General features: G+C 40.1%; 111 protein-coding genes, 1 tRNA gene and 8 pseudogenes (1 of these 120 running past the window's edge). 79 read left to right on the plus strand and 41 right to left on the minus strand.

Going from position 1 to position 115343, the window contains the following annotated elements; translation table 11 throughout:
• Positions 1 to 619: 619 nt before the first annotated feature.
• On the plus strand, positions 620 to 2833 hold the full coding sequence (locus BLV99_RS09470) for an Ig-like domain-containing protein (RefSeq protein WP_092690001.1): 2214 nt from the start codon (positions 620 to 622) through the stop codon (positions 2831 to 2833).
• Between the two features lie 192 nt (positions 2834 to 3025).
• Here BLV99_RS09470 and BLV99_RS09475 read toward each other — a convergent pair whose 3' ends face one another.
• A complete protein-coding gene (locus BLV99_RS09475; protein WP_092690005.1) occupies positions 3026 to 3451 on the minus strand; it encodes a protein tyrosine phosphatase family protein in 426 nt (141 codons plus the stop codon).
• Positions 3444 to 3779 (minus strand): protein tyrosine phosphatase family protein, encoded by a 336-nt coding sequence (locus tag BLV99_RS09480; protein WP_092690007.1) that lies wholly within the window; start codon positions 3777 to 3779, stop codon positions 3444 to 3446. The genes BLV99_RS09475 and BLV99_RS09480 overlap by 8 nt, the downstream gene beginning before the upstream one ends.
• Positions 3780 to 3904: 125 nt before the next feature.
• Between BLV99_RS09480 and BLV99_RS09485 the strand changes: the two genes are divergently transcribed.
• From BLV99_RS09485 to BLV99_RS09495, 3 genes are read left to right on the plus strand one after another with little or no spacing between them, the layout of a single operon-like run.
• Positions 3905 to 4801 carry an alpha/beta hydrolase gene (locus BLV99_RS09485; RefSeq protein ID WP_086166226.1) on the plus strand — a complete coding sequence of 299 codons (897 nt, stop codon included), beginning with the start codon at positions 3905 to 3907 and terminating at the stop codon, positions 4799 to 4801.
• Positions 4802 to 5239, plus strand: a complete 438-nt coding sequence (trxC, locus tag BLV99_RS09490) for a thioredoxin TrxC (RefSeq protein WP_092690010.1) — start codon at positions 4802 to 4804, stop codon at positions 5237 to 5239. It abuts the gene before it with no gap.
• 55 nt (positions 5240 to 5294) lie between these two features.
• Positions 5295 to 5666, plus strand: a complete 372-nt coding sequence (locus BLV99_RS09495) for an acyl-CoA thioesterase (protein WP_425283549.1) — start codon at positions 5295 to 5297, stop codon at positions 5664 to 5666.
• Between the two features lie 95 nt (positions 5667 to 5761).
• On the opposite strand, the gene BLV99_RS09500 is transcribed toward BLV99_RS09495, so the two are convergent.
• Positions 5762 to 6262: a DUF4442 domain-containing protein gene (locus tag BLV99_RS09500; protein ID WP_092690013.1), complete on the minus strand. Its 501-nt coding sequence runs from the start codon at positions 6260 to 6262 to the stop codon at positions 5762 to 5764.
• Positions 6263 to 6294: 32 nt separating this feature from the next.
• Positions 6295 to 6783, minus strand: coding sequence for a YajQ family cyclic di-GMP-binding protein (locus tag BLV99_RS09505; RefSeq protein ID WP_004650293.1), 489 nt, complete (start codon positions 6781 to 6783; stop codon positions 6295 to 6297).
• A 91-nt stretch (positions 6784 to 6874) separates the two neighbouring features.
• Between BLV99_RS09505 and BLV99_RS09510 the strand changes: the two genes are divergently transcribed.
• Positions 6875 to 7189: a rhodanese-like domain-containing protein gene (locus BLV99_RS09510; RefSeq protein WP_074947394.1), complete on the plus strand. Its 315-nt coding sequence runs from the start codon at positions 6875 to 6877 to the stop codon at positions 7187 to 7189.
• Between the two features lie 91 nt (positions 7190 to 7280).
• Here the strand turns inward: BLV99_RS09510 and mnmC1 are convergent, their stop codons facing one another.
• Genes mnmC1 through BLV99_RS09530 form a run of 4 tightly spaced genes read right to left on the minus strand, consistent with a single transcriptional unit; the run spans position 7281 to position 10699 of the window.
• Positions 7281 to 9200, minus strand: a complete 1920-nt coding sequence (gene mnmC1, locus BLV99_RS09515) for an FAD-dependent 5-carboxymethylaminomethyl-2-thiouridine(34) oxidoreductase MnmC1 (protein ID WP_092690016.1) — start codon at positions 9198 to 9200, stop codon at positions 7281 to 7283.
• A gap of 40 nt (positions 9201 to 9240) precedes the next feature.
• Entirely contained in the window at positions 9241 to 9750 is a 510-nt protein-coding gene (locus BLV99_RS09520; protein ID WP_092690019.1) for an SH3 domain-containing protein, read from the minus strand.
• 4 nt (positions 9751 to 9754) lie between these two features.
• Positions 9755 to 10057 carry a YciI family protein gene (locus BLV99_RS09525; protein ID WP_074947397.1) on the minus strand — a complete coding sequence of 101 codons (303 nt, stop codon included), beginning with the start codon at positions 10055 to 10057 and terminating at the stop codon, positions 9755 to 9757.
• A gap of 27 nt (positions 10058 to 10084) precedes the next feature.
• Entirely contained in the window at positions 10085 to 10699 is a 615-nt protein-coding gene (locus tag BLV99_RS09530) for an inner membrane-spanning protein YciB (RefSeq protein WP_004650287.1), read from the minus strand.
• A gap of 45 nt (positions 10700 to 10744) precedes the next feature.
• Between BLV99_RS09530 and BLV99_RS09535 the strand changes: the two genes are divergently transcribed.
• On the plus strand, positions 10745 to 11596 hold the full coding sequence (locus tag BLV99_RS09535; RefSeq protein WP_092690022.1) for a PHP domain-containing protein: 852 nt from the start codon (positions 10745 to 10747) through the stop codon (positions 11594 to 11596).
• 109 nt (positions 11597 to 11705) lie between these two features.
• Here the strand turns inward: BLV99_RS09535 and BLV99_RS09540 are convergent, their stop codons facing one another.
• Positions 11706 to 12560: a bestrophin family protein gene (locus BLV99_RS09540; RefSeq protein WP_244516301.1), complete on the minus strand. Its 855-nt coding sequence runs from the start codon at positions 12558 to 12560 to the stop codon at positions 11706 to 11708.
• 128 nt (positions 12561 to 12688) lie between these two features.
• Positions 12689 to 13384, minus strand: coding sequence for a RadC family protein (radC, locus tag BLV99_RS09545; RefSeq protein ID WP_086185827.1), 696 nt, complete (start codon positions 13382 to 13384; stop codon positions 12689 to 12691).
• A gap of 113 nt (positions 13385 to 13497) precedes the next feature.
• Here radC and coaBC point away from each other — a divergent pair, with 113 nt between their 5' ends.
• A complete protein-coding gene (gene coaBC, locus BLV99_RS09550; protein WP_092690239.1) occupies positions 13498 to 14763 on the plus strand; it encodes a bifunctional phosphopantothenoylcysteine decarboxylase/phosphopantothenate--cysteine ligase CoaBC in 1266 nt (421 codons plus the stop codon).
• Between the two features lie 154 nt (positions 14764 to 14917).
• Positions 14918 to 15295 carry a cytochrome b562 gene (locus BLV99_RS09555; protein WP_086185828.1) on the plus strand — a complete coding sequence of 126 codons (378 nt, stop codon included), beginning with the start codon at positions 14918 to 14920 and terminating at the stop codon, positions 15293 to 15295.
• Between the two features lie 123 nt (positions 15296 to 15418).
• Here BLV99_RS09555 and dusA read toward each other — a convergent pair whose 3' ends face one another.
• Positions 15419 to 16450 carry a tRNA dihydrouridine(20/20a) synthase DusA gene (gene dusA, locus BLV99_RS09560; protein ID WP_092690028.1) on the minus strand — a complete coding sequence of 344 codons (1032 nt, stop codon included), beginning with the start codon at positions 16448 to 16450 and terminating at the stop codon, positions 15419 to 15421.
• A 133-nt stretch (positions 16451 to 16583) separates the two neighbouring features.
• On the opposite strand from dusA, the gene BLV99_RS09565 reads away from it, so the two are divergent.
• The gene (locus BLV99_RS09565) at positions 16584 to 17732 is read left to right on the plus strand and encodes a site-specific integrase (protein WP_092690031.1); all 1149 of its coding nucleotides are present in this window, start codon (positions 16584 to 16586) and stop codon (positions 17730 to 17732) included.
• On the opposite strand, the gene BLV99_RS09570 is transcribed toward BLV99_RS09565, so the two are convergent.
• On the minus strand, positions 17716 to 17991 hold the full coding sequence (locus BLV99_RS09570; protein ID WP_092690034.1) for a pyocin activator PrtN family protein: 276 nt from the start codon (positions 17989 to 17991) through the stop codon (positions 17716 to 17718). The two genes, BLV99_RS09565 and BLV99_RS09570, sit on opposite strands and share 17 nt — an antisense overlap.
• Positions 17992 to 18118: 127 nt before the next feature.
• On the opposite strand from BLV99_RS09570, the gene BLV99_RS09575 reads away from it, so the two are divergent.
• The 3 genes from BLV99_RS09575 (at position 18119) to BLV99_RS09585 (ending at position 21789) form a co-directional block, all read left to right on the plus strand.
• Positions 18119 to 19000, plus strand: a complete 882-nt coding sequence (locus tag BLV99_RS09575) for a hypothetical protein (RefSeq protein WP_092690037.1) — start codon at positions 18119 to 18121, stop codon at positions 18998 to 19000.
• 218 nt (positions 19001 to 19218) lie between these two features.
• Positions 19219 to 20445 carry a hypothetical protein gene (locus BLV99_RS09580; RefSeq protein ID WP_092690039.1) on the plus strand — a complete coding sequence of 409 codons (1227 nt, stop codon included), beginning with the start codon at positions 19219 to 19221 and terminating at the stop codon, positions 20443 to 20445.
• 396 nt (positions 20446 to 20841) lie between these two features.
• Positions 20842 to 21789 carry a YagK/YfjJ domain-containing protein gene (locus tag BLV99_RS09585; RefSeq protein WP_092690042.1) on the plus strand — a complete coding sequence of 316 codons (948 nt, stop codon included), beginning with the start codon at positions 20842 to 20844 and terminating at the stop codon, positions 21787 to 21789.
• Between the two features lie 61 nt (positions 21790 to 21850).
• Here the strand turns inward: BLV99_RS09585 and BLV99_RS09590 are convergent, their stop codons facing one another.
• Together BLV99_RS09590 and BLV99_RS18215 are read right to left on the minus strand one after the other, a co-directional pair.
• Positions 21851 to 24055 carry an ankyrin repeat domain-containing protein gene (locus BLV99_RS09590; protein WP_092690045.1) on the minus strand — a complete coding sequence of 735 codons (2205 nt, stop codon included), beginning with the start codon at positions 24053 to 24055 and terminating at the stop codon, positions 21851 to 21853.
• 203 nt (positions 24056 to 24258) lie between these two features.
• Positions 24259 to 24411: a hypothetical protein gene (locus BLV99_RS18215; RefSeq protein ID WP_167356320.1), complete on the minus strand. Its 153-nt coding sequence runs from the start codon at positions 24409 to 24411 to the stop codon at positions 24259 to 24261.
• 243 nt (positions 24412 to 24654) lie between these two features.
• Here BLV99_RS18215 and BLV99_RS09600 point away from each other — a divergent pair, with 243 nt between their 5' ends.
• From BLV99_RS09600 to BLV99_RS09650, 11 genes and pseudogenes are all read left to right on the plus strand, one after another.
• Positions 24655 to 24942 (plus strand): hypothetical protein, encoded by a 288-nt coding sequence (locus BLV99_RS09600; RefSeq protein ID WP_092690050.1) that lies wholly within the window; start codon positions 24655 to 24657, stop codon positions 24940 to 24942.
• 44 nt (positions 24943 to 24986) lie between these two features.
• Positions 24987 to 26030 (plus strand): DUF932 domain-containing protein, encoded by a 1044-nt coding sequence (locus BLV99_RS09605; protein ID WP_092690052.1) that lies wholly within the window; start codon positions 24987 to 24989, stop codon positions 26028 to 26030.
• A 154-nt stretch (positions 26031 to 26184) separates the two neighbouring features.
• On the plus strand, positions 26185 to 27225 hold the full coding sequence (locus tag BLV99_RS09610; protein WP_092690055.1) for a YqaJ viral recombinase family nuclease: 1041 nt from the start codon (positions 26185 to 26187) through the stop codon (positions 27223 to 27225).
• A gap of 184 nt (positions 27226 to 27409) precedes the next feature.
• Positions 27410 to 28309 (plus strand): recombination directionality factor, encoded by a 900-nt coding sequence (locus BLV99_RS09615; RefSeq protein WP_092690058.1) that lies wholly within the window; start codon positions 27410 to 27412, stop codon positions 28307 to 28309.
• Between the two features lie 186 nt (positions 28310 to 28495).
• Positions 28496 to 30049, plus strand: coding sequence for a type I restriction-modification system subunit M (locus BLV99_RS09620; RefSeq protein WP_092690061.1), 1554 nt, complete (start codon positions 28496 to 28498; stop codon positions 30047 to 30049).
• The gene (locus tag BLV99_RS09625) at positions 30046 to 30774 is read left to right on the plus strand and encodes a restriction endonuclease subunit S (protein ID WP_092690063.1); all 729 of its coding nucleotides are present in this window, start codon (positions 30046 to 30048) and stop codon (positions 30772 to 30774) included. The genes BLV99_RS09620 and BLV99_RS09625 overlap by 4 nt, the downstream gene beginning before the upstream one ends.
• A gap of 11 nt (positions 30775 to 30785) precedes the next feature.
• Positions 30786 to 31391 carry a restriction endonuclease subunit S gene (locus BLV99_RS09630; protein WP_092690066.1) on the plus strand — a complete coding sequence of 202 codons (606 nt, stop codon included), beginning with the start codon at positions 30786 to 30788 and terminating at the stop codon, positions 31389 to 31391.
• A gap of 18 nt (positions 31392 to 31409) precedes the next feature.
• A complete protein-coding gene (locus BLV99_RS09635) occupies positions 31410 to 31970 on the plus strand; it encodes a nucleotidyltransferase family protein (protein WP_092690068.1) in 561 nt (186 codons plus the stop codon).
• Positions 31971 to 32030: 60 nt separating this feature from the next.
• A complete protein-coding gene (locus BLV99_RS09640; protein WP_092690070.1) occupies positions 32031 to 35129 on the plus strand; it encodes an HsdR family type I site-specific deoxyribonuclease in 3099 nt (1032 codons plus the stop codon).
• Between the two features lies 1 nt (position 35130).
• Positions 35131 to 36147, plus strand: coding sequence for a Fic family protein (locus BLV99_RS09645; protein WP_092690073.1), 1017 nt, complete (start codon positions 35131 to 35133; stop codon positions 36145 to 36147).
• A gap of 45 nt (positions 36148 to 36192) precedes the next feature.
• Positions 36193 to 36449: pseudogene (locus BLV99_RS09650) on the plus strand (recombination directionality factor); the annotation flags it as partial.
• Here BLV99_RS09650 and BLV99_RS09655 read toward each other — a convergent pair.
• The 3 genes from BLV99_RS09655 to BLV99_RS09665 all read right to left on the minus strand — a co-directional run bounded on the left by BLV99_RS09655 (position 36439) and on the right by BLV99_RS09665 (position 38556).
• Positions 36439 to 36723 carry a putative quinol monooxygenase gene (locus BLV99_RS09655; protein WP_002050931.1) on the minus strand — a complete coding sequence of 95 codons (285 nt, stop codon included), beginning with the start codon at positions 36721 to 36723 and terminating at the stop codon, positions 36439 to 36441. The pseudogene BLV99_RS09650 and the gene BLV99_RS09655 overlap by 11 nt on opposite strands.
• A gap of 20 nt (positions 36724 to 36743) precedes the next feature.
• Positions 36744 to 37742 carry a zinc-binding alcohol dehydrogenase family protein gene (locus BLV99_RS09660; RefSeq protein ID WP_092690075.1) on the minus strand — a complete coding sequence of 333 codons (999 nt, stop codon included), beginning with the start codon at positions 37740 to 37742 and terminating at the stop codon, positions 36744 to 36746.
• A gap of 73 nt (positions 37743 to 37815) precedes the next feature.
• Entirely contained in the window at positions 37816 to 38556 is a 741-nt protein-coding gene (locus BLV99_RS09665) for an SDR family oxidoreductase (protein WP_092690078.1), read from the minus strand.
• A 135-nt stretch (positions 38557 to 38691) separates the two neighbouring features.
• On the opposite strand from BLV99_RS09665, the gene BLV99_RS09670 reads away from it, so the two are divergent.
• The gene (locus BLV99_RS09670; RefSeq protein WP_092690080.1) at positions 38692 to 39591 is read left to right on the plus strand and encodes a LysR family transcriptional regulator; all 900 of its coding nucleotides are present in this window, start codon (positions 38692 to 38694) and stop codon (positions 39589 to 39591) included.
• Between the two features lie 49 nt (positions 39592 to 39640).
• On the opposite strand, the gene BLV99_RS09675 is transcribed toward BLV99_RS09670, so the two are convergent.
• The 3 genes from BLV99_RS09675 to BLV99_RS09685 form a co-directional block, all read right to left on the minus strand.
• The gene (locus BLV99_RS09675) at positions 39641 to 40657 is read right to left on the minus strand and encodes a zinc-dependent alcohol dehydrogenase family protein (protein ID WP_092690083.1); all 1017 of its coding nucleotides are present in this window, start codon (positions 40655 to 40657) and stop codon (positions 39641 to 39643) included.
• A complete protein-coding gene (locus tag BLV99_RS09680) occupies positions 40647 to 41642 on the minus strand; it encodes a zinc-dependent alcohol dehydrogenase family protein (protein WP_092690085.1) in 996 nt (331 codons plus the stop codon). The genes BLV99_RS09675 and BLV99_RS09680 overlap by 11 nt, the downstream gene beginning before the upstream one ends.
• Before the next feature lie 278 nt (positions 41643 to 41920).
• On the minus strand, positions 41921 to 43732 hold the full coding sequence (locus BLV99_RS09685) for a monovalent cation:proton antiporter-2 (CPA2) family protein (RefSeq protein ID WP_092690087.1): 1812 nt from the start codon (positions 43730 to 43732) through the stop codon (positions 41921 to 41923).
• 228 nt (positions 43733 to 43960) lie between these two features.
• On the opposite strand from BLV99_RS09685, the pseudogene BLV99_RS09690 reads away from it, so the two are divergent.
• The 6 genes and pseudogenes from BLV99_RS09690 to BLV99_RS09715 all read left to right on the plus strand — a co-directional run.
• A pseudogene (locus BLV99_RS09690) lies at positions 43961 to 44182 on the plus strand (IS1 family transposase); the annotation flags it as partial.
• A gap of 14 nt (positions 44183 to 44196) precedes the next feature.
• Positions 44197 to 44347, plus strand: a pseudogene (locus BLV99_RS18710) (RNA-guided endonuclease InsQ/TnpB family protein); the annotation flags it as partial.
• 266 nt (positions 44348 to 44613) lie between these two features.
• The gene (locus BLV99_RS09700; protein ID WP_001133624.1) at positions 44614 to 44889 is read left to right on the plus strand and encodes a metal/formaldehyde-sensitive transcriptional repressor; all 276 of its coding nucleotides are present in this window, start codon (positions 44614 to 44616) and stop codon (positions 44887 to 44889) included.
• A 21-nt stretch (positions 44890 to 44910) separates the two neighbouring features.
• Positions 44911 to 46023: an S-(hydroxymethyl)glutathione dehydrogenase/class III alcohol dehydrogenase gene (locus BLV99_RS09705; RefSeq protein WP_000842149.1), complete on the plus strand. Its 1113-nt coding sequence runs from the start codon at positions 44911 to 44913 to the stop codon at positions 46021 to 46023.
• A 228-nt stretch (positions 46024 to 46251) separates the two neighbouring features.
• Positions 46252 to 47082: an S-formylglutathione hydrolase gene (gene fghA / locus BLV99_RS09710; protein WP_092690090.1), complete on the plus strand. Its 831-nt coding sequence runs from the start codon at positions 46252 to 46254 to the stop codon at positions 47080 to 47082.
• A 336-nt stretch (positions 47083 to 47418) separates the two neighbouring features.
• Complete coding sequence (locus tag BLV99_RS09715) at positions 47419 to 47733, plus strand: putative quinol monooxygenase (RefSeq protein WP_004812141.1); 315 nt, start codon at positions 47419 to 47421, stop codon at positions 47731 to 47733.
• Between the two features lie 267 nt (positions 47734 to 48000).
• Here the strand turns inward: BLV99_RS09715 and BLV99_RS09720 are convergent.
• Positions 48001 to 48285 (minus strand): annotated as a pseudogene (locus BLV99_RS09720) (IS3 family transposase); the annotation flags it as partial.
• A gap of 183 nt (positions 48286 to 48468) precedes the next feature.
• On the opposite strand from BLV99_RS09720, the gene BLV99_RS09725 reads away from it, so the two are divergent.
• The 3 genes from BLV99_RS09725 (at position 48469) to BLV99_RS09735 (ending at position 51725) form a co-directional block, all read left to right on the plus strand.
• Positions 48469 to 49626, plus strand: a complete 1158-nt coding sequence (locus BLV99_RS09725) for an iron-containing alcohol dehydrogenase (protein WP_092690092.1) — start codon at positions 48469 to 48471, stop codon at positions 49624 to 49626.
• A 90-nt stretch (positions 49627 to 49716) separates the two neighbouring features.
• Entirely contained in the window at positions 49717 to 50394 is a 678-nt protein-coding gene (locus BLV99_RS09730; RefSeq protein ID WP_092690095.1) for a type 1 glutamine amidotransferase domain-containing protein, read from the plus strand.
• Positions 50395 to 50597: 203 nt separating this feature from the next.
• On the plus strand, positions 50598 to 51725 hold the full coding sequence (locus BLV99_RS09735) for an alkene reductase (protein ID WP_092690097.1): 1128 nt from the start codon (positions 50598 to 50600) through the stop codon (positions 51723 to 51725).
• A gap of 83 nt (positions 51726 to 51808) precedes the next feature.
• Here BLV99_RS09735 and BLV99_RS09740 read toward each other — a convergent pair whose 3' ends face one another.
• The gene (locus tag BLV99_RS09740; protein ID WP_092690100.1) at positions 51809 to 52039 is read right to left on the minus strand and encodes a hypothetical protein; all 231 of its coding nucleotides are present in this window, start codon (positions 52037 to 52039) and stop codon (positions 51809 to 51811) included.
• Positions 52040 to 52146: 107 nt separating this feature from the next.
• Entirely contained in the window at positions 52147 to 52752 is a 606-nt protein-coding gene (locus BLV99_RS09745) for a TetR/AcrR family transcriptional regulator (protein WP_092690102.1), read from the minus strand.
• 144 nt (positions 52753 to 52896) lie between these two features.
• Between BLV99_RS09745 and BLV99_RS09750 the strand changes: the two genes are divergently transcribed.
• Together BLV99_RS09750 and BLV99_RS09755 are read left to right on the plus strand one after the other, a co-directional pair.
• The gene (locus BLV99_RS09750) at positions 52897 to 53916 is read left to right on the plus strand and encodes an NADP-dependent oxidoreductase (protein ID WP_092690104.1); all 1020 of its coding nucleotides are present in this window, start codon (positions 52897 to 52899) and stop codon (positions 53914 to 53916) included.
• 16 nt (positions 53917 to 53932) lie between these two features.
• Positions 53933 to 54571 carry a glutathione S-transferase family protein gene (locus BLV99_RS09755; protein WP_005206931.1) on the plus strand — a complete coding sequence of 213 codons (639 nt, stop codon included), beginning with the start codon at positions 53933 to 53935 and terminating at the stop codon, positions 54569 to 54571.
• 406 nt (positions 54572 to 54977) lie between these two features.
• Here BLV99_RS09755 and BLV99_RS18480 read toward each other — a convergent pair.
• Both BLV99_RS18480 and BLV99_RS18045 read right to left on the minus strand, forming a co-directional pair.
• Positions 54978 to 55451 (minus strand): annotated as a pseudogene (locus BLV99_RS18480) (PPC domain-containing protein).
• Between the two features lie 56 nt (positions 55452 to 55507).
• Positions 55508 to 55739 (minus strand): annotated as a pseudogene (locus BLV99_RS18045) (IS3 family transposase); the annotation flags it as partial.
• 15 nt (positions 55740 to 55754) lie between these two features.
• On the opposite strand from BLV99_RS18045, the pseudogene BLV99_RS18665 reads away from it, so the two are divergent.
• From BLV99_RS18665 to BLV99_RS09775, 3 genes and pseudogenes are all read left to right on the plus strand, one after another.
• Positions 55755 to 55964, plus strand: a pseudogene (locus BLV99_RS18665) (GIY-YIG nuclease family protein); the annotation flags it as partial.
• Positions 55953 to 56851: pseudogene (locus BLV99_RS18325) on the plus strand (IS3 family transposase); the annotation flags it as partial. The pseudogenes BLV99_RS18665 and BLV99_RS18325, both read left to right, overlap by 12 nt.
• Before the next feature lie 876 nt (positions 56852 to 57727).
• Entirely contained in the window at positions 57728 to 57967 is a 240-nt protein-coding gene (locus tag BLV99_RS09775) for a hypothetical protein (protein WP_092690110.1), read from the plus strand.
• A gap of 4 nt (positions 57968 to 57971) precedes the next feature.
• On the opposite strand, the gene BLV99_RS09780 is transcribed toward BLV99_RS09775, so the two are convergent.
• Positions 57972 to 58568, minus strand: a complete 597-nt coding sequence (locus BLV99_RS09780; RefSeq protein WP_086185164.1) for an HvfX family Cu-binding RiPP maturation protein — start codon at positions 58566 to 58568, stop codon at positions 57972 to 57974.
• Between the two features lie 162 nt (positions 58569 to 58730).
• On the opposite strand from BLV99_RS09780, the gene BLV99_RS09785 reads away from it, so the two are divergent.
• The 6 genes from BLV99_RS09785 (at position 58731) to BLV99_RS09810 (ending at position 62739) form a co-directional block, all read left to right on the plus strand.
• Complete coding sequence (locus tag BLV99_RS09785) at positions 58731 to 59039, plus strand: HvfA family oxazolone/thioamide-modified RiPP metallophore (RefSeq protein ID WP_092690112.1); 309 nt, start codon at positions 58731 to 58733, stop codon at positions 59037 to 59039.
• A 68-nt stretch (positions 59040 to 59107) separates the two neighbouring features.
• The gene (locus BLV99_RS09790; RefSeq protein ID WP_092690115.1) at positions 59108 to 59950 is read left to right on the plus strand and encodes an HvfB family MNIO-type RiPP peptide maturase; all 843 of its coding nucleotides are present in this window, start codon (positions 59108 to 59110) and stop codon (positions 59948 to 59950) included.
• A 21-nt stretch (positions 59951 to 59971) separates the two neighbouring features.
• The gene (locus tag BLV99_RS09795) at positions 59972 to 60709 is read left to right on the plus strand and encodes an HvfC family RiPP maturation protein (RefSeq protein ID WP_086185166.1); all 738 of its coding nucleotides are present in this window, start codon (positions 59972 to 59974) and stop codon (positions 60707 to 60709) included.
• A 19-nt stretch (positions 60710 to 60728) separates the two neighbouring features.
• Complete coding sequence (locus BLV99_RS09800; RefSeq protein ID WP_092690118.1) at positions 60729 to 61346, plus strand: RNA polymerase factor sigma-70; 618 nt, start codon at positions 60729 to 60731, stop codon at positions 61344 to 61346.
• Positions 61340 to 61519, plus strand: coding sequence for a zf-HC2 domain-containing protein (locus BLV99_RS09805; protein ID WP_086166211.1), 180 nt, complete (start codon positions 61340 to 61342; stop codon positions 61517 to 61519). The genes BLV99_RS09800 and BLV99_RS09805 overlap by 7 nt, the downstream gene beginning before the upstream one ends.
• Positions 61520 to 62094: 575 nt before the next feature.
• Positions 62095 to 62739: a hypothetical protein gene (locus BLV99_RS09810; RefSeq protein WP_092690122.1), complete on the plus strand. Its 645-nt coding sequence runs from the start codon at positions 62095 to 62097 to the stop codon at positions 62737 to 62739.
• Positions 62740 to 62798: 59 nt separating this feature from the next.
• Here BLV99_RS09810 and BLV99_RS09815 read toward each other — a convergent pair whose 3' ends face one another.
• Both BLV99_RS09815 and BLV99_RS09820 read right to left on the minus strand, forming a co-directional pair.
• Positions 62799 to 63989, minus strand: a complete 1191-nt coding sequence (locus BLV99_RS09815; protein WP_092690124.1) for an MFS transporter — start codon at positions 63987 to 63989, stop codon at positions 62799 to 62801.
• Positions 63990 to 64009: 20 nt separating this feature from the next.
• Entirely contained in the window at positions 64010 to 64438 is a 429-nt protein-coding gene (locus tag BLV99_RS09820) for a RidA family protein (protein WP_092690128.1), read from the minus strand.
• A gap of 71 nt (positions 64439 to 64509) precedes the next feature.
• On the opposite strand from BLV99_RS09820, the gene soxR reads away from it, so the two are divergent.
• A complete protein-coding gene (gene soxR / locus BLV99_RS09825; protein WP_092690131.1) occupies positions 64510 to 65022 on the plus strand; it encodes a redox-sensitive transcriptional activator SoxR in 513 nt (170 codons plus the stop codon).
• Here soxR and BLV99_RS09830 read toward each other — a convergent pair.
• Positions 65019 to 65945, minus strand: coding sequence for a DMT family transporter (locus BLV99_RS09830; protein ID WP_086185172.1), 927 nt, complete (start codon positions 65943 to 65945; stop codon positions 65019 to 65021). The genes soxR and BLV99_RS09830 overlap by 4 nt on opposite strands.
• 974 nt (positions 65946 to 66919) lie before the next feature.
• Between BLV99_RS09830 and BLV99_RS09840 the strand changes: the two genes are divergently transcribed.
• From BLV99_RS09840 to BLV99_RS09860, 5 genes are all read left to right on the plus strand, one after another.
• On the plus strand, positions 66920 to 68047 hold the full coding sequence (locus BLV99_RS09840) for a Re/Si-specific NAD(P)(+) transhydrogenase subunit alpha (RefSeq protein ID WP_092690134.1): 1128 nt from the start codon (positions 66920 to 66922) through the stop codon (positions 68045 to 68047).
• 11 nt (positions 68048 to 68058) lie between these two features.
• Positions 68059 to 68385, plus strand: a complete 327-nt coding sequence (locus tag BLV99_RS09845; protein ID WP_004650250.1) for a proton-translocating transhydrogenase family protein — start codon at positions 68059 to 68061, stop codon at positions 68383 to 68385.
• The gene (locus BLV99_RS09850; protein WP_092690138.1) at positions 68386 to 69840 is read left to right on the plus strand and encodes an NAD(P)(+) transhydrogenase (Re/Si-specific) subunit beta; all 1455 of its coding nucleotides are present in this window, start codon (positions 68386 to 68388) and stop codon (positions 69838 to 69840) included.
• 453 nt (positions 69841 to 70293) lie between these two features.
• Positions 70294 to 71631 carry an ammonium transporter gene (locus BLV99_RS09855; protein ID WP_092690141.1) on the plus strand — a complete coding sequence of 446 codons (1338 nt, stop codon included), beginning with the start codon at positions 70294 to 70296 and terminating at the stop codon, positions 71629 to 71631.
• Between the two features lie 11 nt (positions 71632 to 71642).
• Positions 71643 to 72251, plus strand: a complete 609-nt coding sequence (locus BLV99_RS09860; RefSeq protein ID WP_086185175.1) for a hypothetical protein — start codon at positions 71643 to 71645, stop codon at positions 72249 to 72251.
• A gap of 106 nt (positions 72252 to 72357) precedes the next feature.
• Here BLV99_RS09860 and rsfS read toward each other — a convergent pair whose 3' ends face one another.
• The 5 genes from rsfS to BLV99_RS09885 all read right to left on the minus strand — a co-directional run bounded on the left by rsfS (position 72358) and on the right by BLV99_RS09885 (position 78282).
• Positions 72358 to 72759 (minus strand): ribosome silencing factor, encoded by a 402-nt coding sequence (gene rsfS / locus BLV99_RS09865; protein WP_074947409.1) that lies wholly within the window; start codon positions 72757 to 72759, stop codon positions 72358 to 72360.
• A 77-nt stretch (positions 72760 to 72836) separates the two neighbouring features.
• Positions 72837 to 73631, minus strand: coding sequence for a hydroxypyruvate isomerase family protein (locus BLV99_RS09870; RefSeq protein WP_092690144.1), 795 nt, complete (start codon positions 73629 to 73631; stop codon positions 72837 to 72839).
• 33 nt (positions 73632 to 73664) lie between these two features.
• Positions 73665 to 74531, minus strand: coding sequence for an NAD(P)-dependent oxidoreductase (locus tag BLV99_RS09875; protein WP_092690149.1), 867 nt, complete (start codon positions 74529 to 74531; stop codon positions 73665 to 73667).
• A gap of 36 nt (positions 74532 to 74567) precedes the next feature.
• Positions 74568 to 75356 carry a crotonase/enoyl-CoA hydratase family protein gene (locus BLV99_RS09880; RefSeq protein ID WP_074947412.1) on the minus strand — a complete coding sequence of 263 codons (789 nt, stop codon included), beginning with the start codon at positions 75354 to 75356 and terminating at the stop codon, positions 74568 to 74570.
• Positions 75357 to 75471: 115 nt separating this feature from the next.
• On the minus strand, positions 75472 to 78282 hold the full coding sequence (locus BLV99_RS09885) for a GacS-like sensor histidine kinase (RefSeq protein WP_086185178.1): 2811 nt from the start codon (positions 78280 to 78282) through the stop codon (positions 75472 to 75474).
• A 153-nt stretch (positions 78283 to 78435) separates the two neighbouring features.
• Here BLV99_RS09885 and cysM point away from each other — a divergent pair, with 153 nt between their 5' ends.
• The 23 genes from cysM to BLV99_RS10000 all read left to right on the plus strand — a co-directional run bounded on the left by cysM (position 78436) and on the right by BLV99_RS10000 (position 100876).
• Complete coding sequence (cysM, locus tag BLV99_RS09890) at positions 78436 to 79365, plus strand: cysteine synthase CysM (protein ID WP_092690151.1); 930 nt, start codon at positions 78436 to 78438, stop codon at positions 79363 to 79365.
• A gap of 23 nt (positions 79366 to 79388) precedes the next feature.
• Positions 79389 to 80210 carry a 3'-5' exonuclease gene (locus BLV99_RS09895; protein ID WP_086166197.1) on the plus strand — a complete coding sequence of 274 codons (822 nt, stop codon included), beginning with the start codon at positions 79389 to 79391 and terminating at the stop codon, positions 80208 to 80210.
• A gap of 6 nt (positions 80211 to 80216) precedes the next feature.
• Positions 80217 to 81620 carry a 23S rRNA (uracil(1939)-C(5))-methyltransferase RlmD gene (gene rlmD / locus BLV99_RS09900; protein ID WP_092690154.1) on the plus strand — a complete coding sequence of 468 codons (1404 nt, stop codon included), beginning with the start codon at positions 80217 to 80219 and terminating at the stop codon, positions 81618 to 81620.
• 17 nt (positions 81621 to 81637) lie between these two features.
• A complete protein-coding gene (locus BLV99_RS09905; protein ID WP_092690157.1) occupies positions 81638 to 83944 on the plus strand; it encodes a RelA/SpoT family protein in 2307 nt (768 codons plus the stop codon).
• A 239-nt stretch (positions 83945 to 84183) separates the two neighbouring features.
• A complete protein-coding gene (locus BLV99_RS09910) occupies positions 84184 to 84822 on the plus strand; it encodes a beta-ketoacyl synthase chain length factor (RefSeq protein ID WP_092690160.1) in 639 nt (212 codons plus the stop codon).
• On the plus strand, positions 84816 to 85628 hold the full coding sequence (locus BLV99_RS09915; protein ID WP_092690162.1) for a lysophospholipid acyltransferase family protein: 813 nt from the start codon (positions 84816 to 84818) through the stop codon (positions 85626 to 85628). The genes BLV99_RS09910 and BLV99_RS09915 overlap by 7 nt, the downstream gene beginning before the upstream one ends.
• Positions 85612 to 85872: a phosphopantetheine-binding protein gene (locus BLV99_RS09920; RefSeq protein ID WP_092690164.1), complete on the plus strand. Its 261-nt coding sequence runs from the start codon at positions 85612 to 85614 to the stop codon at positions 85870 to 85872. Before BLV99_RS09915 ends, BLV99_RS09920 begins: the two co-directional genes overlap by 17 nt.
• Before the next feature lie 9 nt (positions 85873 to 85881).
• Complete coding sequence (locus tag BLV99_RS09925) at positions 85882 to 86130, plus strand: acyl carrier protein (RefSeq protein ID WP_086185186.1); 249 nt, start codon at positions 85882 to 85884, stop codon at positions 86128 to 86130.
• Positions 86127 to 86681: a COG4648 family protein gene (locus BLV99_RS09930; protein WP_092690168.1), complete on the plus strand. Its 555-nt coding sequence runs from the start codon at positions 86127 to 86129 to the stop codon at positions 86679 to 86681. The genes BLV99_RS09925 and BLV99_RS09930 overlap by 4 nt, the downstream gene beginning before the upstream one ends.
• Positions 86682 to 86692: 11 nt before the next feature.
• Positions 86693 to 88363, plus strand: a complete 1671-nt coding sequence (locus BLV99_RS09935; RefSeq protein ID WP_092690171.1) for an ApeI family dehydratase — start codon at positions 86693 to 86695, stop codon at positions 88361 to 88363.
• A gap of 12 nt (positions 88364 to 88375) precedes the next feature.
• Positions 88376 to 89110, plus strand: a complete 735-nt coding sequence (locus BLV99_RS09940; protein ID WP_092690174.1) for a glycosyltransferase family 2 protein — start codon at positions 88376 to 88378, stop codon at positions 89108 to 89110.
• Positions 89111 to 89168: 58 nt separating this feature from the next.
• Positions 89169 to 90047 carry an LpxL/LpxP family acyltransferase gene (locus BLV99_RS09945; protein ID WP_092690241.1) on the plus strand — a complete coding sequence of 293 codons (879 nt, stop codon included), beginning with the start codon at positions 89169 to 89171 and terminating at the stop codon, positions 90045 to 90047.
• Positions 90047 to 91588 carry an HAL/PAL/TAL family ammonia-lyase gene (locus BLV99_RS09950; protein WP_092690177.1) on the plus strand — a complete coding sequence of 514 codons (1542 nt, stop codon included), beginning with the start codon at positions 90047 to 90049 and terminating at the stop codon, positions 91586 to 91588. Before BLV99_RS09945 ends, BLV99_RS09950 begins: the two co-directional genes overlap by 1 nt.
• Positions 91589 to 91597: 9 nt before the next feature.
• A complete protein-coding gene (locus BLV99_RS09955; RefSeq protein ID WP_086185191.1) occupies positions 91598 to 92017 on the plus strand; it encodes an acyl-CoA thioesterase in 420 nt (139 codons plus the stop codon).
• A gap of 65 nt (positions 92018 to 92082) precedes the next feature.
• On the plus strand, positions 92083 to 92670 hold the full coding sequence (locus tag BLV99_RS09960) for an outer membrane lipoprotein carrier protein LolA (RefSeq protein ID WP_425283550.1): 588 nt from the start codon (positions 92083 to 92085) through the stop codon (positions 92668 to 92670).
• The gene (locus tag BLV99_RS09965) at positions 92645 to 94978 is read left to right on the plus strand and encodes an MMPL family transporter (RefSeq protein ID WP_092690183.1); all 2334 of its coding nucleotides are present in this window, start codon (positions 92645 to 92647) and stop codon (positions 94976 to 94978) included. The genes BLV99_RS09960 and BLV99_RS09965 overlap by 26 nt, the downstream gene beginning before the upstream one ends.
• 11 nt (positions 94979 to 94989) lie before the next feature.
• Positions 94990 to 96288 (plus strand): NAD(P)/FAD-dependent oxidoreductase, encoded by a 1299-nt coding sequence (locus tag BLV99_RS09970; protein ID WP_092690186.1) that lies wholly within the window; start codon positions 94990 to 94992, stop codon positions 96286 to 96288.
• 1 nt (position 96289) lies between these two features.
• On the plus strand, positions 96290 to 96832 hold the full coding sequence (locus BLV99_RS09975; RefSeq protein ID WP_167356321.1) for a DUF3261 domain-containing protein: 543 nt from the start codon (positions 96290 to 96292) through the stop codon (positions 96830 to 96832).
• Between the two features lie 12 nt (positions 96833 to 96844).
• Entirely contained in the window at positions 96845 to 98044 is a 1200-nt protein-coding gene (locus tag BLV99_RS09980; protein WP_092690190.1) for a beta-ketoacyl-[acyl-carrier-protein] synthase family protein, read from the plus strand.
• A complete protein-coding gene (locus tag BLV99_RS09985) occupies positions 98041 to 98478 on the plus strand; it encodes a hotdog family protein (protein WP_086185197.1) in 438 nt (145 codons plus the stop codon). The genes BLV99_RS09980 and BLV99_RS09985 overlap by 4 nt, the downstream gene beginning before the upstream one ends.
• On the plus strand, positions 98475 to 99200 hold the full coding sequence (locus BLV99_RS09990) for a 3-ketoacyl-ACP reductase FabG2 (RefSeq protein WP_086185198.1): 726 nt from the start codon (positions 98475 to 98477) through the stop codon (positions 99198 to 99200). The genes BLV99_RS09985 and BLV99_RS09990 overlap by 4 nt, the downstream gene beginning before the upstream one ends.
• Complete coding sequence (locus BLV99_RS09995; RefSeq protein WP_092690193.1) at positions 99200 to 100420, plus strand: beta-ketoacyl-ACP synthase; 1221 nt, start codon at positions 99200 to 99202, stop codon at positions 100418 to 100420. The genes BLV99_RS09990 and BLV99_RS09995 overlap by 1 nt, the downstream gene beginning before the upstream one ends.
• A 21-nt stretch (positions 100421 to 100441) precedes the next feature.
• Entirely contained in the window at positions 100442 to 100876 is a 435-nt protein-coding gene (locus BLV99_RS10000) for an excinuclease (protein ID WP_092690197.1), read from the plus strand.
• Between the two features lie 102 nt (positions 100877 to 100978).
• Here the strand turns inward: BLV99_RS10000 and secF are convergent, their stop codons facing one another.
• The 7 genes from secF to queA all read right to left on the minus strand — a co-directional run bounded on the left by secF (position 100979) and on the right by queA (position 108506).
• Positions 100979 to 101950, minus strand: coding sequence for a protein translocase subunit SecF (secF, locus tag BLV99_RS10005; RefSeq protein WP_086185201.1), 972 nt, complete (start codon positions 101948 to 101950; stop codon positions 100979 to 100981).
• Positions 101951 to 101958: 8 nt separating this feature from the next.
• On the minus strand, positions 101959 to 103860 hold the full coding sequence (secD, locus tag BLV99_RS10010; RefSeq protein WP_092690200.1) for a protein translocase subunit SecD: 1902 nt from the start codon (positions 103858 to 103860) through the stop codon (positions 101959 to 101961).
• Between the two features lie 51 nt (positions 103861 to 103911).
• Positions 103912 to 104241 carry a preprotein translocase subunit YajC gene (gene yajC, locus BLV99_RS10015; protein WP_004650211.1) on the minus strand — a complete coding sequence of 110 codons (330 nt, stop codon included), beginning with the start codon at positions 104239 to 104241 and terminating at the stop codon, positions 103912 to 103914.
• A gap of 102 nt (positions 104242 to 104343) precedes the next feature.
• On the minus strand, positions 104344 to 105474 hold the full coding sequence (tgt, locus tag BLV99_RS10020; protein ID WP_086185203.1) for a tRNA guanosine(34) transglycosylase Tgt: 1131 nt from the start codon (positions 105472 to 105474) through the stop codon (positions 104344 to 104346).
• Between the two features lie 345 nt (positions 105475 to 105819).
• Positions 105820 to 106386: a LemA family protein gene (locus BLV99_RS10025; RefSeq protein WP_092690204.1), complete on the minus strand. Its 567-nt coding sequence runs from the start codon at positions 106384 to 106386 to the stop codon at positions 105820 to 105822.
• A gap of 28 nt (positions 106387 to 106414) precedes the next feature.
• On the minus strand, positions 106415 to 107443 hold the full coding sequence (locus tag BLV99_RS10030) for a hypothetical protein (protein WP_092690206.1): 1029 nt from the start codon (positions 107441 to 107443) through the stop codon (positions 106415 to 106417).
• 25 nt (positions 107444 to 107468) lie between these two features.
• The gene (gene queA / locus BLV99_RS10035) at positions 107469 to 108506 is read right to left on the minus strand and encodes a tRNA preQ1(34) S-adenosylmethionine ribosyltransferase-isomerase QueA (RefSeq protein WP_092690209.1); all 1038 of its coding nucleotides are present in this window, start codon (positions 108504 to 108506) and stop codon (positions 107469 to 107471) included.
• Between the two features lie 195 nt (positions 108507 to 108701).
• On the opposite strand from queA, the gene BLV99_RS10040 reads away from it, so the two are divergent.
• The 6 genes from BLV99_RS10040 to BLV99_RS10065 all read left to right on the plus strand — a co-directional run.
• Positions 108702 to 108788: transfer RNA gene (locus tag BLV99_RS10040), tRNA-Leu, on the plus strand.
• 241 nt (positions 108789 to 109029) lie between these two features.
• Entirely contained in the window at positions 109030 to 110301 is a 1272-nt protein-coding gene (locus tag BLV99_RS10045) for a sensor histidine kinase (protein WP_092690211.1), read from the plus strand.
• 83 nt (positions 110302 to 110384) lie between these two features.
• Positions 110385 to 113135, plus strand: a complete 2751-nt coding sequence (glnE, locus tag BLV99_RS10050) for a bifunctional [glutamate--ammonia ligase]-adenylyl-L-tyrosine phosphorylase/[glutamate--ammonia-ligase] adenylyltransferase (protein WP_086185208.1) — start codon at positions 110385 to 110387, stop codon at positions 113133 to 113135.
• Between the two features lie 25 nt (positions 113136 to 113160).
• Positions 113161 to 114087, plus strand: coding sequence for a branched-chain amino acid transaminase (locus BLV99_RS10055; RefSeq protein WP_086185209.1), 927 nt, complete (start codon positions 113161 to 113163; stop codon positions 114085 to 114087).
• A gap of 101 nt (positions 114088 to 114188) precedes the next feature.
• On the plus strand, positions 114189 to 115079 hold the full coding sequence (locus BLV99_RS10060) for an ELM1/GtrOC1 family putative glycosyltransferase (protein ID WP_092690214.1): 891 nt from the start codon (positions 114189 to 114191) through the stop codon (positions 115077 to 115079).
• A 13-nt stretch (positions 115080 to 115092) separates the two neighbouring features.
• Positions 115093 to 115343 carry the beginning of a polysaccharide deacetylase family protein gene (locus tag BLV99_RS10065; RefSeq protein ID WP_092690216.1) on the plus strand. 559 nt of this gene lie beyond the right edge of the window, so only the first 251 of its 810 coding nucleotides appear in the window; the start codon lies at positions 115093 to 115095; its stop codon lies beyond the right edge, outside the window.

Here is a 115343-nt window from a genome sequence, read left to right on the forward strand (position 1 = left end):
TGGTAGTGTGGGGTTACCCATGTGAGAGTAAGTCATCGCCAGCTCATTATTCCTAAAAACACCCCAACCTAAACGTTGGGGTGTTTTTTTATGTGGGGAATAAAAGAAATAAAAGTTAAATATTAGGGGGAAGTAAATTTTTACCTTGATAGTATTAATGATTACTTGAACTATTTTTGCATTAATAAAATGAACTTTTTCAGAAACTTTATGTGTTTTATTTCAATTCTCTAGGTCTTTTAATGTTGCCGTGTAAAGTGGTTGTGTAATCCACCTACTTGTTCTTATCGCACTGATAATAATATCGTACATATTTATTCTTCCTAATTTTTAATTAACCCGAATCCTACTTGGGGATGATTTTTTATTTTTCTTAAGAATAAGAACTGTTTTTTAGAGTCCAAAAAGTTTCTGATTTGGTGAGAATAGTCAGAAAGTTAATGATATTTGATTTCATTATTTTAAAGGAGATTCCTTATCTGTGATTTGGGTTAATTAAGCTAACATTATTAAACATTTTTCATGCTTTTATTTACATAAAGCAGCAACTATGTTTACATATCTCCCAATAAATATTTATAACGCACTCGAATAGTTAATGAGGATTTTGGGGATTTCCATGGACAAAAAACAATTAGGTTTAAAATTATCAGCAGTTTCTTTAGCTGTTTTGTTGGCAAGCTGTGGCGGTGGTGGTAGTGAAGGTTATTATAATCAAGGTTCTAGTTCTGGCAATTCTTCTTCTACAAATCCTAGCACTGGCGAAGAAGTAAAGTCTGTTAATATTAGTACTATTCAATTAAATGATTTAAATGGAAATGTTACTCAAATAATTACATCGGAAGGTGTAACAGCAAAAGTAAAAGTTACTGATCAATCTGGTCATGGTATCAGTGGTGCATTAGTGACTTTTACCGCTACAGGTGGTGTTATTTTTGGCAGTTCTAATGGCGCTGTTTTAACCAATGCTGATGGTGAAGCTAGTATTTCTGTTACCCCAGAAAATAATAATACAAACGGTGCTTATAAAATTTCAGCTAATGCAGATTATGATGGTAAGACTGTCACGGCAAAAGAAGCACCATTTTCATTGCAATCACTTAATATTACATTAGCAAATTTAAGTGTTGCGAATACAGCGCTTGAATCTGGTGGTTCTACTAATATTACGTTAAAAACAAAGAACCAGAGTGGAGCTAATCAAAATAATGTTACTGTAAATTTCTCTGCCAGTTGCGGTACATTTGAACCAGCTACTGTTGTATCGTCTAATCAAGGTGATGTCATTACTTCTTATAAAGCAATAGCAGCAAATGGTGAGCTTTGTGAGGGGCAAGTTGTAATTACTGCGGCCACTAATGGTGCATCAACTGTGCCTGTGATTGTAAATATTGCAGCTATTAAGGCAGATTCTTTAGTATATACAACAACCTCAGCTATTGATTTGGGAATTAAAAGTAGTGGATCCGCTGCTTCAGGACAAATTGAATTTACGCTTTATGCGAATGGTACGCCTGCAAAGGATAAAGAAGTTCGTATAGAGTTGACTGATGCTCCACCAGATTTAAACTTTATTTCTTTAGGTAACCGTGATCCAAGAATCGTAAAAAGTGATTCTAATGGTAAAGTTGTTGTTAATCTATATCCTGGCAGTTTACCAGGGCCTGTAGAGATTAAAGCAACGCTTGTCTCAGCTCCGAATGTATCTGCGTTATCTAAGAATGTGAAAATTTCGACCGGTCGTGTAACTCAAAACGGTGTGAGTCTATCTGTATCTAAGCAATCATTAAGAACAGACATTGATGGTGATACCGCAGTTATCACAGCACGTTTGCGTGATCGTGTTGGGAACGCTGTGCCCACAGGTACTGTAATTAGTTTTGTATCTGAAGGTGGTAAGGTTGATCCAAATTGTGCAACAAATGTGCAGGGTATTTGTACAGTTACTTTAACGACTCAAAGTCCTCGACCATTGGATAATCGCGTAACGGTCTTAGCTTTTGTAGAGGGGGATAAGGACTATACCGATAATGATGGGAATAACTCATATTCGGCTACCGATACATTGCTCGATAATATAGGTAATTTCTTCCGTGATGATAATGAAGATAATCTGCATAATACCGGTGAGTTTATTTATCAAAAAGCATTAGGTGCATTGCAATGTGCAATTTCTAGCTTTGCACAGCCAAATATACCAGACACTTGTGATAGTGGACTAAGTACTGTTCTACGCCAACAATTGGTATTCTCATTTGCACATGATACTCCAACATTTGTTTGGAATAGCGGTTTTGAGGGGAATGGTAAAATTTCAAATGGTAATGGTAATTTTAGTTTCCAAGTCTTTGGAAATAATCAAAAAACCGTACCAATGCCTTCAGGTACGACTATTTCTGTAGCAGTAAAAGATAACACTGATTTTCAGCCAAAAGCTAAGCTTGAAGTTGACACCACGGATTCAACTAAAAAAATCTTGAAAGTTTCTGGAGCAGAACCAAATACTAGCTTAATCGTAACGATTAATAGTATTGATTATGTGGTAGCAATCGGTTCAAATGGTACGGGCAGTAGAGGTAATATTGCATCGACTGTTACGGGCACTCCTGAAGTGGAGTATAAAAACTTATCTTGTGAAGCCGAGATTCGAAGCGGGAATATAACTGTTCCGAATACAATGCCTTTATTTACTCCAGCATCATTCCAAAATGTTGAAAATGGGGTGGTTGATTATACAGTTAGACTTAAAGGATGTACTCAAGGGGATGATGTTAAAATTATTTCGAATGTACCTGCCGGTAAGACTGTTACATCATGGCTTGATATCAAATAAGATTTCTAGAAAATCCATATGATTTTTCAAACTTAGCAGAAAATTATGTCATAAAAAACAGCGCCTTGGCGCTGTTTTTTATGACATTCAATGCCTTAAATTGAAGTCCCGACACTTACGCCAACTGTAGGTCTAACATTCATAGAACTACAGCCGCTGATTGTGAACAGACATAAGAAGACAATTAAAATTTTATTCATTGAGCAAGCCTTGAGATTTAGCCTGATTAAATAATATGCTCGAGCGAGAGCCACTGCGGCAGACCATCAGGATTGGTTTGGGTAGCTCATTATAATATTTTGCAAATTCAATCACGTCTGTTTGAGAAATTTTACCGCTTAGTATAGGTTGGTAAATTACACTGACTTGTGACTGTTCTGCAATTTGGCGCAATTGAGCCACTGAAACAGTATTGCCTTGTTCCTGATCAGGACGGTTGACAATCACCGATTTAAAACCATCTTTAATCAGTTGTTGGAATTTATCTGTTGTCATTTGACCCGCAACACTGACTTGTGCATTTAAAGTTTTACTTAAAATATCATTTTGAGCAAATAAATCAGCTGAGTAGGTCAAACACAAGCAATATAAAAGCGTTGATAAAACGCGTTTAGTCATCTAATAAATCCATTTGTTTGGCAAGCTGGTATAAATTATTTGAACGGTTGCCTGTACGGCAGAACATCAAGATAGGTTTAGGAAGTTCATTAAAATGATTCGCAAATGTACGTACATCAACTTCAGTAATTTGACCAGCAACAACAGGTTGATAGACATAATCTAAACCAGCATTGCGTGCAGACTCTTCAATTTGAGCACTGGTCGGTTGTTCTGGGCCACCTTCCATATCTGGACGATTGTTAATAATCGATTTAAAACCTTTCTCAACAACTTGTGCTACGTGTTCTGGGCTAATTTGACCTGCAAAGCCGACATTTTCACTCATTTTATCACTCCATAATTCGCTAAATAGATTTATGCTTTATGATAGCATTAAGCTTAAACTCGAGTTTAAGCTGTTAAAATTTTTTATAAACGATTACAACCATAAAATAAAGCAATGGAGCGCGTATGCATTCCTATACAGTTGAACCGCTGTATGTAAAAAGTGGGCAAGAAGTGATTGCTGCAGATTTTTACCGTCCAAAAACTGAAAATAAGCCCGCTGTCATTATTATGGCACATGGTTTAGCTGCTTTACGCCAGTTTAAATTGGTTCAATATGCCAAGCGTTTTGCTCAAGCAGGTTATGCCGTGGTGCTGTTTGATTATCGTTATTGGGGGGGGAGTACAGGTCGTCCACGAGAATTGGTATCGCTGACGTCGCAATTAGAAGATTGGCGAACCATGATTGCGCATATATTAGAGCGAAAATCGATTGATACCCGACGTATCGTACTTTGGGGAACCTCGTTAAGTGGGGGCTATGCTTTGAATTTGGCTGCGGAATTGAAAAATGTTCAAGCGATCATGGTTCAAGTGCCTTTTGTTGATGGAACCGAAAGTGCCAAGCTTTATTCTTTACAGCAATTACCGAAAGCATTAAAAATATCCAGTCAGGATTATATGGGGGCGAAAGTCGGTATGTCGCCTAAAACCTTAGCTGTGGTGGATAAAACTGGCTTATGTTTTATGCCGACAGCAGACAGTTATGATGGATATTTATCGATTGTAAATCCAGATTATTTTTGGAGTGGTGAGATTCCAGCACGGGTCTTTTTCAATTTAATTCGCTATCGTCCAATTCAGGATGCTCGTAATATTAGTGTTCCTGTACTCTTTATTGCTTCGAAACAAGATAGTTTGATTCCAATTGAATCCAGTCGTGAGACGGCAACCAATATTGCACCTTTTGTGCAATATCATGAGTGGGATATGCAACATTTTGATATTTATCATGGTCAATGGTTTGAAAAAGCGATATCAACCCAATTAGAATTTTTACATCAACATATTGGAGTGAATTAAATGATTATTGTCTGTCCTTCGTGTAGTGCAAAAAACCGAGTGCCTGAAGATAAGCTAGAAGTAAATCCAAGCTGTGGTCAATGTCATCAAGCCCTTATTCCATTGGCACCGATTGAGTTAAATGAGCAAAATTTTAGTCATTTCATCGCCAATAGCGATTTGCCTGTTTTTATTGATTTATGGGCAGAATGGTGTGGCCCTTGTAAGATGATGGCACCGTATTTTGCACAAGTTGCTGCACAAAATCCGAAAGTGATCTTTGCGAAAATTAACACTGAAGAATCACCTCGACTCAGTAGTGCGTTTAATGTGCGTAGTATTCCCACCTTAGTTTTAATGAATAAAACCAGTGAAATTGCTAGAATAAGTGGTGCGTTACGATCTACAGAGCTACAACAGTGGCTAGATCAACACTTAAATGCCAAAACAGGAAGCTAATGTGTCAGATACTCATGTAAAACCAGAGGGAACGCTTTCCCTGCAAACCATTGCGATGCCAGCCGATACCAACTGGAGTGGCGATGTCTTTGGTGGGTGGATTGTTTCACAAATGGATTTGGCCGGTGCAATTCATGCAGAGCGTTTTAGTAAAGGACGTTGCGCTACGATTTCGATTAATCAAATGACTTTTTTGGTTCCTGTCAAAGTCGGCGATGTGATCAGTTGCTACACCAAAATTTTAAAAGTGGGTAATACCTCCATTCAAATGCAAATTGAAGTGTGGGATAGCCATGACAGCTCACGTGAGCCGATTCGTGTGACGGAAGGGGTATTTACTTTTGTTGCTGTTGATGTAAAAGGTGGTAAGCGTCAAATTCCAGAGGATGTAAAACAAAAATATTTAGCATCACAGTTAGCGAAGTAACTTGGCCAAATTAATTAATCCATAAAAAACCCCAATCATGATTGGGGTTTTTTATGGATTAATTTTGAGCATCACCTAACATGATTTTGAAGCCATCATTTTTTTAACTGTGATTTAGCCACCCAAGCCCAAAGCATTTCACATTGAATCGGTTCTTGATTGGTTTCATCTGTGACGACCACAGAAACGAGGGTTTCACCTTTTTCAGATGTCTGCATTAACTTCTGCTGCTCATCTGTTAATGTGGCGACTGCGGTCATTGCGCCTTTAGATGGGCGTTTAAAATCGACCTTTAAACTTTTAATTAACACAATACAAGAGTCAGGAACATTCATTCCAGTCACAAAGCCTGTTGCTGTTTCCGCAAGCAGTGCCATCGCACAAGCATGAACTTGTCCAATATGGTTTTGCATGGCACGATGGTTTTCGATTTTCACCACCACTTTTGCATGGCTCACTTCGAGGTAGCGAATATTTGCGCTCCCCACCATCGGTACAATACGACCAAACGCTTTGCTCCACAGCGTACTGCGGATTCCTTTGGGTAATTTAGCGGTTGCTTTTACCAGTTTTGATAAACGATTGGTCGCTGTCATGAAGTTCCTCGAATTTTTATTGCATCAATGCATTAATCTTTGAAATTATTAAATTGTAAAGGTACACCAAATTGCTGTTCTTTTAAGAACGCCATGGTTTGTTGCAAAGTATCGCGCTTTTTATCTGTCACACGAATTTTGTCACCTTGAATAGATGATTGCACTTTCACACCACTTTCTTTAATGGCTTTATTAATTTTTTTTGCAGTATCTGAGTCAAGGCCATCTTTAAGTTTAATCACTTGAATGACGTTTTTACCTGAAGCGGTCATTTTTTGCGGATCAAGAGCTTGAATATCAACTTTACGTTTAAAGAAGTGATTTTCCAGCATGCTATACACTTGCTCACATTGGAAATCACTTTCAGCGCTGATTTTGATTTCTTTATTTTTTTCACTTAATTCAATAGAAACATCTTGACCGCGGAAGTCAAAACGGGTCGCAATTTCTTTTTGCGTGTTTTGAACGGCATGATTTACTTCAAAAATTTCTAATTCAGAGACAATATCGAAAGAAGGCATGGTTTAGACCTTTACAAAGGGAAAGAATATCTGAGATGCTAGGGATGTTTTCTTCATTTGCCAAGTGTTGTTTACATCAAAGGAGTGCACAATGATCCGTAAACAAGAAATTACAACATTTGAGTTCCCAGAGAATGCCATTATCTGGGATGTTCGTGATACAAAAGCTTTCGCTGAAGGTCATGTTAAAGGTGCTGTAAATCAGCCCATTGATGACTTGGGTGCAGTGAGCTTAACTCAAGTGGAGTCGGATCAGCCCATTTACATTTTATGTGGTGGTGGTAGTAAAGCACCACGTGCTGCTGAAAAGTTAGAAAGCTTCGATAGCTCACGTGAGTATGTTGTATTGATGGGTGGCACTCGTGCTGCACGTGATGCAGGTTTCCCTTTAGAACAGGGCGCTTAAGAAAAAGCGCCGTAAGGCGCTTTTTTAATGGTTAAAAATTAATTCCCCGTTTTTGAAAGCGGGATTTTTTTTGCTTCTGGCAAAAAGGTGGTTAACTTGGTTTCTGATAATAGGGTTTTTTCGGTTTCACTTTTTTAATGAAGCGCTGTGGATTGAGTTTGTTAACCCAATATGAGCTTAGCGGGCAAGCTTCCGCTAAAACTTGGGCGACCAATACTTCGCTACACAGTGGTGCAAATAAGAAACCTTTAGAGCCTAAAGCGGTAAAAGTATAAATTTCAGCATCGGGCTGAATTTTCCCAAGCAGTGGAAAATAATCAGGACTTTGCGTGCGTACTGATGCACGACCTTGCCACGTTTCGATTGGGGCTAAGGATTGTGCATAATCTGGAAATACACTGTGTATAAGTGCATAGTTATGCAGATGGTCTTCGGCTAAGGCTTCTTCATCTTCTCGATCTGGATAAAAAGAAGCTCCTAAAATTAGATGTTGTTCGTCTAATTGCATGCAATAGCCACCGTAACTATAGGCCTGATCAGGTTTTAACGGATAGTTGGCATTATTCAGCCAACTGACTTGCCCACGATTGGGTTTAAGCTGCGGCAGTTGCTGCGAAAATTTTTGACTATTCATTGCCGCGCAAACCATCACATGATCAAATTCCCCCAAACATTGTTGCTTGATGTCGATGACTTGAATTTTTGATTTTTGATTTGAATCTGATAGTTTTCTTAATTCGCTGACTTCTGCATGCTGAAATTGAATTAAAGCATGTTCTAAAATTTGATCACGTAAGAGCTGTGGTGAAATTGTTCCTGCACGTAACAGTTTGAGGCTGGGATATGCTGTTTCAAGATCGCTAATATTTTCTTTTTTCGTGGCAAAGATGCCTTGTGGATATTGTGTCGCGAGCTCAAGTAAATCATCGTCAGCTTTGAGTGCCAGTTGACTGACGTGAATGGGGCGAAAAGCTTTAAATTTTTGATAATGTGGCATGGCATATTGCCATGCCAAAGTGACTAAATGCTGCGCACTGTGCTCAATTCGTCCGAGTCGGGGATTGAGCAATGCCAGCGGATTACCCGATGCGCCAGCCAGTGGCGCTGATTGATCGTAAATCGTCACTTGATGACCACGACTAGCAAAGGCATAGGCACAGCTTAAACCGGCTATTCCCGCGCCAATGATCGCAATTTCACGTTGTTGAAATGAATCTGCTGCATTGAATTGGCGTTGTGGTTGAGTTGTTGTCGTGATCAGGTCGTGATTTTCCGATTTTGCACGATTCCAAATTGCTTTAAGCATTGGATATTGATTGTTAAAAGCAGATGGGCAAGAAACCGAAATGTCATGCTCACGAAGACCTTCGATTAAACTGTCTGTAACACTGCAAGAGGCAAAGGTTGTTCCATTATTAGACAGTCTGACGATTTGACTTAAAACATTTTTTTTCCAGATATCAGGATACTGTGAAGATAAAAAACTGTTGAGAAACCATGCATCGACGGCTTTGGTTTTGACGATGACAGGTAAAACCTCATTAACATCGCCAAGCCATAAATCAATTGAAAAGCGTTCTGCTGGGAAATCAAGTCTATGACAGCCGGCGATGGGCAAAGGATATTGTTGAATCAGTTGTTGCGCTAAAGGTTGCAGCTCTGGCCAGACATTTGCAGCACGAATAAAATCAGCTTTGGTCAGTGGGTGTTTTTCTACACTGATCAAGTGCAGATGGCTGTGATTATTTGGGCGTAATTGCTGCCACATTTGCCATAAAGTTAAAGCATTTAGCCCTGTACCAAAAGCCGTTTCACCGACACAGAAATATTCAAAATCAGCTAATTTTGTTAAACGTGTGGTGAGGTCATTGCCATTGAGGAAGACATGTTGTGCTTCGAGCAAGGCATGAGCGCTAGAAAAATATGCCTGCCCAAACTGTTTGGAAACGGGCATATCAATGCCATCAACGCATTGCCAATCTAGATCAGCGGTTTGAATTGCACTCGACAAGACCTAAGCAACCTTTAAAACAAAAATAGAAAGTGATGACTTACCACTGCCGACGACGTTTGGTATACACATAGCTTGCAACCAAGAAACCCAATAGCACACCTACTGCAATGGTTGCAGCACCGTATAAAAACATTTGTGCGCTACGTTCACTTTGTAAAACTTGGACTTGTACAGCCAAGCTATCATTTTTCAGTTGTAGCTCTTGGTTTTGCGACAAGGCATCTAAATTGGCTTTTTCCAATTGTTGCAAACGTGTTGCTTGATCTTTAATTAAAGCCTTCACATTAGCATCCTGCAATGCTTTATTTTTTGCAAGTTGTTCTGCCGTTAAAGGCTTTGCTTCTTGCGGTAGACCATTGGGATTCATTGTGGCAACCGCAGGCATAATACCGGGTTTATTGGCAGGCAAAGTCTGTGATGATGGTGTTGCAGTCGTTGCTTGAACAGCAGGAGTAACAACAGGTGTCGGAGCAGGAGCGGGTTCAATTGCCCATGCCGTAGAACAAATTAAAGCTAAACCCAATAAACTTGGGACAACAACACGCATGATTTTATCCTTGAGGGAAAGCTTTATTAAAAGGTTTCACATCAATATGACTGTATACGCCTTCTTTTAAGAAAGGCTCTTCTTGCAACCATGTATCCAGTGCTTCACGCGTTTCAAAGTCAACAATAATGGTACTGCCATAAAATCCAGCTTGTGGATTGCTTGGGTCTTTTGGCATGGCACCCGCCACAATTAAACGACCTTCGTCATTTAATTTTTGTAGACGTGCAATATGTTGTGGGCGTGTAGCAAGGCGTTTTTCAACTGTACCTTCATGATCAGTACAGCTTACGACGAATAAAGGCATATTCTTTTCTCGATCAGTTGACCTAAATTATTCTTCAGGCGACTTAAAATGTTTACGCAAGACAATAAACTGAATAATGATAAAGGAAAACATCACAATCATGTCACCAAATGCGGTGAATTCACCCCAATATTTTCCACCTGCAAATAAAAAAGCGAAGAAAATATGTAAGCAAGACATCAATGCGAACATGGCTGCCCAAGCAAAGTTTAAATTTTTCCAGCCTTTTTCGGTTAAATTGAAAATGGGACCAAATAAGCGTTGAATCAGCGGTTTCTTATCTTTCATAAAATAAGGTGAAAGTAAAAATGCCGCTGCGAAGACAATATTTAATAGCGCGGCTTTCAAACGAATATAAAAATCATCGCTGAGTATTAAGGTAATACCACCAAAAACCACGGTCATAAACAACACAATCCATTGTTGTTTATCTAGACGGAATTTTTGTATCACAAAGAGGGCGCCATATACCACAAGCATAGAAATAATGAGGCCAGAGGTTGCAACCAAAATATTATTATTATCTATACCGCCTGCGGAACCAATCAATTGTAGCAGGGGATGCTCAGTATCTTTGGGATCAACGGTTTTATATAAATAAAAGAAAATAATGAGTGGCACAAAGTCTAAAAGTGCTTTCATGTTAGAGTATCTAAATCTGATCAAATAAATGACATAGTATAAGTGATGCAAGGCGTAGATTTACATACACACAGTAATATTTCTGATGGAACTTTGTCTCCAGAACAACTTGTGCATGCAGCCATTGAAAAAGGTATTCATACCCTTGCGCTGACTGACCACGACACCATGGACGGCTTAAAACAGGCTGAAGCAATCGCACAAGATTTACCCTTGCGGATCATTTCTGGTGTAGAGATTTCCAGTCAATGGTCACGTCCAGCAACGCAAAAAAGTTACGGTGTGCATATTGTTGCCTTAAATATGCAGCATCCAGAACCTTTGCTGCTTTTACTGGAACAACAAAAACAAATTCGATCCATTCGTGCCAAACAAATTTGTGACCTACTTACTCCGCTGATTGGTCAGGACATTTATGCCGATGTGATTGCCAAAGTGGATGGGATTGCAGACCGCATTACCCGAACGCATATTGCTAAAACCTTAGTGGAAAAAGGCATTGTCAGCCGCCCTCAACAGGCTTTTGATAAATATATTAAGGAAGGCAAAAAAGCCTATGTGAAATTTGATGGTTTAGGTTTAGCGGAAACTATTCAGGTCATTCATGCCAGTGCAGGATATGCTGTATTGGCACATCCCACGAAATATGACCTATCGGCCACTAATATTCGCTATTTGATTGAAATTTTTGCCCAATTTGGTGGCGATGCCGTTGAGTTGCCACCTGCAATTGAGCCTGCTTCGACCCGTCAAATGGTGGATCGAATGGTTGCTGAGCATGGCTTAAAAGTTTCTGTGGGTAGTGATTTTCATGGCGATCATATGCCGTGGATTCGCTTGGGAAATATTCCACGGCTTAAAGAAGGGCAAGTGGGAATTTGGGAGAGTTTTGTTTAGTTATTCCCTCATCCCAACCTTCTCCCTGAGCCAGATATGGCGCAAGAGAAGGAGTTTCCTCTCCTTATAGGAGATGAGAAGCACAGCTTCGCAAGGGAGAGGGAATAAATTAAAGCAAATTATGATCTTGTGCCTGAATCGGTGGCGGTGTTGGTTTGCCTAAAGTCCCGAGTAATTCAATTTCAATGGTTCGTACCATTGCATCTAAAGGTAGGTCATTACTTTGCGTACCAAAAGGCTCTTCAATTTCTGAACTTAAAGCATCTAAACCTAAAAAGGTATAAGCCAAAATACCGACCAGTAAAGGAGTGGCTAAACCCAGCGTCGAGCCTAAACTAAAGGGCAGCATAAAACAGAAAAAATAGACGGTACGATTGAGTAACACCGAATAAGCAAAGGGCAATGGGGTGGTTGCAATACGGTCACAGCCCGTTTGTACCAGACTCAGTTCAGCCACATGTTGGTTCATTTGGGTATAAATAATATCGGAAATTTCACCCTCTTTCAGCGCCTGCATTAATTCCCAGTGAATCAAACTCAAGGTGTACTGTGGGGCATTGGCTTGTTGATAAAGCTGAGTTAATGCTTGCTGACTCATACCACTGGTTTCAACCAATGCCAGTGGATTTGCGGTTTGATGTCGCAAGCGATCACGTAATACGTTTGCAAAGACAATCACATGTTGAACGATACGTTCACGCCGTCCTTGAGTCAGTATACGGCAGTCACGGTCAAAATGCCGTGCAGTGGCGATTAGCATGCCCCAAAGTTTACGTGCTTCCCACCAGCGGTCATAACAAGCGGTATTTTTAAAGCCCAGAAAAATAGATAAAACCACACCAATTAAGGTGAAGCCAACCAAGGGGAATTCTGGAAAATGAAAATAACCAATATAGGATAATCCACCAATCACAGCGGAAATGAGCATGACTACACCTAAAGGTGGTAAAACCTTGGGAAGAATCGTTCCACGCCAAGAAAATAACAGCCTAAATATACTCGGTTGGTCACGCACAATCATGTTATGAGGATCATCAAAATTTTTACTGATCTTCAATGTTACTCAGCTTTTTGTCAATATTGGTTACAATCTTATTCAGGCTGATGCAGTAGTTTATGTTCGGCAAATGAGAAAGTCCCTTCAGCTGAAATAATACAATGATCCATTAAATGGATCTCTAATAAATGACTGGCATGAATAATGCGTTGGGTTAATGCAATATCGGCATTTGAGGGTTGCGCCAGACCAAAGGGATGATTATGTGCAATGACGATGCTACTGGCATGCTGGTTGATGGCATAGCGGAATAGTTGATTAATCGAAATTTCACAGGAATTCACTGAACCATAGAACATTTTTTTAAAGCTTATTTTTCTTAAATGTGCATCTAAGCACAGTACTGCAAATACCTCTTGGCTTTCACCGAGCAATTCAAATTTCAAAAAATCCAATAACGTTTTCGAATTACTCAATTCAATTTTTTCTTGTTTTAAATGCTGTGCGATATAACGTCGTCCCAGTTCTTTGACTGCCATCAGCTGTGCATATTTAGTGGCACCAATACCGTGGAACTGGCTTAAATCCTCAAGCGTAGCATCAAAAATAGGATTTAATCCGCCATAATGTTGCAACATGATGCGTGCAAGTTGCACTGCTGAATGTTGCTTGGAACCCGAGCGTAAAAAGATGGCAAGCAATTCTGCATCAGATAGGCTGCTGGCCCCTTGTTGAATGAGACGTTCACGTGGACGTTCTTGTTCAGGCCAATGTTTAATCGATAAATTCATTGTTTTTAGACTTTTTTATTCTTAGTAAGGGTGATTAAGCCCAGTCGGTGACTTGGGTATGCCTTTATTTAATGATATTGTGAGCGCCACTGCAACAGGAAGGTAGCTTGTTTGTGAGCTTCGATTTGAGTGTAATTCCAAATAAAAATATTGTATTGGCTGTAACGGGTGGTATCGCGGCATATAAAAGTGCCATTTTAGTCCGTCGCTTAAAAGATGCAGGTTTCAATGTCCGCGTAGTGATGACACAGGGTGCACAAGCTTTTATTACACCCTTAACTTTCCAAGCCTTATCGGGAAATCCAGTGCACACTGAATTACTCAATCCCGAAGCCGAAGCGGGCATGGGGCATATTGAGCTGGCGCGTTGGGCAGATTTATTATTGGTTGCCCCTGCAAGTTGTGACACCTTGGCCAAATTTGCCACAGGTTTAGCAGATGACTTATTAAGCACACTATATCTTGCAACCAAGTCACCAGTTTGGGTCGCACCCGCCATGAATCAACAAATGTGGGCCGCTAAAGCAACACAGCGTAATTTAAATACGTTGGTTGAAGATGGTGTGCATGTGATTATGCCCGATGCAGGTTCACAAGCTTGCGGTGATGTGGGTTTAGGGCGTATGCCTGAGCCTGAAGATTTAGCTTATCAGGTCACACAGTATTTCCACCGAGCGCAGCGCGCGATTGCGGAAAAATTTGGTCTGCTGGCCGGCAAGCATGTGGTGATTACTGCGGGGCCAACGCGTGAAGCAATTGACCCCGTGCGTTATATTTCAAATCATAGTACGGGGAAAATGGGCTTTGCCTTGGCAGCTGCTTGTTATGCTGCGGGTGCGAAAGTCACACTTATTGCAGGCCCTGTCAGCTTAGATACCCCGAATGGTGTGCGCCGTCTTAATGTTTCATCTGCGGTACAAATGCTAGATTTGAGTATGCAGATGCTTGATGAAGGTTGCGATATTTTTATTGCAACAGCCGCTGTGGCAGATTATCGCGTGGCAGAAGTTGCTGAACATAAAATTAAAAAAGCAGGTGATGAACTGAATGTTTCACTCATCAAAAATCCAGATATTGTTGCAACTATTGCTGGGCAACAAAAACGTCCATTTATGGTGGGTTTTGCTGCTGAAACACGCAATGTCGAAGAATATGCCGCAGGTAAATTGGTGGCAAAGAAACTTGATATGATTGCCTGCAATGACGTATCTCGTGCTGATATTGGTTTTGCTTCTGATGAAAATGCCATGACGGTATTTTTTGCAGATGAATATCAGTTAGAAAAACGTGATTTAGAGAAAGCCTCAAAACAAGAAATTGCGCAGCAGCTGGTGGAAGCGATTCATGATGCATTGTGGCATGAAATAGAGCCCGTTTAAAAAAGTTGAGTTCATTGATTAAAATGCAACGAATTCGTTGCATTTTTTAAGTTACTTACACTATGTTTAATGCTTAAAATACAAATTTTTAGCATCATTCAACAGCCACAATAATAGCCACAGTTTTTAAATGGATCTTTACAAGGACATGATCATGATCAAAAAAACATTAGCCACCGTTGTCGTTTCTATTGCTTTGTCATTTAGTAGCTTGAGTTTTGCCGGCAAGCTTGGACAGAATATGGATACTTTAGCAAAAAACTTTCAAGTGTTTAACAAGACAGATAATCAGAACGATGCGCTGAAAGCACTGGATAATATGAAAGTGGCTGCTTTAGATGCAAAAAAAATCAAATTAAAAACCAGTGATGCAAAAGCACCAACGTCAGATGTTTTATATGATCAATTGGTGCTAGAAATTGATAAAACCAGAATGTTGGTTCAAGCAGGTAAATTAGATCAAGCCAAAGTGCAAGGCAAAAAAATTGCTGCGGTTAAGGCACAAGGACATGCGATTTATAACCAGCAATGATTTTATGCACATTCATTGTGCCGAGAATGTATGTTAAAAATCGGGCTTAAGCATCAAAATTCAAAAAAATGCCAGTCTATTCAGCAATAGACTGGCATTGCTTATGGTGAGAGTTTTGTGTCATTAATTTGCAGCTAGATCATCCTGCTTTTCTTTTAAATAGTCTTCAGTACGTTGCATGGCTTCTTGAATATTAATTAACGCGGTTTCTACATCTTTTAAGCTTTTGGCATTACCACCACTTAAAGCCTGACGCCATTTACGCGCACCAGGCAAGTTTTGGAACAAACCTAAAATATGACGGGTGATAATTGAAAGCGGTGCACCTTGTTCCATACGTTTGGCAATATACGGCATCATTTGCGCCATAATATCAAAACGATTTGGTGCATCTAAGTTCCATAGTTGGCCAATTTCTGCCAATAGATAGGGGTTGTGATAGGCTTCGCGACCAATCATCACGCCATCGACATGTTGTAAATGTTGCTGAGTTTCGGCAAAAGTTTTGACTCCACCGTTAATTTCAATGATTAAATTTGGACGATCCTGCTTTAATCGATAGACATCTTCATAACGTAAAGGGGGAACATCGCGGTTTTCTTTTGGCGATAAACCTTGTAGTAATGCAATACGCGCATGCACGATAAAATTATCACACCCTGTTTTGGCTACAGTGTCGACAAAATGCAGCATCTCTTCATAAGATTGTAGGTCATCAATACCAATACGATGTTTTACTGTGACAGGGATATCGACTGCATTGCGCATTTCGGCAATACACTCGGCAACCAAATCAGGTTCAGCCATTAAACAGGCACCAATTTTATTGTTTTGTACGCGGTCACTTGGGCAGCCCACATTGAGGTTGATTTCATCATAGCCCCAATCTTGCGCCATTTTGCTACAAGTGGCTAAGTCTTTGGGATTTGAACCGCCCAATTGCAGCACAATAGGATGTTCTTCATGGTTGTAGTCTAAATGACGTTCTGCACCGCCAAATAAAATGGCACCCGTAGTCACCATTTCGGTATACATCATAATATTTGGATTAAACAAACGGGCAAAAAAGCGATAGTCACGCGTGGTCCAATCCATCATCGGGGCTACACTGATTCGTGGAGATTGAGTGTTTTCAATGTTTTCATTAATAGTCATTAAAAATCATACCTTTAATCTTTATTTCGCAACCTGCGCGAATCTGTGTGAACCTATGTTTAGGTGGGTTAATCTGTTTGCATTTACACCCAATTTTACACCATAATCAAAAAAATAGGTTGTGGTGTAAATTATGGGGTCAATTACAGCAAGAAAAGGCGCAGATGGTAAGGTTAACTATCGTGCTGCGATTCGAATCAATCGAAAGGGCTTTCCTATTTTTTCTGACAGTAAAACTTTTCTTTCAAAAAAGATGGCTGAAAACTGGATTAAGAAACGAGAAGTCGAAATTCAAGAGAATCCTGATATTTTACTTGGCAAAGAGCAACTCATTGATCTGACTTTATCAGATGCCATAGATAAATATTTGGATGAGGTCGGGAGCGAGTATGGAAGGACGAAACGCTATTCTCTGCTCCTAATCAAGAAGCTGCCAATCGCGCGCAATATTATCACAAAAATAAAATCAGTACATTTGGCTGAGCATGTTGCTTTGAGAAAGGGAGGAGTTCCTCATCTCAAACTGGAACCTATCGCGACTAGTACGCAACAACATGAACTATTACATATCCGTGGTGTACTTTCTCATGCTGCTGTTATGTGGGAAATGGATATTGATTTAAATGGCTTTGACAAGGCTACTGCTCAGTTGAGAAAAACACGTCAAATATCATCTAGTCAAAAGAGAGATCGACTTCCTTCAAAAGATGAGTTGATTGCATTGACGAAGTATTTTACGGAACGATGGACGCTAAACCGTTATGGCTCTAAGTACCCAATGCATTTGATTATGTGGTTTGCTATTTTTTCTTGTAGGCGAGAGGCTGAGTTAACACGTTTATTTCTTCGAGACTATGATTCACATCACTCAACATGGAAAGTGCATGATCTAAAAAATCCAAATGGCTCTAAAGGTAATCATAAAATATTTGAAGTTTTAGAGCCTTGTAAAGCATTAATTGAGCGTTTAATGATTCATGAGGTACGTAGCCGCATGCTCAAGCTTGGGCATGATAGTGAATTGTTATTGCCTTTAAATCCTAAGAGTATAGGTAAAGAGTTTAGAGAGGCTTGTAAAATATTGGGTATTGATGATTTACGCTTTCATGACTTGAGGCACGATGGTTGTACTCGACTAGCAGAACAGAGCTTTACCATCCCAGAAATTCAGAAAGTAAGTCTGCATGATTCTTGGAGCAGTTTGCAGCGCTATGTGTCAGTTAAAGCGAGAAGGAATATTATACAGTTAGAAGAGGTACTAAGCCTCATCGATGAAACGTAGCAAAATCCTTAGATGCTTTTGAGTATTCAGTATCCAAAACATCAGCTAAGTCTTGAACGTGTACTAGAAATGGTGCACGTTTACTTTTATCTATTTTAAATATAGAGAATGGGAATTCTTGATTGTTTGCTTTTCTTAAAGCTTCGGCTTTGCTCAGATGAGGATAATAGTCGGAAACTATAGTCATCAGTTCTACGGTCATAGAGCGATATTTCATAAATAAGTACTCGGATGTAGAAATTTTAAAAGCAATATTCATGATTAGAATCTAACAACTATCTTGATAGATTCAGTTTAGGTCCAGGATAATAATAAAAATAGGGTAATACTTCTGTTAAAAAATATAATAGTATTATGCTATCTAAATATTTGTATTTTAATAGTTTATGAATGTAAAAAAAATATCAGATTTAGAGCTGCTTGAGCAAGATATATGGCTTAATTTTTGTTATTACTATCACTGTAATGTACTAACTAAACTTGAAAATTCACTATATACAGATCATTTTGAAAAAATCATAAAACGAATGCAGCAGAATGATTTTCCAGTTAGTGAGCAGTTAACTTCCCTTATGGAAATGATGGGAGATACTTTTCTCATACCTTTTAAGCCATGTCAGATTGCTCAGCTTTTAATGCAAATTAATATGCTAAGGCTCGAGGCGAACCGCTTATCTCCCCGGATTTTTCAAAGACAATATTCAGATATTTTAATTGCTTACGTACAGGTATTAGGTGGGTTGGAATTTATTCAAAATAATAAACTTGCCCGAAGTGCAAAGGCAATCCTTGCTGTTAAAGCTCGTTATGCAAAACATTTATATCCAAGGAGGGAAATTCTATATCGCATCTTAAGGGAGCAAGTAGCAAAGCGTGGTAAATGGGATAATTTGAATCAGGCAGTTCATTTTATTCTTAAAGATTTAGTCAAAGCCTTTGAGATTTACGATGTTCAATGGCTTAAGTCTGAACTGGTCCTTAAGCAAGAAAAGCTCAGGACGTTGGAGCAAGGGAAGAAGTTAGAGAAGGTAGCCAATATTGAGTTGGAAGATATACGAAGAATAGCAGCAACAGCTTCAAGAGCTAAAAAAATAGAAAAATTGCAGTTGGAACTTAAGAATCTGAATCAGATACTCAAGGCTAAAGACCTGTCTGAGAAGATGGAGAAATTCGGTTATAAAATGCCTTACAGTGGTGGATACATTGCTGAGACTATTATACATGAGTTGAGAAATCAGCCTGAGCTATTACAGGAAATTCTATTCTGAAAAATTATTTAATATTGCATTTATAGAAAACACATTTTGAATAAAATCATTATCCATTCAACACAGGATGTATCTAATATTTTGATACAGTACTAACCAGAAAATGAATTACAATATATTGATTAATAAACTTATAGTTATTGGTATTAAAGCCTATAATTTAGCTAAATTAGTCTACAAATTTAGTCTTTTAAAATAGTTAAAATCTAGGTATTTCAATGTCTTTAGTTTATTTCAGTGATAAGATAATAAAAAATATTTTTATAAATCTCGAGATTGACCTGGATCGGATCGGTTTTCTGAAACGAAGAGACAAGCTGGATCTGAGAATTTTACTGGAATTAATTCTGTTTATCAGATCCCTGGATAAAATCAGAGGGAAATATTTTTTAGTGACTTGGAATAAATTTTATTTTCCTGTTTATGCATATAAATTTTACCCCTTTGAATTTTTTACTTATGATTTTGGTCTGAAAGATACGCACGAAGTGATCATTTACGGTGTGAATCGTAAGGTAAATTGCTTTGAGTCGACACCTAGAGTTGAGCTGTATTACGATGTACTAGATCTACATATAAAAAATGAAAAATTAGTGAGTTTACGCGAACAATTGCGCCCCACCTTGAATGAAAAAAATAAACCCGTTGAATTTAATGTATTAGATGCAAACTTTTTCCCGTCAAAATTCAGCGAAATGTCAGTTGAAAATATTGCATATCTAAATGAGTTTTTAGAAAAGTTTAGAGGACATGAAGAATTTACAAAGAGAAAAAATGATGAAAATAAGGCAATCAAAAAATTTCATGAATATTGTGAGTATTTTAATGATGTAACGAGCGTGAGTGCTAAAAGCTTTATTTTTGTCATTGAGTTTCTTATCCATGGTCAGCAGAAATTAATTGATGATACTTTCATCAATCTAAAAAAAGACTTCATGAATTCGATAAGGGGATACAGACAGCTCGCTCAGATTTCAGGATATATGGGTTTTTGGAATTTAGCAGAGAATAATAATTTGTGCTTCAGAATTATGTTTATTGTTCCTGATATTGGCATTGAAGTAGACGAATGGATTGAGGATATCAGTTATTATTGGGAAAATATTTATTTTAATAAAATCAGAGAGAAAGTTGCTTATCAATTTACAGGAACAGATGCGATAAGATTTGAAGCAGTTCAGCTGTCAGTTGCACGGTCACATAAAAAATTGAATCCCCTATTTTTAGGGGTCGGAAAAAATAATCAAAGTATGAAAAAACTCATTTGTGAGCATGCTATTTCTTATATTGTACTGTCTGAATTTTATTACTGTCCGTTTGAGCTTCAGCTTTACCTTAAATTTATAGCGATTATTTCTGAGGAACAATCTGAGGTGGGGTCTGAGTTACGAGTTGGGGGGAAACGTATGTTCAGAGTGTTTAGAGGAAGTCAGTCTAAAAAATAGACATTGGCGTAAGTTTAGCTTCTGCAACATTCCCATATTTTGGTCGTTCTTGCTGTATGGGGCTACGGTGCAATGGATAGATCAGAATGACTTGCTTAACAGGTAAATTATATTATTAATCTTAAGCAATATATTAATAATATAAACAATATCTTATCTAGTTGAGTGAGTACAATAAGTTACTTAGTTCAATAGCCCATACTCTGTAATGGGCTATAGACAACGTATAACTTACAATGAGTTAAAAACAATCTGAATTAACCCTATAGTATGTTCCAAAGTCTATGAGCATATTCAGCTGAGCAGGATGACCCCAACATCCTGATTAGAATAAAGATCAGTAAAAAAAAATATTCCTCACTTAGATATGAACCTTATGCTTCAGTGAGAACCTAAATGTACCAAAATATTCCATTAACCAATGAATCCTTCATTCTTATTTCAATCGAAGATTTTTTAATTAGTATCACTCATGAGCAATTTATTGATGATCATGATGAGTTCAAACGAGAATTATTAGAAGCAGTAGTATTGTTTAAGCAGATTTATAGATTTGATCTTAGCTACTCTAGAATTATCAATGTTTTCAAACGAGTGATGATCCTTGTGGATTACATTATGGAAAAACTAGATTTTCATATTTATGAAGATATTCTACGGTTTGAAGTCAACCATATCTTTCATATTCAAGGCATGATTCAATATGAAATGAAAAGTGCTGTTCAAGATATTCATCAATTTAGATATCAGGAACGAAAAAATCAAATTGAATTAGAACGCTATTTGAACAAAATGCTCAAGCATTATTCAAGGCTGCTTTTTGTACGAGTAGATGTGGGAATAAATCAAGAGTATCAAGTGAATTGGGATGTTGAAGACTTTCATAGGGCTTTGGAAATACTACGGAATAGAATGTCGAACAAAGATACCTACTTTCGTCATTTACAAGGGTGTGTTTGGGCATTCGAGCAAGGAGCAAAGAAGGGCTACCACTGCCATTTATTGCTTATTTATGATGGCAATATGCGTGACGGCGATGAATGGTTAGGAGAGGAAGTAGGGAAGTACTGGCAACAATGCATTACCAATAACCACGGGAGCTATTACAACTGTAACCGAAAAGAGAATAAAGAAAAGTTTGAGGTCAATGGTTTACTTGGTATAGGAATGATTCATAGAAATCAACCAAAACAAGTGGCGAATGCTATTCGAGCAGGTATGTATTTGGTGAATCCTAACAAAGTAGATCAACGTTTACGTGCCAAAACATCTCCTAAGATGAAGACATTTGGGATTAGTCAGTATGAAGTGTGCTGGCGTAGAGGTTTGGACTATTGCTTCTAGTTTATAAAACTAGGGTTAGATATTTATGATATCTAACCCTAGGCGGTGCGGTAGATTTATATTAATTAATCAGTTGCTTACACTGTATTGATTTAAAGTGATTCATAATGTCAGAAGGAAATACCAATTCACCATTACGTGGATCTACATAGGAACTTTCCATGTTAGCTTTACAATAGTCGATCATATATTTCGCAATTTCATATTCATCATTTTCTAAAGCCAGCATAAACGGAGTGTAGCCGGAAAGAGGTAGCCTTGTTGGCTGATTAACATCTGCGCCAGCATTAAGTAGGATAAATATGATTTCTTTAAGCTGTTCTGCTGATACCTTCGGTTTCATCACTTCAAATACTTTTTCCCCAATTTGCCTACCCATAGTTGTGTTTAGGTTTTTCAAAACATCGCTTAAATTTAGTTTCCCTGCTGAATGTTGATATAGGCTGTACTGGCTTTGTTCTGGATGTAGTAAGGTTCGTTGGATCATGTCTTCAAAACTAAATGATTTTTGTATGCGATGAAGAAGTTTTAATGCGAGGTGTAATGGACTATGGTGATCAATATCTGCAAGTAGATTGACATTAGTCCCCATAGCAATAAGTTTCTTTACTAAATCAGGATCACCAAGTAGAACTGCTATATGGAGAGCACTTAAATATTTTTTAGTGGTTACTGTGTTTAATGTTTCAGGTGAAAATGCATACTCTAGTAATAGATCTAATATCTGTTTTTGCTCATCAGATAATTCAAGGATATGATCATTCAAACAAATTGTCAGAGCAGAGTCATTGCTACTACTTAATTTGTTTACATCTGCGCCAGCATCAAGTAATGCTTTAGCTGTATTTACATCTCTTAATTGAATAGCATGTAACAGTTGAGGCATTTTCACTGTTTTTTGATCATCAATTTTGATGACTTTATTTGGCTGGCTAAGATCAATTCTTATCTTGTTTTTCAAAGTTAGAAATTTATGATTTGGAAGATCATTTAAAAAAGTAAATGCTTCAGTGATGAATAAATCTTTATTAAAAATATCATATACTTGTGTTCTAAAAGTCTTCAGTTCCCAAGTCTCGAATACATTTTCTAATTTAAACTTCTGTGGTAGATTGTCAAAACTTAAATCAATTTTAGAAAATTTTAATTCATAGCGAATTGCAATATTGGCAAACTTTCTAAGCATGTTACTGTCAGGCGAGTTTTGCAAGGAACAAGCCGTCAAAGCATCGGTCAAAATCTGTTCAAGGTTACGTCCATCATAGTGAATGCAATATTCCACACAATTAATGTAGGTTTGAATTGCCTTATCCAGTTCTCCAGTGAATAAGTAATAACGTGCCATGGCCCAATAACCGCTAAATCGAAGACTTTCAAACTCTGAATATTGATCAATGATATCTATAAATAAATTGATGTTTGTTAAGCTGAACTCAAGTTGGTCAGATGGAGCTTGAATACGCTTATGTAATCGGGATAAGGTGCCTTCTGCATTGTCTTTATATTCATCTAGAATGATATTTTCTTTCGGGAGCTGTAATAAAGATGAGAAAATGAACTCATTCAATGATAAATGCATATACGCAGATTCATTTTCTGGATTCAGAGGTTGTTGAATAAACGGAGCAAATTCTTGATCTGAAATTTCCTTCTCCATCACATCACTTTTATAACAACTATCTAGAGCTCGAGCGATTAATAATATTGATAGTACATCCGCTTGTTTAGTGAAATGTACATGATTTCTAGTAATGAGGTCTAAACTTTGAGGATCAGGTAACTCCTCTAAATTTCCCCAAACTCGGAATCGGTCTTGTAGTTCTTTATTAAGTTTTTTTGAGTCAAAACTTTGTTTTAGTAATTCACGCAAGAAATGAGATTTTTGCTTTTTAGGTATTAGACCAAGTGAAACTAAATGCTGTTTTAGAATCGGAATGAATTTTACTGAGAGCATAAGATTCAAAAAGTCATTTGTAGTCTTCTGATGAAAGTCACCATTCAAGCTAAAAAATAATTGAAAATTGTAAAATTCTCGCATTGTATTTTTGAATGCATGGATCATTTTACTTTGAGTTTTTGATGAAAAATATTTTGTATCAAAAAGGGCTTTGATAAAAGATTCTTCAAAATAATGTGGATAATGAATATTATCAATATATTCATCTATTTGCTTTGCAAGGCCAGTGTGATTCTTTAAGCCAAAATGATTTGCTATTTCTCTGAGTAGAACAGCACCTGTAGGGAAGTGTAAAATTGTAGTTTGCATGTTAGATTCTTTTTAAATAACGATTTACGTCATGTTTGAATTGCTGAAAACTTCTAAAATCACTTGGAGTAGATGGAATGGCTAACTTTCTATTGTTGATCATTAAAAAGTTATGCTTTTTCCCTTTAGACAAGTAAACAGATTTTTGTTTTAGAAGTCTGGTAATAAATTGATGAATGTCTTTGTTGTTGGAAAACTTCATTTCAATCATCATCGTCATATAAATCATTATCTTGATCAGCTTGGCATGATGCACATAGGTCACCATTAACGATATAATTATAACGCTCACCCTCAGGTAGTGCGTCCCCATAAAGTGTTGTATAACATTCTGCACATTGGTATAAATTAGCCATGATTATCTCCTTTACAGCATAGGGGTAATATGGACTTTGTTAAGTAAAATAGCAGCAAAGCTATTGGCGGGAAAATTTTGAAAAAATGCAAATAGCTAAGTAGGCTGAATAGCATTCTAAATTATTTCAAGTACATAACATCCTAATGAGAATCATGAAGCTCTTTTGAGTACACATGAAAATATGAAATTAAAGCCTGCCATCGTGCAGGCTTTTTTATGCCTTGAATTTAGGAGTCGAGTCATGAGCTTGAATTGTCCCTTTTGTCATTCAACTGACATCATGATTGTTGAAGCAAACATACAACAAGCAAATTCAACATTATCAAATCTTGCATCACCCACAGCATTAGGTGCCTTAGGCACAACTGTTGCGAAGTCTTTGAACTTGCCTCCCATCGTTGGAGGAATTGCAGGAGCTGTACTCGGTGGTTTGTTTAATTCATTTACAGAGCAAAGCACACCTTCGCAGAAAAGTTTGTGCTTCTGTCATAACTGCTACCAAAAGTTCCCCATCCAATATCTGAATTAAGAACAGATCCCATTTTGAACATTATTTAAAAAAGGAATAAAACGATGACACATCAACTTGAACAAATGGCTTATGTCGGTGAAACCCCTTGGCATGGACTAGGGAATCAACTCAGTCAAAATCAACCAATTGAAATCTGGGCACAACAGGCAGGTATGGACTGGCGTATCGAGTCATCCAATGTCAGTTATATGGCACAGAATGAACGTGGGCAAAGCATCATCATGCCGTATGAAGAACAGCGTGTACTTTACCGTTCTGATACCCATGCGCCCTTGTCAGTAGTCAGTCAACGCTTTCAGGAAGTCCAACCTCGTGAGATCTTAGAATTCTATCGTGATCTGACTGAACAATCAGGCTTTGAGCTGGAAACCGCAGGTGTGCTTAAAGGCGGCAAGAAATTTTGGGCATTGGCACGTACTGGACAAAGTGCAGCACTTAAGGGAAAGGATGTCAGTAATGGCTATATTCTTCTTGCAACTGCATGTGATGGTACGCTTGCGACAACAGCACAATTTACTTCTATCCGTGTCGTCTGCAACAACACCTTGGCGATTGCTTTACGTGGTCAGAACAGTAGTGCAGGTGTAGTGAAAGTTCCGCATAGCACCAAGTTTGATGCAGATAAGGTCAAACAGCAATTGGGTATTTCAGTTCGTGCATGGGATGAACACATGTATGAGATGAAACAACTGACACAGCGTAAAGTTACCCAAAGTGAAGCCGCTGCTTTCTTCGATGCAGTGTTCAATAATAGCAGCATGAGTGTGGCAGATCAGGAGGACAATATTATTCAGTTCTATCGTGATGTCGCTATTCAGGCAGCACAGTCAAATGCGAAGGAAAAAGCTGAGCCAAATGCCAAGGCGATGACTAAAGCAATGGACATGTTTAATGGTCAGGGACGGGGTGCAACACTGTCATCGTCTAAGGACACGGCTTACGGATTACTCTGTTCGATTACGGAATTTATTGACCACGAGCGTCGTGCCATGAGTACAGATCATCGACTCGATTCAGCTTGGTTTGGTGCCGGAGCAGCGATCAAGCAACGTGGACTAGAACAGGCTTTACGCATGGTGTCATAGCGTAGAAGGTTAAGTTTTTTCAATGGAAAGTTAGACCTATCCTTTAGATTATAAAGACAAATTTATATTTTAAAAATAATTAAACCACATCTTCGGGTGTGGTTTTTTATGCCCTTTATTTGCCACCACCCATATAAAAATGAGGAAGTAAGATATGAATACAGCAATATTAAACCCATCCATTCAACAAGCGAGTAAACCCTTTATTGCCCCAAAATTGTTTACAGCAAAACGCTTGGTCAATACCAAAAATATGACTCAATCTGACTGGCTTGAAGTCAGACGACAAGGCATTGGCAGTAGTGATTGTGCAGCAGCCTGTGGATTGAATCCCTATATGTCGATGCTCGAACTTTGGATGATCAAGACAGGGCGAGTCAAACAATCGATTGAAGATGAAAGTTCAGGTGTAGCTCCTCTATATTGGGGTAAGCAGCTAGAGCCATTGGTAGCTGAGTACTACAGCATGCATACCAATAACAAGGTACGCAGAATCAATGCGGTGCTTCAACATCCAGATCCTGATAAGCATTTTATGCTTGCCAATCTGGACTACTCCATTGTTGGTAGCAATGAAGTCCAAATTCTGGAATGCAAAACAGCAGGTGAGTACGGCGCAAAACTTTGGCGAGATGGCGTGCCTTTATATGTCTTGTGTCAGGTACAACATCAATTGGCAGTGACAGGCAAACAAGCAGCACATGTTTGTGTGCTGATCTGTGGACATGAAACCAAAATCTTCAAAGTGACGCGCTCCGAATCTGTTATCCAGCATATCATCAATGCAGAACGTTACTTCTGGGAGTGTGTAGAAAAAGACACACCACCTGATGTGGATGCCAGTGAATCGGCAGCCAAAGCCATACAGCAGCTCTATCCACAACATATTCCGTTGACTGTTGAAGACTTGAGTCATAACGAACAAGCCAATCAATTGTTTGCTCAACTGATTCAAGAAAAGCATCACATTGAACAGCATCAAAACAACTTTGATGAAACTAAGCATCAAATCCAGATGTTGATGAGGGATGCTGAACGAGCAACCTTTGCCAATGGTTCGGTGACGTGGAAGAAATCCAAAGATTCAATCAGCTTAGACAGTAAAGCCTTACTCAAACTTCATCCTGAAATGCTTGAGCAGTTTCCACAAAGTAAAGCAGGGACGCGACGTTTTCAGATCTATACCGATGACTGAATCCATCACGTCGATATTTCCAATCTTCCAAAAAGCGCAAAAAACCACCCCCGACCTACCGACTCTCGAAGGAGCGGTAGGCCAACAATGGCGGTCTTTGCATTTCATCTGATCTTTAAACGGTTTTGTATTTGCTTACATAACAAAGGGTCAACAGTAAAATTTTATTTAGAGGAAAATTATCATGATTAAAGGCTTAGCAATTACACCACCGATCCTGGGACGTATCAGTATCGGTAAAGTTGTTGAAAAGAACGGTAAACGTCTACCTGAAAAAGATGATCAGTTCACCATTACTTCCCAGATTCAAAGCAAGGAGGGGTGGATCAAACATCCACTCGATGAGCAATTACGCAGTAAAGCACCGAATCAAAAACTCCGTACCATTCCAGTACGGATGATCTTCAATGATCCTGAGCTAAATCTAAGGGCGGAGTACAGCTTATTTGATCGACAAACAGGACGCCCTGTCTGTGTAGGCAATGGTGAAACCTGTCAGCGACTCACCAATCAAGGCGTTGAGCAGCATCCCTGTCCCTCACCTGATTTATGTCCAATGGCACAAGGAGGGAATTGCAAGCCTTATGGTCGATTGCATGTGAATTTAGATGGGTCGGATGAACTGGGAACATTTATTTTTAGAACCACTGGCTTTAACAGTATTCGGACTTTAGCATCACGGTTGAGTTACTACAGTGCAGCTTCAGGAGGCTTACTGTCGTGCCTACCATTGCAACTCACTTTAAGAGGGAAAAGTACCACGCAAAGCTATCGTCAACCTGTGTACTACGTGGATCTTACTTTACGGGAGGGTATTAGCCTGAATGATGCCATTACTCAAGCCAAGCAAATTGATGAACAGAGCAAGCAGGCAGGGTTTTATCAGGAGGCACTGGATCATATCGCCAGACGAGGTTTTGCGAATGCACGGTTTGAGACGGATATAGAGGAAGGTTTAGAGGTGCTGGAGGAATACTATCCGGAACAAGAACAGAACCGGGCAGTGGAGCAACAAGCTTCGCCTGAAGGGTTTGTGCAGGATATTCAGCAGGGGTTGCAGCAGAGTGTGAGGGTGGTGAATTAAGATGGTTGAATTACAGAATTGATAAACTTGGGAGCTTCGGCTCCCTTTATTTTTTATATCTGCCTGATGCTAAATGAATGAGTGGGTAATCAGGTCTAATTGTTGATTTATCTTGTATTTGAATATTAACTTATAGGTTAATATTCGTTTTAACTTAGATTCTTATTTTTTTTACAGGATTTGTAAATGACCAGTACCCAACAACGCGCAGCACTGCAACGCCAAATCTGGCAGATAGCCAACGATGTCCGTGGCGCAGTTGATGGCTGGGACTTCAAGCAATATGTTTTAGGTACGCTATTTTATCGTTTTATTAGTGAAAATTTTGCCAGTTATATCGAAGGCGGTGACGACAGCATTAAATATGCTGAACTTTCTGACCAAGTTATTACTACAGATATCAAAGACGATGCGATTAAAACCAAGGGTTACTTCATCTACCCAAGTCAATTGTTCGGCAATATTGCTAAAAATGCGAATAATAACGAGAGTTTGAATACTGACTTAGCTGCTATCTTTGCTGCTATAGAAAGTTCTGCCAATGGCTACCCGTCGGAGCAGGACATTAAAGGCCTATTTGCTGACTTTGACACAACCAGTAACCGTTTGGGTAATACTGTCAAAGATAAAAATATCCGCTTGGCTGCTGTACTCAAGGGCGTAGCAGGGTTAGATTTTGGGGATTTTCAAGGCAGTCATATCGACCTGTTTGGTGATGCTTACGAGTTTCTGATTTCTAACTATGCAGCCAATGCAGGAAAATCAGGAGGAGAATTTTTTACTCCGCAGCATGTGTCAAAGTTGATTGCCCAGCTTGCCATGCACAAACAAACCAGCGTCAATAAAATTTATGATCCTGCTTGTGGTTCGGGTTCTTTACTTTTACAAGCCAAAAAACATTTTGATGCTCACATTATAGAAGACGGTTTTTTTGGACAAGAGCTCAATCATACGACCTACAACCTTGCGCGTATGAATATGTTCTTGCACAACATTAACTACGACAAGTTTAATATCCAGTTAGGCGATACGTTAAGAGAACCTTACTTTGGCGATGACAAACCTTTTGATGCGATTGTGTCTAACCCACCGTATTCGGTGAAATGGATTGGTTCGGATGACCCCACTTTAATCAATGATGAACGCTTTGCCCCAGCAGGCGTACTTGCTCCCAAATCTAAAGCCGATTTTGCCTTTGTGCTTCATACCTTAAGTTATTTATCTGCTAAGGGTCGAGCGGCCATTGTGTGCTTCCCTGGTATTTTTTACCGAGGTGGTGCTGAGCAGAAAATTCGCCAATATTTGGTAGATAATAACTATGTAGAAACGGTCATTTCGCTTGCATCGAACTTGTTTTATGGCACCACCATTGCTGTCACCATTCTGGTTCTATCCAAACATAAAACACACACTACAACCCAGTTTATAGATGCTGGTGGGTTATTCAAAAAAGAAACCAATACCAATACTCTGACAAATGAACACATTGAACAGATCATGGAGGTGTTTGACAGCAAGGCCAATTTAGACCATTTTGCCCAGTCTGTACCTCTAGAGTCGATTCAATCCAACGATTATAATCTGTCCGTGAGTAGTTATGTTGAAGCCAAAGACACGCGTGAAAAGGTGGATATTTTTCAGCTTAATGCCGAGTTAAAAACCACTGTGACTAAAATTGATCAACTTCGTAAAGAGATTGATGCGATAGTGGCAGAGATTGAAGGGGAAGACGTGGTATGAGTAATACAGATTTTATGCAAAAGCTACTTGATGGCGCACAGGTTGAATGGAAAGCAGTTTCAGAAATATTTCATTTGAAAAATGGCTATACACCATCGACATCAAAAAAAGAATTTTGGGAAAATGGTTCTGTTCCGTGGTTTAGGATGGATGACATCCGCGAGAATGGTCAAATCCTTGGAGACTCATTACAAAAAATCTCGGAAAGTGCTGTAAAAGGGGGGAAATTATTTCCTGCCAATTCCATCATAATTTCAACATCGGCCACGATTGGTGAACATGCATTAATTACTGTTCCATATTTGGCAAATCAAAGGTTTACCAATTTAAGTTTGAAAGATAGCTATGTAAAAGTTTTTGATATGAAGTTTATTTTTTATTATTGTTTTTTATTGGCAGATTGGTGTAAAAAAAATACAACGATGTCAAGTTTTGCCTCTGTAGATATGGATGGTTTTAGAAAATTTCAAATCCCCATTCCAAGCCCAGAGAATCCTAAAAAATCCCTTGAAATTCAAGCCGAAATTGTACGAATTTTGGATGCATTTACTGCTATGACTGCGGAGCTGACTGCGGAGCTGACTGCGGAGCTGACTGCGGAGCTTAAACTGAGAAATCAACAATATCAATATTTTAGAGATAAATTATTGACATTTGATATGAGCGAAGCACAATCGCCTTCGGACGAGAGCGGACGAGAGCGGACGAGAGCGGACGGCGGATAGAGGCTAAATGGATGACGTTGAGAGATGTTGGTACTTGGTACGGTGGGGGAACTCCATCTAAAAGCCATAGTGATTATTGGGAAAATGGAACTATCCCATGGGTTTCGCCTAAAGATATGGGGCGACCAATTGTTGATTCAGCTCAGGACTATATTACCGAAGATGCGATTGAAAACTCTTCGACAAAGTTAGTACCAGCAAACTCAATTGCAATAGTTGTTCGCTCAAGTATTTTAGATAAATTACTGCCAAGTGCACTAATTCCTGTACCTGTTGCACTTAATCAAGACATGAAAGCTGTAATACCACACAACCATATTATGCCTAGTTACCTTGCACATATGATTAGATCAAGAGGGGAGGATATTTTGCGGGCAGCTAGGAAAACAGGCGGATCTGTAGCATCTATTGAAAGTAGTAAACTCTTTTCTTTTTATGTTCCAATTCCTCACCTTGATGAGCAAAAGCGAATTGTCACTATTTTAGATAAATTCGATACTTTTACCAGTTCAATTACTGAAGGTTTACCACGTGAAATTGAGCTACGCCAAAAACAGTATGAGTATTACCGTGATTTGCTATTAAGTTTTCCTCAGTCATCTATCCCATCACATTGATATTTGTGGAGCACCAACATGGAAAAAATTGGTCAAGTCAAACAACTCATTCGCGAAGTTAACCGTTTGCACCGTGATTTTTCCAAGGATTATTTTGAATATGGCAAAATTGAGAAAATTAACCTCTCTAAAACCATTCGGCACGTGCCTGCTGCACATATTTATAAATACCGTTTAACCTTACACGAAAGCATTAATGACTACTTGATGACCGCAGATATAGACATCAAATATTTTTACCGAGTAAAAACCCGTGAAAGTATTGATGACAAAATACAGCGCTATTCTGCTCGTGAAGACCAATATCCTGTAAACAATTGGCTTAATGATATTTTTGGTGCACGTATTATTTTAACGACTGAAGAAATTGAGAGCGTGATGGATTTGCTGGATGACTGGCAAGATGAACTAAACCTTAAAAACTGGTATTTGCGGGATAAAGAAGGCTATCGTGGTTTGCATATCTACTTTAAAAACAGAAGTAATTTTTATTTCCCTTGGGAATTGCAAATTTGGAATCATGAAGATATTCAAAGCAATATTGAAAATCACGAAAAATTTAAACGCAATTTTATCTAAAAAATTTTAAAAATCACTTTGGACCTATCTTCTCGGTCAAAAATCAATGGAATCAAAACCATGACTAATTATAAGCCTATTGCCGAAACTAACAATTTTATTGTCTTAGATAAATATTGCAAAGAATGGCAAGCGGTTGACAGCTACCAAAGTGAAGGGGATTTAGAGCGCGAATTCATTCAGGACTTGGTCAATCAAGGCTATGAATATTTGCCCATTTTAAACAATGCTAAAGCTTTGTTGGCAAATGTACGTGAGCAACTTCAAGCATTGAATAACGTACAGTTTTCTGATGGCGAATGGTTACGCTTTGTTGAAATCTATTTGGATAGACCGAGTGACAGTATTGTTGATAAAACCCGCAAGATTCATGACGACTATATTCATGATTTTGTCTTTGATGATGGGCATATTCAAAACATCTACCTTTTAGATAAGAAGAACGTTGCTCGTAATAAAGTGCAGGTGATTAAGCAGTTTGAGCAAAAAGGCAGCCATGCAAACCGTTACGATGTCACCATTTTAGTAAATGGCTTGCCTTTGGTGCAGGTCGAACTAAAAAAACGTGGCATCGCTATCCGTGAAGCTTTTAATCAGGTACACCGTTACAGCAAAGAAAGTTTTAATAGCGAAAACTCGCTTTATAAATATTTACAGCTGTTTGTGATTTCTAATGGGACTGATAGCCGTTATTTTGCCAATACGACGACACGTAATAAAAATAGTTTCGACTTCACTATGAACTGGGCCAAGGCCGATAATAGCCTAATCAAAGATCTGAAAGACTTCACGGCTACTTTTTTCCAAAAAAATACTTTGCTGAATGTGCTGCTGCATTACTCTGTTTTTGATATCAGCGATACCTTGTTGGTGATGCGTCCTTATCAGATTGCGGCTACCGAGCGTATTTTGTGGAAAGTCCAAAGTTCGTATCAAGCTAAAAATTGGAACAATACCGAAAGTGGTGGTTTTATTTGGCACACCACAGGTTCTGGTAAGACCTTGACCAGTTTTAAAGCAGCACGTTTAGCAACTGAGCTGGATTTTATTGAGAAGGTTTTTTTTGTGGTAGACCGCAAAGACCTTGACTACCAGACCATGAAAGAATACCAACGCTTTTCGCCCGATAGTGTCAATGGTTCAGATAGCACCGCAGGTTTAAAACGCAACTTGGATAAAGATGATAATAAAATCATTGTCACCACCATCCAAAAACTCAATAACCTAATGAAAAGTGAAGGTGACTTACCCATTTATAACAAGCAAGTAGTATTTATTTTTGATGAATGTCATCGCAGCCAGTTTGGTGAAGCACAGAAAAATCTGAAGAAGAAGTTTAAAAAGTACTATCAGTTTGGCTTTACGGGTACGCCTATTTTTCCACAAAACGCCCTTAGTGCTGAAACTACAGCCAGCGTATTTGGCCGTGAGTTGCATTCTTATGTCATCACCGATGCGATTCGTGATGAGAAAGTGCTGAAATTTAAAGTGGACTACAATGATGTACGTCCACAGTTTAAAATCATCGAATCCGAACAGGATGAGAAAAAACTCAGTGCAGCGGAAAACAAACAAGCCTTATTGCATCCCGACCGCATCCGTGAAATTAGCCATTACATCCTGAATAATTTCCGCCAGAAAACTCACCGCTTGCAAGCGAGTAGTAAGGGCTTTAATGCCATGTTTGCCGTCAGTAGTGTAGAAGCTGCTAAGCTGTATTATGAGTCACTCAACAACCTGCAAAAAAACAGTGACAAGCCTTTAAAGATTGCCACTATTTTTTCCTTTGCAGCCAATGAGGAGCAAGATGCTGTAGGCGACATCCAGGATGAAAGTTTTGATATCTCAGCCATGAACAGCAGTGCAAAAGAGTTTTTAAATGCGGCAATTGCTGACTACAACACATTGTTTAAAACCAATTTTAGTGTTGATAGTAAGGGTTTTCAAAATTATTACCGTGATCTTGCCAAGCAAGTCAAAGCCAAAGAAATTGATTTGCTGATCGTGGTAGGGATGTTCCTGACCGGATTTGATGCCCCTACGCTGAACACCTTGTTTGTAGATAAAAATTTGCGCTATCACGGTTTAATGCAGGCCTATTCGCGTACCAATCGTATTTATGATGCCACCAAAACATTCGGCAATATTGTTACTTTCCGTGATTTAGAGCAAGCGACCGTCGATGCGATTACTTTATTTGGTGATAAAAACACTAAGAATGTGGTGCTAGAAAAAAGTTATAAGGAATACATGGAAGGCTTTACCGATGTGGTGACTGGTGATGCACGGCGCGGTTTTGTGGACATTGTGAAAGAATTAGAACAACGCTTTCCTAACCCCGATGAAATTTTTAAAGAATCAGATAAAAAAGCCTTTACTAAATTATTTGGCGAATACTTGCGTGTAGAAAATGTGTTGCAAAACTACGATGAATACGCCAGCCTAAAGGCTTTGCAGAATGTTGATACGAATGACCTTGTGGCAGTTGAAGTATTCAAGACCCAACATTACTTAAGCGATGAGGATCTGTCAGCCTTGCAAACCATTCAGATGCCAGCTGAACGAAAAATCCAAGATTATCGTTCCACCTATAATGATATTCGTGATTGGTTACGTCGGGAAAAATCGGCTGAACAAAAAGAAAAATCGACCATTGATTGGGATGATGTAGCCTTTGAAGTGGACTTGCTGAAATCACAAGAAATCAATCTGGATTACATTCTAGAGCTGATTTTTGAGAACAATAAAAAGGTGAAAGATAAGGCAACGTTAGTTGAGGATGTGCGTCGAGTGATCCGTGCTAACCTAGGCAACCGTGCCAAAGAAAGCCTACTGGTCGATTTTATTAATCAAACAGACCTAGATCAGATTGGTGATAAGGCTAGCGTGATTGATACCTTCTTCACCTTTGCTCAAGCAGAACAACAGCGTGAAGTACAAGAATTGATAGGTGCCGAGAACCTGAATGAGGATGCGGCGAGACGCTATATTGCGACTTCGCTGAAGCGGGAATTTGCCAGTGATAATGGCACTGAGCTCAATGCTATTCTGCCTAAAATGAGCCCATTAAATCCACAATACCTAACTAAAAAGCAGAGCATTTTTCAAAAAATTGCAGCGTTCGTTGAAAAGTTTAAAGGGGTAGGGGGTAAAATTTAGTATGAAATACCAACCGCCTTATACCATCACCTCAAAAATCATTCATCTGATTGCTCAGATCAGTGAGAATATAGGGCGTTTGACTGTTTTAGAGGAAATTCAGGACAGCTTAAAACTCAGAAAAGCCAATCGTATCCGTACTATTCAAGGTTCACTTGCGATAGAAGGGAATACGTTAAGTACAGAACAAATCACGGCGATTCTAAATGGTAAGACTGTGATTGCACCTCCGAAAGAAGTTCAGGAAGTGCGCAATGCCATTAAAGCCTATGAAGCATTTCAACAATGGCAGCCAAGCCAAGAAGTAGACTTATTACAAGCACACCAAATTTTAATGACAGGCTTGATTGATGAAATCGGTCAATATCGTCATGGTGGTGTGGGCGTAATGTTAGGTGATCGAGTGGTGCATATGGTTCCACCTGCCAATCAAGTTCCACGTTTAATGGCTGATTTACTAGAATGGTTAAATGATAGAGAAATACATCCACTAATCCAAAGTTCAGTATTTCATTATGAGTTTGAGTTTATCCATCCGTTTGCAGATGGTAATGGCCGAATGGGAAGGCTATGGCAAACATTGATTTTAAGTCGATGGAATTCAATCTTTGCCAATATCCCTGTTGAGAGTTTGATTTATCAAAATCAAAAAGCCTATTATGAGGCATTAAAAGCAAGTACAGATCATACTGATTCAGCCCCGTTTATAGAATTCATCTTACAGATGATTTTAGATGCCACTCTTAGTTCAACTGATACCGCTCAAGGTGGCGATCATGTTATCGCTCAAGCTGACGTACATGCTCATCACGAAATGAGCGACCAAGTTCAGCGTTTAATTTTAGTAATGAAGCAAGAAGACTACACTTTGGCTGAGTTGATGCAATTGGTTGGATTAACGCATCGAGCAACGTTCCAAAAGAATTACTTGAATCCAGCAATAGAAGCAAATTTGATTGAACGTACCATTCCTGATAAACCGAAAAGTCCGAAGCAAAAATATAGATTAAAAAGATAACAATACTTTCAATTGTGGATAAATCCCCTATGGGTGCTTACATATGAATTTGGGACCTTCATCTTTAGAGCCCCTGGCTTTAATAGTATTCGAACCTTGGCTACACGATTGAGTTACTACAGTGCAGCTTCATGAGGCTTACTGTCGTGCCTACCATTGCAACTCACTTTAAGAGACAAAAGCACCACACAAAGCTATCGCCAACCTACGTGGATCTAACTTTACGGGAGGGTATTGGCCTGAATGATACCATTACTCAGGCCAAGCAAATTGATGAAAAGAGCAAGAAGGCTATATTTTTTTGATTTCTATAATATCACTTGATTCAATTAGCGATTGGATATTACCAAATAAACTTTGAATATAATCAGAGGCTATATGGATATCTAAATCCTCCCTGCTACGCCATTCTTCTAAGAAGAAATATCTACTCGAGTCATTTTCGCTAATATAAAGCTCATATTTCAAGCATCCTTCTTCTTGAAGCGTAGGCTCTATTACACTTTTTAAAAGCGCTTCTAACTTCTCTTTTTGATCTGATTTTGCCTTAAAGTTCGCAATTACTGAAATAGTCATTATTTCACCTTGAATTTGTTTTAGAAGTTTTCTAGTACAATTTTGCCTTTTGATTTACCTGATTCAAGCAACTTATGCGCCTTCTCCAAGTTTGAAGCGTTAATTTTGCCTAGATTTTGGTTGAGGGTACTTCTAATTTTTTGCTGGTCAACTAATTGGGCAACCTGTTGCAACAGATTACCTTGCTTTTCAATATCATCGGTTTCATACATTGAACGAGTGAACATCAACTCCCAATGGATAGAAATAGATTTAGTCTTAAACGGCATAATATCAAATGTTTGTGGATCATCGATCAATCCAAGCTTGCCTTGTGGTGCAATCAGAGAAACTATTTGCTTGATATAGGTGTCTGTATGATTTGTAGAGAATACGTATTTTGGTTTTGCAATGCCTAGTGTCTCGATTTGTGCATTTAAATCTTTGCTATGATCAATGACATGGTCGGCACCCAATGATTTTACCCAAGATTTCGTTTCTTCACGTGAAGCTGTTGCTATAACGGTCAGATTTGTTTTTGCTTTTAGGAGTTGAATAGCGATTGATCCTACACCACCTGCACCACCAATAATTAAAATACTGCCAACTTCTGTTTCTGAAATTTGAAACCGATCAAACAGCATTTCCCATGCCGTTATTGCAGTTAATGGCAATGCTGCTGCTTCTGCATTAGATACTGTAATTGGTTTAAGACTGATAATTCGTTCATCGACTGCTTGAAACTCAGCATTACTACCATCTCGGGTTAAATCGCCAGCATACCAAACAGAATCTCCTACTTTAAACGAGGTAACTTTTGAGCCAACTTCGATAATTTCCCCAACGGCATCCCAACCTAAAATACGATTATTTGCTTCAGACGAATTTTTTCTCACTTTAGTATCAACTGGATTCACAGAGATTGCCTGAACTTTTACCAGTACATCACGTTCCTTAAGCGTAGGCTTCGCTTTTTCAATATCTACCAATGAATTTTTAAAATCATCATGGTTATTTATAACATACGATACGGCTTTCATAGATTTGTCCTCAACTTTAAAAAAATATAGTAAAAATGGGAGCGAAGTGCTCCCATTTTATGTTATTCAATAATTAAAACTCTTGGCTCGTTGGGCGCAAAACAATTTCATTAATATCTACATCCGCAGGCTGTTCAATTGCATAAGCAATTGCTCGAGCGACTGAGTCAGCTGGTATGGCTTGTTTGTAGAAATCAGTAACAAACTCTGAACTTTCTTTATGAGAAGAACCAAATTTTAGTTCTGACTCAATTGCACCAGGCTCAATAGTAGTCGTTCTAATTGTTCCCCCAACTTCATGACGAAGGCCTTCAGAGATGGCTCTTACAGCAAACTTAGTACCGCTATAAACAGTACCTCCTGGACTAAATACTTTTAACCCTGCAACAGATGCGAGATTAATAAAGTGTCCAAAGTTTTGTTTTTGGAAAACAGGCAGTGTAGCTGCTATACCATAAAGAACACCTTTAATATTAATGTCGATCATACGATCCCATTCATCAACTTTTAGCTCACTTAATGGTGCAATAGACATTAATCCAGCATTGTTTACCAATACATCGATTTGATCAAATGTGCTTAATGCCTTTTCAATAAGTGCTTGTACTTCATGTGGTTTGGTTATATCCATACCAATAAATTCAGCTTGACCACCTTCAGCACGAATGTCGTGAACAATAGCCTCTAATTTTTCAGTACGTCTAGCACCAAGTACAACCTTTGCACCTTTTTTAGCAAGTAAGCGAGCAGTAGCTTCACCTAAACCACTACTTGCACCTGTGATAACAATAACTTTATTTTCTATATTATTCATACAAGTAACCTTCAACCTATCTGTCAATCATATTTGATGGATTAAGTATTACAGCCTTGTTAGGTATAATAAATGAATAATATTATCTTTCAGAATTCCTATTTACGGAATAATTACCATAACACAGGATTGGATATGCAGAACAAATTGGAAATGATACGTATCTTTTGTGTCGCAGCAGAGTCTCGAAATTTTAAAGAGGCAGCAACTCAGCTGGGTATTTCCCCACAGGTAGTGACACGGGCAATAAAAGAGCTAGAAGAGCAGCGCGGAGAGATTCTGTTCTATAGGAGTACTCGACAAATTAAAATTACCGCTGATGGTGAGCGTCTGGCAAAGCAAGCACGTTTTGCGGTGGGATCGATTGATGCTCTGCTTGTAAAAGACACCAAGGAAAAACGAGATGAAATGCGTGGGACCGTCCGTCTTACTGTGTCGTCTGTGTTAGGGCGTAAATTGGTAGTACCTGCACTAGCAGAATTTGCCACACGTTATCCAGATATTGTCGTGGATTGTGTGCTAACAGATTCACACTCGGATGTGATCGATGAGCGAATAGATATCGGGATCAGATTTGGATTTTTGCCGGACAATCGATATGTGGCAAGGGAATTGGCTAAAGTGAACTTTTATTCTGTGGGTACGCCAGAGTTAATTGATAAGGTTGGAATGCCCAAAAAAATTATTGACCTTGATAAATACCCTCTAACAGCACTATTCGATCATAAAACAGGGCGTTACTGGCCATGGACATTCACCGAAAGTCGAAGCTTTACGCCATCAAAGCCCCATTTTATTACAGATGATCTAGAAGCTGAATTTCAAGCTATTCTCGCTGGAGTTGGATTCGGACACATGCCTGGATTTCTAGTTTTGCCATGGCTTAGGAGTGGTAAGCTCATTCAGATACTTCATGAGGAAACCTCTCCCGTTTGGCGCCTGTATTTATATCGTCCACAGCGGGGCCCGACACCTTTGCGAATCCGAGCATTGTTTGATTACTTAGCGGAAGTGCTGGGCCATATAGAAACCTGAATCAGATGGAACTAACTTTTTTCTAGAAAGTAGAAATCAGATAAGACCATCATGTATTTAGAGTAACTACAATTTTTCCTATTTGCTGATTTGATTCAAGATAGCGCTGAGCGTCATGCATGTCCTCAAAGTTAAAGCAACAGTCGATCACTGGACGAAGATATCCTGCACCTATACTGCTAAGAATAAATCGTCTGGCTTGCTCCCTTAGAACAGGGTCATGGAGAACCTCAAGGAACAAAAAACCTCGCATGGTTAAGCTCTTGCGTAATGCAACTTTAAGGGGAAATGGTGTGATCTCAGGGCTAAGTGCACCATGCATAACCATAGTTCCTCCCACAGACATCACTTTTGCAATCTGTTCAATATGTGGCCCTCCTACAGCATCGAAGGCGACATCAAGATGTTCTCCACCTAAACGTAAAACAAGCGCCTCATACAAATCTGGTTCATCTTCACTGGCTATAACATTTTTAACACCGAGATCCAGTAAACGTTGCTTTTTCTCTATCGTCTGTGTACTTGCAATGACCTTAGCACCCGTTGCTTCAGCTATCTGTATCGCAGCTAGTCCTACGCTACTTGAAGCTGCTGTGATCAAGATCGTTTTTCCTTTCGAAACTCCACCAGCATGGATTACACCACCCCAAGCCGTTAAATACTGCATCCAGATTGAAGAAGCTTCTTCCCAGCTTAAACTATCGGGTTTGTGAACTAAAAAAGTTTCTGGAATCAGAAGCTTGTCCGCATATGTCCCATATTTGGCTAGATTGTCAGTCGGAAGAATCGATACTGCATCTCCTGGAGAAAATTGGCGTACACCTTCACCTATCGCAAGAACTATGCCTGCTCCCTCATATCCCAGACGAGAAGGGAATACTGCCTTTTGAATATAAGTACCACGCCGAAACATTACATCAGCCCGGTTGAGTCCGATCGTTTTCATCTGTATTAGAACTTCTCCTGCGGCTGGTAAAGCAACAGGAAGTGTTTCTAATGTCAGAACATCTGTATCTCCAATACAATTGAAGCGCCAAGTCTTGGCCTGAAGTGCGTTAAATGACATCGATAACTACCTTAATATTGGCAGAGCGATCTTGAACAGCATCATGAGCCTCAATCGCTTGGTCTAGAGTAAAATGACGAGGATCAACAATAGCACGCAGTTTACCTTCCTCAACGAGACGAGTCGCGGTCTTAAGGACATCACCATGATGAGAACGGCGATTGCCTGTTAACGTCGGCATTAGGACGAATACGCCAGACAGTGTGGCACACCGTAGAGATGAATTCGCTAAATTATGATTGCCAAATGCAGCACAGCTGGTGATGTGGCCATAGTGAGTCGTCATGGAAAGTGAAGCTTCGAGTACTGGACCACCCACAGTGTCGTAAACAATGTTAAAACCTTGACCCTCAGGGCTTGCAGCAATAATGTCATCGGAAGATGCTGTTGTGTAATCGAGAGGTGTTGCACCGAGTTCTGAAATCAGTGATTGATCAGCTGTACGACCAGTCGCCCAAACATTTGCATCAAGTGCTTTTGCAAGCTGAACCACCATATAACCAACGCCACCAGCACCACCTTGAACCAGTACAGTTTGCCCTGGTTGGACCTTCGCATTATCCACTAAACCTTCCCAAGCGGTGAGGAACGTCAATGGTAGTACTGCTGCCTCGCGCATAGAGATATTCCGTGGCTTTAATGCGATCAGATCAGCATCTGCTACAACATATTCTGCTAAAGATCCTTGAAGACCACGAACGCCACCTATCAGACCGTAAACTTCATCTCCGACGTTGAAGTGGGTGACACCTTCACCAACAGCAGTTACAACCCCAGCCATATCCGTTCCCAACACGGCAGGAAGTTCTGGCATAGCATATGGTGCTTCACCAAGACGAATTTTATAATCAATAGGGTTTACACCACTGGCATGAATACGTACTAGAACTTGCCCAGCCTCTGGTTGAGGTATAGGGAGTTCTACACGTTTAAATTCATGATCACCAAAATTTTCTAGGATAAGCGCATTCATCATCTTATTCATAGTTGTTCCTTATTCTTAACTGGGGGATGATATGCACAGTACCAAAATAAATTAATCCAATAAATGATATTTATAGGATTTAATAATTCCTAAATAATGAATAATAAATATCATCCGCTCACTAAAGATAGGCTTTGTTGCACAAAACTATTTCTAAGGCTTATTCCACAATATAATTTTCAAATGAATCATCCTGCACCTAAAATTTATCGTACAACCAATTGGTCTTTATATAACCGAGCTTTCATTAATCGGGGGGAATATTGCCGGTGGAGTAGTCAAGGTTGAGTGTCATCTTCATTCAGAATTTGTCCTGTGTGCTTTGGTGTAATTAAAGGTGCAGTCGGACGCGGTCCTGTGTATTGCAAGCCGATACCCGCATAGACATCATCTGCTGCAACTTCGGTTTCAAAACGTTCTTTGTCTCGTTCTCGGATTTCTTGGCTAATTTCTTCAACATCACTCTGGTCAACACCCAATTCTTCTAAAATCGCACCGCCAAATAGCATTGCCGACTCGAAGGTTTCTCGAATCATATAATCCACATTTTGTTTTGCTAAATGCAGCGCATGCTCACGGTCATAAGAGCGAACCAGTAACTTGGTTAAAGGAAATTCATGTTGCACCAACTCTACAATCTTATTCGTCGTTTCTTTGTGGTCTACGCAAACAACAATTGCTTCAGCCGTATCTGCTCCCGAGGCATGTAAAATATCTAAACGAGAACCATCGCCATAGTAAATTTTAAATCCAAATCTTTCAGCGTTTTGAATCATGTCGATATCATTATCAATGATGGTCACATCAATGCCTCGAGCAAGCAGTAATTGACTGGAGACTTGTCCAAAACGACCGAAACCAATCATCAATACTTTTCCAGAAAGTCCTTCGGCAATACGGATATTTTCTAAAGAAGTTTGTTCTGTAGTTTGGGTAAAACGTTTAAATAGAATGCCTATAATCGGGGTCAAAATCATCGACAAAACTACAATCGCAGTCAGGTTTGAGCTTTCAACAGCACTAATGATTTGAGCACTCATGGCGGCAGCAAAGAGTACAAAAGCAAACTCCCCCCCTTGAGCCATTAGTAATGCGCGATCGAGAGCTTCAGAGTGTGAACTTTTGGTCATGCGTGCAGTCAGATAAATTATGGATGCTTTGACAAACATCAGCAGAAGTACAGCACTTAAGATTAACACCCAGTTATTTTTTACGACGTTAAGGTCTAGTGACATGCCTACACCTAGAAAAAATAATCCGAGCAATATGCCACGAAACGGTTCAATATCTGCTTCAATCTGATGGCGAAAAGTGGATTCGGAGAGTAATACCCCTGCAAGGAATGCCCCCATTGCCATCGATAAGCCACTGACTTGCATCAGTAATGCTGCGCCGAGTACCACTAAGAGTGCTGCTGCAGTCATGACTTCACGGGCTTTGGCTACGGCTAATAAGCGAAATAAAGGATTAAGCAACCAATAGCCTGCAGCGATTAAACCTGCAATTGAAATTAAACCAATTCCGATGCTCTGCAAACGCGTAGAAGTACTTTCAACAACATGATTCGGTGCGATAAAAGCGACAATTGCCAATAAAGGGACAATCAATAAATCTTCAAACAGCAGGATCGAGATAATTTTTTGTCCTCGTGGTTGAGCAATGTCTCCACGATCTCCCAAAAGTTGCATAACAATTGCAGTCGAGGTGAGTACAAAGCCTGCAGCACATACAAAACTCACTTGCCAAGAATAGCCATAGACCAAGCCTACCGCCGTTAACCCCAATGAACAGGCACTAATCTGTAATGCGCCTAATCCAAAAATTTCTTTTCTTAAACTCCATAAATACGATGGACGCATTTCTAGTCCAATCACAAACAGATACATCACAATACCAAGCTCAGCAATATGCAGAATAGACGCAGAATCGTAGAAAAACGCTAGTCCAAATGGACCAATAATTAATCCTGCAATTAAATATCCCAATACCGAGCTTAATCCTAGGCGCTTGATTAAGGGGACTGAAATCACTGCCGCTGTGAGCAGTATGACAGGGGATAGAAGGCTGATAGATGTGGCTTCTGCACTCATATATTTCTCAGATTTTGTATGGGGTCTGTTGACATTTCAAGTATAGAAAATAGATTCAAAACACAAGTGCAACACGTTTGTAGTTAGTTGAAAAAGTTAGGTGTATTTGTAGAATCATTAGACTTTTCAACGCTCAATTGGAAAGCACACAATCAAGAAATGCCCCCCAACTTTATCAAGATGAAAGATACGAAATTTATGCTACTTTGAAAAGTGATGTGTGCTGAAAAAACAGGAGAAATTGTTACTTATGTTTGTGGTAAAAGAGATATAACTATAGTCCAACGACTGAAGGAAAAGTTGAAACAATTAAGTATTCACTATACCCGAATTTCAAGTAATCAATGGGATAGTTTTATCACTGCATTTAAAGACTGTCAGCAAAGTATTGGTAAGTTTTTCACTATAGGTATTGAGGGAAATAATTGCAAAATAAGGCATCGGATTAGATGTGTTAGTTCAGTATTGAGTGTGGCTTTAGTAAGAATACGGATATTAATGCTTCTCGCAATATTCTAGCGGTAGGACATACCACTTTGTCTGTGGAGGAAAGATGCGGTAAAGGTCGCTCTGTGAAGCAGAAAGCATGCCTAAATCCGTGAGGAAGTCGCCTAAGAGCTTTTGCTTTTAAAATCCCTGAGAAACATGTTTCGTAAAGAGTTAGTCGAAAGTGGGGGGGTATGTTAGAAATTTAATTTTATAAGTTGTTGTAAAGATTCGGAAAGTTAATTATAGCATCCAGTTGCAGAGCTAATAGTGACTTCATTTAATCTCAGCATACTTTTTGAAACACTACCTAAATTTTTAAGGTTTATAAAAAATATTGCTTTTTTTATACTATGGGGTACTATAGTATAAATACTGGCAAATAAGGAGGTCTGATGCCTAATCAGGTTGAAGACAAAAAAAAGATTCTTCTACGCGTCAGAAAGATCAAAGGTCAGACGCAAGCGATTGAAAAAGCGTTAGAAGACAATGTGGAATGTGGTGCAATTCTGCAACAAATATGCTCTGTGCGTGGTGCTATTAATGGTTTAATGAATGAAATGTTGGAGGTTCATTTAAAGGACACTTTAGTATCAGGTGAAACCACAGAACAACAACGAAAAGAAGAATTGGCTGAAATCGCCAAGATTCTAAAATCATATTTAAAATAGATCTGTATAAGGAATTATTCCATGAAGTCACGTGCTGCTGTTGCGTTTGGTCCTGGTCAACCTCTTCAAATTGTTGAAGTTGATGTTGCACCACCGAAGAAAGGTGAAGTATTAATTAAGATCTCCCATACCGGTGTGTGTCATACAGACGCATTTACTTTATCTGGCGATGATCCTGAAGGTGTTTTTCCCGCTATTCTCGGGCATGAAGGTGCTGGTGTTGTAGTTGAGGTTGGTGAAGGCGTGACTAGCGTCAAACCAGGTGATCATGTTATTCCACTTTACACTGCTGAATGTGGCGAGTGCGTATTCTGTAAATCTGGAAAATCGAACTTGTGTATTTCCGTTCGCGAAACTCAAGGTAGAGGCGTAATGCCAGATGGTACCACTCGTTTTTCCTACAATGGTCAACCGATTTACCACTATATGGGCTGCTCAACGTTCAGTGAATACACTGTAGTGGCAGAAGTATCATTGGCTAAAATCAATCCTGAAGCCAATCACGAACATGTCTGCTTACTGGGTTGTGGGGTAACAACGGGTATCGGTGCAGTACACAACACGGCTAAAGTACAAGAAGGTGATAGTGTTGCGGTCTTTGGTTTAGGTGGTATTGGTTTGGCAGTCGTACAAGCCGCACGTCAAGCTAAAGCAGGGCGTATTATTGTGGTTGACATGAATCCAGATAAATTTGCGCTGGCAAAAGAGTTTGGTGCAACGGACTTCTTGAACCCTAAAGATTACGATAAACCAATCCAGCAAGTCATTGTCGAAATGACTGGCTGGGGTGTAGATCATTCATTTGAGTGTATTGGTAACGTGAATGTGATGCGTGCAGCCCTTGAAAGTGCACACCGTGGCTGGGGACAATCCGTAATTATTGGTGTAGCTGGCGCAGGTCAGGAAATCTCTACCCGTCCATTCCAACTGGTTACTGGTCGTAAATGGCTAGGTTCTGCCTTTGGTGGCGTAAAAGGTCGTACGCAACTTCCAGGAATGGTTGAAGATGCCATGAAAGGTAAAATTCAATTAGAACCATTTGTGACACATACGATGGGCTTGGATCAGATCAATGAAGCCTTTGATCTAATGCATGAAGGTAAGTCAATTCGTACTGTAATTCATTACGAATAATTGCGTCAGACCTTATACTTTTCCATGCATGTGAATCATGATTGACATGCATGGAATCCTCTAAAAAGGTACATCATCTGTAAAACAGATCTATCTGTGTAGGCATCGTGTATAGGTTCAATAAACCTGCCTACATTTTAAATCTTTATCACTATTCTCTGTGGAGAATGTAAGACTCTTTGTTTACTTGATTTCTCATGAAGTCTTGCTCAACATAGGTAATTGATTATGGAAATAATTGAGAAACATGCTTCTTTTGGTGGATCGCAAGAAGTGTATCGCCATCAGTCAACAGCATTAAACTGTTCAATGAAATTCTCAATATATCTGCCACCTCATGACAAAGATGAGCGGTTGCCAGTTTTATATTGGTTATCAGGACTGACTTGCAACGAACAGAACTTTATTACTAAAGCCGGAGCACAAAAGTATGCGGCTGAACATAAAGTCATTATTGTTGCACCAGATACCAGCCCACGTGGAGAGGATGTACCAGATCATGCAGATTATGATTTAGGCCAAGGCGCAGGATTCTATGTGAATGCAACACAAGCACCCTGGTCACAGCATTTCAAAATGTATGATTATATTGTGGAAGAGCTCAGAAATCTGATTGACCTGAATTTTCCGACCAATCAAGTCCAAAGTATTATGGGGCATAGCATGGGTGGTCATGGTGCATTAGTCATTGGTTTAAAAAACCCTGAGCTGTATAAAAGTATTTCTGCTTTTGCACCAATTGTTGCGCCTAGCCAAGTACCTTGGGGGAAAAAGGCTTTTACACACTACCTAGGTGAAACCGAAACTTTATGGAAAAGCTATGATGCGATTGAATTAATCAAAAACGCTGAAGTTCATTTACCTATTTTAGTCGATCAGGGAACAGCTGATGATTTTCTTGAAGAACAGTTAAGGCCAAAGCTTCTTAGTAATATTTGTTTGGAACAAGAATATCCTCTTACACTTAACCTAAGAGAAGGGTATGACCATAGCTATTACTTCATTGCGAGCTTTATAGAGAAACATATAGAGTTTCACAGCAAATTCCTAGCTAAATAACTTTCATAGATATGAGGATGTACAAAGTTGTTCTTGAATGCTTCTTGAGCAATATAATTTCCAGATGAAGAGGTCAGCTTATAAATCTAAGGTAGAGTCAATTGATCCTTATATAACTAAGATTGAATTTAATCATCTCATATTTTAATTTTTTGATTCAAATGTTAATGATATTAACTTGAATAAATTCATAGCATTATGTCGAAATAAAAACCCAGATTTTGGCTCAGCTATGGGAATTTTTTTTTTAACTTTTATACAACAAAACTTTCTGACATGCATACATTAGCAATGTCAGAATCAGTTTTAATTCTAATCAATTGTGGAGTTTTAGTCATGCTTAAAACAGCTTTATATGTCCGTCTTGAAGCTAAACCGGGTAAAGAAGACGAAGTGGAAGCTTTCCTTAAAGCCGGTTTACCTATTGTAATGGAAGAACCTGCGACAGTTGCGTGGTTTGGCCTACGTCTTGGACCTACAACATTTGGTATTTTTGATGCATTTCCTGATGAGGCGGGTCGCCAAGCACATTTATCTGGCAAGGTTGCAGCTGCGTTGATGGCTCAGGCCGATGAGCTATTTTCAGAGCCACCATCTATTGAAAAAGTAGATGTTTTGGCTAGTAAACTACCAGCCCATACCGACGCTTAAATGTATGAGGGTGCTGCCTGAAATTTTGAATGAAAGGCAGCACTTCAACCCTGTGAGGTTGGTCAGAGGCTTTTTATTCAAGTTGGGCTACTTTAGTTAATGGCTTAATCTCATCATTTACATGGGTCAATATTTAAAACAGGGTAAATAAACGAATGAACCTATGTACATGCTTTATATTGAACCAATCTATGAACCATACCGGGTTTGTCGGAGACTTTTTTATTTAAGTTAGACTACCTGACCTAACGGGTTAATCTTATCATATTACATTGCTTCAAACTCGAAAGGCGATACATATCCCAGTGCACTGTGTACACGCTTTTTGTTGAACCAATATATCTAATTTAGTGTTGCATTTGTACATCTGCTAAACCGTGCCAATCTGCTTTTAAAAAATTTAATCATTGCTATTTTGCATGAGCCATTCACTGTTTTAGCTAATGCGTTCACGACCATGTCAGTAGTCATACGTGTTGATACCCCCCATCCAACAATCGCTCGTGAAAATACATCAATAATAAAAGCGGTATAGAACAAGCCTGAATTTGTTTAACCATCACTAAAGTCTCCAAGCTGAGATAATTTTTATAAAAATAGACGACTGGTCTATTTTTGTGTATAGTCACCACATGGTGTAGGCAAAAGCCGCAGTGTTGTCCAATTCTTTAAAGTTTATTTGATGAATAACGGTGGTTTTTCAAATCAATTAACTGATCATCCTAGGATAAAAATATGCTGAATTTTAACTTTTATAATCCGACCCGTATTATTTTTGGTGTCGATACAATAGCTAAAATCAATGACTATGTGCCTACAGAAGCAAAAGTATTAATGTTGTTTGGTGGTGAAAGTGCACGTAAGAATTGTACTTTAGCTGAGGTGCGTGAAGCATTAGGTGCAAGAGAAATTCATGAATTTGGCGGAATTGAGCCGAATCCGAGTTATGAAACCCTCATGAAAGCTGTAGAGCTGATTCGTGAACAAAAGATTGATTTCTTGATGGCTGTCGGTGGTGGATCGGTAATTGATGGTACTAAATTTATTGCAGCAGCAGTCAATTATACAGGGGATACATGGGAGATTTTAGAAACCCATGGTACTAAAATTACTCAAGCTTTGCCTTTTGCGAGTGTACTCACCCTTCCGGCAACTGGTTCAGAAATGAATAGCGGTGGGGTAGTCACCAGAAAATCGACCCAAGCCAAATTGTCATTTAGCAGCCCCTATGTTTTTCCGCAATTTTCCGTACTGGATCCGAATAAAACTTTTAGCTTGCCGACGCGCCAGTTAGCAAATGGCGTGGTCGATGCATTTATTCATGTCATGGAACAGTACTTAACTTACCCTGTCAATGCACAAGTACAAGATCGTTTTGCCGAAGGTCTATTGCAAACTCTGATTGAGATTGGACCGAAAATCATGGAAGATTCAGCAGATTATGACACGCGTGCGAATTTGATGTGGGCTGCTAGCATGGCACTGAATGGGCTAATTGGAGCTGGTGTACCACAAGATTGGTCAACCCATTTGATTGGACATGAGCTCACGGCTTTATATGGTATTGATCATGCTCGTACCTTGGCCATTGTGTTGCCCGCCAATCTACAAGTGCGTCGTCAAGAGAAACGAGAAAAATTACTACAGTATGCAGCTCGAGTCTGGCAGATTGTCGAAGGTGATGAAGAACAACGTATTGATACTGCTATTGCTCGTACTCGAGCCTTCTTTGAGCAACTTGGATTGCCGACTCGTCTTAGCGATTATGGACTGGGGGAGACAGATATTGAGATCATCATTACGCAACTTAAATCACACAATCTGACACAGCTAGGCGAACATAAAACTGTTTCATTAGAGATCAGTCGCCAAATTCTCGCGACGAGCATCTAAGCTAAATGCGCGTATCTGACATGCTCACACCACACGGCAAGTGATCATGCAACAATGCTCCTCAATCCTGAAAATTATCGGAGAAATAACATGAAAATTTTAATCGTTTTAACCTCACATGATCAACTTGGCAATACTGGTAAGAAAACAGGTTTCTGGCTAGAAGAACTTGCTGCACCGTATTACACCTTTATTGATTCTGGTGCTGAAGTTACGCTGGCGTCACCTCAAGGTGGGCAGCCACCACTAGATCCGAAAAGTAATTTAGCCGATGCGCAAACTGAAACCACTCATCGTTTTGAAGCAGATCCAACTGCAATGCAAGCATTGGCACAGACGCATAAACTTAGCGAAATTTCTGTAGCTGATTATGATGCAGTGTTTTATCCAGGCGGGCATGGCCCATTGTGGGATTTAGCAGAAGATCCGATTTCAATTTCTCTGATTGAACAGGCGATTCAGTCTGGCAAACCTGTTGCAGCAGTGTGTCATGCTCCGGGTGTTCTTCGTCATGTGAAAGCGAGTAATGGAGCGCCTTTAGTTAGCGGTAAATTAGTGACTGGTTTCACCAATACTGAGGAGGCCGCTGTAGGTTTGACTGAAATTGTACCATTTTTAGTCGAAGACATACTTAAAGAAAACGGTGGTCATTATTCTAAAGTGGACGATTGGCAAGTATATGTTCAAGTAGATGGCTTGCTGGTTACTGGACAAAATCCAGCCTCTTCTGCTGCAACCGCTACAGCATTACTTCAATTGTTGAAATAAAGAGTAGCTAGTGTCTGTTGTGGTGCTTAGCAGTGAATAACTTTTGACTCTGAGCAACGGGCGCAATAAGCAAAATAACCCTCACTTAATGGTGGAGGGTCTGAGTTAATAGCTTTCCTTCCTTTATTTTTCTATATACAGGAAGGAAGGGTATTTTTTTTTAATTTAGATCAATTAAGTCATGATGACTTGGATTCAATGAAATGAAAGACAGCAAACTTTTTCAAAACTTAAGCTTAGGCCCTTATGTTTTGCAAAACCGTATTGTATTGCCACCATTAACGCGGTCGCGTAGTACTCAGCCAGGGAATATTCCAAATGAACTGATGGCAACCTATTATCAACAGCGTGCCGGGGCAGGATTTATGGTCACCGAAGGTACGCAAATCGAGCCACGTGGTCAAGGCTATGCTTGGACTCCCGGTATTTACAGCCCTGAACAGATTGCTGGATGGCGTAAAGTGACGGAAGCAGTGCATGCTAAAGGAGGCATTATTTTTGCACAACTTTGGCATGTTGGGCGTGTTTCACATACATCTTTGCAACCCGATCATGCATCACCGGTCGCGCCCTCGGCTATTAGGGCTGATAGTAATGTTAAAGTCTTTATTGAAACCGGGCCCAATGCAGGGGCCTTGGCTGATCCTTCAATGCCACGTGCTTTAAGCAATGCAGAAGTTAAAGAATTAGTGCAACTCTATGCTCAAGCAGCGCGTAATGCCTTGGCTGCTGGTTTTGATGGGGTTGAAATTCATTGTGCAAATGGTTATTTGGTAAATCAATTTATCTCTGCACATAGTAACCATCGTGAAGATGAATATGGTGGATCACTAAACAATCGTTTGCGTTTTTTACGTGAAGTAGTACAGGCAGTTGCTGCGGTGGTTGGTGCAGATCGTTTAGGAGTGCGTTTTGCCCCGCTATTTGAAAGTACAGAGGAAGATCGTGTTTACATGGGGTTGGTTGAAGATGATCCACATGTGACTTATATTGAAGCCATAAAAATACTTGAAGAAGTTGGGATTGCCTATTTATCTATTGCAGAAGCTGATTGGGACAATGCACCAGAACTTCCTCATGATTTTCGTAGAGATGTCAGAGACACTTTCAGTGGTCGGATTATATATGCAGGTCGATATACGGCAGAAAGAGGGACTCGAATTTTAGAGGCAGGGCTGGCCGATTTAATTGCATTTGGACGCCCATTTATTGCGAATCCAGATTTACCCGATCGCATCGCCAATGGCTGGCCATTGAATGCAGTAGATGCAAGCACTATGTATGGTGGGACGGAAAAAGGCTATATTGATTATCCAGCTTACGCAGATTAATATTGACTAAGTGAGTTATTTTGCCAACCTTTGTGGTTGGCAAAATAAGGACTTAGGATTGCTGTTGCCAGCATAAATTCTTATTAAAACAAATTCTTAAAATTTTTTAGCTGTGTAATGAGCCAACCTGCCAGTGGGAAAGAAATCAGTTGCGTTACTGGCACTAATACTATGACTTCAATCAACACCATCATCGGGAAACTTTGATGCTGAGTAATTGGCTTTAATAAAGTGAGTACCAGTAATAGTGTGGGATATAAGCCTAAATATCCGACTAAAATACGAGTCATGAGGGCTTTAGGAGAAGAATTCATTGTGCGCTATACTCATGGATTGTAAATTAATCTAATAGCAACACATTAATAACTAATCATTGGGCTGCTGTCATTAATTATGTAATTGATATTTAATCTAAATTTTATCAATCTTCACTTTTTAATAGAAATTTAGTTGCTCTCAGAGCTTGATGTAATGGTGTTTTATCTTTTTGCAACTTACTCAGTAATGCTGCACCTAACCACATTTGGTAAAGTACTTGTGCCAACGTCGAGGCCTCAGTATTTGCTTGAATAGACTGATCCTGTTTTCCCAAATCGATTAAACCAGCAATACGTTGGATTACATCATCCACGCCAGCGGACATAATGGAGCGCATATCTTCAGATAGATCGGCAACTTCTGCGGCAAGTTTCACAATTAAACAGCTATCCGCCCAACCACACTGTGTTTCAGGATCTTCTATCCATAAATTAAAATACTCAATCAGCTTTTGATAAGGGGATTTATCGCTACGCCATACATCATTTAAACGGACTTGGTAATTATCCACATAATGCTGTACCAATTCACAGCCGAAAGCTTCCTTGGATTGGAAATAATGATAAAACGAGCCTTTGGGGATCTCACAGCTCTGTAAAATTTCCTGTAATCCTACGCCAGTAAAACCTTTATGCAAAATCAGGTCTGAACTGGTGTTAAGAATGTGTAAGCGCTTCGCTTCAGACTTTTTAATAGGAGTAGGCTTCATATTAATTATTTACTCTATTGTAAAAAAATAGACCAGTCGTATTGTTTTTTATTATAACTCATCTACAATGGATGTAAAGAAATTTTAATCATAATTTTTGATTGTGAAGAGAAATACTTCTAAATAAAACATGGAGTTATATGTGTGAAAACAGTTATTAATCAACGCATCGTTTTAGCTAAACGGCCAGTGGGTGAGCCAAAACACAGCGATTTTCGTATTGAACAAGTTGAGCTCAATGAACTTAAACAAGGCGAGATATTGTTAAAAACCATTTACTTGTCACTCGATCCTTATATGCGTGGTCGCATGAGTGATGCTCCTTCATATGCAGCACCGGTTGAAATTGGCGAAGTGATGGTCGGTGGAACAGTCAGTCAAGTAGTGGCCTCTAAAAACCCAAAATTCAAAGAAGGCGAGTGGGTTCTTTCCGGAAATGGCTGGCAGGGCTACGCAATTTCTAATGGGTCTGCCTGTCAAAGCTTAGGTATGCAACCTGAACATCCATCTTGGGCATTGGGTATTTTGGGAATGCCAGGATTTACTGCTTATATGGGGTTGTTGGACATTGGTCAGCCTAAAGCCGGTGAAACTTTAGTCGTTGCAGCTGCAGCGGGACCTGTTGGTGCTACGGTTGGACAGATTGGCAAACTTAAAGGTTGTCGCGTGGTTGGCGTCGCAGGTGGGGCTGAAAAATGTCGTTATGCAGTAGAAGAGCTCGGCTTCGATGCTTGTATCAATCATCATGATGAAAATTTTGCAGAACAATTACAACAAGCAGCTCCCAACGGTATTGATATTTATTATGAGAATGTGGGGGGTAAAGTGTTTGATGCTGTATGGCCATTGCTTAACTCTGCGGCACGTGTACCGGTGTGTGGTGTGGTTTCCCATTATAACGCTACCGAGCAAGCACAAGGGCCAGACCGTTTACCGGGCTTTATTTCCACCCTTTTAAAAAAGCGTATTCGCATGCAAGGCTTTATTATTTTTGATGATTATGGCAGTCAGTATCCGGAATTCTATCAGCAAATGTCTGAATGGTTGAAAGACGGAAAAATCAAATATAAAGAGCATATGGTGCAAGGTTTAGATAACACGATCAATGCTTTCAATGGTATGTTGAAAGGCGAAAACTTTGGCAAAGTCGTTGTAAAAATTTAAAAAAATAGGAATTATCATGATTACACTACATCATTTAGATCAATCACGTTCTTTTCGCATTTTGTGGTTACTTGAAGAAATCAAGCAGCCTTATGAGCTGAAACGCTATTATCGTGACTCAAACACGCATTTGGCCCCTGACTCTTTAAAAACCATCCATCCTTTAGGGAAATCTCCAGTATTGGAATGGGATGGTAAAGTTATTGCAGAGTCAGGCGCAATCGTTGAGTTATTAATTCAGAAACTTGCGCCGCATTTAGGACCAGATATGGATGAACCTACCTATGTCGATTATCTACAGTGGATTCATTTCTCAGAAAGCTCTGCCATGCTGCCATTTTTATTAAAAACGTTTAATGCGATTGAAACCAAGCAGGGTACGAAGTTGGTATTTCTAGAAAATTATACCCAAGTTGAGTTCGATAAAGTATTTAGCTATTTAAATGAATATTTAAAAGATAAAGAGTTTCTAGTGGCAGACCGTTTAACCGGTGCTGACTTTATGATGGGCTTTGGACTACATGCTTTAGTTTATCATATGGGACAAGGTGAAAATTATCCGCATATCCAACGTTATGTAGCAGGTTTAAGCCAACTACCTAGCTGGCAAGCCGCAGTACAAATTGAACAAAATGGTGTGAAAAGTCAAAAATAGCAAGATTGTTTTTTAAGGCAATTGAGAAAAAGAATCTTGATTGTCAAGTACAGCTAGTTATAAAATAAGCTGACACATATTTAAGTAAACGCCTAATGAATTTCATCGGGCGTTCTCTATTTTAAAGATAAGGAATTACCATTATTTAAGACAAGTTGCGCCTGTTCTTCCACTGTAAATTCCTATCAAAAGAGCTTGAATATCACGACGGTTACGTTGAAAGATATAATCAACTTTTGAAAGAAACGTGACTAACGCACAGCAAGATTAAATTATTCCTCGGGGTATTAAACAAGTAAACTACATCATTTTACTAACATAAACACATATACGTAAAAATCACGCCCCAGTTTAACTGGCAATAGTTGAACCCTTGTATAAAAGTTTAAACGAATCTAGCAAGTCTTTATTTAATGTTAATACTCATCCAGTATTGAGGTTTTTTATCTTTTCTTGCCTGTGATCTAGGTTGAAATACTCTAATTTCATACTCACCTGAAGCAGGTAAAATATAAATACCATTATCATCAAGCTCTGGAGAATATTCTCCAAGATTGATGGAGTCTTTTAATTGATTACCCCATAAGTAAGTTTCAACATTTCCTCCAGTCAACTTAACTTTTAACTTTTAACTTTTAACTTTTAACTTTTAACTTTTAACTTTTAACTTTTGCCCTTTTTTAGCATAAAATTTGTAGGAATCATACTTGTATCCATCTAGCCTTCCGTAATAATTTGCAGAGTCAGCTTTTTTAGCAAACTTAACTACAACAGTCTTTCGTATATCATTGTTATCATTTGCAAGTACGGCAGGGCTAAGCATAGTTAAAGTTAGGGCCATAAAAGCACCAACTAGTAATTTCGTATTCGCTATTTTCATAAGGTTACCTTAATAATTGTATACCTCACTATATAATAACATATGAACCGTTGATCCTAGACAGTATCGTGGACAACTGATACCTCTAAATTTTTGAAATATTTCTATTCAAAGGCTTCTCTTCTGGGCTTAACCAGCCGTTTGCAGAATGTCTTCTGACCCGATTATAATAAATCGAAATATAGTCAAACAGACAGCATTCACTTCTTTTCGAGTCGAAAAAACGCTCCCATGTACCACGTGACCTTTTAACGTATGAAAGAAGCTTTCAGTCACTGCATTATGATAAAACTTGGGTTATAACTAGTTGAAAGTAATTACTATATTTTAAACGGCTTATTAGTTTATCTAGCAGATATTAATTTGACTTCTGAAGCTAAAACAGTTGATGGTAAACGTTTCCGTAAAGATGGCCGTACACGTACTATCTTTGAAAATTGTACTGAATCAACCATGCTGTACCGTTCATTAGCTAAAGCATTTTATAAAGATGTACCCATTGTTTCAGAAACAGCAAGACTACTTGGAATTTCATCTAGACTCTTTCCAATTGACACAATAAATCCAAAGCAGGGACATTAGCGGGTACACAACAATATTTACCCTATCTCGTTGCGCTGCTTGAAGAGAATAAAAAGCTAAAACAACAACTCAAAACTGCTGAAATGGAAAGAGAATCCCTAAAAAAAGCAGTAGCGTACTTTGCCAGGGAAAATTAGTGAGGTAAGCTTATATGAAAGAGCATAAAAAATAGATATCCAACGACGATGATGGCTAGACTACTAAAATTTTCAATATCAAGGTTTTATGATTGGCTTAAACAAGGTTTAAGCCAACGAAAGATTCAAACATATCAGCAGACTATCTTGGTCAAAATCGCCCATCAAGAAACTAAAGAAAGTTATGGCCATATTCGCTTAACGAGATACTTACAATCACAAGGCATTCAAATTAGCGCGTATGCAGTCCGTTGTATCAAAAGGTTAAATCAATTGTATTGTAAGCGCCATAAGCGTTTTAAATGAACAAGGAATAGTGACCACAAGCGTTCTGTCTACGATAATTTGCTAGACCAACAATTTTCAATGGAAACCCCGAATCAAGCATAGGTAAGTGACATAACGTACATTTGGACAGCCGAAGGACAGTTATATCGAGCAGCTTTAAAAGACCTTTGTACTAAACAGGTAGTTGCTTATAACTTAAGTGAACGGATGACAGCCCAACTTGTTTGCAATGCTCTCAGCATGGCTGTTGGCAATCATAAACCATCTCGAAAATTAATCGTTCACTGGGACAGAGGAAGCCAATATTGTAGCCATGAATATCGCAATATGATTGAAAAATATGGATTTCAGGCTTCGATGAGTATAAAAGGCGATTGCTACAATAATGCACCAAATCAAATGGCAGAGGACTTTTACAAGTTGCCTGCTTAGAATCTCCTAAGTAAGAGTGTCCTGTTAATCCAGCAAACATCAATTCCCGATAAGCCGAAAAGTCCGAAGCAAAGAGATAAATTGAGTTTATAAAACTAGGTGTTTCCCCCCCCCAAAAAAAAAGCCACTGGATTTCCACCTATGCCTATACAACTCTAAATCTGCTACAATTACGCCAATTTTGAATTCCCACTTTTTCAGTTTTAGTACATATTTAGAAATGTGTACATAACTGTGTACATATTGTAGATTTTTCTTATGTTTAAAGATGAATTAGCTAGAGAAGTAAAGGCTCGTAGAACCTTTGCTATCATTTCCCACCCAAATTTTCTTTATTAAGCACTGTACCAACTTTTTTGTAATAAACAGTTTTTACACCATTTTTACACCTTGATATTTTAATTTTTAATTAAGCTATTGTTATTTAATTACTATTTTTTTAAATATGTCCAATCCATCATCGGTGCAACACTGATTCGTGGTTCTTTCATGTTTTCAACGGGGTTGTTAATATTCATATTAAAAATCATACCTTTACAGTGTTACATATTTTGACTGATTTCGATTTTTTACGCTTCATTTCGCACCATAGTCTTTAAAATTTACACTATTATCGATTCTGATAAAGAATAAGGCCTAAATTATGGGGCAACTTCACAATGCAAATTAGCAGATGGAACAATACGTTTTTAAGCCGAAATTAGAATAAATCGGAACGGGGTTATCAACGTCAAAGAAAGTAAAATGTTGAGTTCAATGTGACATGTTAAAAAACGGCTTACAAATCATGAGGATGAAATCGAAGAAAATTCAGATATTCTATTAGGCAGCGCAGATGTGATCAATATCACTTTAGCAAAGGCCATTGATGAATATATCGATGCATTGGGCGATCATTTTGGATATAGCAAAATAAGCTGGCTTTGCTTAATTCAAGAATTTTCAATAGCGCAAGATTTTATCACAAAAAACACATCAGCAGATATGACCCAACACGCCCAGTTGAGTAACCAGAAAGATAAAGAACGAGTTGGATTTCCTTTAAAGGGTTACTCATTGGAGTTAGGGCATCTTTAGCATTTCATTTTCGAGTGAACCAGTAATCTAGGCTTACATAGCGTCCGCCACCTAATACAATGAGTGCCAACAGCATCACGGAATAAGTCACGGCAAATTCGACGCCATTATTTAAAATGACCAATGAGCCGCTCGATGTAAGCCAATCATAATTTCCATATGTTTCTAAAATTTCACGTGCTTTTTCTAATTTTTCAGCAGAAGCCAGTACTTGTGCATTTGCAAATGGGGCATTAGGATCGGCAATGGCTTGCCAGCCATGAGGCAAATGAACGGTAAAAATGGCAACGAACATGGTGATAATCAGTGGAATACTGATTAAGCGAGTGAATAAACCCAATGCTAATAAAACTGCGCCACTCAGCTCTGCCGATGTTGCCAATGCAGCCATTATGCTTGGAAAAGGTAATCCTAAGCCCCAGTCGCTGTTTCCAAACCAGTCAATCGTGTCTTGAAAATGCATCAACTTATTTGTTCCCGCCATCCAAAAAACAGGCACCAAATAAAGCCTTAAACCGAGTGCTGCAAGTCCATCAAAGTGTTTTAAGATAATGCCTAAATTTTTATAACGTTGTAACAAAGTAGCAATGAAGTTCTTCATGATAATTTCACACCGAATAGTATTTAATAGGTATTAGTCGAATGAAAATTTTATTTATTACAAGAAAAAAAATTTTATTTAACTGTAATAAATTGAATGGTTGTTCGTCTAATAATACGTACCCAAGTACAAATCTAAAAATTGATCAAAAGGAAATGAAAAATGAATAAGTTAAACTCAATGACATCTATAGCAGCATTATTGGCACTTTCAGTTGTTGGCGTCACAACACATGTTTCGGCAGCAGTTACAACGACTGAAACACATGCCAGTAAAGCGGCTGATGGTAAATGTGGTGAAGCTAAATGTGGTGCTAACAAGAAAGCGGCTGATGCCAAAAAAGCAGCCGACGCTAAATGCGGAGCAAACAAGAAAGCGGCTGATGCTAAATGCGGCGCAAGCAAGAAAGCGGCTGATGCTAAATGTGGCGCAAGCAAAAATGCAGCAGAGGGTAAATCTGCTACTCATTAAACCATTGAAATATAGATGATGTCGGTTTTTTAAAAATCCGACATCATTTTTTGAGTAAGGAAAACAGCATGGTTTCTTTTTCTGGCGTTGGTTTAGGCTTAAGGCGTGATTTTATTGACACGTTTTTAAATGCTGAAACACATCCTGATTTTATCGAAGTTGCCCCTGAAAACTGGATGAACTTGGGGGGGAGACATGCAAAGTTGTTGGCGCAGTGTGTAGAGAAATCACCTTTGCTTTGTCATGGGCTTTCTCTATCTATTGGGGGGCCTCATCCGCTTAATATTGAATTTGTACAGCAAATTAAAGACTTCCTCAGTAAATATCAGGTTTTGACCTATTCAGAACACTTAAGTTATACCCATGATGGGGGTTACTTATACGATTTATTGCCCATTCCAATGACCGAGGCAGCAGTGAAATATGTGGCTGAACGTATTTTACGGGTGCAAGATATTCTTGGGCAGCGCTTAGTCATTGAGAATGTTTCCACCTATCTTATGCCTCATGCGGAAATGAGCGAAGCCGATTTTATGTGTGCCGTGATTGCACAGGCAGATTGTGAACTGTTATTAGATGTAAATAATGTCTATGTGAATAGTATGAATCATGGCAGTAACGGCTATGCTTTTATTGATGCAATGCCGAAAGAACGGATTCGTTATTTACATATTGCAGGACATGAACAATTGAGTGAAGACTTATTGATTGATACCCATGGTGCTGCTGTTGGTGATTCAGTTTGGAAATTATTGCACTACACCTATCAAGTTTGTGGGGTAAAACCCACTTTATTAGAACGCGATTTTAATATTCCGACATGGTCAGAATTACAAGATGAACTTGGCACCATTAAGCACTTACAAAAACAACATTTTGATGAAAAAGTAACACAGCCTATTTTTACTTGAGTAGGTAAATAAGGATTGAATATGAATACAGACAGGATATCTTTCCAGCAGGCTCAACAACAATTTTGCACTTGGATTCGTGAGCCACACAGTAAAGTGCCACAAACACTTTCACTTGAGCGTATGCAGGTGTATCGAGATTTGTTATTGAATAATGTTTGTTCTTTTATTGATTTGGTTTATCCCGTTGCTCGCTCAATGTTGCCCGAACAGCAATGGCAAACATTGTTAGAAGAATTTTTTCAAAAATCCAAGTGTCAGTCACCATTTTATAATGATATTTCACTGCAATTTAGGGAATATTTAACGGATCATCAGCATCCAATTTTGCATCAATATCCTTGGTTGGCAGAGTTATTACAGTTTGAATGGCTGGAATTGTATTTAGATACTTTAGAGATTGAAGATAAAATCTATACGCAAACCGATTTTTGGCAATTGCGAACTCAAGTATGGGTATTGGTCTATCAATATCCAGTTTATCATTGGACAATCAATACGACACTTGCTCAAGTTGAACACGTTCCAAGTGCGATCATGGTTTGGCGAAATGAAGATGATCAGGTTTGTGTTGAACAGCTATCGCCTTTATTGGCACTGTTAATTGAACAACTGAATCAAAAAGCAATGCTTGAGTTAGAGCTGAGTAATTTGATCCAGTCAGCTGTAGCTAATTTATCAGCAGCAGAAATTCAAACACAAATAAAAAACTTATCTAAATTTCTAATAAAATTACAGTTATTATATATTTCAAAATAAAAAAACCTAAGGAAACGGGATGGCTCAAGCTTCAGTCGATCATGATGCCGTGTTAGGGCAGCTACAAAATCCAGCATTTTTAACGGATTTAAGACAACAAATGTTGAAATTTGCGATCTTACAGCTTTCTTCATTTCAACAAGCTGAAGATGTCGTACAAGAAGCATTAGTCAGTGCTTTGCAGCATACCGATTCCTTTTCTGGTCGTTCTGCTTTTAAAACATGGGTCTTTGCGATTTTAAAAAATAAAATAGTTGATTTGATTAGAAAAAAGTCTCGCATGGTGAGCATGAGCGAATTGTTTCATGATGACGAAAGTGAATTAAGCATAGACGCATTATTTGACTCTTCAGGACATTGGCATAAATATGAAGCACCACAAGCATGGCAAAATCCTGAAGACATGATGGAGCAGCAAGATTTCTGGATTATTTTTGATGCTTGTTTAAATCATTTACCCGCCAAATATGCACAGGTTTTTATGTTACGAGAAATGATTGAATTAAGTTCAGATGAAATTTGTCAAAAACTAGAACTCAGTGTTTCTCATTTAAATGTGCTGATGTATCGCAGTCGGGTAAAGCTCAGAGAATGTTTGGAAAATAAATGGTTACTTAAGGAGGATTGCTCATGTTGACCTGTCGACAAGCAACGCAATTACTTTCTGAGAAACAAGATCGGCAACTGGTCTTGAAAGAGCAGAGTAGCTTACAACTGCATATCTTGATTTGTCGTCCATGTCGTCGTTTTGGGCAGCAAATGAAAACTTTGAGTCAGCTTTCGAAGGGTTTTAGGAAGTATGATAATTAAGCTGAGTAACGATTTGATTTAATCACGTCCTCTTATTTGAACTAAAAAGGGGCGATAAAATCGGTGGCTATTGAGTAAATACATATAAACTTTACAAATCGCGGCTAAGAAACCGATTAAATTAAAGGATGGATCTTGGTTATGAGCAGAGGAGTCGACTATTTTCAGTAATACCATCCAACCTTAGAGTGATATGCACGTTTAAAAATATAAATAAACTAGAGGGTTGTGCTTAATATTGCATATATTCTGGACGTTATGCGTGTCTCTTTTAGGTCTAGTTTTTTAAATTGCATAAAATATTCCAATAAAAAAGCGACTGGTCTTATCCAGCATAGCGCGACAGAAATGTGAGGCTATCAGGAGCGGACATAAGTAGAAACCTAAAACAATGAAAAACTGAAGCGCGACTTATTACATGCTGTATTTAAAAACAATAACATCGGACTAAAAAACAGCAAGTTTGAAGAATAAGATGAGATAATAAATTATACCCATAATTTATTTATGGGTATTTGTCAAATCATCAGACATTCAGTGTGGTAATAAGCAATAAAAAAGTAGGAGGAAGCAAAATGATGCTTTTGGAAGAGATTTTTAAAAGTAAAAAAGCAGAACATTCAGATGCATTTAATTTAAGAATTCATCGTGGCTTAAGTTGGTTAAAAAAATCAGCCGAATTGGATCAGGATCTTGATCTTAAATTTATCAGCCTTTGGGTGTCTTTTAATGCACTGTATGCACAAGATGTCGCAATCATGCAGGATAAACAATCCTTAAGACAGTTTTTATCTTTAATCTGCCAAAAGGATCAGGAGCAGAAAGTTTATAAAATTCTTTGGCAAAAATGTAATCATCTAATTGTTTTATTATTAGAAAATCCATATGTCTACCAAGGGTTTTGGGACTATCAAAATCAAAAAATAAGTCAAATTTCTTGGAAAGCAAGTTTTGATCAGGAAAAAAAACAGGCCCATCGTGCTTTACAGGCGAAAGACTCAGCTCATATTTTGTGGATGGTTTTTAATCGACTTTATACCTTGCATAATCAAATGATTCTGGGGGGAACAACATACAATAGCGCTGTCAATCGTAAACAACTGCAAGATGCCTGTACTATTTTGGCTGCATTGTTGCCGATTTTTATCTATGTATTTTTGGAAAATCCACAGAGTCTTGATTTGGTGCAACCTTTTTATCCGATGGTACAAGTCTCATAACGAAAACTAAAATCATAACTAAAATTAAAAAAAAGCCTCTAAAAAGAGGCTTCATATGCTTAAATTAGGCGTGCTTTATTATGATAAAGCTGATCAAGTAAAGCAAATAGCGCTGAACAAGTCACCAAACACAGTCCTGCAAGACAAGTCATGCTCCATCCACCATGATGCCATGAATAAACGCCAAGTGCAGAGCCGCAAGCTCCGCCAATAAAGTAGGCGGTCATATAAATAGAATTAATTCGTGATTTTGCGTCTGGACGTAAACGAAAAATAATATTTTGATTACTGGTGTGCACAATGGTTAAGCCTAAGCTAATCACCCCATAGCCAATGATATAGCTGAATAAATATTGCCCACCCCAGTAGAAAAATAACCAACTGATCGCCAGAACCAAAAGACCAATCCACGTTAGTGATTGGGTATGACCTTGATCGGCAATTTTGCCAATTTTCGCTGTGGCCAATGCACCAAACACACCAATCAGTGTCACAACACCGACCAAGACATCCGATAGGTTAAAGGGGGAGGAGGTGAGTAAAACTGCGATGGTTGAAAATAGAATACTCATTGCTGCAAAAGCAAAACCACCGACTAAAGCACGCAAGCCTAAACGTGGCTCTTCTTTTAAAAGCAGCGCCATTGATCTAAAAATGTTGGCATAACTCATTTTGAATACTGCAATATGCGGAAGTTTGGCTTTGAGTAAAAAAGCCAAAATCAGCATCAATACTGCGCTGACCACATAAATGAGTTTCCAGTTGAACAGATTGGACAGTAAACCTGCAAGACTGGTGGACAGCAGTAAGCCGACTAAAAGTCCACTCATTAAGAAGCCCAGTACTTCCCCTGTTTTTTCGGGTTTTACCGCCATGGCTGCTAAAGGAATCAAAACCTGTGCTGCGACTGAAAATAATCCTACAATCACTGTTCCTAGCCAAAGCATGGGTAAGTTGACAGCAAAAGCACACAAAAATAGTCCAATTGCAGCAAAAAACATTAACAGAGGAATAAATTTGGTTTTATTGACAATGTCACCGACAGGCACAATAAAGAGCAGACCTAAGGCATAAGACACTTGTGCAAAGGTGACGGTTAACGCCACTTGAGATTCAGGGACATTAAAATATTGTTGTATCGAATGGATTAAAGGCTGGCAATAATAATTCGCCCCTGCACATAAACCGCAGGCAACAGCCATCAACCATAGCAAAGATTTATCTTGGCTGATGTCGAGAGAGGTGTTCATAAAAGTCCCTTGCTTTTGTATTACTGACAATAAGCGGTTGCTTCAATTTCAATGAGCATACCGGCTAGTGCAAGACACGGGACAGGAATTAGCGTACACGCAGGGAAAGGCTGATCTTTCCAAAGTTTTTGCATTTCCTGAATTAAAAACTGATGTTTCTGGGGATTGTGATCAACCACTAAAATTCTTAAAACAGCAGTATCTTGCAGTGTTGCTTGTACATGGGTCAAAGCCAGTTCAATATTTTGAAAGGCTTGTCTGACTTGTACAGCAAAATCTGTAGATAAAAGTCCTCGTTGGTTTTCACCACCTTGTCCTGAAATGTGAAGGACACGTTGAAACTGTGTCACTTCGGTAATGTGACTATACGCAAAAGGTTGCGGGTTATAAAGTGTCTTTGGGTTAAGGAGTCTAAAAGCTTTGGATGATTGTTCAATACTTGAATTCATGCACGATTGTCCAGAAATGAGCGGTCAATTTTGCTAGTATCAAAGCTGAAGTTAACTTGAGGTCAAGCCTTATGACTGAAAAAGATGCACATCAGTGGATGACAATAGGTGCGTTGGCCCAGCGCAGTGGTGTAAGTGTCCCCACGATTCGTTTTTATGAAGAAAAAGAATTGCTTTGGAGCATTCGTACCGATGGTAAGCAACGTCGTTATCAACGGGCTATGCTGCGCCGTGTAGCCATTATTAAAGTTGCACAGCAAGTCGGTATGAGCTTGCAGCAAGTTAAAGAGGCCTTTTCGGTATTGCCAAAAAATAAGGTGGCCAGCAAGGCGGATTGGCAAAAAATGTCGCAAAAATGGCAAGCCAGTTTGGATGGGCAAATTGTCAGTTTGTTGCAGCTAAGGCAACAACTCGATTGGTGTATAGGCTGCGGCTGTTTGTCTTTACAACAATGTCCATTGCGTAATCCAAACGATCAAATGGCAGATCAATCTGCGGGTGCTCATTTTCAGCAGATATTATTGCAACTAGAAGAAAAGCCACAGCATTTCACCATTCAGCAGCAGTGCGTAGAAGATGATTAATGTGCCAGTTTCTTTTTCGATAGGGTAATCATCATGACCCCAACAATATTGAGCAAGCAACCAAACCATTGTATGGCATTCATGTGTTCACCTAACAAAGCCACTGCCAGAATAATGGTTAACACGGGGCCAATTGAACCAATCATTGCCGATTGCGCTGCGCCTAAGCGTGAAATACTTTGGGCAATCAAAATGGTGGGAAGTACCGTGACCAGTAAACCTAATGCAATGCCATAACCAATCACACCGATGGGTAATTGCGTGAGTAATGCTATTGGATTGGGAATGGCAATAAAGTAATGGGTGAGTGTGCCGAAACAAGCGATGCTTAAGGCTAAGCCGGTGTAATTCCATGAGCCAAATTTATGAATTAGACGCGGGGTTAATAATAAATAGCTTGCAAAGCTGATGGCACTGGCAAAGACTAAACTGACACCCAACCAAAAATTGCCTTCATGCGCTACGCTACTTTGTTCCTGCAACATCACAATAACCGTACCACCATAACTCAGTGCAATCGCAATCGCGCTTTTTAGGCTGAGTTTCTGTTTATAAATGACGCTAGAGACAAGTACGGTAAGTGTTGGATATAAAAATAGAATAATACGCTCTAGTGATGCGCTAATATACATTAAGCCCGCAAAGTCTAACCAGCTAGACAAGTAATAACCAATTAATCCTGCAAAAATCAGTAGCATCCAGTCTTTAGGCGCGATATTTTTGTTGTGCTGCCGATTGAACCAACAGAGCAGTAAAAAAAAGGGCAGTGCACTAAGCATTCTGAGTGCCATAAGGACTGTGCCATCGACCAGTGGCGATAGTGCATAGGCCTGTTTAATAATAATGGCCTTGGTACTAAATAAAAAAGCGGCACCAATCGCGCATAAAGACCCTAATTGTGTAGCTGTCAAAAAACGGTTCATTTTACCTACTTGGCGAAGTGTGACTGCGCTCTGTAATGCAGTGTAGAAATGTGAATGATAAAGTTTTTCCCCGTAGAGTTGAAATGCAAAAAGATGATAACTGCGATTCCAGTTTGGAATGAATCCTCGAAATTTTGGATTTTATTTTAATTCAGTCGTGATAAAGCTTAGTTGAAATGAGTTGAGTCACGATTTTATTTAAAATATTAAAAAAATTTAGACCATAACAACGGGGAAAATCCCTAAAAATGACGATTTTGCTTAGGCGTAATCAGAATATTGATGAAAATAGTTAAAATTTGCTCTAAAGTGGTGCGAAAAATACTCAAATAGATAAAATAAGGGTTAAATCATCACCTGCCGAAATGGCAATCAAAAAAAATGTAATTATTTTTTGACCCAATTAGACTTATGGTGAATAGATGCTGTTATTAAAAATAACCATAGAAATGGGGAAAAATAACAAGAGCTGAATACTTACTGGGTCGCCCATTTTTTTAAATGAACTGGAAAAAAACAGTTGGATTTCTAGCAAGAGAATTTTCTTTATTGTGTCACTTTAGTCAATCTCATGAAAAGTGGAAGCTAAATGTGCCATTTTAGTGCTCAACAAGAACATCTTTAACTAAGAACTTGCTTGGTAATAAAAGTGCTGATTGTCAGAATGATCAATGTTTATTTTTAAATCAATCTAAAAAAATAATGACCAGTGTTTAAATATAAAAATTGAGAAAGTACCGCAATGGCAATTAAGCTAATAAAAGTAATTTTAATGAAAGCGAAAAAAATAAATGCGCTATCGCATGATAATTTTTGTGAATCACCAGTTCAATATATGGGTATTTATTAAATAAATATTGGGTGGTAATTTAAAACAGTTCAATTAGAATCCAAAAATTCAACAAAAATGCATCTAGGGGGAAACATTGCGAATAGCGATGTTTACTTAAGAAAAACTAGCTTGAGGAAGGCTCATGCAGATCGGAATCCCAACCGAAACTGTTCTCGGTGAAAATCGTGTGGCAGCAACGCCAGAAACAGTAAAGAAGTTGATCAGTGCTGGTCATACAGTCGTCATTGAACGTAGAGCAGGCGTGAAAGCCGCTTATATTGACAGTGCATATGAACAGGTCGGTGCTAAAATTACAGATGATGCCTATACCGGCAGCCAAATTGTTTTGAAAGTTCGTGCCCCTAAAGGCGATGAAATTCAAAAGCTTGCAGCGAATACTGCTGTAATCGCAATGTTTGATCCGTATCGTAATACTGAACTTGACCAATTTGCATCTGCACAGGTGTCTGCATTTGCTTTAGAGCTTTTACCCCGTACGCTTTCTCGCGCACAAAACATGGATGTCCTGTCTTCTCAAGCCAACTTAGCCGGTTATAAATCTGTGCTTTTGGCTGCGGCAGAATATCAACGTATGTTCCCAATGCTCATGACCGCTGCTGGAACGGTAAAGCCAGCTCGTGTGGTGATTATGGGTGTGGGTGTTGCAGGCTTGCAAGCCATTGCAACGGCAAAGCGTTTAGGTGCAGTGGTTGAAGCAACGGATTTACGTCCAACAGCTCGCGATCAAGTGGAATCTTTAGGCGGCAAGTGGTTAGACGTACCGATGTCTGACGATGAAAAGCAAAAAGCTGCCGATGCTGCAAAAAATGGTTATGGCTGGATGCCCGGTGAGCAATACATCAAAGACCAAGCCGCAATTGTCGACAAAGCTGTTTCCAATGCAGATATCGTGATTACCACGGCACTTTTGCCAGGCCGTGATGCACCCCGTTTAATTCGTGCTGAAACGGTTGCCAAAATGAAACCGGGTTCAATCATCCTAGATATGGCGGTTGAATCAGGCGGTAACGTTGAAGGTTCAAAATGCGGTGAAAATGTGGTGACCGATAATGGCGTGACTATTTTAGGTATTCCAAATATTCCAGCAACTGTGGCTACAGAAGCTTCGGCACTGTATGCACGTAATGTCTTTAATTTCTTAGAAACACTTTTTGATGCTGATAAGAACTTTGTTTTAAATCAGGAAGAAGAAATTCAGAAAGCCCTACTCGTCACTCATGGCGGCCAAGTGCTGTTAAAGCGTGGTTAAGGAGATAGATCATGGTTGAAACGATTACAATTTTCGTCCTTGCCATCTTCGTAGGTTACTACGTGGTTTGGGGGGTAACGCCTGCTTTACATACACCATTAATGGCTGTAACCAATGCCTTGTCTTCAATTATTGTCGTTGGTGCAATGATTCAGACTGTGGGTATGCCAAGTATTGGGCTTGATGCAAACGTGGCTTTCCAAAGCATTAACGTGGTGAGCATCTTGGGTGCGGTTGCTGTGTTCTTGGCAAGTATCAATATTTTCGGTGGCTTCGCAGTAACTGCACGTATGCTGGAAATGTTTAAGCCTAAGCAAAAGAAAAAAGAGGGTTCGTAAATGGAATTTATTCGAGACTATGCGGATTGGTTCTACTTAGTAGGCGCCGTTCTTTTTATCTTAACGCTACGTGGTTTGTCAGGTCCTAAAACCGCAATTGCAGGTAACCGTTACGGTATGATCGCGATGGCGATTGCTGTAATCACCACGTTCTTTGTGGCGAATCATCCTGTCGTTTGGATGATTGTCGGTACAATGGTCTTAGGTGGTATCGTTGGTATTGCACGTGCGCGTACAGTTCCAATGACACAAATGCCTGAAACAGTAGCATTAATGCACTCATTGGTGGGTTTGGCTGCGGTATTGATTGCGATTGCTGCAATTTTACATAACAACCAACTCACAGCATTGTTTGTGGAAAACGAAGCCGCTTTAACAGCAGCAGGCGTTGAACATGTACACATGAGTAAAGTTCATTTATTTGAATTGTTTGTGGGTTGTTTTGTCGGTGCGATTACCTTTACAGCCTCTGTATTTGCTTATGGTAAATTGGCGGCAAAAAAATGGGCGAAAACCATTTCAGGGGCATGGGTTAAACCTCTACAAGCCAGCATTTTCCTTGCAATGCTCGTCTGTGGTTTCATCTTTTTCTCAACAGGTAATATGCAAGCGTTTTGGGCAATGACTGCTCTGGCATTGGCATTGGGTTGGGTTTGGATTGCACCCGTTGGTGGTGGTGATATGCCTGTTGTGGTATCGCTATTAAACTCATTCTCTGGATGGGCGGCAGCGGGTATCGGTTTCACGCTTGAAAATAACATGTTGATTGTTGCGGGTTCACTGGTGGGTTCATCGGGTGCAATTCTGTCTTACATTATGTGTAAAGCCATGAACCGTTCAATCATCAATGTATTGTTTGGTGGTGCAATGGGTGGCACAGCAGCACCGACAGCGGCAGTAGGCGATAAAGTACAGCGTAATCACCGTTCAGGTTCTGCGGATGATGCGGGCTTCTTAATGTCGAATGCGGATAGCGTTGTGATTGTACCGGGTTATGGTATGGCACAAGGTCGTGCGCAAAATGCAGTGAAAGAACTTGCGCATATCTTGAAAGAACAAGGTGTAACGGTGCGTTTTGCGATTCACCCTGTTGCAGGTCGTATGCCGGGCCACATGAACGTATTGCTGGCTGAAGCGGATGTTGCTTATGAAGATATCTTAGAGATGGATGAAATCAACTCTGACTTCCCAGCAACAGATGTGGTGTTGGTGATTGGTGCAAATGACGTGGTCAATCCTGCGGCAAAAGATGATCCAACATCGCCGATTTATGGTATGCCAATTCTTGAAGCCCACCGCGCTCGAACCATTATGGTAATCAAACGCTCAATGGCGACAGGTTATGCAGGTCTAGACAATGACTTGTTCTATAATGATAAAACCATGATGATTTTTGGTGATGCCAAGAAAGTTGTGGAAGATATGACTAAAGCAATTAATGGTTCTGGCCATTAAATCAAAGTCTCAAGTCCCTCTTTGATAAAGAGGGATTTAGGGAGATTAAAAACCACCTTCGGGTGGTTTTTTATTGTCGAAATCTTTTGGTTTAATGCTATAGATGTGAAGCAATTTTAGCTTTAATGCTTTGGGTCGCGCTTGATGATAAAAATAACGCAATTTTAAGATCCTCGTTCATCTGAGAGGGCATCTAAAATTAACCATGCTTGCTGATTTTTCTATGCCATTTGGCGCAATCTTGTTATGTACTCAATAAAGTGCGACATAAAGTAGCATTATCTTATTTTTTTTTAATTATTGTTAAAAAAATAATGTTTTTACTTCGCCTATTTTAAATAAAGTTGCCTATAAGAAAGCTACTTCGAAGGATACGATCTAACATCAATCATCGCTTTGGTTTATGGCATTGATTTTGCTATTTAGATGAATAATCTTTGGGGGAGATTATTCATGAAAAAAATAAAATATTTATTCTTGTTGTTATGCTGCATCGCCTTGCCAAGTTTTGCCGCAGAATCATTAGCAACTCCAGCTCAAAATATTCAAGAAATCCGCTTATCTCTCGATAGTGTCTGGGTGGTCATGGGGGGAATTCTGGTCTTTTTTATGCAGGCTGGTTTTGCATTGGTCGAAAGCGGTTCTGTACGCAGTAAGAATACCGTTAACGTGCTGATGAAAAATTATATGGATGCATGTTTGGGTGGACTGGTCTTTTGGTTACTCGGTTTTGGGTTAATGTTTGGGGTTAATACTTCAGGTTGGATCGGGACAAGTCATTTTGCACCCAATGTGATGGATGATTGGCATTGGAATTTATTGTTCTTCCAAATGATGTTTGCAGCAACAGCAACGACCATTGCCAGCGGTGCTATGGCTGAACGCATTCATTTTGTTGCTTATGTGGTCAGTGCAGCAGTGGTGAGTGGTTTGATTTATCCGATCTTTGGAAGTTGGGCATGGGGCAGTATTTTTGATGGCGAAGGTTGGTTAAAAGCTTTAGGTTTTATCGACTTTGCTGGTTCAACTGTGGTGCATTCAATCGGTGGTTGGGTGGCATTGGCAGGGATTATTGTCTTGGGTCCTCGTTTAGGACGTTTTGGTCGAAATGGACAAAGTCACCATTTGGCAGGGCATAACCTACCGTTAGTTGCATTAGGCGGCTTTATCCTTTGGTTTGCATGGTTTGGTTTTAATGCCGCGTCAACAGTGAATGCCAGTGTCAGTATTGGTCGAATTGCCCTAAATACCCATTTGGCTGCATGTTCTGGCGCAGTTGCTTATATGCTGTATGCGCTGATTCGTGGCAAGGCAATTCTAATGAAGACCACCATTAATGCTTCATTGGGTGGTTTGGTTGGAATTACCGCAGGCTGTGCAACCATGTCACCATTATTTGCTGTTATTACCGGCTTAACCGCGGGTTTGATTGTTAGTGTAATGCCAAGCTTAATGGAAAAATTAAAATTGGATGATGTGGTGGATGCGGTGACTGTACATGGTTTTTGTGGGGCATGGGGAACGGTAGCGGCAGGCTTATTTTTTGAAGCAGATTTGTTTAATTCACATATTATTTCGATTCAGGTTTTAGGTGTGGTCGCTGCATTTGTTTGGGGCTTCGGCATTGCATTTGTGGTCTTTAAAGTGCTGGACAAACTTTTAGGTGGCTTGCGTGTGAGTAAACAGCATGAACAACGTGGGTTAGATTATACCGAACATGCCGAGCTATCTTATCCAGAATTTCAGCGTGATGTGACTTTTGAAACGGACGATATGACCAAACGCCATTAAGGAATTGAGCAATGCCGAATGAATTACTCAGTGTGATACAAAAGAAACAAGCGATTGAACGTGGTCTCAGTGACTATATGAATGCTACGGTATTGGAGCGCGTACTGAATTACTGGGAGCAAGAATATGGAGACCAGCCTTCTTTTGTGCTCAATCGCTTTTTAAGTGAAATTTGTAATACCGATGAATTACGTTTTTATCGTAAAGAGATGCTAAGAAAAGTACTATCTGAAATGTCGGCTGTGGAGAAGCAGGTTTTATTGGAAATCAAACCGAAACTAGAGCCAGAAGAACTTATTTCAATAGATATTGCCGATGCGTTCTTTGGCTTGGTTGATGCAGTGACGTTAACTGTTACAGCAACTGATTTGAATGACTTTAATGATGAAGTTAAACAACAGCTACAAGACATGGGTTTAGCGATTGAGACATCGGTAAAAATTAATGATGCTGCTTTTATTGAGGTTTTACCACTGACCCTTTATGCCCAAGTGATTACCATCATATATGAATGTTATTGTGAGTTTTATGGGCCAGCCAAGGCAGATCAAGTCTATGCAAGGGCGAAAATGCAGATTAAAACCAAATATCCTGATGTTGATTTACATCAATTATTATAGTTGCAATGAATCATCTTGCTGCTGTGATTGAGTTTGTTGGTCAGCACGCCATGCTAAAACAGAAGTCCTAAGATGAAAAAAGCGACCTTAAGGTCGCTTTTTTTCTTTACGCTATCGATTCTGGAGTGGCACGCCATAAGCTTTCAAGGTCGTAAAATTTACGTGCCGCTGGAAGCATAACGTGGACAACCACAAAACCAAGGTCGATTAAGATCCATTCTGCATCACGTTCACCTTCAACACCGAGAGGGCGAAAACCTGCTTTACGTGCTTCTTCAGCAACATTATTTGCAAGGGCTTTAATGTGACGCGTTGATGTGCCGCTAGCAATCACCATGGCATCTGCCACATTACTAATCGCGCTTACATCAATTTCAAGAATATCTTTTGCTTTTACATCTAATAGGGCTTCATGTACAACTTTTAAGCAAGCTTGTACATCTTGAGCTTGAGAATTCATTGCGATATCGAGAGAATTAGAAGCGCTGGGCGATGGTTCTAAATTCATAAAGGGTTTTATTTCCAGACAATAACTCATCGTGTAATATAGCGGTTTTAGTGCTGTATTTCAATTCTGTTCATAATTTAACTTTGCGGATGTTTTGCAAAATATTTATCTTTCCATGCAAAGGAATGGCTGGAATGGGCTTGTGGTCTATATTCGGCTGCAATATAGCCGCTGTATGCACTTTGATTGAGCCATTGAAAAATTTCTGCAAAATGTATTTGTGCGCTATCGGGTTCATGCCGTCCGGGGCAGTCGGCAAATTGAATATGCCCAATATCGTGAATATTTTCTTTTAAGGCTTCCAGTACATCTTCACCCATCATTGCCATATGGTAACAGTCATATTGCATTTTAAGGGCAGGGTGTTGCACAGCTTCTAACATTTCTTGTGCTTGAGCAATATTTTGCACTAAAAAGCGTGGCATATCGGTGCTATTAATCATTTCAAAAACAGGTTGAAGATGATGATCGGATAGCATATGACAGGCAAGTTTAAGATTGCTCGATAAAGTATTTAAACAAGGCAGTAAGTCTGAGTCGAGTGGTTGTTTACCCGCTAAAATATTGACACTAGGCACATTCAGCGCAGTGGCGTATTGAATGGCTTGTTCTAAACCACGGTGAAACTCCAGTTCCATCCCCGGAACACCAGCTAAACCATTGCCACCTTGCATTAAGTCACCAGCAGGTACATTAATCAGGCAAAGGGTCAGGTCATGCATGGTGAGTTGACTTTGAATTTGCTCGATGCTGAGTTCATAAGGAAATTGAATCTCAACATGTTTAAAACCCTGTGCCTGAGCCAGAGCAAAGCGCTCAATTAAGGGTACTTCAGTAAAAATCATCGATAGATTTACAGCCAACTTAATCATGCCTTTACTCCTTGTCGGTTAAAAGTGAGCTGCTTAAGATTCAATCAGTTGAATCACTGTTGCAAGATCAGCTTCAGCATAGCCTTTATTTTGATGGCTTTGCAATTGTGATAGTGCTTGTTTTGCAACTGGAATATTTAAATGGAATTGTTCTGCCAGCTGAACCGCATTATTTAAGTCTTTGGACAAAGTTTGCACTTTCCATTGCACAGGTTCAAAAGTATGGGTCGCCATACGCGGGGTTAAAATTTGGAAAGGTTTTGAGTCGGCAAATCCACCTGCCAATGCCGGCGCCAGCAAAGTGGTATCTACACCTGCTTGAGCAGCTAGAGCAACTGCTTCAGCAATTAAGGTACTGTTTGCAGCCACAATCAGTTGATTGCATATTTTGGTGGCTTGCCCAGTGCCTGTTTCCCCCATTCGGGTGACGCGTTGTGAAAGCACGTTATAAATCAGCGATAAATCCTGAATGGTTTGTAGATCACCCCCAGCAAAAATCACCAGTGTGCCTTGTTCAGCCCCCGCCGTCCCACCCGAAACAGGGGAGTCTATCCACTGCACTTGATGCAGTTGCGCTTGCTCTGCCAAGGCTTTGGTTTGATCGACCGATAAACTAGAGAAATCAACAATCACTTGCTCAGCACATAATTGCGCTTGAATTTGATCATAAACAGATTGCACCGCTGCATCATCAGCCAAACAGGTCAAAATAACCGGATATTGCCCAATCTCTTGCAGCTCTAAGGCCATGGCGCCCATATCAATCAGAACGTCACATGCGGATGCCGTTCGATTCCACACCGCCACGGTAAAACCTGCTTGAATGAGTCGAGTTGCCATTCGGCTACCCATCAGCCCCATACCTAAAAATGCAATTTTTGTATTACGATCAAAACTCATGTGTTTTTCTCTGCACAATGTTGTTATTTCAATAGTTTACTTATATTGGCGCGGTAAAAATTGAACTTCGGGGTTCTTGTCTTTTTTACGCGCTAATTTACTATTTTTACCTAAAAGTAATTTCAGTTGCCAGATTTTTTCGAGGCGTAAAGATTTTTTCGGTTCATGTTCCATGGCATCAAGGACGCGTTTAGCTGCGGTTAAGGCATCAGGAGAGCGTTGTAACATTTCTTCTGCAATGGCTTGGGCTTTGCTGATTGGCGATTCATCTAAATGGGTCACTAAACCAATTTCTTTGGCATACGTGGCATTGAAAATTCGACCTGTTAAAGTTAGTTCTTTCGCAAGATCGACACTGATAATACCTTTAATGGAACGTGTCAGTCCCATGTCTGGAACCAATCCCCAACGACTTTCCATAATCGACATTTGGGTATCAGGATGAGCAATACGAATATCCGCAGCCAGTGCCAATTGCATGCCTGCACCCAGACAATACCCTTCAAGTGCAGCAATCACAGGAACAGGCAGTTCTTGCCAAATGAGAAATGCTTTTTGAAATAGGCTTTGCCCCGGTTTAATCAGTTCCCATGCTGCATAAGCGGTATTTTTTGGAGCATTTAAATCGGCAAGGTCAATTCCAGCACTAAAGACATGTGCTTCACCGGTTAAAATAACGCAGCGAATCGAACGGTCTTTTTTAATTTGATTGGCTGCATTGACCAATTCGCGTAGTAAAGCAAAGCTCATGGCATTGCGTTTTTCTGGACGGTTTAAAGATACTGTTGCGATGCCATTGTTTTTTTCTATGCGAAGTAACGCCATGAGATAGACCTATATTTTTTTAGATTGTTTTGAGCATAACACGGTCATTTCTCTGATACATGACAGTCGAGTCACATCTAAATCTAGACGCTACTGCCACGATTTGCATCAGACCCTAGAGATTTGTTTTGTTTAAAATTTGCTGTGCTGCCTGTTCGACCAGTTGAATGACGGATTGTAATTCATCCAAGCGTTTTAGCGTCTCTTGAATAAAGCTGTCATCAGCTTTACGCCGTTCTTTGCGTAAAGAAGAAATAAACTGTTCAAATCCACCTGTAACCTCTTGTAGGTTCTGCACACCAACATAGCGTGTTGCACCATATAAACGATGCAGGACATGTTCGAGTTGCGGAAAATCTTCCAATTCAATCAACTGTTGTATTTCATTGATTTCCGCTGGGAAACTATCAACCAACATTTTCAGTAAATCAATCGCCAAATCTTCTTTATTGGCAGCCAGTTGCAAACTTTGTTGCCAATCTAAAATATGCGGATCGAGTGCTTCAATCAGGATGGCTTTATCGGCAACTTTGGCTTTTTTAAAGCTTTCTGATGTCCAATGGGTCAAAATTTGAATAATTTGTTCCATTTGAATCGGTTTGGTGACGTAATCATCCATACCGACCTGTAACAGTTTTTGTTTCTCATCTGCAAGTGCATGTGCTGTCAATGCAATAATTGGCAGGCGTTTATGGTTTTCTAAGGTCGATTCTAGCGAGCGAATCGCACGTGTGGTATCAATACCAGACATCACTGGCATTTGAATATCCATGAACACCACATCAAATGCAGCCAACCCTTTTTCAATTCGCTTCTGAATAATTTCAAGCGCTTCTTGACCACTTAACGCTTTAGTCGTTTTGACATTCAGTTCACCCAATAGCGCTTCTAAAACTATTAAATTCGGTAAATGATCATCTACTGCAAGTACATGTAAACCTTGCCCATTAAATTCTTCATGGACATCATGTTCAAAAATAGGCTGATTGCTGAGCAGTTGAATTAATGCGCTGCGACTGAGCGGTTGATACATTGGTCGCGCCCGATATTCGCTTAACATGTTGGGATCGAGCGCCATTTGATAACCGTAGACGGCAATGTTGCCAGAATAGCGATTTCGAATTTCTTTTAATAATGCTTCGCCATCACCACTATGATCGACAATCAGCCAAGTGTTTTCATCACTTTCCGAGAAGCGCTTCAGTTGACTAAATAAATCTAGAATCGAGCTGGTTTCGACATGATGGACACCATAATTTTCCAGATAATGTCGTAAAATATTTGCCGTTGCAGGATGTGCTAAGTACGATACCACCTGCATTTTATTAAAGTTTGGATGTTCAATTTCAATTTCGTCATCCACAGCAAACCGAGCGGTAAACCAGAAGGTTGAGCCTTTTTCAGTTGGTGCGCGTTCTTGGTTATCTTCAAAACCAATTTGACCTTGCATTAAATGCACTAACTGTTTGGAAATGGCTAAACCTAGACCTGTACCCCCAAACTGGCGGGTGACTGAAGCATCGCCTTGCGAGAAGGATTCAAACAGTTTTTTACGGTCTGTACCACTTAAACCAATCCCGCTGTCTTGTACGCTAAAGTGTAATAAACAGTGACCAATATCATCATGTTCCATCCGTGCACGGACAATAATTTCACCATCTGGAGTGAACTTAATGGCATTGGAAATGAGGTTGGTCAGAATTTGTTTGAAACGTAGTGCATCACCCACCATTTGGGTCGGTATATTGTCAGCATAGTAAAAAGCCATATCAATATGCTTTTGTGCAGCCAAGGGCGAGAGCATATCCATCACATCAAAAATGGCTTCTTCTAGGTCAAAGGGTGCGGTTTCTAATTCTAATTTACCGGCATCAATTTTCGAGAAATCGAGCACATCATTAATTAGGGCCAAAAGATGGGCAGATGATTTACGAATGGTCTGCAAATATAAGTTTTGTTCATTGCTTAAATTGCCTTGGCGCAGCAATAAATGAATAAAGCCATCAATACTATTTAACGGGGTGCGTAATTCATGACTGATATTGGCCAAGAACACCGATTTAGACTGGTTCGCGGAAATGGCTTGGTCACGTGCTTGACGATAGGTAATATTTTGCACTTCTAAGGTGTCTAGAGTACGGCGTAAATCATCTTCAGTTTGTTCGGTATGTTCTTTTAGTTCTAAAAAACTGAAATGTAGACGCTTAACCACATTGGCAATATCACGCTGGAGTAAGCGTAATTCACCAGTACTGTTAATGACCATGTGCTGGTCTAGTGTGTCAGCATTTAAGCGTTGTAATTGCATACGAATTTCGTACATCGGTGCAATCCAGCGACGTGAATAAAAATTCAAACACAATAACAGCAGCAATAAAGTCAGTAGACCAGTCGCCACCAGTACAATCATGACACGATAACGTGCAATTTCGAGTGGCTGGTTGTCGAGTTCAATCACCAGTTGTGCCGGTGATTGTGTATTTTCATTAATATTGAGTGCGTAAATATTATTTTTATTATAAGAAATTGGGCCAACAAAAGAGGCTTTGGAGTGAATTGCAGGCCAAGGGTCTTGGTCTTGAAAACCAATGCTTAAACGGTTTCGACCTTTGGGGTCAATAATCGCGGCACGAATAACATGTTTTTCATTTAACATGCTTTGCATGGCATTACGCGCTTGATCATATTGCCAAGGATAACGATTGAGTAGGTCGAGTGCAGCTTCAGACGTGGGTTGGTAACGTGTCATAATAGCAATTGCCATTTGTTTTTGCTGCGCACGTGATGCGTTTGACGTTTCGGATAAAACCAACAATGCACCAACACATGCCAAAATCGTAATTGGCACAAAAATCAGTGCAATTAATTGTCCATAAGCATGATTTAAGTGTAGACGCTTAAATAACTTTTTATTGATATTTGACATGGTTAAAGCAGTTTATTTCCTATGCACGGCAGTTTAGCATGCTTTATTTGAAACTGATTGCGCTTTAATCACTTTCAATAAAAAGCCAGTTAAATGGGTGCAGCGCCTAGCATTTTTTCATACAATAGGCGCACCTCGATCTAGGTGCAAATAATGAGTAATATCTCCCCTGATTTTCAAGCAGACGAATTTTTGTTAGATCACTATGTAGGAAAAACTCCTTTAGTGCGTTTACAGCGTCTAGCAAGTCACACTCAAGCAACAGTACTGGCAAAACTTGAAGGCAATAATCCGGCAGGTTCGGTCAAAGACCGTCCTGCATATAACATGATTATGCAAGCTGAAAAGCGTGGTCAAATCAAACCAGATGATACGTTAATTGAGGCGACAAGCGGAAATACAGGGATTGCCTTAGCCATGGTTGCTGCAATGCGTGGCTATAAAATGACCTTAATCATGCCTAATAATATGAGCCAAGAACGTAAAGATGCAATGCGGGCTTACGGCGCTGAACTGATTGAAGTCACCAAAGAACAAGGCATGGAAGGCGCACGTGATCTTGCCTTGCAGATGGAAAAAGAAGGCACAGGTTTGGTGCTGAACCAATTTGGTAATCCTGATAATGTTGAAGCGCACTATCTCACCACTGGCCCTGAAATTTGGCAGCAAACGGGTGGGAAAATCACGCATTTTGTCAGTTCAATGGGCACGACGGGCACCATTATGGGCGTTTCTAAATACTTAAAAGAAATGAACCCAGAGATTCAAATTATCGGTTTGCAACCCTCGGATGGTTCAAGTATTGCGGGTATTCGTCGTTGGCCAGAAGAATATTTGCCTACCATTTTTGATCGTCGTCGTGTTGACCGCATTATGGATATTCCACAAAGTGAAGCGGAAAAAACCATGCGTAAACTGGCACAAAAAGAAGGCATTAGTGCGGGTACGTCATCTGGTGGTGCAGTTTGGGCGTCTATTCAATTGGCGCAAGAAAATCCTGAAGCCGTTATTGTTTGTATCATTTGCGATCGTGGCGATCGTTACCTTTCTACAGGTTTATTTTCAGTTCAAGATCCTGAATAAATCTGCAATTTTGTGAGTTTTACATGCGCTTACCTGTTTTAATTTTCGATATAGAAACCTTGACCGATTTAAAGTCGGGGGCGCATTTGTATGGTTTAGATTTGCCAGATGCAGATTTAGAACAGGCCTTAATTAAATTACGTCGTCAAGAATCGGGCATGGATTTTCAACGTCTTGCTTTGCATGAAATCGTGTGTATTTCTGGCTTATGGTTAGATGAACAAGGTGGCATGAAAATGTTCTCGTTTAGTCGAGAACAGCACAGTGAAGCTGAAATTTTAACCAAATTCCTCTCCATTTTTGATAAGCGCAATCCAACCCTAGTCAGTTGGAATGGTTCACAATTTGATTTGCCTGTGATTCTTTTTCGCGCCATGTATCATGGTTTGTCTGCACCAAGTTTATTCGATCAAGGCGAAATTGATCAGCAAAAGCGCTATAATAACTATCAGAACCGTTATCACCATCGTCATGTCGATTTAATGGATGTGATGGCGATGTTTAATGGTCGGAATTTTCAAAAACTGGATGATATCGCACATTTACTGGGTTATCCCGGTAAACGAGGTGATGGTGCTTATCATGTACCCGAGTATGTACGTCAGCAAGAATGGCAAAAACTGACGGCATATTGCGAAGGGGATGTACTCAATACATGGTTGGTTTATTTGCGTTGGTCGTTATTAAAAGGTCAGCTGTTAATCAATGATTATCGTGATGTTATTCAGCGCACCATTCAATTTTTATCCACCCAACCTCAACATCGCGATTTTTTAGCAGTATGGCGTGAAACTTCACAACGTACTGAATTTACATCGATTGACTTTCTTTCTCCCACACTCTAGGTATTCATGAAACATAGAACCAAGCCCCGTCCAGCTCAACAGCCGATTTATACTTTTCAGGTTGAGTCACTTTCACATGAAGGACGGGGGATAGCACACTATGGATCACACCCTGATCATCCGAGTGAGAAGCAAGGCAAAAAAGTATTTATTCGTTATGCTTTGCCGGGGGAAACCGTTAGCGCGCAAATTACCAATGTGGTCAAACGTTTAGAAGAAGCGGATAGTACTGCGTTATTAAGTGAACCCGCTGCAACACGTACTGAGCCGAAATGTCCACATTTTACCGTGTGTGGTGGCTGTAATATGCAGCACATTCAGTTAGATGAACAAATTCGTCTCAAGCAAGAGGTTTTAAAATCGCATTTAGAACATTTTGCTGGAATCCAGCCTGAGCAATGGCTCCCTGCTTTACGTTCAACCCGTGAAGATTACCGCCGTAAAGCCCGTATTGGGGTACGTTATCTTCCACAGAAAGATAAATTGGTGGTGGGATTCCGTGAGAACCAAAGCAATAAATTGATTTCGATTGACCGTTGTCTGGTGCTGGATCGTGAATTTGGCTCCATCACTGCATTGAAACAGTTACTCCAAAGTCTAAAAGCCAAAGCAGCCATTGGTCATATAGAATTGGCTATGGGCGATGATGAAATTGCATTGCTGGTTCGTCATACTGAAAAATTATCACAACAGGATGTCAACCAATTAAAACAATTTGCGTTAAACAAACAGTGGCAATTGTATTTACAACCAGAAGGTGCAGAGAGTTTGCACCGTGTGGATGATCCAATGGCTGCAATGCGTTTGCATTATGCTTTAGATGATTTTGACCTCAAATTTGGCTTTAGTCCGCTTGATTTTACCCAAGTCAATTCGACGATTAATCCACAGATGGTGAAGCTGGCATGTGATTTGCTTCAATTGAAGCAAGGAGAGCGCGTTCTAGACTTATTTTGTGGTCTAGGCAACTTCACTTTACCGCTTGCGCGTTGTGTGGGGGAAACTGGACAAGTGGTGGGTGTGGAAGGGAGTGAAGAAATGGTACGCCGTGCTGCGGAAAATGCTGAAAGCAACGGTATCGTTCATGCTCATTTTTATTCACAAGATTTAACAAAAGATTTTTCGCATCATTCTTGGGCAAATCAAGGATTTGATGCATTATTGATTGATCCTCCGCGTGCGGGTGCCGAGGAAATCATGCATTATGTACCTAAATTTGGTGCAAAGAAAATTGTTTATGTGTCATGTAATCCTGCAACATTGGCACGTGATGCTGGTGTGTTGGCACAACATGGCTATCGATTAAAAAAGGCTGGGGTAATGGATATGTTTACCCATACGGGACATGTTGAGTCTATTGCCTTATTCGAAAAATACAATGAAATAAACGATTTAGAATATGATAAGTAAAGAGGTAGGAGAAGGGTATGGTCACAGTACGTGAACAACTTCCTGGGCGACTTAATGAGCTGTCAGAGGAAGCGACTGTAGAACATGCCGAACAAGCTCGACATGATTTAGCCGAATGGCTGAATCGTGTTCGTGGCATCTTAGATGGCGCAACGCTTGAACAACTCGAAGAAGTTGCTCATTTAACTTTACATAAAGAGCTGCAAGCCACGGTTAATCATCGTTCAAATACCTTTTATACCGGTATTGAAATGGCCGATATTTTGGCACATTTACATGTTGATGAAGACACCTTGTCTGCGGCGATGTTGTATCGGAGTGTTCGTGAAGGCGTGATGACGCTTGAAGAAATTCGTGAACATTTTGGAGAGCAAGTCCATAGTCTAGTCCAAGGGACATTGGCTATGGGGAAACTTTCAGAACTCATTGAAAAGAACAAACGTTTAGAAGATCATTTTAATAACAATCAGCGCGAACATTTAAGCGGCATTTATAAAATGCTGATTTCTGTGACCGAAGATGTCCGTGTCGTACTCATTAAGCTGGCAGAGCGTACCTATGCTTTACGGGAACTGGCCAACTCTTCTAAAGAGCGTCAAGAGCGTGTAGCTCGTGAAATTCTGACTATTTATTCACCTCTGGCACATCGCCTAGGCATTGCTCAGCTTAAGTGGGAACTTGAAGATTTAGCATTTCGTTATTTAGCACCAGAACGCTATAAAGAAATTGCATCGTTACTGAATGAAAAACGTTTAGAGCGCGAGCAATATATTCAATTTGTCATTGATAAACTGAAAAAAGAACTGGCTGTCTATGATATAGAAGCGGAGATCACTGGACGGGTCAAACACATTTATTCGATTTATCGAAAAATGAAAAGTAAAGACCTGAGTTTTGACCAGTTGTATGACATTCGTGCTGTACGTGTCTTGGTCAAAAGTGTGCCTGAGTGTTATCACTCACTGGGTATTGTGCATCAAATTTGGCGACATATTCCGCATCAGTTTGATGATTACATTACCAATCCGAAAGCCAATGGTTATCGTTCTTTGCATACCGCTGTCATTGCAGAAAACAAATCGCTGGAAGTGCAAATTCGTACCAAGGCCATGCATGAAGAAGCTGAACTTGGGGTATGTTCGCATTTCAATTATAAGGAAGGTGGTAAGAACACCGATCACTCCTTTAATCACCGATTACATTCTTTACGCGCAGTCTTAGAGCATTATCAAGAACGTAATGATGCCAGTGCGCATAAATCGGGTGAAGATGCAGAAAACTTTGAACAACTTCAAGATTTTGAAGGCTTTGAGAAGATTTATGTATTTAGCCGTGATGGTGATATTAAAGAGTTGCCACGCGGTTCAACGGTTTTAGACTTTGCCTATCATGTGCATACCGAAGTGGGTAATAAATGTTATGCCGCGCGTGTCAATCAGCGCTATGTACCATTAACTTACACGCTAAAAACTGGTGAACAAGTTGAAATTTTAACCAAAAAAGATCGTGATCCGAATCGTGATTGGTTAGTAAATTCACTGGGCTATATTAAGACTTCGCGTGCGCGGGATAAATTGCGTCATTGGTTTAGACAGCAAGATCGTAGTAAAAACTTGGAAGTTGGCCGTGAAATTCTGAATAAAGAACTTTTACGTTTGGCGATTCATCCCAAAAGTATTGATTTAAGTGATTATTGCAATCACTTCAATGTCAAATTGGGTGAAGATATTCTGATTGGTTTGGTCAATGGCGATATCAGCCTGCATTCCTTGATCAATCAAGTGAATCGTCATATGCATATCGGTCAAGATGAACCTGAACTGGTGCTAAAACCGACTTTGAATCCACGTGCCAGTCATACACTTTCTGCGCATGGTATTCTGATTGATGGTTTGGATAATGTGGAACTGCATATTGCTCAATGCTGTCAACCTGTGCATGGTGAATCGATTGGTGGATATATCACACTTAATCGTGGGGTGAGCATTCATAAAATTGTATGTTCAGACTATAGCCGTATGATTACGCAAGAACCTGAACGTGCGGTAGAAGCCGATTGGGAAATGCAACCGACGCGTGGTCAAAGTGTGCAAATTGTGGTGGAAGCTTATGACCGCCGTGGTTTGTTAAAAGATTTAACCCAAGTCATTTTTTCTGATCAAATTAATATTCGTCAGGTCAATACCATTTCAGAATCAGATGGTATTGCTAATATGAAATTATTGATTGAAGTCAAAGGTTTAGCTCAATTATCACGTTTGTTGGCACGTTTGGAGCAACAACCGGGGATTATTAGTGCCCGCCGTTTGGTACAAGGCAATTAATCAGCCAAATTTTTAAGCAATGACAGTTGAAAAACCAGCAACAAATGTTGCTGGTTTTTTTATGAAGGATTATTTTATCGGCTAAAAATAATAAATATATAATTAAATCAAAATGATAAATATATGTAATTCAATGAGTACAAGATACTTTTTGTGTAAATTTTATGACAGGTGCTATAATCCCGCGAATAAAATAGCCTTGAGCTAAAAATATTCTTAGGGTACGGAAAATTTCGGTAATGATTCAAATAAATATATCTCAACTGTATATCAGTCGTGCCGATGAAACCGTTCCTGCCTTAGAAAAAATCCCTGCAATGCAGCGTAGACGATTATCACCGATTGCAAAATTGGCGATCAATAGTGCCATTGGCTCGCTGAATGCTGAATCAGTGGATTATATTGTCTGGGCTTCGCAATATGGTGATGAACATAAAACGCTGAAAATTTTAGCCGATGTATTGCAAGATCAAACGCCATCACCCACGCAATTTTCGACTTCTGTACACAATGCCGTTGCTGGGTTGTATTCAATTTTATGTCAGGATTCCACACCCTCGACCAGTTTGGCTGCCTCGTGGAGTGAAGCACTGATTGAAGCCTATGCTTGGTTAAAAACAACAAAACAACCCAATTCACGGGTTTTGGTGGTGTATTACGATGAAGCACTACCTGCGATTTATCAGGAGTTCCAGCCTTTTCGTGGTTTTGCCATGTCTGCGCTGATCGGCCTTGATGGCCCCAATTTACAATTCGATCTGAATGCATTGGCGCATCATCAGTATAAATATCTGGATGCACAAAAATTTTATGATTTCTGGCAGCAATCTCAGCAGAACCCAGATGACTCTCATATGCAAGCGTGGCAAAAATGTTAAAGCTGAATCAAATTAAACAAAAAGCCAATTATTTATGGCGTGTCGGTGCGACAGGATTTAGTTTTGCCAGTTTTGGCATCGGTGGCGTTGCCATCGGTGGTTTGGTTGCACCTTTGGTTAATTTGTCGACACAAAATCAAAGCTTACGTCAGCAGCGTACACAAAATGTGATTCGCTATAGTTTCAAGGGTTTTACTGAAATGATGGTAAAGCTTGGAATTATGACTTATGAGATTGAAGGTCTAGAAAAATTACAGCAAAGTAGACAGGAACTGATTATTGCCAATCATCCAACATTGGTGGATGTGGTGATATTGATTGGTTTAATGGAACAAGCAAATTGTGTGGTCAAGCAAGCATTATGGGCCAATCCATTTACCAAAGGTCCCGTGCAAAATGCAGGTTATATTTTAAATGCAGGTTCTGAACAATTTATTCAGGACTGTGTGGACAAACTAAAGCTCGATCAAGCAGCATCTTTGCTGATTTTTCCTGAAGGCACACGAACTGCAAAAGGTGAGTTGTTGAATGAATTTCAACGTGGCGCGGCGAATATTGCCATTCGTGCCCATGTGCCGATTCGTCCAGTGTTGTTGACCTGTACGCCTTCAACTTTAACCAAAAATGAAAAGTGGTATCACATTCCTTCACAGCCATTTCATATTCATGTGAAAGTACTAGATGCCATTCAAGTCGATGATCTTTTAGATGATGCAGCGGTCAGTCCGAAAAACGTGCGTCATTTAAATCATCAATTACACCAATTTTTTAACCAAGAGTTATCTAAAAATGAGCAATCTTGCTGATGAATTAAAGCAAATGATTATTGATGTTTTGGCCCTAGAAGACATCAGCATAGATGATATTGAAACTGAAGCAGCATTATTTGGTGATGGCTTAGGTCTAGATTCAATTGATGCTTTGGAACTTGGTTTGGCTTTGAAAAAGCGTTACAACATTCATTTGAATGCTGAATCGGCAGAAACCAAACAATATTTTAAATCAATTCAAAGTCTTGTAACTTTGGTTGAAGCACAGAAAACGGCATAAGAGGTTGTGATGTTAACTCAGGAACAAGTACTCGAAAAATTAAGAGCATGGATGGAAGATCTGTTTGAGATTAATCCAGAAGATGTGCAGCTCGATGCAAATTTAGCCACAGATTTGGATGTCGATAGCATTGATGCCATTGATCTTGTGGTCAAAATTAAAGAATTGACGGGTAAGCAAGTGAATCCTGAAGATTTTAAAAATGTACGTACAGTGCAAGATGTTGTGACTGTGATTCAGAATATGTCTGTTGCATGAAATGGATCGTCCAAGGGATAGTGGTCATCGGTTTGATTCTCTATCCCTTTTTAGTGGGCTATAGCCTAGCGCAGGGTCAATATATCTGGGTCAGTGGTTTGCTGATTGTCCTCGGCGTATTGCGGCTATTGAGTAAGGGCAATGCTTTACTCTGGCCCTTAACTGGCTTTGCTATTTTATGTGGCAGCTTGAGTCTGATTTTAAAAGATCAAGCATGGCTGAAACTCTATCCGGTATTGATGAGTCTGGGTTCGCTGGCTATTTTTACAGCGACTTTAATCAAACCACCCTCTATGATTGAGCGTTTTGCCCGTTTGGCTGAACCCAATTTACCCGAAGCAGGGGTGATTTGGACGCGTAAGGTCACTATAGTCTGGTGTATTTTCTTTGTGTTCAATGCCCTGATTTCTTTAGCCACAGTGTTGTTTACTTCAATGCAGGTGTGGGTGCTCTATAACGGTTTTATTTCCTATATGTTGATGGGGCTGTTATTGCTGGGCGAATTTATATTGCGTAAGCGTCAGCAACGCTTAAATCAACTTCAGGAATAAAACGGATTGTTATGTTGTGTCATTTTCAGAATCATATTCATTCACTGAAACCACTGTGTCTTCAGGCTGATTTAAGCCCAATCCATTTTCAGGATTTTTGGCAAGAGGTGATACAACAAAGTCATGCAATTCAGTTGTTAGCGCAGGACAGTTGGGCGTTATGGGAACCCGATAGCTACGAATTTTTAGTGCTGTTGTTTGCCGCACTGTTAGCACAAAAACAGGTGTTATTGCCGCCCAATCGGGTTAGTGATTTAGAAAAAGAACTGGCTGAGCAGAATATTTTGTTTTTACAGCGTCAGCCTATATCCGCTACAGCAGATCCGCAGGTTGAACTGAATCTGAATGATGCTTTTTTAAATCAGGCGCAGCTTTATTTCTATACTTCAGGTTCAACAGGACAACCGAAAAAAATTCCGCGTACGCTGCGTCAGCTCTTAAATGAAGTGCAAGGTTTGGAGGCCAGTTTTCCGTTACCTGAACAGGCCATTGCTATAGCGACGGTGAGCCATCAACATATTTATGGCTTATTGTTCAAGCTATTGTGGCCTTTAGCCAGTGGTCGTTGTTTTTATCAAACCCAGTTGGCTTTCCCTGAAGATGTTGCCGATATTCAAACAAAATTAGCACCTTTAAACATTAAAAATTATGTTATTTCCAGTCCTGCATTATTAAAACGCTGGACCCCAGATGTGCGACTACAGCACTGTTTAAGCATCTATTCATCGGGCGGTAAATTGGATTCGGGCGTGCGTCCTTATTTAAACCGACCGATTAACGAAGTGTTTGGTAGCTCAGAAACAGGCGGCATTGCACATCGACAACAAGATGATGCGTTATGGATACCGTTTGCCAATGTCGATATTCAAATGCGTGATCAACAAGAGTTGGCCGTACAAGCCAATCATGCTTTTAGCGAAAGCTGGATTTTAACCGGTGATAAAATTGAAGTGCTTGACGCGACAAACCCTAAAAGTCCATTTCGTTTACTGGGACGTTTAGATCGGATTGTGAAACTGGAAGAAAAACGCTTAAGTTTAGATGCGATTGAACACAAAATAATAGAACTGGATGATATTGCACAGTGTCATGTTTTAATTTTAGAACGTGAACATCGACAGATTTTAGCCTGTGTTGCGGTATTGTCTGAAGCTGCCAGACAACAGCTGCAAAGCAGCAATAAAGTGCAATGTGTGGCTGCAATTAAAGCACAATTACAATTAAAACTGGAAGGCATTGCCATTCCACGGCAGTGGCGGTTTTTGACTCAATTACCACAAAATGCACAATCTAAACTGAATAAACAGTACATGAAATCCTTATTTCAACCGATGTTGTTGCCTATTGTATTGGCACAACACAACGCTCCTGATCAGGCCATTTATCAGCTTGAGTTTTCTGCTGAATTGGAATGTTTTAAAGGGCATTTTCCCGATTATCCGATTTTCCCTGGTGTGGGGCAGATTGGTTTTGTTCAGCATTTTGCCCGTCAAACGTGGGCCGATCTGGAGTGGTGTAATGGTTTTGAGCAATTGAAATTTCAAGATCTGATTCGACCGTATATGGTACTGCAACTGAAACTGTCGCGAAAATTGCATAAGGTCAGTTTCGAGTTAACCCATGCCGATCAGACCTTGGCATCGGGGCGTTTATTGTTTAAAACGCAAACTGAGCAGGTTTAAAAGAGGATGTATATGCAGCATTGTTTTGTGATTCCTGTTTATAACCATCCGCATTATATTGAGGCTTTGGTTGCACATTTAAAGCCGTTTCAGTTGCCGATTATTTTAGTCAATGATGGTAGTGATGCGCTATGTAGCGCACTTTTACATGACCTGAAAGCCCAGCATGAATATGTTGAGTTGGTTGAGCATTCACATAATCAAGGCAAAGGGCAGGCGGTGATGAGTGGTTTACGCCATGCGCATGCTTTAGGGTTTAGCCACGCCTTACAGCTCGATGCCGATGGTCAGCATGACTGGCAGGATGTCGCCAAATTTCTAGACATTTCTCAGCAGCATCCCAAAGCGATGGTGATTGGTCAGCCGATTTTTGATGAGAGCGTGCCGAAAAAACGCTTATATGGTCGTTATGCCACGCATATTTGGGTCTGGATTAACAGCCTCTCTTTCGATATTAAAGACAGTATGTGTGGATTTCGGGTCTATCCACTGGCCCAGACCATTCAAATTCTAAATTCGGCAAAATTTCAGCCGCGCATGGGTTTTGATAGTGAAATTTTAGTGCGCTTAAAGTGGGCGAATATCCCCTTTATCAATGTGCCGACTCAAGTGGTTTATCCTGAAGATGGGATTTCTCATTTTAATGTCTGGCGCGATAACCTTGGTATGAGTCAGGCACATTTGCGTTTATTGGGTGGCATGCTACGACGTTTGCCTCAATTAGTGTCACAGAAAATGAAAGGTTAATGGCGTGACTGAGCAGCTCAAGCACACCCAATGGAATGACATCAAAGAACGCGGTGGCATGTGGTCACTGACGCTCATGTTGGTGTTCTATCGTTTAGGGGGGCGTTGGCTCTGCCGTGTGGTGCTGTATTTTATTATTTTGTGGTACTGGATTTTTTCAGTCACCGCACGTCAGGCATCACTGTTGTATTTAAGCAAGTTACATCATTTTGCAAAGCAACAATCACCCTTTATCACAGAGCCGAGTCTGAGTCATAGCTATCAGCATTTCATGCAATTTGGCGAATGTATTTTAGATAAAATTGAAGGTTGGCTGGGCAAAATCCCTGAGCAGCAATTGGCTTTACATGGACATGAACATTTTCGTGCACATTATCAAAAAGGTGCGGTGATTGTAGTGTCGCATTTTGGCAATATTGAATTGTTAAGAGCGATTAAATCCGAACATGTACAAAAAATTAATGTTCTGGTTTATCAAAAACATGCCACTCAATTTAATCAATTTTTAAAGAAACTCAATGCACATGCCGATGTTAATTTAGTCTCGGTGGATGAGTTGGGTATTGAAACTGCTTTGATTTTGCAAGAAAAACTCGACCAAGGCGAATGGGTGATTGTTGCCGCAGATCGTGTACCTGTTGAGTCTGATCGGGTGCAGCCGATTACATTTTTAGGCGCAGAGGCGAATTGGCCGCAAGGTGCATGGATTTTAGCCAGTTTACTCAAAGTGCCTGTACTGGCGGTCTTTTGTTATCGCGTCGGCAGTTGCTTTGAAGTTCATATTCATGCGATTGCTGAACAGCTTTATTTCCCTCGAAAAATCCGTATGCAGGCACTGCAAAGCACCATGCGTCAATATGTCAGCTTACTTGAACAGCACTGTATTCGTGCGCCGTATCAATGGTTTAATTTTTATAATTTTTGGAACAAAAAATAATGCAAGTGTTAGTTGTTGGGGAAACACCGCTCTCAATTGAAGATGTGGTGGCTGTGGCGCGTCAGGAAAAATCTGTGGCTTTACCTGCATCCACGGAATGGCGCGATCTGATTCAACGCGGTGCAGATTTTCTAGATCAACTGTTACAAGATGAAGGCGTCATTTATGGCGTGACCACAGGCTATGGTGACTCTTGTTTGGTGGAAATTCCCGCGCATCAAGTCAATGAACTGCCGTTGCATTTATCACGCTTTCATGGCTGTGGCTTAGGTCAAAATTTGGATTTAATTACTGCACGTGCAGTGTTGGTGACGCGTTTGTGTTCTCTGGCACGAGGGTATTCAGGCGTATCACATGCATTGTTACAACGCCTGACATGGATGCTGAATGAAAATATCATTCCTGTCATTCCATCGGAAGGTTCAGTGGGTGCCAGTGGCGATTTAACGCCATTGTCCTATATTGCAGGGGCTTTGGTCGGTGAACGTGATGTGTACGATCAAGGTCAAATTGTGCCTGTCAGTGCGGTGTATGCTGAAAAGGGCATGCAGGCTTTAGTGTTGCGTCCGAAAGAAGGCTTGGCACTGATGAATGGTACAGCGGTAATGACCGCTATTGCCTGCTTAAATTATAAAAAAGCGGAACAAATTGCTTTGGCCAGTACTTGTGTTACGGCACTGAATGTTTTGGCTTTGGAAGGCAATCCGAGCCATTTTGATGAAGTGCTATTTGCTCAAAAACCCCATTCAGGGCAGCAAAATATTGCAGCACAACTTAGAACTTGGCTGAACAGTGAGGTGCAAACCGAACACCAGAATTCACGTTTGCAAGATCGTTACTCTTTACGCTGTGCACCGCATATTATTGGTGTATTTGAAGACTCTAAAACATGGTTACGTCAGTTTATTGAAAATGAACTCAACTCAAGTAATGACAACCCACTAATTGATCCTGTGAATTTGCGCGTATTACATGGTGGTCATTTTTATGGCGGACACATTGCCCAAGCCATGGATAGCTTGAAAATCATGATCGCCAATATTGCTGATCTTATGGATCGTCAGTTGGCGCAATTGGTGGACTATAAAATGAATAACGGTTTGCCACGCAATTTAACCGGTGCAACCGCAGAACGCTTGCCGTTAAATCATGGTTTTAAAGCTGTACAAATTGCGGTGTCGGCATGGACGGCAGAAGCATTAAAACAAACGCTTTCAGCCTCTATTTTTTCACGCTCAACCGAATGCCATAACCAAGATAAAGTCAGTATGGGCACCATTGCTGCGCGGGATGCTAGTCGCGTGATCGTGCTGACTGAACAAGTGATTGCAGCACTCTGCTGTGCCAGTGTACAAGCCATTCAGTTAAAAGGTTTAGACGGTTCGTTGGCTGAAGTCTTGGCTGCATTTCAGGCGTGGGTCTTGCAGACCTTTGATTACGTGGTGGAAGATCGACCATTGCAACATGAATTGCAACAACTGGTCGATCGTTTTGAAAATTTAGAATTGTTGAGTTCTGAACTTATTCACTCAATCGGGTAGGAAACAGCTATGCATGCCGATGTAATCATTGAAGTGCCATTTCATGATGTCGATACCATGAATGTTGTGTGGCATGGTCATTATTTAAAATATTTTGAAATTGCGCGTTGTAAATTGCTCGATCAATTTCACTATAACTATAAGCAAATGCTCGAATCTGGTTATGCATGGCCAGTGATTGAAAGTCATGTTCGCTATGCCTATGGAATTGAGTTTGAGCAAAAAATTCGTGTGCGTGCCATTTTAAAAGAATGGGAAAACCGCTTGAAAATTGAATATCAAATTTTTGATGCACAAAGTGGTAAAAAGCTCACCAAAGGCTACACCAGCCAAGTGGCGGTGCATATTGAAAGCCGTGAAATGTGTTTTCAATCGCCGCAAGTGCTGTTAGAACAATTGCACGCTTGGTCAGCGTTTAAAGCGGAGTAAAGTCAATGAAAGCGATCAATTTATCACGTCCCGTCTGGCTGTTTTTGGCGACTGTGTTGTGTTTGATGTCGGTGTTATCACGACCTGTATCTGCACAAAATCCACAGCTCAAACAAATTTTTACTCAGCTTGCTGCGACACCAATGGTACGTGCTCAATTTGAACAGCAAAAAAAATTAGCGTCACTGAACAAAACATTTGTCTCGAAAGGCACGGTGTTATTTTCCAAATCGCAGGGCGTGATTTGGAATATTCAAAGTCCAGTGCAGGCCAATTTGATTGTGACGCCATATAAATTGGTACAAAAAACTCAACGTACTTACAGTCAAATTGAAATTGATAAATCACCCTATGGTTCTGTGGCAACGATGTTTTTACAGCTCATGTCAGGCAATGAAACTGCATTGGCTAAAAACTTCAATATTGTTTCAGCCAGTTATAGTCCTGCACAGTGGAATGTGGCGTTAACCCCGAAAAGCAGTTTATTTAAAAAACTCTTTGTTCGAGTAGATGCACAAGGGCAGCGTTATGTTGATCGTATTGTATTAAGTGAACAAGCCAATAACACGACGACTATTCGTTTTAGTCAGCAAACCACCCAACCACAAACTTTAATGGCTGAGGAAAATGCACTTTTCCAATTGGCAAAATAAATTTACCCTACTTTGGCTGATTGTGCTGAGCGTCATTGCCATTGCACTGGGTACGGCATGGCTGAAAAAAGAGATTCATATTCAGACCAATATCTTTGCATTATTGCCTGAATCTAGCCAAGACCCACGGCTTGAAAGGGCACAGCAATACGTCAGTCAACAACTGAATGACAAAGTATTTGTGGTGTTGGATGCTCAAGATGATGCTGCCTTAGCCAAAGCAACTACGGCATTGCAACAGCGGGTAGCCGAAAGTGATTTGTGGCAACCCTTACATGTTCAGTTAGACAGTGACAAATTTGCACAGGTGCTCTATCAACATCGTGCGGGTTTATTGACACGAGATGATCAAAAATTACTGCAACAACAAGATTATGCTGCACTGACCGAACAAAGTTTATTGCAAATTATGAGTCCGGGCATGCCCGTCACAGCCGCGTTATTACAACAAGACCCATTGTTGTTATTTCCACGTTATGCCATGGGTTTAGCTGGTTTACAAAGTCATCCTGATCTTGCTTTAGAAGATGGTTTTGCCACGATTCGAGATGAGCAGGGGATTTCGCGGTTACTGGTTTTAGAGCTGAAAAATAGTCCTTATAATATTGAATATCAACAACAAACTTCAGCATGGATTCAGCAGCTCGATACGCAATTACGCCAGATGCAGGTAAAACCGCATTGGACGGGTACTTTATTGTTTGCTCAATTTGGCACCACTTCGGCTGAAAAAGAAATTTCAACCATTGGTTTGGGTTCAAGTTTTGGCATTTTGCTTTTGGTCTGGTTTGGTTTCCGCTCAATTCGTCCAATGTTGACTGAAATGGTGGCTGTCGGTACGGGCTGTTTGGTGGCTTTTGCTATCACGCATTGGGTTTTTGGGGAAATTCACCTCATGACTTTGGTGTTTGGTGCCAGTCTGGTCGGAGTGTGTGTCGACTTCTCTTTTTACTTTATGGCAATGCAATCGCAGCATCGGCATATCCATGGTTTTGCGGTGTTAAAACCGTTATTGCCTAGCCTGTTTATGGGCTTAATGACCACTTTAGTTGCTTATATTTTCTTAAGTTTCACGCCATTTCCGGGCTTTAAACAGATTGCGGTCTTTTCTATGGTGGGGCTGGCTGCGGCATGGATCACCAGTGTTTTATTGCTCCCACGGTTACCTGCTTTAAATGCCGAACCTGCAATTCGCAGCTTAAGTTTTATTGGTCAAGCACGCACTTTTGTACAGGCAAGAACAGCACTCCATTATGGCTTAATTGCTGCCATTGTCGTGGTGGCTGGCAGCAGTTTGATGTTGTTGCAGAGCAACGATGATATTCGTAATTTGCAAAGTATGGATCAGAGCTTAAAGCAAGAAGACCAATACGTCCGTGAACGCTTTATGCAGCAACAAAGCAGTGAATATTTTGTGGTGCATGGCAAGACTGCCGCAGAGCTTGAACACAATGAGCAGCAATTGATTCAAAAATTACAGCGCCTACAAAGTGAAGGGGCTTTGGATGCTTTTCAGGCTTTAGGACAATGGTTACCATCGATTCAACAGCAACAGCATAATCTTCAGTTATTACAAGGCATTCCTGCGCAGGCTTTGCAGGATTATGCGGTGGCATTGCAGCTCAATCCAGCAGATGTTTTAGCATGGCAAAAGCAATTGCCACAGCAGCCGTTATTGCGTCCAAGTGAAATGGCAGGGCATCCGTTGGCATTTTTACAAATCAGTCCGACGGAACGTTTGGTCTTATTACAAAATGTGCATCATGTGGCTGCTTTAGAACAGTTGAATAGCGCACAGGTACAGTTGTTACGTCCAGTGAATCAGCTGTCTGAACTCTTTCAACAACATCGCATTCAAGCCCAATGGTTATTGTTTTTTGCTGTACTCACGTTAACGCTTGGTTTAGGCATTATTTATGGCATAAAGTCCATTTTACCTTTGGTCTTACCCGTTACTCTAGCTTTAATATCGACCTTTGCTGTTCAGGCATGGTTTGAGGTTGAAATTAATTTATTCAGCATTATGGGAACCTTCCTGATTATTGGGATTGGCGTGGACTACGCAATTTTTTATCGACATGGACATGACCATCCGCAAGTGGTGGGCATGGCATTATTCCTATGTATGATGTCGACCTTATTGGGTTTCGGGTTATTATCGTTTAGCCAAACTTATGCCATTCATTGCTTTGGTTTGACTGTACTCCTTGGGGTTATTTTTTCATTTATTTATGCAACATTGTTTACATCTTCAGATGCCAAACATGTTGTACTTCAACAATATCAGCCAAAGAAGCTGAGAGATTAAGGTACAGTGCAATGAGCACCATGCAACATACAGATGTATTGATTATCGGTGCAGGACCATCGGGGAGTTCTGCGGCAGCATTGCTGCGTCAAAAAGGCCATCAGGTCACGATAATTGAAAAACAATATTTTCCACGCTTTTCGATTGGCGAGTCTTTATTACCGCAAGCCATGGTTTTTTTAGAAGAGGCAGGTTTACTTGATGCCGTACGTCAACATGTGGGTGAGTTTGCCTTTCAATTTAAAAATGGCGCCGCTTTTTTAAGGGGCAAGCAGCGCAGTTTTTATGACTTCACCGAAAAGTTTAGTGATGGCCCAGGCACGACTTGGCAAGTTCGCCGTGCCCATTTTGACCATTTACTGGCGCAGCAAGCTGAACAATATGGTGCAGAAATTCGCTTTGGTCATGAAGTCATTGATGTCGATGTGGACGCGAATCAGCCGATTTTGACCGTGAAAGATGAGCAAGCACAGGTTTACCAGATTCAAGCCAAGTTTTTACTCGATGCCAGTGGTTTTGGCCGGATTTTGCCGAAGTTTTTAGATTTGGAAAGCCCATCCGATTTTCCCGTTCGTCGTGCCGTATTTACTCATATTGAAGATGGAATTTTGGATGATGCTGAATTTGATCGGGAAAAAATTCTGATTACAGTACACGCTAAAGATCATCGTGCTTGGTATTGGTTGATTCCTTTTGCCGATGGTCGTTGCTCTTTTGGTGTAGTAGCAGAGCAAGATTTCTTTGCACACTATGGTTTCGATGCACAGCAAGATATCGATTTAGACGCGTTGCTGAAACGTATTTTAGCCGATGATGAAAGTTTATCGCATGTGCTGCGCAATGCTAAATTTGATACCCCTGTACGAACATTAGTCGGCTATTCTGCTAACGTTAAACATTTGGCAGGTCGTAATTATGCACTCTTGGGCAATGCGGGTGAATTCTTAGATCCTGTATTTTCCTCAGGGGTCACCATTGCTTTAAAATCTTCAAGCTTAGCCATTCCTCTGGTTGATCAAGTGCTACAAGGGCAAACGGTGGATTGGATGGAACAATATGAGAAACCGCTGCGTGCAGGGATTCAAGTGTTCCGTGCTTATGTGGAATCATGGTATTCAGGTGAGTTTCAGGATGTGGTGTTTTCGACTCAGCAAGATGAAAAAATTCGCCGCATGGTGTCATCCTTGTTGGCAGGTTATGCATGGGATACCACGAATCCTATCCATAAAAATGCCAAAAAACGCTTAAGTACCTTGGCTGAATATTGCCGTGAGCCACAGTCCAGTGAAGCCATCACTCATGGTGCTTAATATGCAACCCAAACTGCAATGGACGGGGGTGTTACTTGCTGTACTACTGTGCTGTGGGGGGTGTCAATCTCTGCTGCCCCAAGCACAGGGTTTGGCCACCACAACATGGCATGCACAACAGTATCAGCGTCAGGATCAGCTTGAAGTGCAATGGAATAAGCATAGTTTTAGCTTTTTGTTGTATCAACAACAACAAGGGCGAAAACTGGACATGTTGGCTTTATCTCTAACCGGACAGCAGTTATTTAAGCTCAGTTTCGATGGTCAGAAAGTGCAGGTTGAACAACGCATTGAGCAAATGAAATTATTACCTTTTGAATTTGTGGTACGCGATATTTTATATGCTACTTATCCGCATTTTGCCCAATTACAGCAGCACAATGTTCAGGTTGAAAATGCGGCTCAGACGCAGTCTATTTTTATCAATCAACAGCATGTCTTAAATATCCTGCATCAAGATGCTGTGATTGAGTTAGATAATCTACAAGTGCCTTATCAAATGGTCATCAGTGCTTTGCATGATCGTTTAGAAACAACAGAATAAAGGAGGATGATGATGAGTGAGCAAATCAGTACACAACATCCTGCGGTAGGCATTCAGTTTTGCGTGGGTTTATCTGCCTTAGGTCATACGCCTGAACAGATGAAACTGGCATTGGCGACACAGCAAAATACGTTAAGTTTAAGTTCAGGCTTTATTCCCGAAAAACAGGTCTGGGTCGGTGCTTATCAACAGCCTTTAATTGAAAGCGTTCCTTACTTTTTACAAGCTGTCGATTCACGCAATTTACGTTTTGCTTTAACCGCTTTAACTTCAATTGAAGCTGAAATACGCGACTATACCGCACAATTTGAGCCTCAACGCTTAGCGATTATTCTGGGTACATCGACCTCAGGAATTGCCGATAATGAAAAAGTTCTTAAGTCCTACTTTCTCAATCAGAGTGATGTTGAAGTCGCGCACGGCAAACAGGAAATGGGTAGCTTAGCCCAAGCCTTACAGCAGTATTTGGGCTGGGAAGGGCCTGCATATACCATTTCTACCGCTTGTTCTTCTGGTGCCAAAGCAATGGCAGCAGGACAGCGTTTGATTAATGCCGATTTAGCCGATGCCGTTTTGGTCGGTGGAGTGGATACCTTGTGTCAGTTGACACTAAATGGCTTTAGTAGCTTAGAAAGTTTGTCTCAGGGTCTTTGTCAGCCCTGTGGAACACAGCGCGATGGCATTAATATTGGTGAGGCTGCGGGTTTATTTTTATTATCCAAAGAAGCAGCACCTGTAATGTTAATGGCAGCGGGCGAGTCGATGGATGCATGGCATATTTCAGCACCACATCCGGAAGGAAAAGGTGCTGCCGAGGCGATGCAAAAAGCCTTAGGTATGGCGGGGCTAACAGCTGATGATATTGGTTACTTAAATATGCATGGTACAGCGACACCGCAAAATGATGCCATGGAAATTAAAGCCGTTCAGACGGTATTTCAGCAGCATGCTGTGCCGCTCAGTAGTACCAAACACAAAACAGGGCATTGTTTAGGTGCTGCGGGTGCCATTGAAGCAGTGATTTGTCAGCAAGTTTTGCTCGATCAGTCATGGTTACCCCTGCACCAATCGGGTCGTATTGATGCAGAATTGGATGAGCAGAACTATGTGCTGAATGCAGAGTTGCTACAGCCAATAAACTATGTGATGAGTAATTCTTTCGCTTTTGGCGGAAGTAATATCAGTTTGATTTTTGGAACACAGCTGAAATGATGGATGCCGTACAGTTTATTCCACATAAAAAACCGATGGTTTTTGTTGATCATTTAATTGAAGCAAATGAAAATTTTGCGATTGCAGAATTATTGATTCAACCTGACTTAATGTTTTGTGATGTACACGGTTTGCCAACGTGGAGCAGCATTGAATTGATGGCGCAAACCATCAGTGCTTATGCAGGGCATAAAGGGCAGATGTTAGGTCTGCCGCCAAAAATTGGTTTTTTATTGGGCACGCGTAAAATGCAGTTGCCCGTGCCTTATTTTGCCTTGGGTGAAAGCGTGCGTATTAAAGCAGAACAAAGCTATTTGCATGAGGGATTGGGGCAGTTTAACTGTGAAATTGAGTACCGAGAACATCGTATTTGTGCCATGTTGAGTGTATTTGAACCCGCAGAAATTAAAGAAAATATTAGGAATTTAGCGTGAGTAGAAGAATTTTAGTCACAGGCTCAAGCCGTGGCATTGGTCAAGCGATTGCCTTGCAATTGGCACAGTCAGGTTTTGATGTCACCGTACATGCTCGTTCAAGACAACAAGAAGCAGAGCAAGTGGTACACGCCATTCAGGCTTTAGGACAGGAAAGTCATGTCTTAATGTTTGATGTCAATGATCGTGAAAACGTCATGCAATTGCTTGAGCAAGATGTTGCCGAACATGGTGCATTTTATGGGGTGGTGCTCAATGCAGGACTGACCCGTGATGCCGCATTTCCAGCCCTAACGGATGATGATTGGGATGAAGTGATTTCGACTTCACTGGATGGCTTTTACAATGTGTTAAAACCATTGGTGATGCCGATGATTCGTTTGAAACAAGGCGGGCGTATTGTCACCTTATCTTCTGTTTCGGGTTTGATGGGCAATCGGGGGCAGGTCAATTACAGTGCTGCAAAGGCAGGCTTAATTGGGGCGACCAAAGCTTTAGCACTCGAGTTGGCGAAGCGAAAAATTACCGTCAACTGTGTTGCACCCGGTTTAATCGAAACCGAAATGGTGACCGAAGAAGTCAAACAACATGCCTTGAAAATGATTCCCTTGCAACGGATGGGGCAGGTGGATGAAGTCGCCAAAGTGGTGAAATTTTTATGCAGTGATGACGCCAGTTATATCACCCGTCAGGTGATTTCGGTCAATGGAGGTTTGATGTGATGAAACGTGTTGTTGTCACAGGCATGGCAGGGATCACCTCTTTAGGTGAAACTGCGGATCAAATTTTTGCTCAGTTTGAGCAGGGCAACAGCGGTATTCGCTACATGCCAGAATGGGAGCAGTTCACCGATTTACGCAGTAAATTGGCAGGGCCTGTAGCGTCTTATACTGTTCCCAAACATTTTAATCGTAAAGTGACACGTGGTATGGGACGTGTGGCTTTAATGTCGACGGTCTGTGCTGAAAAAGCTTTAGAAGATGCAGCATTGTTGAATGATCCGATATTAAGCAGTGGGCAAACAGGCGTGGCATTCGGCTCATCCGCCGGAAGTGTCGACGCCATTCGTGAGTTTGGCAGCATGTTGCACGATAACAATATGAACAAACTCAATGCCACCACTTATATTCGCATGATGTCACATACCAGCGCCGTGAATATGACGGTATATTTTGGCTTAAAAGGTTTAACTTTACCAACGTCTAGTGCCTGTACGTCAGGTTCAATGGCGATTGGTCAAGCCTATGAAGCAATTAAATATGGCAAGCAAACTGTGATGTTGGCTGGTGGTGCAGAAGAACTGAGTGCAGCAGGTTCGGCTGTATTTGATGTTTTGTTGGCAACCAGTAGTCAAAATGAACAACCCGAAAAAACACCACGACCATTCGATGCGAAGCGTGATGGTTTGGTCATTGGTGAAGGGGCAGGTTGTTTAATTTTAGAAGAATACGAACATGCCAAAGCACGGGGTGCCAAAATTTATGCTGAAATTATTGGTTATGGCAGCAATAGCGATGGTCAGCATGTCACCCGCCCAGATTCGGAAATGATGGGACGCTGTATGGAATTGGCATTGTCTGATGCGCAAATTTCGGCAAATCAAATTGACTATGTCAATGCACATGGCACATCCACCGATCAAGGGGATATTGCCGAAAGTCAGGCAACGGCAAGCATTTTGGGTAACAAACCGATTAGTTCACTGAAAAGTTATTTTGGCCATACTTTAGGCGCTTGTGGTGCAATTGAAGCTTGGCTGAGCATTGAAATGATGCTGCGTAGCCAGTTTATTGCCACCTTAAACCTAGAAGAAATAGATGCTTTATGTGGCGAGTTAGATTACATCGTCAAGCAATCTAGAAACATGAATGCCAATATGATTATGAGCAACAATTTTGCTTTTGGAGGAATTAATACCTCCCTGATTTTTAAACGGGTTTAACAACAACGAGAGGGTAAACTCATGTTCATGAAAAAAATAGTACTAACAGCTGTATTGTCTTTGGGTGCGGTGGTTGCTGCACAGGCTGCTGATACTGCACATAATTTGGATTTTAAAAGTGCCGTTGAACGTGCTGTTGCTGATGGGACTTTGGATGGTTCGGTCAAATTTTATTTAGCAGGCACCAAGTCTGGCGGTAAAGTTTTGCAAAAAGGCGCGGTGACCAATAAAAAAACCAATGGTTTTGCTAAGTCGGCAGAAACTGCGTGTGATCACGTTTTACGTTCAGCACTGATTCAGTTGCAAAATACGGCAAAAGCGAAAGGTGCAAATGCGGTCACCAATATTGTCAGTTACTTTAAATCGAATGAAAGTCAAAGCAGCACTACCTATCAGTGCTTTAAGGGCACGGCTGTGGCAAGTGTGGCTTTAAAAGGTGATCTGGTTAAGTTCTAAATCTAAGCAATAAAATTGAGCCGTTGCAGCTGATTGAGCATTGATGAGCACAATAAAAAAAGCCCATCAAGTGATGGGCTTTTTTAGCTTAATGCAACGCTATTATTGAGGAATTTCTTCTTCTTCAAATTCAGGTTTAACCTGAACAATGAAGTCTTGACGGTTCAGACCACGCCATAAAGCGAATGCAGTACCGATATAAATTGAAGAATATGTTCCGACAAAAATACCAATACACATGGTCACAGAGAACCATTTCAAACCATCACCCCCCATAAACAACATGGCAAGTACCACAAGCAACAGTGTCATCGAGGTGTGGATGGTACGGCGTAAGGTTTCAGTCAATGCAATATTGACGATTTCCAAAGGCGTCGCACCGCGAATTTTACGGAAATTTTCACGAATACGATCCGAAACCACAATATTGTCATTTAACGAGAAGCCGATTAATGCCAGAACGGCAGCAAGTACGGTTAAGTCAAACGGCCATTGCATCATGGCAAAAATACCAACGGTGACAATGATATCGTGGAACAGGGAAATCACAGCACCCATCGCGAGTTTGAACTCAAAACGGATGGTGACATAAACCAGCATGAGAAGAAGCGCAAGTGCAACAGCACCCGCTGAGCGAATATATAACTCATTACCGACCTGACCACCAACAGAATCTACTTTATGTACTTCAGCAGGATTGTTTGGTAATTGGGCTGCTTTGGTAATGGCGTTGGTCAAATCTTCAACTTCAACGTCTTGAACAGGCATACGTACAATCAGGTCTTTATTACTACCGAGCGTTTGTACCACAGCATCATGAAAGCCTGCTTGGTCTAAAGCTTTAACCACTTCAGTCTGATTGGCAGGTTGCGCATAATTTAACTCGGCAGAAACACCACCAGTAAAATCCAGCCCCAAGTTCAAACCTTTGGTCACAATAAAGAAAAGACTGCCAATGGTTAGAATGATGGAAATAATTGCTGCTGGAAACGCAATTTTCATAAACGGAATGACACGTTCGTCATCTGGGCGACCGTATTTTTTTGAATCAGGTTGAGTCATGTCAGTCATCATCGATCTCCTTATATGCTCAACTTCTTCAAGTTACGTTTTTTGCCATAAATGAGTTGTACAATTGCACGGGTTACTGTAATTGCAGTAAACATTGAGCAAACAATACCAATCATCAGTGTCACGGCAAAACCTTTGATCGGTCCCGTACCAATGGCAAAGAGAATAAACGCAACGAGGAACGTGGTTAAGTTCGAGTCGAAAATAGTGTTATAGGCTCGATCATAACCGGCAACAATCGCCTGTTTGGGCGAAGCCCCCCATTTTATTTCTTCTCGTATTCGCTCACAGATTAGGACGTTGGCATCGACTGCCATACCAATGGTGATCACGATACCTGCAATACCAGGAAGGGTAAGTGAAGCCCCAATCCACGACATAACCGTCAACAGCATTGCAAGGTTAACCACAAGGGCAAAGTTAGCAATTAAACCGAATACACGGAAGAATGCGACCATCCAAAGCGCAACCAGTAAGAAACCGATCTGAGTAGACAATACGCCTTTATCAATATTTTCCTGACCAAGACTTGGGCCAACCACACGTTCTTCAACGAAGTACATTGGTGCAGCCAGCGCGCCAGCACGAAGCATGAGCGCAAGTTCAGCCGCTTCTTGTGGTGAATCTAGACCAGTAATACGGAATTGTGAGCCCAATACCGCTTGAATGGTTGCAGCATTAATGACCACAGATTCTGTATAAGGGGTACGGACTTCAGTTTGTGCACCTGTGACTGGATCGGGTACATAGCTGATTCTTTGTTTGTTCTCAATGAACAATACCGCCATGCGTTTACCAACCGCACTACGTGTCGCATCAGCCATCAACTTACCACCAGCACTGTCTAAAGTAATATTTACTTCAGCGCCACCAGTATCTTGGCTAAAGCCACTTGATGCGTTTTGTACACGTTCACCGGTTAAAATACGGTTACGGTTTAACAGCAATTGGCGACCGCTATCCAGCGATTCATAAGCAAACAGTTCCGTGCCTGGTGGTACTGCTTGACCATTTGACTTGCCTGTATAAGGGTCAATGTATTGGTCATTCAAATCAGACACTAAACGGAATTCAAGATTTGCAGTACGACCTAAAACACGCTTTGCTTCAGCAGTATCTTGAACACCCGGTAATTCAACCACAATACGGTTGCTACCTTGGGTTTGCACCAATGCTTCTGCTACACCTAACTCATTAATACGATTACGTAACGTGGTTAAGTTTTGATTTACCGCATAAGACTGAATTTCTTGCTTACGTACATCGGTATAGCTCAAACGTAGAGTTGAACCTGACTCTGATGCAACGGCTTGTTGATTGAACTCATTGCCATTACGACGTAAGAAATCCATCACCGCATCACGGTCACTGTTATTGGCAAACTGTATGGTAATCGTGTTGTTATTCAAAGCAAGACTATTGAATTTCAGTTTGTTATCACGCAGTTGACGACGTAAATCAGTTGCGGAGGTTTCCAGACGCTGACTGATGGCTTTATCCATATCCACTTCAAGTAAGAAGTGAACACCACCACGTAAATCTAGACCCAATTTCATTGGTTTTGCACCAATTTTTTGGAGCCATTCAGGCGTGGTTGGCGCAAGGTTTAAAGCAACAACATAATTTTCACCAAGACCACGACGTAATACTTCTTTGGCTTTTAATTGCGCTTCAGAAGAATCAAGACGTAAAAGGGCAGCATTATTACTAAAGCTGTTGTCATGGCTTGGAATTTTTTCACTTTCTAATAACTGCTCTGCTTTTTGTACGATGCTTTGGTCAATCTGAGTACCAGCTTTGGCACCCGAAATTTGAACAGCAGGTTCATCTGGATACAAACTAGGCAGGGCATATAATGTACTAATCACCAGAACAATGATGATCAGCAGATATTTCCATGCTGGGTAACGCATTTATTTTCTTCTTAAAATGAAAAAGTCGTGCTAGGGCACGACTCTTTTTGATTAGAGATTATTTAATGTGCCTTCAGGAAGAACTGAAATCACACTGGCACGTTGAACTTTTATTTCTACGCCACGGCTTAATTCAACCACGACAAAATCACCTTCAATTTTCAGGATTTTACCCATAAGGCCACCAGCAAAAACAATTTCACTACCCACACCAAGGCTTTCAACTAAAGTGCGGTGTTCTTTAGCGCGTTTTGCTTGAGGACGCCAAATAAGGAAATAGAAAATTGCGACAAATACCGCAATCATCAAAAGGTTAGTCACCAAACTTGGTTGGCTTGCAGCTTCACCCGCTGCGTGAGCAGTAGAAATAAAAAGGCTCATTTCATTTTCCTAAAATAAAAAACTGTATATCAACAATATGATAATAAATTAACTTGTTCAGCAATTTACCCTGTCTTTTTCTTCAGCGCAAACACTGATAGATTAATCTTCAGGACAAGGTGGAACTTCTAGACCACGACGTGCATAAAAATCGTGGACATAGGCATCAAAAGTACCATTATCTAACGCATCACGAATGTCTTGTGTAAATCTTTGGTAATAACGTAGGTTATGAATGGTGCCGAGCATTGAACCAAGCATTTCACCGCATTTTTCCAAGTGGAATAAATAAGCACGGGTGAAATTTTGGCAAGTATAACAATCACATTCTGAATCGAGTGGACTTTGGTCATGACGATATTTGGCATTACGAATACGAACCAAACCGTCGGTCACAAAATAATGACCGTTACGTGCATTACGGGTTGGCATCACACAGTCAAACATATCGACACCACGACGAATGGCTTCAACGATGTCTTCTGGCTTGCCGACACCCATCAAGTAGCGTGGTTTGTCTTCAGGCATTTGTGCAGGAAGATAATCCAAAACTTTGATCATTTCTTCTTTCGGTTCACCCACTGAAAGACCACCAATGGCAAAGCCATCAAAGTCAATTTCTTTTAAGCCATTGAGTGATTCGTTGCGTAGGTCTTCGTACATGCCACCTTGAATAATACCAAACAGCGCATTTCGATTTTTTAGTACATCATGGTGTTGGGTTTTACAGCGTTTTGCCCAACGCAGTGAAAGCTGTAATGATTTTTGTGCTTCTTCATGTGTCGCTGGATAAGGTGTGCATTCATCAAAGATCATCACGATATCTGAATTCAAGGTATGTTGAATATCCATTGAAATTTCAGGTGATAAAAAGACTTTTGAACCATCAATGGGTGAACGGAAAGTTACACCATCTTCTTTAATTTTACGCATTGCACCCAAGCTGAATACTTGGAAACCGCCTGAATCGGTCAAAATCGGTTTATTCCATTTCATGAATTCATGTAAACCGCCATGTTCACGAATCACATCTAAACCTGGACGAAGGTAAAGATGGAAGGTATTGCCTAAAATGATTTGAGCTTTAATGTCTTCAATATCACGTGGCAACATGCCTTTAACCGTGCCGTAAGTACCAACAGGCATAAACACGGGCGTTTCAATCACGCCATGTTCAAGCGTTAAACGACCACGACGGGCACGACCCGACTGACCTAATTTTTCAAACTTCATAAAATATCCTGAACAAGAGCAAAGCACTGCGTGCAGTGCAAGAGCGAATAAACAGTTCGCCGCTAAAAGTCGACTATTTTCCTAGATTACGCAGATAAACACCAGTGTTGTCGAGTTTTAACTCAATACTTTCTCGATTAAAGGTCGTTGGCAAAATAAAGTCCAACGCAACAAAGTTGCTAAGTGCTTGGCGTGAATGAGGTATTTAACTGGGAAGAATATTATTATTTATTGTGTCGCTGGCTTTGATTTTTTAATGCGGGTGAAGGTTAAAGCGTAATAATATATTTTTAAATAGAGCGTCTTGCATCTTTTATAGCAAAGGATGCAAGAGGTCTGGAGAGGTTAAAAATTCGGTCGGTAGTCAAAATTTTGCGTTGCTGCTTGATCACGAAAGGGGCGAATGGCTTTTTTACCGAGAGTCATGGTGTTGACAATGTTATTGGGAAAAATTTGAATGTGATTGTTAAATAATTCGACATTACGGTTAAAGATGGTAATGGCAGCACCGACATTTTCATTTTGTTCTTCAATTTCATTCATCATTTTAAGATAAATTTCATTGGCTTTCAGTTCAGGATAGTTTTCAACCACCACATTTAAACTATGCATCAGCTCTTTATTTAAACTTTCAATGCGTTGTAATTGTGAAACATCAGTATTGTTCACATTTAAATTTAAAATATTTTGACGCAGTTCGGTGACTTTTTCTAAAGTGCCTTTTTCAAAATTTGAATATTGCTCAACAAGTGGTTGTAGACCATCTAAAATTTTAATTTTCTGCCGTTCATAACTGGCAACATCTGACCAAGCTCGAATGGAGGCGTTGTGATGGCGAACAATATTATTTCGAATCATGACACATGCGACAATTGCAGCGATGATTAAGAGTAAAAAAATCAACAACCCCATTGATAAGTCCCCAAAATATGAATAATTTCTATTTTAAAAAATGTGTTAAATCACGCTGTAAGCTTTCTAGATAAGGTAATTTAAAAGTACGTAAGTGTCCACGTAATGCAGAAATATCTTGAATATTTTTTGCTTGTGTCGATATTTTAAATAAATTCGCTGGCCCTAAAAAGCATAACGTATGACTGCTTGGATGGAACATTAAATCGCCCTGACGCTGGGCAAAAAAATCTGCCAATCTCAATACAAATGCAGGTGACAGTAGCTTTGCTGTTTGCATTTCATCGCTACCAAAAATATTGAGCTTTTGATTGGTTTGTATGTCGCTGGTATGCCAAGGGAAGCTATAAGGATAATAAAAATCTTTATTTGCTGTGGTGATGGCAAGCCCTTGCGTTTCTACATCAAAAACAAACACGCCCCATAAGTCTTTATGAATTTCTTTGACTCTGACCTCATCACCATTTTTATCACGCATAAGCATTTCATTGACATAGTGATATTGAAAAACCATCACTTGATGTTGTTGACCCGCTTCATCTTCCCAGATGGTACTGGCATAGTAGGGCAGATCATTGGAAATCGTACCTTGATTAAATACGGGAAACAGGCGTTTTAGATGTGCAATCAATAAAACAGGTTGTAATGGAACCGAGATATGTTGTGGTTGCTGATGTAAAGCCAACTGATATTTTTTATTAATGCTTTGTTGTTCTAGGAATTCAATCACGTCATCAATGGGTTGTTTATCTTCATAACTGATATAGGCCCAAAAAATCATTAGTAGGCCACTGATTAGGCCCAGTTGCATCCAGATATTGGTGGGATTAGTAAAAATGAGAAGGACAAAAAATAGCCCTACTGCGGCTAACAGTAGCGGCAAGACATTTTCAAACTTAAGTACAATCGGTGCATTCCACGGATGTAAACCATCTAAAATGTCCTGATGGCTTTGTGCCTTACGTCCAAGATCCTGTAGCCGCGCGATATTTTGAAAAACACGTTCATTTTTTTTACGTCGAATATGAATCGAATGTTGAACGCTATCGAGCGGCATGAAGTTCTTCTTTTTTCAGCAAAGATTAAGGTTTAATTTTATCAACGAGCATGGCATCACCATAACTAAAAAAGCGGTATTTTGCTTCGACAGCATGATGATAGGCCTGCAAAATATTATCACGATTCGATAAGGCCGAAACGAGCATTAATAGCGTAGATTCAGGTAGATGGAAGTTGGTAATTAACCGATCGACCACTTTAAAATCATAACCAGGATAGATGAAAATTTGTGTATCACCTGTCCATGCAGCCAATGTTCCACCATGGGCTTGTGCGGCACTTTCAATGGCACGTGTTGCCGTGGTGCCCACAGTAATCACTTTATTGCCGCGTGCTTTGGTTTGACGAATCAGTTCAACAGTCTGTTCAGGAACATCACACCATTCGCTATGCATAATATGGTTCTGGATATCTGTCGTGCGTACTGGTAAGAATGTCCCTGCGCCCACATGCAGCGTCACAAAGCTTTTTTGAATGCCTTTGGCGGTTAACTTTTCCAATAAGTCTTGGTCAAAGTGTAAACTCGCTGTTGGTGCTGCAACGCTTGCCAGTTTAGTCGGATCATTAAAGACCGTTTGATAACGCTCGGTATCAATGGCTTCGGCTTCGCGGTTAAAATACGGTGGAATGGGTAAAGCACCATATTGATCGAGCACATCTAAAATTGGTTGTGAAAATTCAACAATAAATAGATTTTCATGGCGACCTTGCACCGTGACTTTTACTTCATCATCACCAATAAAAAGTTCAGCACCCGCCTTAGGTGAATTACTGGCTTTAATATGGCAATGTGCAATAAATTTATCCTGCATGCGTTCTACTAAAACTTCAACAGCACCACCGGTTGCACGTTTTCCTTTTAGCCGTGCTTTCATCACTTTGGTGTCATTTAAAATGAGTAAGTCACCAGCATCGAGTAAATCAAAAATGTCAGTAAAATGGCAGTCGTGATATTGCCCTTGCTGATCTAAATGCAAAAGGCGTGAAGCACTGCGGGTATCTAAAGGGTAGCGAGCAATTAGCTCGTCAGGGAGATCAAAGTTAAAGTCGGAAAGTTGCATCTTTAATGTATAACAATAAGAAAAACGTCTGCATTATAGTCCCGAAAAGGGTGAGCGAGATGATATCTGATGTTTTTTAAGCCAAAGTTTTTGCTTTTGCTTTAAAAATGAGCAATTGACTGGATTAGATAATTGACAATTCTAAGTTTAATAGTAATATAGCGACCACAAGCTCATATGCTTGTAAGCCCCTTTCCCGAGGTGGTGAAATTGGTAGACGCGGTGGATTCAAAATCCACTATCAGAGATGATGTGTCGGTTCGAGTCCGACCCTCGGGACCAGATTCAAAAAAACCCCAAGCCGGTACGAAAAGCTTGGGGTTTTTTTTATGCTTAAAAAATTGATTAAATTCTAGCGTTTAAGGTCAAATTAGCGACGATAAAAAATAGTCTGTCGGAAATTGTCACTTTTGGTCTGTTTGTGCCTTTTTTTTATTGTGTTCTATGTAAAAGTTTGTTAATAGAATGGATAGGGCGTAGTTGTTTTTTAACTATAGAGGGTAAAAAAATTTACGAGGCAGAGATGAAAATGCAGTTACTTGAAATAGGCTCAGCAACAGAGCAGCTCAGTGCTTGTAAAATATCATTATTGCTTGGTGTTTTTACTCCAGATAATCGTGTCGAAGGTTTTTTGAAATTTGCCCGTGGCATTTTACAAACCGATTGTGGCATTCTTGGTTTTCATAATGAACCCTACATTTGGTATGCTTCACCCAAATGGTTTAAAGCCTTTCACTCAAAAAAAGAAGCCAATTTAGCTGCATTTTTTGAAGGCGAGACGATTCTGAGCGTCAAGCATAAAAATTATGCTGCTTTTTCTCAATATGTGCATGATTTAGGTGTTGCACATAAGCGAATTGTGGCTTTTGATTTAAAAATAAATAAAACAGAGTCTATTGGGCACGTTATTTTATTTGATGAACAGTGTGAAGAATTTAATGAGAAAAATTTAGAACTTGTGCATGAACTTGCCATGAGTTTGATCAAGATTATTGAATTGCATTCAGATTATGCAGAGCTAAAAGAATTATATGAACAACAGTGCGCTTTAAACTCGAGTAAAACCAAGTTTTTTCAAATTATTGCGCATGATTTGCGTGCACCATTTCATGGCTTAATTGGCTTCTCTGAAGTTTTGGCGCAAGAGCGAGCCACGCTAGATGATGCAAACATTCAAAGTATTGCCGATTATTTATTAGATACCTCGCAATCAACCTATAATCTGTTAGAAAGTTTATTAAATTGGGCCATGGCTGAGGGTGGACGTTTTATTTACCATCCCATCAATTTCAATTTAAAACAATCTTCAAAAATTGTTTTTGATGTCTTAAATACCTTGGCGATTAAAAAAAATATCCAATTGATTGATCAAATACCCGATGATTTAAAAGTCTATGCCGATATTAATATGGTGACCTCAGTTTTACAAAATCTGGTTTCTAATGCACTGAAATTTACCTATGTGGATGGCACGGGTAAAGTCATCATGTCTGCCGAAAAATCAAAATACAGTATTGATATTTATATTGAAGATACTGGACTCGGCATGACGCAAAGCCAGATTGATGAATTGTTTCAACCGCGCTTAACGGTCAGTTTTAAGGGAACAGCGGGTGAGAAAGGCATGGGTTTAGGTTTGGTGTTATGTCAACGTTTTGTGGATTTGAATCAAGGTGAAATCTCGGTACAGTCAAAAGAAGGCGAGGGAACGATCTTTAAAGTTTCTTTACCCATCGCTGTGAATACGCATCAAGCTTTACCGTTAGATAGTATTAAACAGGCGATCACTGAATAAAAAACAACAGAAGCTTAAATTTCTTTTCCCCTATTTCTTTTCAGCTGATATAACTAGAAAAAAACGAGGCTGAAGGTTTAGAAATGAATGCGGAACAATTGCAGAAGACATTACGTGCGAGCCAATATGCAGAACTGGTATTGGGCAATCACAGTACATTTTTAGAACAAGATTATGCAATTGACCAATTTATAAACCCTTTAACGACACAACAAATTCAGCATGTTGTGCAAACATCTTTAGACCACCTTACTGATGAAGCGACATGGATGCGAGAACTTCGTATTCTTCGCGCACGTCTCATGTTTCGTTGGATTTGGCAGGATGCCAATCAACTGACTGATGTGGTGACCTTAACACGTGAGCTGTCAGATTTTGCTGATGCAGCAATTTGTGCAGCAAAAGACTTTGCCCGAATTCCGCTGGTGGCGAAGCATGGTGAGCCTGTTGGTTATAATGGCAAAGTACAGGATTTGATTGTTGTGGCGATGGGGAAACTTGGCGCACAAGAACTAAATCTTTCCAGTGATATTGATCTTATTTTTGCCTTTGATGAACAGGGTGAAACCAATGGTCGAAAATGTATTGATGTACAGCAATTTTGTATTCTTTGGGGACAGAAACTCATTTATCTGCTGGATCATATTAGCGCAGATGGTTTTGTTTTTCGTGTCGATATGCGTTTACGCCCGTGGGGAGATGGCTCGGCGCTTGCGATTAGCCATGTCGCATTAGAAAAATATTTAAGCCAGCATGGACGTGAGTGGGAGCGTTATGCATGGATTAAGGCACGTATTGTAACGGGCGGTAAAATGGGTGAAGAACTGCTGGATATGACCCGACCCTTCGTGTTTAGAAAGTATGTTGATTACAGCGCTTTTGAAGCCATGCGCGAAATGAAAGCCATGATTGAGCGTGAAGTGCTGCGTCGTAATATTGAAGATGACATCAAGCTTGGCGCAGGTGGGATTCGTGAAGTTGAATTTATTGTGCAGGTTTTTCAGCTGATTTACGGTGGCTCTAAATTGGAGTTACAAGATCGTCAGTGTTTGGTCAGTCTGCATCATTTGGGTGAAGTTGGGCTTTTGGATACACAAGCGGTCATTGAACTGGAAGATGCTTACCTTTTTCTACGCCGTGTAGAGCATGCCATTCAAGCATTGAATGATCAACAAACCCAATCCTTACCGACTGAGCCTGAATTACGTCAACGTATTGTGGATACTTTAGCTTTTAGCGATTGGGACGCATTCCTTGAAACGCTGAATGCTAAACGAGCCAAAGTCATTCATCAGTTTGAACATCTGATTAAAGAAAAAGAACCTGATCCTTTAATTGAAAGCTTTAGCCAATTAGAAAAACAACTTGAAGCGGTACTGGATGATGGTGCAAAAAATTTGGTGCATGAGTTCTGGTATGGTCATGCCTTAAAGAAATTACCCGCGAAAGCAGTGCAACGTTTAAAAACCTTTTGGCCGCATTTGATTGAAGCAATTTTACAGTCGAATAAACCACAAACGGCACTTTTACGTCTGATGCCTTTGGTTGAGTCGGTGCTGCGCCGTACTGTGTATTTGGTGATGCTAATTGAAAGTAAAGGTGCATTGCAACGACTGGTAAAAATGGCAACGGTCAGTCCGTGGATTTGTGAAGAATTGACCCATTATCCGGTGTTGTTGGATGAGTTTTTATCGATGGATTTTGAGTTGCCAAAACGCCAAGATCTAGAAGACTCATTACGCCAACAATTATTGCGTATTGAGATTGATCAAGTTGAAGATCAACTCCGTGTATTACGACTGTTTAAAAAATCCAATGTCTTGGCTGTTGCCGCCAGTGATGTATTGGCTGAAAGTCCTTTAATGAAAGTCTCTGATGCATTAACCGATATTGCGGAAGTTTCGGTCAATGCAACTTTAAATTTAGCTTATCAAATTACCGCGAAAAAACATGGCTTTCCACTTGATGCAGAAGGGCAGCGTTGTTCAACCGATCATACCGCATTTACGGTAGCAGGTTATGGCAAGCTCGGAGGTATCGAGATGGGGTATGGCTCAGATTTAGATCTGGTGTTTATTCACTATATGGATGAACAGAGCGATACAGATGGCCAGAAAAAAATCAGTGGTTTTGAATTTGCGATACGCGTAGCACAGAAATTTATGTCACTCATGACCACACAAACTTTGGATGGACGTGTTTATGAAATTGACACTCGTCTACGTCCATCAGGTGAAGCAGGGCTTTTGGTCACCAGTTTAAAAGCCTTTGAGCAATATCAATTAAAGAATGCATGGTTATGGGAACATCAGGCTTTGGTTCGCGCACGTTCGATTGCGGGTGAGCAAAGTTTGCGCGATAAATTTGAAGCATTGCGTTGTCGTATCTTGATTCAGCCGCGTGATGAAGCCAAAGTTCGTGAAGAAGTGCTCAAAATGCGTCAGAAAATGAAAGACCATTTAGGCTCGTCAAAAGAACAGCAAAAAGATGGAATTTTTCATTTAAAACAGGATGCAGGTGGTATCGTTGATATTGAATTTATGGCACAGTATGCGGTACTCGCATGGAGTGGGGCGAATTCTGATCTCGCCCATTATTCCGACAATGTAAGAATCCTTGAGGATGCCGCAAACGCCGGTTGCTTATCCAGTGACGACGCGACAGCATTGATTCAAGCCTATTTAAGTGAACGCGCTGAGAGCCACCGTTTAGCCCTTGCCAATCAATCGATGCAAGTGAATGCTGCGGATTGGTTTGATACCCGAGAGGTGGTTTGCAAGCTATGGCAGAGATTAATTGATCCAACAGCGACCTTCGCTTTGGAACGTGAATAATTGTATAAAAATTGGAGTTTGTGTCATGAATTTGGCTGATCGTGATGGTTTTATTTGGCAAGATGGACAGATGGTTGATTGGCGTGAAGCGAAAATTCACGTTTTAACTCATACATTACATTACAGTATGGGTGTTTTTGAAGGTGTCCGTGCCTATGAAACTCCGAATGGAACCGCGATTTTCCGTTTGCAAGATCACACTAAACGTTTGCTGAATTCTGCAAAAATTTATCAAATGAAAGTTCCATATAATCAAGCAACATTAGAGCAAGCTCAGATTGATGTGGTACGTGAAAATAAATTGGCTTCTTGCTATTTGCGTCCAATTATTTTTATCGGTTCTGAAAAACTGGGGATCGCTGCAACAGACAATACCATTCATGCCACTGTTGCTGCATGGAGCTGGGGTGCTTACCTTGGTGATGAAGCAATGGCGAAAGGTATTCGTGTTAAAACATCATCATTTACCCATCACCATCCAAACGTGACTATGTGTAAAGCAAAAGCGTCAGGTAACTATACCTTGTCTATTCTTGCACATCAGGAAGTGGCACACTCGGGTTATGACGAAGCAATGTTGATGGACCCACAAGGCTATGTATGCCAAGGTTCAGGCGAAAACGTATTCTTGGTGAAAGATGGCGTGCTGCATACACCAGATATTTCGGGTGGTGCATTAGACGGTATTACCCGTCAAACCATTATCACCATTGCCAAAGACTTGGGTTATGACGTGATTGAACGTCGTATTACCCGTGATGAGTTCTATATTGGTGATGAAGCATTCTTTACCGGTACTGCTGCGGAAGTTACACCAATTCGTGAATATGATGACCGTGAAATTGGTTGTGGTTCGCGTGGTCCAATTACAGAGAAAATCCAGAAAGCATTCTTTGATGCAGTTCAGGGTAAAGACCCTAAATATGCACACTGGTTAACTTACGTAAAATAAGCTGATCAGTTAAGATAAAAAGGCGAAAACTTGGTTTTCGCCTTTTTTTATGGGTTATGTATTTTCTAGGTTTAGGTTAATTCTTTTCGAAGGACATTTTTATGCATATTGTCTATGTTAGTGATGGAAAGGCGGGGCATCGCTCACAAGCAATTGGTTTGTATCAGGCAATGCAAAGACAAAGTATAGAGGCGGTGACTTTTGAAGAGATTCTCATTGATCAATTGCCCATTTTTAGTTTGTTATTGGCGACATTCAAACAAAGCACGTCGGCTGTTGCTCAGTCACCGGATTATATTTTTGGCGTAGGCAGCCACACTCAGCTACGTGTTTTATTGCTGGGGAAAGTGTATCCGCAAGCTAAAACCGTGATTATGATGAAGCCGAATTTTCCATTTACTTGGTTTAATTATGCGATTATTCCTGAACATGATGGCATTGAAGCATCTGCTCATGTTATCACCATAAAAGGTGCGCTCAATCCGATTGTGAATGAACAGCGCCATCAAAAAAATAGAATTTTAATTGCCCTAGGTGGATCATCGAAACGCCATCAATGGAATGAAGAAAAGGTTTTAGCTTCAATTGATCAAATCGTGAAGAACCATCCTCAAGCTGAGATTATTTTGACCACTTCACGGCGTACACCGAAAGTGTTTTTAGAGCATTTGAATGAGAGTCCATTGGTATCTCATCTACACATATTTCCAGTTGAACAAACCCCGCAAGGCTGGATTTTTGAAGAAATGCAAAAAGCAGAAGCCGTTTGGGTCACTGAAGACAGTGTTTCGATGATTTTTGAGGCATTCACCGCAGGGTGTAAGGTTGGGGTGATTGAAATTGACCGTGTTAAAGAAGATCGTATTACTTTGTCTATTGATCAAATTATTCAATCCAATTTAGTTTCTAACCAGACATCTATTGAAATGTTAGTTGAACCTCATGCTTTTAAAGAAGCGGAGCGTGTGGCAACATATCTTTTAGCCCAATAATCAGGTTGTTTTTGTGATTTATATTCTTATCTTTCTATTGGTTTTAGTCATGGCTTTTAGTTATAAATATGCATGGTGGAAGCCAGCATTAGACTGGAAACGACCACGTGTATTAATGTACCACATGGTACGAGAGCATATTGATGGTGCAAAGTTTAATAAATTACGCGTAGCGCCAAAGGAATTTGAAAAGCAGGTTGCATGGATGAAAGCTGAAGGTTTTCATTTTGTGACAATGCAAGAGTTGCAGAAGAATTGGGGTAA

The sequence above is a fragment of the Acinetobacter kyonggiensis genome, from assembly GCF_900107285.1.
GTDB classification, from domain to species: Bacteria; Pseudomonadota; Gammaproteobacteria; order Pseudomonadales; family Moraxellaceae; genus Acinetobacter; species Acinetobacter kyonggiensis.

Excerpts from the sequence above, each read along its gene's own strand:
- BLV99_RS09470 (WP_092690001.1), top strand. The coding sequence starts at position 620 with ATGGACAAAAAACAATTAGGTTTAAAATTATCAGCAGTTTCTTTAGCT.
- BLV99_RS09475 (WP_092690005.1), bottom strand. The coding sequence starts at position 3,451 with ATGACTAAACGCGTTTTATCAACGCTTTTATATTGCTTGTGTTTGACC.
- BLV99_RS09480 (WP_092690007.1), bottom strand. The coding sequence starts at position 3,779 with ATGAGTGAAAATGTCGGCTTTGCAGGTCAAATTAGCCCAGAACACGTA.
- BLV99_RS09485 (WP_086166226.1), top strand. The coding sequence starts at position 3,905 with ATGCATTCCTATACAGTTGAACCGCTGTATGTAAAAAGTGGGCAAGAA.
- trxC (WP_092690010.1), top strand. The coding sequence starts at position 4,802 with ATGATTATTGTCTGTCCTTCGTGTAGTGCAAAAAACCGAGTGCCTGAA.
- BLV99_RS09495 (WP_425283549.1), top strand. The coding sequence starts at position 5,295 with ATGCCAGCCGATACCAACTGGAGTGGCGATGTCTTTGGTGGGTGGATT.
- BLV99_RS09500 (WP_092690013.1), bottom strand. The coding sequence starts at position 6,262 with ATGACAGCGACCAATCGTTTATCAAAACTGGTAAAAGCAACCGCTAAA.
- BLV99_RS09505 (WP_004650293.1), bottom strand. The coding sequence starts at position 6,783 with ATGCCTTCTTTCGATATTGTCTCTGAATTAGAAATTTTTGAAGTAAAT.
- BLV99_RS09510 (WP_074947394.1), top strand. The coding sequence starts at position 6,875 with ATGATCCGTAAACAAGAAATTACAACATTTGAGTTCCCAGAGAATGCC.
- BLV99_RS09520 (WP_092690019.1), bottom strand. The coding sequence starts at position 9,750 with ATGCGTGTTGTTGTCCCAAGTTTATTGGGTTTAGCTTTAATTTGTTCT.
- BLV99_RS09525 (WP_074947397.1), bottom strand. The coding sequence starts at position 10,057 with ATGCCTTTATTCGTCGTAAGCTGTACTGATCATGAAGGTACAGTTGAA.
- BLV99_RS09530 (WP_004650287.1), bottom strand. The coding sequence starts at position 10,699 with ATGAAAGCACTTTTAGACTTTGTGCCACTCATTATTTTCTTTTATTTA.
- BLV99_RS09535 (WP_092690022.1), top strand. The coding sequence starts at position 10,745 with ATGCAAGGCGTAGATTTACATACACACAGTAATATTTCTGATGGAACT.
- radC (WP_086185827.1), bottom strand. The coding sequence starts at position 13,384 with ATGAATTTATCGATTAAACATTGGCCTGAACAAGAACGTCCACGTGAA.
- BLV99_RS09555 (WP_086185828.1), top strand. The coding sequence starts at position 14,918 with ATGATCAAAAAAACATTAGCCACCGTTGTCGTTTCTATTGCTTTGTCA.
- dusA (WP_092690028.1), bottom strand. The coding sequence starts at position 16,450 with ATGACTATTAATGAAAACATTGAAAACACTCAATCTCCACGAATCAGT.
- BLV99_RS09565 (WP_092690031.1), top strand. The coding sequence starts at position 16,584 with ATGGGGTCAATTACAGCAAGAAAAGGCGCAGATGGTAAGGTTAACTAT.
- BLV99_RS09570 (WP_092690034.1), bottom strand. The coding sequence starts at position 17,991 with ATGAATATTGCTTTTAAAATTTCTACATCCGAGTACTTATTTATGAAA.
- BLV99_RS09575 (WP_092690037.1), top strand. The coding sequence starts at position 18,119 with ATGAATGTAAAAAAAATATCAGATTTAGAGCTGCTTGAGCAAGATATA.
- BLV99_RS09580 (WP_092690039.1), top strand. The coding sequence starts at position 19,219 with ATGTCTTTAGTTTATTTCAGTGATAAGATAATAAAAAATATTTTTATA.
- BLV99_RS09585 (WP_092690042.1), top strand. The coding sequence starts at position 20,842 with ATGTACCAAAATATTCCATTAACCAATGAATCCTTCATTCTTATTTCA.
- BLV99_RS09590 (WP_092690045.1), bottom strand. The coding sequence starts at position 24,055 with ATGCAAACTACAATTTTACACTTCCCTACAGGTGCTGTTCTACTCAGA.
- BLV99_RS18215 (WP_167356320.1), bottom strand. The coding sequence starts at position 24,411 with ATGGCTAATTTATACCAATGTGCAGAATGTTATACAACACTTTATGGG.
- BLV99_RS09600 (WP_092690050.1), top strand. The coding sequence starts at position 24,655 with ATGAGCTTGAATTGTCCCTTTTGTCATTCAACTGACATCATGATTGTT.
- BLV99_RS09605 (WP_092690052.1), top strand. The coding sequence starts at position 24,987 with ATGACACATCAACTTGAACAAATGGCTTATGTCGGTGAAACCCCTTGG.
- BLV99_RS09610 (WP_092690055.1), top strand. The coding sequence starts at position 26,185 with ATGAATACAGCAATATTAAACCCATCCATTCAACAAGCGAGTAAACCC.
- BLV99_RS09615 (WP_092690058.1), top strand. The coding sequence starts at position 27,410 with ATGATTAAAGGCTTAGCAATTACACCACCGATCCTGGGACGTATCAGT.
- BLV99_RS09620 (WP_092690061.1), top strand. The coding sequence starts at position 28,496 with ATGACCAGTACCCAACAACGCGCAGCACTGCAACGCCAAATCTGGCAG.
- BLV99_RS09625 (WP_092690063.1), top strand. The coding sequence starts at position 30,046 with ATGAGTAATACAGATTTTATGCAAAAGCTACTTGATGGCGCACAGGTT.
- BLV99_RS09630 (WP_092690066.1), top strand. The coding sequence starts at position 30,786 with ATGACGTTGAGAGATGTTGGTACTTGGTACGGTGGGGGAACTCCATCT.
- BLV99_RS09635 (WP_092690068.1), top strand. The coding sequence starts at position 31,410 with ATGGAAAAAATTGGTCAAGTCAAACAACTCATTCGCGAAGTTAACCGT.
- BLV99_RS09640 (WP_092690070.1), top strand. The coding sequence starts at position 32,031 with ATGACTAATTATAAGCCTATTGCCGAAACTAACAATTTTATTGTCTTA.
- BLV99_RS09645 (WP_092690073.1), top strand. The coding sequence starts at position 35,131 with ATGAAATACCAACCGCCTTATACCATCACCTCAAAAATCATTCATCTG.
- BLV99_RS09655 (WP_002050931.1), bottom strand. The coding sequence starts at position 36,723 with ATGACTATTTCAGTAATTGCGAACTTTAAGGCAAAATCAGATCAAAAA.
- BLV99_RS09660 (WP_092690075.1), bottom strand. The coding sequence starts at position 37,742 with ATGAAAGCCGTATCGTATGTTATAAATAACCATGATGATTTTAAAAAT.
- BLV99_RS09665 (WP_092690078.1), bottom strand. The coding sequence starts at position 38,556 with ATGAATAATATAGAAAATAAAGTTATTGTTATCACAGGTGCAAGTAGT.
- BLV99_RS09670 (WP_092690080.1), top strand. The coding sequence starts at position 38,692 with ATGCAGAACAAATTGGAAATGATACGTATCTTTTGTGTCGCAGCAGAG.
- BLV99_RS09675 (WP_092690083.1), bottom strand. The coding sequence starts at position 40,657 with ATGTCATTTAACGCACTTCAGGCCAAGACTTGGCGCTTCAATTGTATT.
- BLV99_RS09680 (WP_092690085.1), bottom strand. The coding sequence starts at position 41,642 with ATGAATAAGATGATGAATGCGCTTATCCTAGAAAATTTTGGTGATCAT.
- BLV99_RS09685 (WP_092690087.1), bottom strand. The coding sequence starts at position 43,732 with ATGAGTGCAGAAGCCACATCTATCAGCCTTCTATCCCCTGTCATACTG.
- BLV99_RS09700 (WP_001133624.1), top strand. The coding sequence starts at position 44,614 with ATGCCTAATCAGGTTGAAGACAAAAAAAAGATTCTTCTACGCGTCAGA.
- BLV99_RS09705 (WP_000842149.1), top strand. The coding sequence starts at position 44,911 with ATGAAGTCACGTGCTGCTGTTGCGTTTGGTCCTGGTCAACCTCTTCAA.
- fghA (WP_092690090.1), top strand. The coding sequence starts at position 46,252 with ATGGAAATAATTGAGAAACATGCTTCTTTTGGTGGATCGCAAGAAGTG.
- BLV99_RS09715 (WP_004812141.1), top strand. The coding sequence starts at position 47,419 with ATGCTTAAAACAGCTTTATATGTCCGTCTTGAAGCTAAACCGGGTAAA.
- BLV99_RS09725 (WP_092690092.1), top strand. The coding sequence starts at position 48,469 with ATGCTGAATTTTAACTTTTATAATCCGACCCGTATTATTTTTGGTGTC.
- BLV99_RS09730 (WP_092690095.1), top strand. The coding sequence starts at position 49,717 with ATGAAAATTTTAATCGTTTTAACCTCACATGATCAACTTGGCAATACT.
- BLV99_RS09735 (WP_092690097.1), top strand. The coding sequence starts at position 50,598 with ATGAAAGACAGCAAACTTTTTCAAAACTTAAGCTTAGGCCCTTATGTT.
- BLV99_RS09740 (WP_092690100.1), bottom strand. The coding sequence starts at position 52,039 with ATGAATTCTTCTCCTAAAGCCCTCATGACTCGTATTTTAGTCGGATAT.
- BLV99_RS09745 (WP_092690102.1), bottom strand. The coding sequence starts at position 52,752 with ATGAAGCCTACTCCTATTAAAAAGTCTGAAGCGAAGCGCTTACACATT.
- BLV99_RS09755 (WP_005206931.1), top strand. The coding sequence starts at position 53,933 with ATGATTACACTACATCATTTAGATCAATCACGTTCTTTTCGCATTTTG.
- BLV99_RS09780 (WP_086185164.1), bottom strand. The coding sequence starts at position 58,568 with ATGAAGAACTTCATTGCTACTTTGTTACAACGTTATAAAAATTTAGGC.
- BLV99_RS09785 (WP_092690112.1), top strand. The coding sequence starts at position 58,731 with ATGAATAAGTTAAACTCAATGACATCTATAGCAGCATTATTGGCACTT.
- BLV99_RS09790 (WP_092690115.1), top strand. The coding sequence starts at position 59,108 with ATGGTTTCTTTTTCTGGCGTTGGTTTAGGCTTAAGGCGTGATTTTATT.
- BLV99_RS09795 (WP_086185166.1), top strand. The coding sequence starts at position 59,972 with ATGAATACAGACAGGATATCTTTCCAGCAGGCTCAACAACAATTTTGC.
- BLV99_RS09800 (WP_092690118.1), top strand. The coding sequence starts at position 60,729 with ATGGCTCAAGCTTCAGTCGATCATGATGCCGTGTTAGGGCAGCTACAA.
- BLV99_RS09805 (WP_086166211.1), top strand. The coding sequence starts at position 61,340 with ATGTTGACCTGTCGACAAGCAACGCAATTACTTTCTGAGAAACAAGAT.
- BLV99_RS09810 (WP_092690122.1), top strand. The coding sequence starts at position 62,095 with ATGATGCTTTTGGAAGAGATTTTTAAAAGTAAAAAAGCAGAACATTCA.
- BLV99_RS09815 (WP_092690124.1), bottom strand. The coding sequence starts at position 63,989 with ATGAACACCTCTCTCGACATCAGCCAAGATAAATCTTTGCTATGGTTG.
- BLV99_RS09820 (WP_092690128.1), bottom strand. The coding sequence starts at position 64,438 with ATGAATTCAAGTATTGAACAATCATCCAAAGCTTTTAGACTCCTTAAC.
- soxR (WP_092690131.1), top strand. The coding sequence starts at position 64,510 with ATGACTGAAAAAGATGCACATCAGTGGATGACAATAGGTGCGTTGGCC.
- BLV99_RS09830 (WP_086185172.1), bottom strand. The coding sequence starts at position 65,945 with ATGAACCGTTTTTTGACAGCTACACAATTAGGGTCTTTATGCGCGATT.
- BLV99_RS09840 (WP_092690134.1), top strand. The coding sequence starts at position 66,920 with ATGCAGATCGGAATCCCAACCGAAACTGTTCTCGGTGAAAATCGTGTG.
- BLV99_RS09845 (WP_004650250.1), top strand. The coding sequence starts at position 68,059 with ATGGTTGAAACGATTACAATTTTCGTCCTTGCCATCTTCGTAGGTTAC.
- BLV99_RS09850 (WP_092690138.1), top strand. The coding sequence starts at position 68,386 with ATGGAATTTATTCGAGACTATGCGGATTGGTTCTACTTAGTAGGCGCC.
- BLV99_RS09855 (WP_092690141.1), top strand. The coding sequence starts at position 70,294 with ATGAAAAAAATAAAATATTTATTCTTGTTGTTATGCTGCATCGCCTTG.
- BLV99_RS09860 (WP_086185175.1), top strand. The coding sequence starts at position 71,643 with ATGCCGAATGAATTACTCAGTGTGATACAAAAGAAACAAGCGATTGAA.
- rsfS (WP_074947409.1), bottom strand. The coding sequence starts at position 72,759 with ATGAATTTAGAACCATCGCCCAGCGCTTCTAATTCTCTCGATATCGCA.
- BLV99_RS09870 (WP_092690144.1), bottom strand. The coding sequence starts at position 73,631 with ATGATTAAGTTGGCTGTAAATCTATCGATGATTTTTACTGAAGTACCC.
- BLV99_RS09875 (WP_092690149.1), bottom strand. The coding sequence starts at position 74,531 with ATGAGTTTTGATCGTAATACAAAAATTGCATTTTTAGGTATGGGGCTG.
- BLV99_RS09880 (WP_074947412.1), bottom strand. The coding sequence starts at position 75,356 with ATGGCGTTACTTCGCATAGAAAAAAACAATGGCATCGCAACAGTATCT.
- BLV99_RS09885 (WP_086185178.1), bottom strand. The coding sequence starts at position 78,282 with ATGTCAAATATCAATAAAAAGTTATTTAAGCGTCTACACTTAAATCAT.
- cysM (WP_092690151.1), top strand. The coding sequence starts at position 78,436 with ATGAGTAATATCTCCCCTGATTTTCAAGCAGACGAATTTTTGTTAGAT.
- BLV99_RS09895 (WP_086166197.1), top strand. The coding sequence starts at position 79,389 with ATGCGCTTACCTGTTTTAATTTTCGATATAGAAACCTTGACCGATTTA.
- rlmD (WP_092690154.1), top strand. The coding sequence starts at position 80,217 with ATGAAACATAGAACCAAGCCCCGTCCAGCTCAACAGCCGATTTATACT.
- BLV99_RS09905 (WP_092690157.1), top strand. The coding sequence starts at position 81,638 with ATGGTCACAGTACGTGAACAACTTCCTGGGCGACTTAATGAGCTGTCA.
- BLV99_RS09910 (WP_092690160.1), top strand. The coding sequence starts at position 84,184 with ATGATTCAAATAAATATATCTCAACTGTATATCAGTCGTGCCGATGAA.
- BLV99_RS09915 (WP_092690162.1), top strand. The coding sequence starts at position 84,816 with ATGTTAAAGCTGAATCAAATTAAACAAAAAGCCAATTATTTATGGCGT.
- BLV99_RS09920 (WP_092690164.1), top strand. The coding sequence starts at position 85,612 with ATGAGCAATCTTGCTGATGAATTAAAGCAAATGATTATTGATGTTTTG.
- BLV99_RS09925 (WP_086185186.1), top strand. The coding sequence starts at position 85,882 with ATGTTAACTCAGGAACAAGTACTCGAAAAATTAAGAGCATGGATGGAA.
- BLV99_RS09930 (WP_092690168.1), top strand. The coding sequence starts at position 86,127 with ATGAAATGGATCGTCCAAGGGATAGTGGTCATCGGTTTGATTCTCTAT.
- BLV99_RS09935 (WP_092690171.1), top strand. The coding sequence starts at position 86,693 with ATGTTGTGTCATTTTCAGAATCATATTCATTCACTGAAACCACTGTGT.
- BLV99_RS09940 (WP_092690174.1), top strand. The coding sequence starts at position 88,376 with ATGCAGCATTGTTTTGTGATTCCTGTTTATAACCATCCGCATTATATT.
- BLV99_RS09945 (WP_092690241.1), top strand. The coding sequence starts at position 89,169 with ATGTGGTCACTGACGCTCATGTTGGTGTTCTATCGTTTAGGGGGGCGT.
- BLV99_RS09950 (WP_092690177.1), top strand. The coding sequence starts at position 90,047 with ATGCAAGTGTTAGTTGTTGGGGAAACACCGCTCTCAATTGAAGATGTG.
- BLV99_RS09955 (WP_086185191.1), top strand. The coding sequence starts at position 91,598 with ATGCATGCCGATGTAATCATTGAAGTGCCATTTCATGATGTCGATACC.
- BLV99_RS09960 (WP_425283550.1), top strand. The coding sequence starts at position 92,083 with ATGTCGGTGTTATCACGACCTGTATCTGCACAAAATCCACAGCTCAAA.
- BLV99_RS09965 (WP_092690183.1), top strand. The coding sequence starts at position 92,645 with ATGCACTTTTCCAATTGGCAAAATAAATTTACCCTACTTTGGCTGATT.
- BLV99_RS09970 (WP_092690186.1), top strand. The coding sequence starts at position 94,990 with ATGAGCACCATGCAACATACAGATGTATTGATTATCGGTGCAGGACCA.
- BLV99_RS09975 (WP_167356321.1), top strand. The coding sequence starts at position 96,290 with ATGCAACCCAAACTGCAATGGACGGGGGTGTTACTTGCTGTACTACTG.
- BLV99_RS09980 (WP_092690190.1), top strand. The coding sequence starts at position 96,845 with ATGAGTGAGCAAATCAGTACACAACATCCTGCGGTAGGCATTCAGTTT.
- BLV99_RS09985 (WP_086185197.1), top strand. The coding sequence starts at position 98,041 with ATGATGGATGCCGTACAGTTTATTCCACATAAAAAACCGATGGTTTTT.
- BLV99_RS09995 (WP_092690193.1), top strand. The coding sequence starts at position 99,200 with ATGAAACGTGTTGTTGTCACAGGCATGGCAGGGATCACCTCTTTAGGT.
- BLV99_RS10000 (WP_092690197.1), top strand. The coding sequence starts at position 100,442 with ATGTTCATGAAAAAAATAGTACTAACAGCTGTATTGTCTTTGGGTGCG.
- secF (WP_086185201.1), bottom strand. The coding sequence starts at position 101,950 with ATGATGACTGACATGACTCAACCTGATTCAAAAAAATACGGTCGCCCA.
- secD (WP_092690200.1), bottom strand. The coding sequence starts at position 103,860 with ATGCGTTACCCAGCATGGAAATATCTGCTGATCATCATTGTTCTGGTG.
- yajC (WP_004650211.1), bottom strand. The coding sequence starts at position 104,241 with ATGAGCCTTTTTATTTCTACTGCTCACGCAGCGGGTGAAGCTGCAAGC.
- tgt (WP_086185203.1), bottom strand. The coding sequence starts at position 105,474 with ATGAAGTTTGAAAAATTAGGTCAGTCGGGTCGTGCCCGTCGTGGTCGT.
- BLV99_RS10025 (WP_092690204.1), bottom strand. The coding sequence starts at position 106,386 with ATGGGGTTGTTGATTTTTTTACTCTTAATCATCGCTGCAATTGTCGCA.
- BLV99_RS10030 (WP_092690206.1), bottom strand. The coding sequence starts at position 107,443 with ATGCCGCTCGATAGCGTTCAACATTCGATTCATATTCGACGTAAAAAA.
- queA (WP_092690209.1), bottom strand. The coding sequence starts at position 108,506 with ATGCAACTTTCCGACTTTAACTTTGATCTCCCTGACGAGCTAATTGCT.
- BLV99_RS10045 (WP_092690211.1), top strand. The coding sequence starts at position 109,030 with ATGAAAATGCAGTTACTTGAAATAGGCTCAGCAACAGAGCAGCTCAGT.
- glnE (WP_086185208.1), top strand. The coding sequence starts at position 110,385 with ATGAATGCGGAACAATTGCAGAAGACATTACGTGCGAGCCAATATGCA.
- BLV99_RS10055 (WP_086185209.1), top strand. The coding sequence starts at position 113,161 with ATGAATTTGGCTGATCGTGATGGTTTTATTTGGCAAGATGGACAGATG.
- BLV99_RS10060 (WP_092690214.1), top strand. The coding sequence starts at position 114,189 with ATGCATATTGTCTATGTTAGTGATGGAAAGGCGGGGCATCGCTCACAA.